Origin of the sequence: Akkermansia muciniphila, from assembly GCF_040616545.1 — a bacterium.
GTDB lineage: Bacteria > Verrucomicrobiota > Verrucomicrobiia > Verrucomicrobiales > Akkermansiaceae > Akkermansia > Akkermansia muciniphila_E.
In genome coordinates this window covers 864932-980274 of sequence record NZ_CP156688.1, presented here as the reverse complement: position 1 = coordinate 980274, position 115343 = coordinate 864932, and the positions used below count along the sequence as shown (strand labels likewise).

Annotated in this window: 91 protein-coding genes (2 of these 91 running past the window's edge); 26 read left to right on the top strand and 65 right to left on the bottom strand. The window is 56.9% G+C overall.

The genetic code is table 11. From position 1 onward, the window contains the following. A protein-coding gene (locus ABGM91_RS03990; RefSeq protein ID WP_354833869.1) for an autotransporter domain-containing protein crosses the window boundary here: on the bottom strand, positions 1-2557 show its 5' portion. 1400 nt of this gene lie to the left of the window's left edge; 2557 of the gene's 3957 nt are visible here — the first part of the coding sequence; its start codon is at positions 2555-2557; its stop codon lies off the left edge, out of view. 34 nt (positions 2558-2591) lie between these two features. Further along, entirely contained in the window at positions 2592-2903 is a 312-nt protein-coding gene (locus ABGM91_RS03985) for a hypothetical protein (RefSeq protein ID WP_354834885.1), read from the bottom strand. On the opposite strand from ABGM91_RS03985, the gene ABGM91_RS03980 reads away from it, so the two are divergent. Further along, on the top strand, positions 2817-4559 hold the full coding sequence (locus tag ABGM91_RS03980) for a cation:proton antiporter (protein ID WP_354833867.1): 1743 nt from the start codon (positions 2817-2819) through the stop codon (positions 4557-4559). The two genes, ABGM91_RS03985 and ABGM91_RS03980, sit on opposite strands and share 87 nt — an antisense overlap. 12 nt (positions 4560-4571) lie before the next feature. Here the strand turns inward: ABGM91_RS03980 and ABGM91_RS03975 are convergent, their stop codons facing one another. Both ABGM91_RS03975 and ABGM91_RS03970 read right to left on the bottom strand, forming a co-directional pair. Further along, the gene (locus ABGM91_RS03975) at positions 4572-5306 is read right to left on the bottom strand and encodes a class I SAM-dependent methyltransferase (RefSeq protein ID WP_354833865.1); all 735 of its coding nucleotides are present in this window, start codon (positions 5304-5306) and stop codon (positions 4572-4574) included. A 41-nt stretch (positions 5307-5347) separates the two neighbouring features. Beyond that, positions 5348-6766, bottom strand: coding sequence for a cation diffusion facilitator family transporter (locus tag ABGM91_RS03970; RefSeq protein WP_354833863.1), 1419 nt, complete (start codon positions 6764-6766; stop codon positions 5348-5350). Positions 6767-7137: 371 nt separating this feature from the next. On the opposite strand from ABGM91_RS03970, the gene ABGM91_RS03965 reads away from it, so the two are divergent. The 7 genes from ABGM91_RS03965 (at position 7138) to rho (ending at position 20055) form a co-directional block, all read left to right on the top strand. Continuing rightward, positions 7138-13101, top strand: a complete 5964-nt coding sequence (locus tag ABGM91_RS03965) for an RHS repeat-associated core domain-containing protein (protein ID WP_354833861.1) — start codon at positions 7138-7140, stop codon at positions 13099-13101. A 13-nt stretch (positions 13102-13114) separates the two neighbouring features. Continuing rightward, positions 13115-13492, top strand: a complete 378-nt coding sequence (locus ABGM91_RS03960) for a hypothetical protein (protein WP_354833859.1) — start codon at positions 13115-13117, stop codon at positions 13490-13492. A gap of 3 nt (positions 13493-13495) precedes the next feature. Further along, positions 13496-13927 (top strand): hypothetical protein, encoded by a 432-nt coding sequence (locus ABGM91_RS03955; RefSeq protein ID WP_354833857.1) that lies wholly within the window; start codon positions 13496-13498, stop codon positions 13925-13927. A 273-nt stretch (positions 13928-14200) separates the two neighbouring features. Next, complete coding sequence (locus ABGM91_RS03950; protein ID WP_354833855.1) at positions 14201-15433, top strand: hypothetical protein; 1233 nt, start codon at positions 14201-14203, stop codon at positions 15431-15433. Between the two features lie 274 nt (positions 15434-15707). Continuing rightward, complete coding sequence (locus ABGM91_RS03945; RefSeq protein ID WP_354833853.1) at positions 15708-16832, top strand: hypothetical protein; 1125 nt, start codon at positions 15708-15710, stop codon at positions 16830-16832. Positions 16833-17250: 418 nt separating this feature from the next. After that, a complete protein-coding gene (locus ABGM91_RS03940) occupies positions 17251-18006 on the top strand; it encodes a YebC/PmpR family DNA-binding transcriptional regulator (RefSeq protein WP_215426893.1) in 756 nt (251 codons plus the stop codon). A gap of 51 nt (positions 18007-18057) precedes the next feature. After that, positions 18058-20055, top strand: coding sequence for a transcription termination factor Rho (rho, locus tag ABGM91_RS03935; protein ID WP_354833851.1), 1998 nt, complete (start codon positions 18058-18060; stop codon positions 20053-20055). A gap of 81 nt (positions 20056-20136) precedes the next feature. On the opposite strand, the gene ABGM91_RS03930 is transcribed toward rho, so the two are convergent. The 7 genes from ABGM91_RS03930 to ABGM91_RS03900 all read right to left on the bottom strand — a co-directional run bounded on the left by ABGM91_RS03930 (position 20137) and on the right by ABGM91_RS03900 (position 28458). Further along, positions 20137-20820 (bottom strand): 7-carboxy-7-deazaguanine synthase QueE, encoded by a 684-nt coding sequence (locus ABGM91_RS03930; protein ID WP_354833849.1) that lies wholly within the window; start codon positions 20818-20820, stop codon positions 20137-20139. Positions 20821-20944: 124 nt separating this feature from the next. Further along, the gene (locus ABGM91_RS03925; protein WP_354833847.1) at positions 20945-21994 is read right to left on the bottom strand and encodes a hypothetical protein; all 1050 of its coding nucleotides are present in this window, start codon (positions 21992-21994) and stop codon (positions 20945-20947) included. A gap of 155 nt (positions 21995-22149) precedes the next feature. Next, positions 22150-23721, bottom strand: a complete 1572-nt coding sequence (locus ABGM91_RS03920) for a 3-phosphoglycerate dehydrogenase family protein (RefSeq protein ID WP_354833845.1) — start codon at positions 23719-23721, stop codon at positions 22150-22152. A 20-nt stretch (positions 23722-23741) separates the two neighbouring features. Continuing rightward, entirely contained in the window at positions 23742-24995 is a 1254-nt protein-coding gene (locus tag ABGM91_RS03915; RefSeq protein ID WP_354833843.1) for a DUF1015 family protein, read from the bottom strand. 217 nt (positions 24996-25212) lie between these two features. Next, the gene (locus tag ABGM91_RS03910; RefSeq protein ID WP_354833841.1) at positions 25213-26286 is read right to left on the bottom strand and encodes an alanine--glyoxylate aminotransferase family protein; all 1074 of its coding nucleotides are present in this window, start codon (positions 26284-26286) and stop codon (positions 25213-25215) included. Positions 26287-26406: 120 nt separating this feature from the next. Then, entirely contained in the window at positions 26407-27438 is a 1032-nt protein-coding gene (locus ABGM91_RS03905; protein WP_354833839.1) for a YeiH family protein, read from the bottom strand. A 120-nt stretch (positions 27439-27558) separates the two neighbouring features. Next, positions 27559-28458, bottom strand: a complete 900-nt coding sequence (locus ABGM91_RS03900) for a LysR substrate-binding domain-containing protein (protein WP_290565613.1) — start codon at positions 28456-28458, stop codon at positions 27559-27561. 327 nt (positions 28459-28785) lie between these two features. Here ABGM91_RS03900 and ABGM91_RS03895 point away from each other — a divergent pair, with 327 nt between their 5' ends. Then, positions 28786-29205, top strand: coding sequence for a hypothetical protein (locus ABGM91_RS03895; RefSeq protein WP_215426901.1), 420 nt, complete (start codon positions 28786-28788; stop codon positions 29203-29205). A 113-nt stretch (positions 29206-29318) separates the two neighbouring features. Here the strand turns inward: ABGM91_RS03895 and ABGM91_RS03890 are convergent, their stop codons facing one another. Genes ABGM91_RS03890 through ABGM91_RS03865 form a run of 6 tightly spaced genes read right to left on the bottom strand, consistent with a single transcriptional unit; the run spans position 29319 to position 35978 of the window. After that, a complete protein-coding gene (locus tag ABGM91_RS03890; protein WP_215426902.1) occupies positions 29319-30428 on the bottom strand; it encodes a glycoside hydrolase family 43 protein in 1110 nt (369 codons plus the stop codon). Between the two features lie 21 nt (positions 30429-30449). Next, a complete protein-coding gene (locus tag ABGM91_RS03885; RefSeq protein WP_354833836.1) occupies positions 30450-31595 on the bottom strand; it encodes a glycoside hydrolase family 43 protein in 1146 nt (381 codons plus the stop codon). Next, positions 31592-32842 carry a prenyltransferase/squalene oxidase repeat-containing protein gene (locus ABGM91_RS03880; protein WP_354833834.1) on the bottom strand — a complete coding sequence of 417 codons (1251 nt, stop codon included), beginning with the start codon at positions 32840-32842 and terminating at the stop codon, positions 31592-31594. The genes ABGM91_RS03885 and ABGM91_RS03880 overlap by 4 nt, the downstream gene beginning before the upstream one ends. 4 nt (positions 32843-32846) lie before the next feature. Continuing rightward, positions 32847-34082, bottom strand: a complete 1236-nt coding sequence (locus ABGM91_RS03875; protein WP_354833832.1) for a hypothetical protein — start codon at positions 34080-34082, stop codon at positions 32847-32849. A gap of 16 nt (positions 34083-34098) precedes the next feature. After that, positions 34099-35283, bottom strand: a complete 1185-nt coding sequence (locus tag ABGM91_RS03870; protein ID WP_215426906.1) for an HlyD family efflux transporter periplasmic adaptor subunit — start codon at positions 35281-35283, stop codon at positions 34099-34101. Between the two features lie 14 nt (positions 35284-35297). After that, positions 35298-35978 carry a hypothetical protein gene (locus tag ABGM91_RS03865; RefSeq protein WP_354833829.1) on the bottom strand — a complete coding sequence of 227 codons (681 nt, stop codon included), beginning with the start codon at positions 35976-35978 and terminating at the stop codon, positions 35298-35300. Between the two features lie 189 nt (positions 35979-36167). Between ABGM91_RS03865 and ABGM91_RS03860 the strand changes: the two genes are divergently transcribed. The 4 genes from ABGM91_RS03860 (at position 36168) to asnS (ending at position 40208) form a co-directional block, all read left to right on the top strand. Beyond that, positions 36168-36875 (top strand): hypothetical protein, encoded by a 708-nt coding sequence (locus tag ABGM91_RS03860; RefSeq protein ID WP_354833827.1) that lies wholly within the window; start codon positions 36168-36170, stop codon positions 36873-36875. 38 nt (positions 36876-36913) lie between these two features. Further along, a complete protein-coding gene (gene trxA / locus ABGM91_RS03855) occupies positions 36914-37231 on the top strand; it encodes a thioredoxin (RefSeq protein ID WP_012419743.1) in 318 nt (105 codons plus the stop codon). A gap of 220 nt (positions 37232-37451) precedes the next feature. Beyond that, a complete protein-coding gene (locus ABGM91_RS03850) occupies positions 37452-38732 on the top strand; it encodes a C39 family peptidase (protein ID WP_290566058.1) in 1281 nt (426 codons plus the stop codon). A gap of 108 nt (positions 38733-38840) precedes the next feature. Further along, positions 38841-40208 carry an asparagine--tRNA ligase gene (gene asnS, locus ABGM91_RS03845; protein WP_354834800.1) on the top strand — a complete coding sequence of 456 codons (1368 nt, stop codon included), beginning with the start codon at positions 38841-38843 and terminating at the stop codon, positions 40206-40208. 165 nt (positions 40209-40373) lie between these two features. On the opposite strand, the gene ABGM91_RS03840 is transcribed toward asnS, so the two are convergent. The 10 genes from ABGM91_RS03840 to kdsA all read right to left on the bottom strand — a co-directional run bounded on the left by ABGM91_RS03840 (position 40374) and on the right by kdsA (position 54267). Next, positions 40374-41117, bottom strand: coding sequence for a PEP-CTERM sorting domain-containing protein (locus ABGM91_RS03840; protein ID WP_354833822.1), 744 nt, complete (start codon positions 41115-41117; stop codon positions 40374-40376). A gap of 364 nt (positions 41118-41481) precedes the next feature. Then, a complete protein-coding gene (locus ABGM91_RS03835; RefSeq protein ID WP_354833820.1) occupies positions 41482-44619 on the bottom strand; it encodes an autotransporter domain-containing protein in 3138 nt (1045 codons plus the stop codon). A gap of 877 nt (positions 44620-45496) precedes the next feature. Next, positions 45497-47506 (bottom strand): ATP-dependent helicase, encoded by a 2010-nt coding sequence (locus tag ABGM91_RS03830; protein WP_215426913.1) that lies wholly within the window; start codon positions 47504-47506, stop codon positions 45497-45499. Between the two features lie 84 nt (positions 47507-47590). After that, complete coding sequence (locus tag ABGM91_RS03825; RefSeq protein WP_354833817.1) at positions 47591-48910, bottom strand: OmpA family protein; 1320 nt, start codon at positions 48908-48910, stop codon at positions 47591-47593. 27 nt (positions 48911-48937) lie between these two features. Further along, the gene (gene mpl / locus ABGM91_RS03820) at positions 48938-50320 is read right to left on the bottom strand and encodes a UDP-N-acetylmuramate:L-alanyl-gamma-D-glutamyl-meso-diaminopimelate ligase (protein WP_215426915.1); all 1383 of its coding nucleotides are present in this window, start codon (positions 50318-50320) and stop codon (positions 48938-48940) included. Positions 50321-50344: 24 nt separating this feature from the next. Then, entirely contained in the window at positions 50345-51229 is an 885-nt protein-coding gene (locus ABGM91_RS03815; protein WP_354833815.1) for a haloacid dehalogenase-like hydrolase, read from the bottom strand. 20 nt (positions 51230-51249) lie between these two features. Then, on the bottom strand, positions 51250-51996 hold the full coding sequence (gene lptB / locus ABGM91_RS03810; RefSeq protein ID WP_290566051.1) for an LPS export ABC transporter ATP-binding protein: 747 nt from the start codon (positions 51994-51996) through the stop codon (positions 51250-51252). Beyond that, positions 51993-52964 carry an LptA/OstA family protein gene (locus ABGM91_RS03805; protein ID WP_354833812.1) on the bottom strand — a complete coding sequence of 324 codons (972 nt, stop codon included), beginning with the start codon at positions 52962-52964 and terminating at the stop codon, positions 51993-51995. The genes lptB and ABGM91_RS03805 overlap by 4 nt, the downstream gene beginning before the upstream one ends. An 11-nt stretch (positions 52965-52975) precedes the next feature. Then, positions 52976-53455, bottom strand: coding sequence for an LPS export ABC transporter periplasmic protein LptC (locus ABGM91_RS03800; RefSeq protein ID WP_290566049.1), 480 nt, complete (start codon positions 53453-53455; stop codon positions 52976-52978). Then, positions 53452-54267, bottom strand: a complete 816-nt coding sequence (kdsA, locus tag ABGM91_RS03795; RefSeq protein ID WP_215426920.1) for a 3-deoxy-8-phosphooctulonate synthase — start codon at positions 54265-54267, stop codon at positions 53452-53454. The genes ABGM91_RS03800 and kdsA overlap by 4 nt, the downstream gene beginning before the upstream one ends. A 323-nt stretch (positions 54268-54590) precedes the next feature. On the opposite strand from kdsA, the gene ABGM91_RS03790 reads away from it, so the two are divergent. After that, positions 54591-55319: a CbiX/SirB N-terminal domain-containing protein gene (locus ABGM91_RS03790; RefSeq protein ID WP_354833809.1), complete on the top strand. Its 729-nt coding sequence runs from the start codon at positions 54591-54593 to the stop codon at positions 55317-55319. Positions 55320-55402: 83 nt separating this feature from the next. Here ABGM91_RS03790 and ABGM91_RS03785 read toward each other — a convergent pair whose 3' ends face one another. Further along, positions 55403-56794, bottom strand: a complete 1392-nt coding sequence (locus ABGM91_RS03785) for an MATE family efflux transporter (RefSeq protein ID WP_354833807.1) — start codon at positions 56792-56794, stop codon at positions 55403-55405. Between the two features lie 317 nt (positions 56795-57111). Here ABGM91_RS03785 and rpsB point away from each other — a divergent pair, with 317 nt between their 5' ends. The 3 genes from rpsB to ABGM91_RS03770 all read left to right on the top strand — a co-directional run bounded on the left by rpsB (position 57112) and on the right by ABGM91_RS03770 (position 59849). After that, positions 57112-57807: a 30S ribosomal protein S2 gene (gene rpsB / locus ABGM91_RS03780; protein ID WP_215426923.1), complete on the top strand. Its 696-nt coding sequence runs from the start codon at positions 57112-57114 to the stop codon at positions 57805-57807. A gap of 28 nt (positions 57808-57835) precedes the next feature. Further along, positions 57836-58714, top strand: a complete 879-nt coding sequence (gene tsf / locus ABGM91_RS03775) for a translation elongation factor Ts (protein ID WP_354833805.1) — start codon at positions 57836-57838, stop codon at positions 58712-58714. 346 nt (positions 58715-59060) lie between these two features. Next, positions 59061-59849 (top strand): ATP-binding cassette domain-containing protein, encoded by a 789-nt coding sequence (locus ABGM91_RS03770; RefSeq protein WP_215426925.1) that lies wholly within the window; start codon positions 59061-59063, stop codon positions 59847-59849. 291 nt (positions 59850-60140) lie between these two features. On the opposite strand, the gene ABGM91_RS03765 is transcribed toward ABGM91_RS03770, so the two are convergent. The 4 genes from ABGM91_RS03765 to ABGM91_RS03750 form a co-directional block, all read right to left on the bottom strand. Next, positions 60141-60557 (bottom strand): hypothetical protein, encoded by a 417-nt coding sequence (locus tag ABGM91_RS03765; protein ID WP_354833802.1) that lies wholly within the window; start codon positions 60555-60557, stop codon positions 60141-60143. Between the two features lie 80 nt (positions 60558-60637). Then, positions 60638-61090 (bottom strand): hypothetical protein, encoded by a 453-nt coding sequence (locus tag ABGM91_RS03760; RefSeq protein WP_354833800.1) that lies wholly within the window; start codon positions 61088-61090, stop codon positions 60638-60640. Positions 61091-61732: 642 nt separating this feature from the next. Then, complete coding sequence (locus tag ABGM91_RS03755) at positions 61733-62233, bottom strand: hypothetical protein (protein WP_354833798.1); 501 nt, start codon at positions 62231-62233, stop codon at positions 61733-61735. A gap of 24 nt (positions 62234-62257) precedes the next feature. Then, positions 62258-67216, bottom strand: coding sequence for an RHS repeat-associated core domain-containing protein (locus tag ABGM91_RS03750; RefSeq protein WP_354833796.1), 4959 nt, complete (start codon positions 67214-67216; stop codon positions 62258-62260). A gap of 385 nt (positions 67217-67601) precedes the next feature. Between ABGM91_RS03750 and ABGM91_RS03745 the strand changes: the two genes are divergently transcribed. The 3 genes from ABGM91_RS03745 (at position 67602) to ABGM91_RS03735 (ending at position 70525) form a co-directional block, all read left to right on the top strand. Then, a complete protein-coding gene (locus ABGM91_RS03745; RefSeq protein WP_354833794.1) occupies positions 67602-68222 on the top strand; it encodes a hypothetical protein in 621 nt (206 codons plus the stop codon). 83 nt (positions 68223-68305) lie between these two features. Next, the gene (locus ABGM91_RS03740; protein ID WP_354833792.1) at positions 68306-68686 is read left to right on the top strand and encodes a hypothetical protein; all 381 of its coding nucleotides are present in this window, start codon (positions 68306-68308) and stop codon (positions 68684-68686) included. Between the two features lie 678 nt (positions 68687-69364). Next, the gene (locus ABGM91_RS03735) at positions 69365-70525 is read left to right on the top strand and encodes an amidohydrolase (RefSeq protein WP_354833790.1); all 1161 of its coding nucleotides are present in this window, start codon (positions 69365-69367) and stop codon (positions 70523-70525) included. A gap of 26 nt (positions 70526-70551) precedes the next feature. On the opposite strand, the gene ABGM91_RS03730 is transcribed toward ABGM91_RS03735, so the two are convergent. The 23 genes from ABGM91_RS03730 to ABGM91_RS03620 form a co-directional block, all read right to left on the bottom strand. Then, complete coding sequence (locus tag ABGM91_RS03730) at positions 70552-71709, bottom strand: 3-dehydroquinate synthase (protein ID WP_354833788.1); 1158 nt, start codon at positions 71707-71709, stop codon at positions 70552-70554. Between the two features lie 40 nt (positions 71710-71749). Next, the gene (locus ABGM91_RS03725) at positions 71750-73330 is read right to left on the bottom strand and encodes a trypsin-like peptidase domain-containing protein (RefSeq protein WP_354833786.1); all 1581 of its coding nucleotides are present in this window, start codon (positions 73328-73330) and stop codon (positions 71750-71752) included. 5 nt (positions 73331-73335) lie between these two features. Further along, complete coding sequence (locus tag ABGM91_RS03720; RefSeq protein ID WP_354833784.1) at positions 73336-74907, bottom strand: trypsin-like peptidase domain-containing protein; 1572 nt, start codon at positions 74905-74907, stop codon at positions 73336-73338. A gap of 46 nt (positions 74908-74953) precedes the next feature. Continuing rightward, positions 74954-76075 (bottom strand): hypothetical protein, encoded by a 1122-nt coding sequence (locus tag ABGM91_RS03715; protein WP_354833782.1) that lies wholly within the window; start codon positions 76073-76075, stop codon positions 74954-74956. A gap of 39 nt (positions 76076-76114) precedes the next feature. Further along, the gene (locus tag ABGM91_RS03710) at positions 76115-76723 is read right to left on the bottom strand and encodes a 3-isopropylmalate dehydratase small subunit (protein WP_215426933.1); all 609 of its coding nucleotides are present in this window, start codon (positions 76721-76723) and stop codon (positions 76115-76117) included. Positions 76724-76742: 19 nt separating this feature from the next. Next, positions 76743-78155 carry a 3-isopropylmalate dehydratase large subunit gene (gene leuC, locus ABGM91_RS03705; protein WP_354834797.1) on the bottom strand — a complete coding sequence of 471 codons (1413 nt, stop codon included), beginning with the start codon at positions 78153-78155 and terminating at the stop codon, positions 76743-76745. Positions 78156-78328: 173 nt separating this feature from the next. Next, on the bottom strand, positions 78329-78985 hold the full coding sequence (gene lipB, locus ABGM91_RS03700) for a lipoyl(octanoyl) transferase LipB (RefSeq protein WP_354833780.1): 657 nt from the start codon (positions 78983-78985) through the stop codon (positions 78329-78331). Between the two features lie 32 nt (positions 78986-79017). Continuing rightward, the gene (locus tag ABGM91_RS03695; protein ID WP_180972324.1) at positions 79018-80004 is read right to left on the bottom strand and encodes an N-acetylmuramoyl-L-alanine amidase; all 987 of its coding nucleotides are present in this window, start codon (positions 80002-80004) and stop codon (positions 79018-79020) included. Between the two features lie 186 nt (positions 80005-80190). After that, positions 80191-81231: a recombinase RecA gene (gene recA / locus ABGM91_RS03690; protein WP_215426936.1), complete on the bottom strand. Its 1041-nt coding sequence runs from the start codon at positions 81229-81231 to the stop codon at positions 80191-80193. A gap of 224 nt (positions 81232-81455) precedes the next feature. Then, the gene (locus tag ABGM91_RS03685; protein ID WP_215426937.1) at positions 81456-82406 is read right to left on the bottom strand and encodes an FtsQ-type POTRA domain-containing protein; all 951 of its coding nucleotides are present in this window, start codon (positions 82404-82406) and stop codon (positions 81456-81458) included. A 47-nt stretch (positions 82407-82453) separates the two neighbouring features. Next, positions 82454-83389 (bottom strand): D-alanine--D-alanine ligase, encoded by a 936-nt coding sequence (locus tag ABGM91_RS03680; RefSeq protein ID WP_354833778.1) that lies wholly within the window; start codon positions 83387-83389, stop codon positions 82454-82456. A 23-nt stretch (positions 83390-83412) separates the two neighbouring features. After that, positions 83413-85710 carry a UDP-N-acetylmuramate--L-alanine ligase gene (gene murC / locus ABGM91_RS03675; protein WP_354833776.1) on the bottom strand — a complete coding sequence of 766 codons (2298 nt, stop codon included), beginning with the start codon at positions 85708-85710 and terminating at the stop codon, positions 83413-83415. Beyond that, positions 85703-86827, bottom strand: a complete 1125-nt coding sequence (gene murG / locus ABGM91_RS03670) for an undecaprenyldiphospho-muramoylpentapeptide beta-N-acetylglucosaminyltransferase (RefSeq protein ID WP_354833774.1) — start codon at positions 86825-86827, stop codon at positions 85703-85705. The genes murC and murG overlap by 8 nt, the downstream gene beginning before the upstream one ends. Then, positions 86824-87966 carry a putative peptidoglycan glycosyltransferase FtsW gene (locus tag ABGM91_RS03665; RefSeq protein WP_354833772.1) on the bottom strand — a complete coding sequence of 381 codons (1143 nt, stop codon included), beginning with the start codon at positions 87964-87966 and terminating at the stop codon, positions 86824-86826. Before ABGM91_RS03665 ends, murG begins: the two co-directional genes overlap by 4 nt. Before the next feature lie 28 nt (positions 87967-87994). After that, positions 87995-88801: a LysM peptidoglycan-binding domain-containing protein gene (locus tag ABGM91_RS03660; protein WP_354833770.1), complete on the bottom strand. Its 807-nt coding sequence runs from the start codon at positions 88799-88801 to the stop codon at positions 87995-87997. Between the two features lie 23 nt (positions 88802-88824). After that, positions 88825-90135: a UDP-N-acetylmuramoyl-L-alanine--D-glutamate ligase gene (murD, locus tag ABGM91_RS03655; protein ID WP_354833768.1), complete on the bottom strand. Its 1311-nt coding sequence runs from the start codon at positions 90133-90135 to the stop codon at positions 88825-88827. Between the two features lie 12 nt (positions 90136-90147). Continuing rightward, complete coding sequence (gene mraY, locus ABGM91_RS03650; protein WP_354833766.1) at positions 90148-91251, bottom strand: phospho-N-acetylmuramoyl-pentapeptide-transferase; 1104 nt, start codon at positions 91249-91251, stop codon at positions 90148-90150. 5 nt (positions 91252-91256) lie between these two features. Continuing rightward, entirely contained in the window at positions 91257-92630 is a 1374-nt protein-coding gene (gene murF, locus ABGM91_RS03645) for a UDP-N-acetylmuramoyl-tripeptide--D-alanyl-D-alanine ligase (protein ID WP_354833764.1), read from the bottom strand. Positions 92631-92649: 19 nt separating this feature from the next. Beyond that, the gene (locus tag ABGM91_RS03640) at positions 92650-94155 is read right to left on the bottom strand and encodes a UDP-N-acetylmuramoyl-L-alanyl-D-glutamate--2,6-diaminopimelate ligase (protein ID WP_354833762.1); all 1506 of its coding nucleotides are present in this window, start codon (positions 94153-94155) and stop codon (positions 92650-92652) included. Between the two features lie 8 nt (positions 94156-94163). Further along, entirely contained in the window at positions 94164-96263 is a 2100-nt protein-coding gene (locus tag ABGM91_RS03635) for a penicillin-binding protein 2 (RefSeq protein WP_215426947.1), read from the bottom strand. 15 nt (positions 96264-96278) lie between these two features. Further along, the gene (locus ABGM91_RS03630) at positions 96279-96623 is read right to left on the bottom strand and encodes a hypothetical protein (protein ID WP_102712671.1); all 345 of its coding nucleotides are present in this window, start codon (positions 96621-96623) and stop codon (positions 96279-96281) included. Positions 96624-96645: 22 nt separating this feature from the next. Next, the gene (rsmH, locus tag ABGM91_RS03625; protein ID WP_354833759.1) at positions 96646-98211 is read right to left on the bottom strand and encodes a 16S rRNA (cytosine(1402)-N(4))-methyltransferase RsmH; all 1566 of its coding nucleotides are present in this window, start codon (positions 98209-98211) and stop codon (positions 96646-96648) included. Positions 98212-98220: 9 nt separating this feature from the next. Then, positions 98221-98676: a hypothetical protein gene (locus tag ABGM91_RS03620; protein ID WP_215426948.1), complete on the bottom strand. Its 456-nt coding sequence runs from the start codon at positions 98674-98676 to the stop codon at positions 98221-98223. 157 nt (positions 98677-98833) lie between these two features. Here ABGM91_RS03620 and ABGM91_RS03615 point away from each other — a divergent pair, with 157 nt between their 5' ends. Continuing rightward, positions 98834-99613, top strand: a complete 780-nt coding sequence (locus ABGM91_RS03615; protein WP_354833757.1) for an MBL fold metallo-hydrolase — start codon at positions 98834-98836, stop codon at positions 99611-99613. A 52-nt stretch (positions 99614-99665) separates the two neighbouring features. After that, on the top strand, positions 99666-100328 hold the full coding sequence (locus tag ABGM91_RS03610; RefSeq protein WP_354833755.1) for a trimeric intracellular cation channel family protein: 663 nt from the start codon (positions 99666-99668) through the stop codon (positions 100326-100328). A 44-nt stretch (positions 100329-100372) separates the two neighbouring features. Here the strand turns inward: ABGM91_RS03610 and mnmE are convergent, their stop codons facing one another. From mnmE to ABGM91_RS03580, 6 genes are all read right to left on the bottom strand, one after another. Then, on the bottom strand, positions 100373-101722 hold the full coding sequence (gene mnmE / locus ABGM91_RS03605) for a tRNA uridine-5-carboxymethylaminomethyl(34) synthesis GTPase MnmE (protein WP_354833753.1): 1350 nt from the start codon (positions 101720-101722) through the stop codon (positions 100373-100375). After that, a complete protein-coding gene (gene mnmA / locus ABGM91_RS03600) occupies positions 101719-102792 on the bottom strand; it encodes a tRNA 2-thiouridine(34) synthase MnmA (RefSeq protein ID WP_354833751.1) in 1074 nt (357 codons plus the stop codon). The genes mnmE and mnmA overlap by 4 nt, the downstream gene beginning before the upstream one ends. Before the next feature lie 220 nt (positions 102793-103012). Next, on the bottom strand, positions 103013-103840 hold the full coding sequence (locus tag ABGM91_RS03595; RefSeq protein WP_354833749.1) for a hypothetical protein: 828 nt from the start codon (positions 103838-103840) through the stop codon (positions 103013-103015). Between the two features lie 18 nt (positions 103841-103858). Continuing rightward, complete coding sequence (locus tag ABGM91_RS03590; RefSeq protein WP_354833747.1) at positions 103859-104848, bottom strand: hypothetical protein; 990 nt, start codon at positions 104846-104848, stop codon at positions 103859-103861. A gap of 172 nt (positions 104849-105020) precedes the next feature. Beyond that, positions 105021-105929: a tRNA (adenosine(37)-N6)-dimethylallyltransferase MiaA gene (gene miaA / locus ABGM91_RS03585; protein ID WP_354833745.1), complete on the bottom strand. Its 909-nt coding sequence runs from the start codon at positions 105927-105929 to the stop codon at positions 105021-105023. Positions 105930-105959: 30 nt separating this feature from the next. Continuing rightward, positions 105960-106535 carry a hypothetical protein gene (locus tag ABGM91_RS03580; RefSeq protein ID WP_354833743.1) on the bottom strand — a complete coding sequence of 192 codons (576 nt, stop codon included), beginning with the start codon at positions 106533-106535 and terminating at the stop codon, positions 105960-105962. Positions 106536-106676: 141 nt separating this feature from the next. Between ABGM91_RS03580 and ABGM91_RS03575 the strand changes: the two genes are divergently transcribed. Next, the gene (locus tag ABGM91_RS03575; protein ID WP_354833741.1) at positions 106677-106838 is read left to right on the top strand and encodes a hypothetical protein; all 162 of its coding nucleotides are present in this window, start codon (positions 106677-106679) and stop codon (positions 106836-106838) included. A gap of 1 nt (position 106839) precedes the next feature. On the opposite strand, the gene ABGM91_RS03570 is transcribed toward ABGM91_RS03575, so the two are convergent. Then, entirely contained in the window at positions 106840-108009 is a 1170-nt protein-coding gene (locus ABGM91_RS03570) for a glycosyltransferase (RefSeq protein WP_354833739.1), read from the bottom strand. Positions 108010-108038: 29 nt separating this feature from the next. Further along, complete coding sequence (locus tag ABGM91_RS03565) at positions 108039-109160, bottom strand: glycosyltransferase family 4 protein (protein ID WP_354833737.1); 1122 nt, start codon at positions 109158-109160, stop codon at positions 108039-108041. Positions 109161-109490: 330 nt separating this feature from the next. On the opposite strand from ABGM91_RS03565, the gene ABGM91_RS03560 reads away from it, so the two are divergent. The 3 genes from ABGM91_RS03560 to ABGM91_RS03550 all read left to right on the top strand — a co-directional run bounded on the left by ABGM91_RS03560 (position 109491) and on the right by ABGM91_RS03550 (position 113669). Further along, on the top strand, positions 109491-111050 hold the full coding sequence (locus ABGM91_RS03560; RefSeq protein ID WP_354833735.1) for a sugar transporter: 1560 nt from the start codon (positions 109491-109493) through the stop codon (positions 111048-111050). Between the two features lie 93 nt (positions 111051-111143). Continuing rightward, complete coding sequence (locus ABGM91_RS03555) at positions 111144-112196, top strand: glycosyltransferase family A protein (RefSeq protein ID WP_354833733.1); 1053 nt, start codon at positions 111144-111146, stop codon at positions 112194-112196. Between the two features lie 252 nt (positions 112197-112448). Continuing rightward, the gene (locus ABGM91_RS03550; RefSeq protein WP_354833731.1) at positions 112449-113669 is read left to right on the top strand and encodes a hypothetical protein; all 1221 of its coding nucleotides are present in this window, start codon (positions 112449-112451) and stop codon (positions 113667-113669) included. Between the two features lie 240 nt (positions 113670-113909). Here ABGM91_RS03550 and ABGM91_RS03545 read toward each other — a convergent pair whose 3' ends face one another. Together ABGM91_RS03545 and ABGM91_RS03540 are read right to left on the bottom strand one after the other, a co-directional pair. Then, entirely contained in the window at positions 113910-115040 is a 1131-nt protein-coding gene (locus ABGM91_RS03545; protein ID WP_354833729.1) for a sulfite reductase subunit alpha, read from the bottom strand. Between the two features lie 33 nt (positions 115041-115073). Further along, positions 115074-115343 carry the 3' end of a beta-ketoacyl-ACP synthase III gene (locus ABGM91_RS03540; protein ID WP_354833727.1) on the bottom strand. 750 nt of this gene lie beyond the right edge of the window, so only the last 270 of its 1020 coding nucleotides appear in the window; the start codon falls outside the window, past its right edge; the stop codon is at positions 115074-115076.

Sequence of the window (115343 nt, the reverse complement as noted above, 5' to 3'; positions counted from 1 at the left end):
TCTGCGCCAGCAGGGGATTGATCACGAGCGTGATGGTGGAGCCGTTCATGAACTGGCTTGCCCCGTTGAGAAGAAGCGTGGTGTTATGGGCGGCTCCGGCAGATGCCATGGCAAGCGTGAGCGTGCCGCCGGACCCCACCGTGAGGGAGTTGAGCAGAATGGGATTGGCAGAATCCCGGATCAGGGACACCCCGCCTTCCGTAATGTTGAGGTTCAGGGTGGTTGACCCTGCTCCGGTATAAGTCCATCCCGCTTGCCCGGTCTTGTTGATCGTGCCGTTCCCCTGGAAGGAGCCGGAGAAGACGGAGGATTTCTCCGCATGGATGCCAAGTTCCCCATTGTTGAAGGCCACGGAGCCTTTCCCCAGCAGGCCGCCTGTTACGGAATTGCGCGTGGAGCCCAGGTCCAGCGCGGCGCCCGCGGAGTCCGGGCCCACGGAGACCGCCGCCCCGTCAAATTTTGCATCCCCGGACAGGGTGAAGGTTCCTCCCTGTATAACCAGGAGGCCGGAACCGCCGATGGTGATGTCCGTGTCCAGCTTGTTGCCGTTGCGGACGGTGAGCATGGAATCCGCGTTCAGTTGGAGGATGCCGGTTCCGGTGATGGAGGCTTTTTCCGTCAGGAGATTGGCCGTTCCGCTGATGGACAGCGCGGCGTCATTCAGCGTCAGGGCGCCTTCCTGTCCGTTCAGGCGCGTGGTGGAGGAGGCATGGAAGATGGAAATGCCGCCGCCGTTCAGCGTCATGGCGCCGTAGGCGGAGGATTCTGCGGTCAGGATGATGGTGCCGCTGGAGGAGTCCAGATGGAATCCCGCAGTGCCTGCGCCGCCCAGCGTCAGATCGCCATCTCCTTTTTTGCTGAGCGTGCCCGTGCCCTGGAGAGTTCCGTTCCAGGTAAGGGGATTTGCCGTATCCAGCGTGATTTTACCGCCCTGGGCCGCCAGAATGCCGTCTCCCGTGATGGAATGGATGACAATATTCTGCGTGGCTCCCGCATTCAGGGCGGAAGTGCCGGAATCCAGGGCCAGTGCGGCTATTTCCATCCGGGCCTGGTTGGTGAAGGACAGCGTGCCCTGAGTGATATGCACGGTTCCGTTCCGGGACCCGTCAATGTAGATGGCGTCTCCAATGGTATTGCTGCCGTCAAAGGTGAGGGATTTTCCTTCCGTCAGGGCGATGGTTCCGATGCCTACCAGTTTCAGGCCGCTGTAAATGGTGTTGTCCGTTCCGGTCAGGGTAAGGGTGGAATGAAGGAGGTTGATGGAGCCTTTGGTGCCCGTCAGCTTTCCTACCTCTGCCGTGGCTTCCTCCTTGGCGAGCTGGGACACGCCGAAGGCGCCCCCGTTTATTTTCAGTTCCCCGATAGTGTTGGAAGCGCCGGAAAGCACCAGGCCACCCTGCTGCACGTCCAGGGCGCCGGTGGTGGAGAAGCCGCCGGCCAGCACCAGGTTTTTACCTCCCGTCTTGAGGAAGTTGGCGTCATTGCCGATGACCTCGCCCGCGCAGATGGAATCCATGGCCGTGTTGGAAAGGTTGACGGTCAGGGATTTCCCGGCGGTAATGGTGACGTTGTATTCCGCCTTGTCCCCTCTCAGGGAAGGCAGGATAATGGTGGCTCCGTCACCCGGATCAATAGTCATGTTCCGGTTGACGAGAACGGAGGTGAAGAAATCCAGGTCAATCTGGTCCGTGATGGAAGCGCCGTCCACGGATGCATAATAGGTAGGGTCATCCTTGAGTACCCAGCCCATCTCCGCAAGGAGGGCTTTTTCCAGGCCGCTGAGGTCTCTCCTCTGGATGCCCGTCCCGATGGAATATTGCATCAGCGCCTCCGGATCGCTCAAAGCATCCACGTGGGACATGCTGGAACCGGGATTGAAAATAAAGGGATTGTAAACAGTGAGGCCACCGGAACCGATGGTATAGGAAACGCCGGTTTGGTAATTGAAGCCCGCCTCTCCCGGATGGTTGCCCTGGGCATCCGTGATCAGGGAATCCCAGATCGTGTAGTACTCTCCGTATGCTCCTGCGTTGTTCAGCGAGTTGAAACCGACATTGTGTCCGATTTCATGCAGGAGGACGCTGATGAAGTCCGTAGAGTCCTGGGGAGTGGTATTGCCTGTGCTGAAGCCGTAGATGGGATTGAATTGGAGCCTGAAATCCATCTCCCCTTCTTCCAGAGCGAGGCCTTCCCCTTCTTTCCAGATGACTTCTGTGGAAGTGGCCGCATTGTAGTTTTCCCCGTCGTATTCGACATAATTGGAGAAAGAACCTGCTAAAACGCCCTCTTCAAGAGCTCCCCAGGAGATGGTCGCTTCTATCTTCCGGGAGGCGGTATTGCGGAAGGTGTCATCCCAGATATTGAGCGTGGTGGTGACGGCGGCTATCTGGGCGTCACTCCAGTCACGGGTCCCCATCCAGTCCGCCGGACCGTCCCCGTTGCCGAGGAGAGTGATGTGGAAGTTTTTGGTAGTGATTTCATGGGTGGCCGCCCAGCCCATGGGGGCCAGGATAGAGAGGCCCGCCAGATATGACAGGATAAATAGGGTGAGTTTCATCAACGCACGTTATAGGTAGCCCGTGTCAGTGAAGTCAATCAGAAACAGTTGAAAGTAAAATAAAAACAGTATTTTTAATAATAATAAAAATATGGTAGAATCCGGAAAATCCCCGTTTTCCGGGCGTTGGATCGGAGGTCTTGAAAAAGTGCGACTGCATTCCGGTGCGCCGCAATGCGTTCTTGTGGGAGGAAATCAAACGCGGTAGCGTGGGAATGACCTGGCGGTCAAAGAACATTCCCACACCTGACACGCGCGTATGGATCACGATTTCAGCCTCATCTTCACTTTTGTCGGCGGATTGACCGCTGCCCTCCTTTTCGGTCTTATTGCCAGAAAACTGCATTTGTCTCCGCTGGTAGGGTACCTGCTGGCCGGGGTGGTGGTGGGGCCGTACTCGCCGGGCTTTGTGGCGGACACCCATACCGTGGAACAATTCGCGGAGCTGGGCGTTATCCTGCTGATGTTCGGGGTGGGGCTTCATTTCCATCTGAAGGATTTGATTGCCGTGCAGAAGGTGGCTGTGCCGGGGGCCGCGGTGCAGATCTCCGTGGCAACCGTGCTTGGGGTGCTGGTGGGCTGGATGTTCGGATGGTCCACCATTTCCGGACTGGTGTTCGGCATGGCAATTTCCGTGGCAAGCACGGTGGTGCTCACCCGGGTGCTGGAGGATAACCAGAACCTTCACACGCCAAGCGGCCATGTGGCCCTGGGCTGGCTGGTGGTGGAAGACCTCTTCACCATTCTACTGCTGGTGCTCATCCCCGCGGTGATGGAAGCGCGCCAGAGCGGCGCCGGGGACTGGAACGGCATTCTCCTTGAACTGGGGTGGATGTTCGTCAAGCTATCCCTCCTGGTGGCCCTGACGCTGTTTGCCGGGAAAAAGATCATTCCCTTGGTGCTGCGCTACGTGGCGCGGACGGGAGCGCGGGACTTGTTCACGCTGGCCGTGCTTGTCATTGCGCTGGGCGTGGCGGTGTGTTCCGCGGAGTTCTTCGGCGCCTCCATGGTGCTGGGCGCCTTTCTGGCGGGCATGGTCGTGGGCCAGTCTGACTTCTGCGCGCGTGCGGCGGCGGAGGCCATGCTGATGCGGGATGCCTTTGCCGTGCTCTTCTTTGTTTCCGTGGGAATGATGTTTGACCCCATGTCCGTGGGGGACTGCTGGCCGCTGGCCCTGGCGACGCTGGCGGTGGTCATGGTCGGCAAGCCCCTGGCGGCCTATGTGGTGGTGAGGTGCCTGCGGCGTCCGCTGCCGCTGGCTCTGAGCGTATCCGTGGCCCTGGCGCAGGTGGGTGAATTCTCCTTCATCCTTGCCGGGATGGGGCTCATGTACAATATTCTGCCTCCGGACGCCAACCAGGCCATCATTCTGGCGGCCGTGGTTTCCATTTCTCTCAATCCCATCCTGTACCGCCGGATTGGCCCTGTGGTCAAGTGGCTGCAAAAGCGCGGCATTGGTCTTACGGACATGGGCGGGGTGAACAGCATGGCCCTTCCATCGCCGGACGCGCGGCGCGTGGTGCTGGTAGGGTTTGGCCCCACGGGGCGCATTCTTAAAAGAATACTGAATGACAACGGGGTGGAAGTCGTCATTGTGGAGATGAACATAGATACCGTTACCGCGATAAGGGAACAGGGCGGAGACATCGTTTACGGGGATGCCAGCCAGCGGGAAATCCTGCGCCATGCGGGCATTGAATATGCGGAAAGCCTGATTCTCTCCGCCTCCATTCCGGATGCCAGGGAGATCGTGAGAGTGGCCCTGGAACTCAACCCCCACATTGACGTGATGATTCACACCAAGTACATGAGGGATGTGGACGTGCTGAAGGAGGCCGGAGCCTCCCAGGTCTTCTCCTCGGAATCGGAAGTGGCCCTGTCCATGGCGGAATACTTCCTGCGTGAGGGCGGCGCGGACGACGAACAGATCGTTTCCGAGCGCCAGCGCATCCGGGCGGAGCTGGACCGGGAAGTTCCCGGAACTCCCGTTGCCGGGCGCTGATAACCGTGTGTGCTACTTCTTGCGGGCGGAGATAATCAGCATCATGGGGCGGCGCAGTTCATCCTGCATGCCGGGCACGGACTCCAGAAGTTCCTGCGGCGGCTGGGGTTCCACCAGGGCCGTGACCTCAAATCCGTTTGCGGCCAGCGCGCCGAGGTAGGAAGTGAGCGTCCTGTGGTATTTGGTCACCTCTTCTCCCAGGAAGAGAGCCTGCCGCGGCCCTTCCGTGAAATAACGGTCCACGGGCCAGTGCATGATTTTTCCTGATTCATCACGCTGCCAGTCCTGCGTTCCCTGGGCGGTGAAAACGGGATGCTCCACGGAGAAGACAAAGACGCCTTCCGGCTTGAGCCAGCGGAAGACATTCCGGCAAATCTCGTTGAAATCCGGCGTATAATGGAAGGCCAGGGAACTGATTGCAATGTCGAAGGAAGCCTCGGGCAGCTGGATGTCTTCCATGGGCATGCAGCGGTACTCAATGATGCCCTCATTTCCCATGGAACGGGCTTTGGCGATCATCTTTGAGGAAATATCCACCCCCAGGACGGAGGCCGCCCCGTGTTCCGCCGCATACCGGCAGTGCCAGCCGAAGCCGCATCCCAGGTCCAGTACGTCCTTCTCACGGAAATCCGGCAGGAGCCGTTCCAGCGTCTTCCATTCTCCGGCTCCTTCCAGCCCCTTCACGGAGCGGTCCATCTGGCTGTATTTCCGGAAAAAAGCGTTATCGTCGTACTTGTTTTGTTTCATAATGGGTGGAAAGTGGTCTTTGTGCGGGAATAAGATGCTGTTTATTTGGACGGTTTCAGAATAACGGTGACGCGGCCCAGATGGTGCAGGGCGTTTTCTATCTGGTTTTCCAGTTGTGAGGCAATCTGGTGGCATTCCCGGATGGTCAGGGCGGCATCCGCGGAACACACGCACGTTAGGGTTGGGAAATTATCCTCCCGCGCCAGGTCCAGCTTGAGAACCTGGCAAATATTCCTGTGTTGCTGGAGGATGAGATTCACCTTAAGCCGGACTTCCTCCGGAGAAACGTGTTCCGGAATGGCGTTCGCCTTCATGTCCCGGCAATCCGGCTCAATGCGGCAGATCACCTTCTCCGGTTTGAGAGCGTGCCGCACGGAATCCCTGAACGATTCCACCACATGGTAACCCCGTTCCAGAGGCCAGTCCGCAGGAATCTCCACATCCATGAAATAACAGGGCGCATGCTTGCCCCTGCCGGCGTAAAAACCATGAATGCGGACGTGGTGGCGCAGCGCCAGCCGGTGGACGACCGTGTCCGGCTCCATGTTGGAAAGGTTTTCCCTAGCCGGTTCAATATGGACAATGACATCCGCTTCAGGTAGCTCGTACTTCACAATGCCCTCAATGGACTCCGCCACGTCGTGGGCGTCGTCCACGTGCAGCTCCGCGGGGGCTTCCACATCCAGCTCCACAAAAATGCGTGCGCCGCCGTCGCGTAGGCGGATGCGCTTGACCGGGTAATCCGGGGCGTTCTTCTTCATGGCGGCCAGCACCTGATGCGTCAGGGCGGAAGATCCTCCATCCATCAGGGCGTGAATGGAACGCTTGGCAAGGCCGAAGGCTACGGAACAAACCAGGGCCGCCACAAACAGGGCAGCGACGGCGTCCGCCTTTTCCAGCAGCCCGTGCCAGACGGACTCCGCGGGAACCAGATGGGCCAGCCATACGCAGAAAAGGCCCAGCAACACCACGGCGGAAGACCAGATATCCGTGGTGAAGTGGAGGGCGTCCGCCTCCAGTGCCTGGCTCTTGTGCTTTTTGGCTACCTGGCGGAGCATCGCGGAGCGGTTCACGTCCACCAGCAGGGAGACGGCCACCACGGCAAAAGCCCACCAGGTGAGGGTGATCTCCGCCTCATTGTAAAACAGGCGGTCCACCGCCTCCCAGACAATCCAGGCGCAGGTGATCAGGAGCAGGGCCGTTTCCGCCAGCGCGGAAAGGTTCTCCACCTTCTCATGCCCGTACGGGTGGCTTTCATCCGCGGGACGTGCGGCCACCTTCACGGCGTAAAAAGTCATGGCCGCCGCCATCAGATCCAGGCCGCTGTGCAGGGCCTCGGAAATAATGCCCAAGCTGCCCGTCACGATACCGGCCCAGAGCTTGATCCCCGTCAAAAAGGCGGACCACAGGACGGAGGAAAAGGCCGCATGTGATTTTTCTTGGTGCGCTGCTTGATCCATAAGACAGAGAAAAGGAAGAAGAGCATATCTAAGCCCGCCCCCCTTTCTTAGTCAATAATAACACAGGCGGCGTTGAACTTCCCCTCCGTTCCATGACGTAATAGAGGTTTTCCCGTGAAGGTGCTAGACAGAATATTGTGGATATTATAATATTTATTATTAACTTGAATATTTTTTGAATTGATTTCTAATGAACCAAACCGTGTTGGGCGTGTTGCCGAAATTCCGGTTTTCTTCTACGTAGGAGATAGATACGGAGGTATTCCCCAATACGGGAGAAGCGCCATCCTATTTCCTGCAAAGGGATACGTTCCTTTCACGTTCGTAAATTCCCATTACTGCGGGCAACATAATAAGCAATAAAACAATTTATGAACAATCATACTCTTTTTATGGCGGAGGAAGGTGAAGAATCATTGCCTCCGTTCATCAACATTCTGGAAAATGGGGAACCGGAAGATGGTTTTGAAGAAAATGGAACGGATGGCCCGGCAAAAGTGGCTATTGCTCAAAATCCAGATGATAGTGAACATCGTTGGGATGGATATTTGAAAATCGACGAATCAGCCAATTATTATTTTCGTGTAGATGCAGATGATACCGGCTCCATCACGATTGATGACAAAGGTTTCACTGTCAGTACCGGAGGTGGTTCTTTAAGTACTCAGCAAAAGTCCGTTTATCTGGAACGTGGCTATCATCGTTGCCATATTCAGCATAATAGCATTGCGTATGAACCGGTAGAAAACTCCTACGAAGGATTCGTGGCTTTGACAAGCAGGTATGAAATCCCTGAAGGAAAATACGTTAAATATCATACTGATAAATCCAAACTTGCAGAAGGCGATGGGATACAACTGGTCAAATTGTACCATAAAAAGAAAAAAGCAAAATGTCCGTGTGAAGATGGAGATTCCAGTGGCGGTTCTTGTCCCGAATCCGGAAGTGTCGAATTGACAATCAGTTTTGGTCGCGGCGGCGTTATTGCAGGCGTTCCTTCAGGACGCCTCAAACTGCATGAGGAAGTTTTGGAGGAAGCGTCCTTTACCAGGCAAGCATTTTCCTATGAACACGTTTCCATGCGCCATGTGAAGGAAGCCACGGCTCAACGAGTAGTTGTGATAACGGAAAATGGAGATAGCCGCTATTACCGATGGAATGAACAGGAGCAGAATTTTCAACGTTCCGGAACAGGGCAGATTCATCCAGAGTTGTTACGCATGCTGGATGCCCAGGGACAGTCTTACACCGGTGATATTGCGGGAGCTTACTATCTGGAAGAAGTGACTGATTTGGAAGAAGCCTATCGTTACTTGGCAGAGACAAAAACTCTGGAAAGCTACAAGACTGATACCGGAATTCGTATTCCAATAAAAGATATGGGAATAGAAGTTATCCGTGATTCGGATGGTTCCATCCAGCAAGTTTATAATACGGTGGATGGTTTGCTTCATTTATCGGATTATTCGGCCCGGCGTGTATTGATCCAATGGTATCCTGCATCTGCCGTAGGGGGAAAGGATCCGGAGACAGGGTTATATTCCATAACAGGAGAAATGCGAAAGCAATGGAACATGGGGGCTTTGCCGGAAGAGGCGGATTTGCCGGAAGTTCCCCGTCATTTTGAGCTGCTTGAACAGAGGGATGGTTCTCCTGGAGCACCCGTTTATCGCAGCTTCTGGACTTGGATACCGGCAAATCCTGCGGAACAAAATTTTGAAGATCATTGGGAATTCACACGGGGAGAAGGCAGCAATTCTGTTACCTCTACCAAACTGGTGGAGGAAATCAGCGCCAATGTTACTAAAGAAACAACCCTTTCTATGGATGCGGAAGGCAATATTCTTTCTCGTGAGGTGGAAGTAAATAACACTTATGCCTTTGGGGATTGTGTGACACGCCGTGAATATGGTGTGGACCCAGACGTGCGGGTTACCGAATATGAGTATTGTCTGGATCGTTCCTCTTCCCAATATGGCCGCATGATTCGCATGAAGGATCCACGGGGATTGGTCAGCGAGTACGAATACGATGCCAAGGGCCGTGAAATTCGTTCATCACGTCCGTGGGTAGGAGGCGGTTTTAAGGTACAGGAAACCACTTGGTCAGACAGCGCTTTTAATGATTGGCGCCCCATAATGGAAACGGAAAAAATTGTGGCGGAAGATGGAACGGAAACCGTGCTTAATACCACCACCTATGCTTATGAGGAAACAGGACTTATCAAACGGGAGACTGTTACCCGTACCGGTCTTAACTGTCCGCATGCCGTTATGAGTGTCACGGAATGGTATGGAGGAGATGAAAAAAATGTTTATGCCCGGGGGCGTATGAAATTGGTCCAACAGGAGGACGGTGTTCAGACTGCTTATGGCTACGAGGAGACGTCGGAATATGGTGCTGCCTATAAATGCGTGGCTACCCAAATGGTGGCGAATGAAATTGTTCCTGGCAAATCCACGCGGGACATTACTTGGTACACTGGAGCCGATCGCATGGTTGCCCGTGAAACTCAAGCCCATACCGGAGAGAATTTTGAATCTTTGGGGGTGGAGCAATACCAGCTGGATGAAACAGGAAAAGTGGTTCTGACGCTCCATGCCGATGGTAGAAGCAGTTCCACTATCTGGGATTGCTGCGGGAACCCTTTGGAAGAAATCGATATCAATGGAGTTTCCACGCGGTATGAATATGATGCTGGGCGCCGCCTGATCCGGCAAATACAGGAACCTACCCCTGTTCTGGAAGATTACAATGCGCCTTGTCCTACGTTGACAAAACCTCTCGTTACTACCGAGTATATTCGCGATGCCGCAGGACGTGTGGTGGAGCAAATTACTATTACGGGGGATCCGGAAGACAAGGAATGCCAGCGTAAAAGTGTCCTGACTACTTATGACAGTTTGGGAAGGACCTTGTCTTCCAGTGATCCTCTGGGGTGTGTGACGCGCTATTCCTATTCCCCGGATGGCTTGGTCGCTTCCGTAACTACATCGATGGGAGCAACCCGTATCACGACATGCCATCCGGACGGTTCCCTCTTATCTGAGACGGGAACTGGGCAGCAGAATCGGTATTATTTCTATGAATTGACGGCGCAGGGAATTAAGACTACGGTCCGTGTGGATGCCATGGATGGCCCGGTTCTTTCGGAAAGCATTGAAGATGGTTGGGGACGCATAGTTTCCAGTGCTGTACCCTCAGGCAATGGGGCCATGGTTGTTACAGAAACACTTTATAATGAGCATGGGCGAATTGCCCGGAAGAAAGAAACGGGAAGCGCCCCGGTTTTTACGGAATATGACGTTCTGGGGAATATAACGCGCCAATACGTCAAGCTTTCGGATGCGGAGGCAGCCGATCCTTTGCGTGACCGGATTCAGGAAACGGAAGAGGGATATGTTCATGAATTTAATCTTCCTGTACCTTGCGCGGCCGGGGCCGTATATTACCAAACAGTGGAAACTGTCTATAATGCACAGGGCCAACCTTTGGTGACGGAACATAAGAAGCTTGTATCCGCCATGCGGGCAGTTGCTCCCGGAGAGCCATTGCTGACGGAACATACGGTTACCAAGGATGTACGGGGAAATGTTTCAGAAAGCTGGACGCTGGATAACGCCGGAAACCTTGTTTCATGGAGCAGAACTCCCGGCTGTGTGCAGGATGCCCGAACCATTTCCGTAGATGGCGAACTTTTGCAAAGCATGGGTCATGACGGAGTGAAAACATGTTATGCCCATCGCTATCTCCCGGAAGGCGATCTTGTGCAAGTGATTGATGGGCGCGGCAATGTTTCCGCAACGCAGAGCAATTTGAAAGGCCAGACTGTAGCCAATCGGGATGCTGTTGAAAACGTTACCGTTCATCAATACGATACAGTGACAGGTCTTCTGATCAAAACGGTCCGACCGGATGGCACGTTCAGCGAGTATGCTTATGATGTGCGGGGGCGTAAGACGGCACAATACGGCACGGGGGAACAGCCCGTTTTATTTGAATACGATGAAGCGGACCGGATGACAGCATTGACAACCTTCCGTATTCCTGGAACTGTCGTTACAGACAATCCGTCAGACCGTGTGGATGGTGACCGAACGGAGTGGACTTATGATCCAGCTTCCAGCTTGCTCCTGAAAAAGACTTATGCCGATGGCTCTCACGAGGATTATACTTATGATGATTTGGGTCAATTGATTTTGACAACAAAACCTGATGGCATGACGGTTGCCCGCTCCTATGTACCGTTAACGGGTGAACTTGCTGCCGTTACATACGGGGATAATACAGAGGATATTGCCTATGCCTATAACCATTTAGGACAGGTGACCAATGTAACGGATGCCTTGGGGACACGTATTTTTTCCTACAACCGGTATGGTGAAAAGGAGACCGAAAATACGTCTGGGCTTTATGCCTCCGTTGTCACGTGGAAGCGTGATGACTTGGGGCGTTCTTCCGGGCATGCCCTGTCTTATCATGGAGTTCCGGTTCAGGATATCACGCTGGCCTATGACGATGAAGGGCGCCTCCATACTGCGTTGCCTGACACGGAAGAAGTTCCTTTCACCTGGGACTATGATCCAGCTAGTGGTTTGCTGTCTTCCCTGGACTACCCCAATCCTCTCAAGAAACTTATTATGTGGGATGAGCATCGGAATCTGGTGACCAAACTGGACTATTGGCGCCCTAACAGCACCAATTCTCCGGTTAAGCATGAATATGATTATGATCTATTGGGAAGGATCGTTCAAAAGCGTGATTATTGGAATACGCCTAATCCGGGAAGGTGCCATTCTTACACCTATAATGACCGGGGAGAACTGACCGGAGATAGGATGGTTCCCGGAGCCTCTCTTGCTTATGCTTACGATAACATCGGCAATCGGGAAAATGTGGCGGATCAGGGACAGAAAACTTATCAGAGCAATATTCTCAACCAATATACGAATATCACCCAGGGGGAGGTGTCTTTCGTGCCCAAGTATGATATGAATGGAAACCAGGACGTTTTAAAAACTTCCACAGGAGAATGGACAGTCACTTATAACGCGGAAAATCGTCCTGTAAACTTTACCCATCGGGATGGCCAAACCTCTGTAGTGTGCGTTTATGATTATATGGGACGCCGAGTAGAAAAAGCCGTCTACGACAATGGAGCACTGCAGAAGAAATTGCGATATGTCTATAATGGTTATCTGCAGATCGCGGAGTTGGATGCAACACGGAGTATGGAAGAAGAGCCTCCTTCGTTGACCAAAACGTATTTCTGGGATCCTTCTGAAACTGTAGCTACTCGTGTATTAAGCATGGGATTATGGAATGAGGATGGAAGCTATAAGGAGACCATTTATTTGACCCATGACACGCAGAAAAATGTAACTGCGGCTTTTGGCATTCTGGGTGGACGCCGTGCGTTATGGGAATATGGTCCGTATGGTAATATCATTAATAGTTCTGGGGATATAGATGAAATTAATCCTTTTTTATATTCTAGCGAGTATTATGAAAAAGAATTAGGATTAGTTTACTATAATTTCCGATATTTGAATCCCTTGGATGGAAGATGGATGAGTAGAGATTTGGCTAATGAAGATGGAGGATATAATTTATATAATTATCTGAATAATACAAATTATTTTTTTGATATATTAGGAATGATTGATCCTACGATGATTGGAACAATAATAGATAAAGTAGTACCTACTATAATTGATACAATTATAGTATGGAAAGAGAGATGGAATGCGGTTTGGTTTTTTACGGTAAAAGAGGTTGGAAATTTTAATGAAGCTCCTTTGCCAATTTTATTCTTAGATAAATATATCAGAGGAGAAAATTCTGATTATGAACTTCAAGCTTGGATGTTTCCTCGATACATAAAACCTAAAGGATCTTTGACAACTAGTAATGAATTTAAAAAAGAATTGGAGGAAAAGTGTTCAAAAGCAACTTCTGGGAAAATAGTAGAGTACCAAAATAATTACTTAGTTAATTTTAAAGATAGAGGGCATTCTACAGGAGGGTTAGGGAATTTTAATCTAAAATGTGGCACAAAAGTTTGTTGCGAATCTCGTGATAAGTGGTATGCTTCGGGAGAAGCTACCATGGAGCCGGACGCATGGGATTTTAATGTTGAATTTAGTGATGTTGTCGGGGAAGCTCTAGATTTGTTTGCCGCTAAGATTAGAGGAGAAGTAGGGTTATTGCATGGAAGAGAGTTGCGTACTTGGTTAGGTTCTCATATACCGGGTAAACCATTCAATGTAACAGCCCCATCGGTAAAATTAAAATTTGAAGAGAAATCTGTACTTCCATTAATGAAATTTTTGTAATTATATGTCTATCATGCCTATTATTTTAAAATGGTTTATATTACTCTTGTTGATTTTTCTGCTATTTATTTCTATCTTATTTGATATAGTTTTAATTAATGGAATTAAAGAGATGCGTGAGCTGGCACCGGAATGCCTTTATAAAATGGTTTTGCGGGTAGAACAGTGGGGAAAGAGCAATGGGAAGGAGAGATATCGTCTCCCTCCGGGTGATTCTCGGAGCGTTTACTCCATGTGTAAAATTCCACGCGGAATCTCTGTCAATATTGATCGACTTGATAGTAAGGGATTATGGGTAGGTTTAATTATTAATGATAAATACTGGGTAAATTATTATAGTAAATTTCCAGATGAATTTGTTATCCAATATGACTCCCTACCTTCGGATTAATTTATGAATGAGACTGAATGTATCGCAAATGCTAGAAACGTCCCAAAGCGTTTTTGGATGAAGAAAGCGTTTATTGTTTTAGGAGGATTGCTTTTGATATCCATCTCCATAAACGTAATGCTCTGGTTTAAAACAATGCAGGAAATGCACACAAGCGTTTCTTCCGTAAAGGAAGAACTGGAGGAAGTTGGTTTGTGGGCTCACGCTTTCCAAAAAAAGCATGGACGTTTACCCTCAGTTAAGAAGCAGGTCGAATACGGAATGAAAGGAACAAAGTATGAAGGGTTGAATATGACCATCTTGGAAGGGAAGGATGGCATCTATATAGGTTTTGAAATGAAGGATAACTATAAGGGAGTATACGACGTCTCCTTGCACCGGGTCATTTTGGGCAAAGAAACGTTGGAAAAATGGCGCCAGAAGGATAGTAAATAATTCTGTGATTTTTTCTTCATTAATCAATATAATTATTGTATATAATATTCCATTTATTAGTAGCTTATTCATTTTTTTAATGTTATTAAAATACATTTAATAAAATGAAATATGATTAAGTGTGAAGAAGCCCCTTGGAAATGGTATAATGAAAATCATATGCTCCTGATTTAATAAATATGATCTCTGGCAAATAAGATGAATATTAACTTTCTATTGGTATTCCTAATAATAGGACTGTGTGGAATAGCCCCTTCAGAAGGAGCACGGCGAATGATAGATCCTATTGGACATCCTGTGATGGATTTATCGGAACCTCCAAATCCCGGGTATTCCGATAGAAAGTATCCTCCCATCAATGGAAGATGGAGTGAACAAAAGTTGATGGAATTCAATCATCATCAATTTCTTCAATGGAAACTGATTTTTAATTGTGAAGAATGGACCGACGCACCCCGCAGGACAAACCGGAAGCAGGGAGAGTTTTTGAATCTCCTCTCCGGATTCTACCCCAAAAAGGATTATGATGAAACGAACGACCGGGGATGGACGGATATTCAGGAATATTCATTGCATATGTACACCTATTTCACTCCGGACGGGAAAATCTGTAACCTTGACAATCAGGGTTATCACATGCGTGTGGTGGAAGAGAATAGGGGACGTAAGTGCGTCACTTTTTATGGTGTTCGGGGAGAAGATGCCTTTTGTGCAAATGGTTATCACCGGGGAGAGGTTATTTGTCAGGAAGGGGCAGGAATTCTCAATGGCCCTTTCGTTTTTAGGGAATCTTTTTTTGGAAAAGGAGATGATTCAAGAAGTATCGGGAGCCAGGATCCTATAGATGTGGAACGTCCAGCTATTTTCCCGAAAGGACGAATGATCCGTTACCATCAATATAAGGCAACGCCCGCTGGGGAGGCGGGCGTTGTCTGCCTGGAAGTTCATCAAGGATGGGAGGCGGAATTGACAGTTTCTACAAGAAAAACCTTTTATTTAAAAGGAAGATTCGGTGATTGGAACGATATTAATCAATTACGGTTATACCTGCCTGAAAACCTGCTTCACGCAAAGTATTATCTGGACCCTTATGATGTAGCTGAAGCTGAATATACGGACAAGTTTGGACGGTTGGTTCGTGGCCTCCAGGGGTGGGCTAGGCGTTGCGTAGACCATTATGAACCTGGGAGTGATTTGGGAGGAGGCCGCGCCGTAAAGGAAATCCGTTATTACGACGAAAATGGAGAGTTAAGTTCTGATCATCAAAGGAAGTGTGCGATTATCCGTTTTTCTTATCCGGAGAAGGGAATTCAACAGATTGCTTACTTTGATGAACACGGCAGGGAATTGAAACATTTAAAAAAAGAAAAGAAAGATCTTTTAGAAACTTTGGACAGGGAATCTTCTGATTCTTATACATACTATTCTATGCTTGATGATGATGTGACCGTGTATGAGGCCGATAATCGAGATGATGGAGAAGAGGTAAAGCGTGAAGAGGACTAACGGAGACGGATAAAGCGTTCAGTTCGGCCTTTGTCATTGGCAGACTGTCCTTCCTCTAATTCAATGAAGGAACAAAATTTTTCACAGAATGTTCTTTCCTTCTGGTTGATGAAGGTATGGAAATGGATTATTGAAGATTACATACATCCAGAATTAAAATATAAAATATTGTAAATATGCTTTTTTAATATGCCTTGGTCTCTTTTCTCCGGTGGAGGGCCGGTTGATGATCAATAGAGAGGCTTATGCATCCATTGTAGGGTATGCTGATACCATGCGTAATTATCCTTCCTATGATGATTCCCGGTATCCTGATTTCGACGGTAGGGATGTAAATCTGGAGTCTCTGGAATGGCGTGGAGGAGAACAGTATTTGAGATTAAGCATCACTTTATGGCATATGGGAAGACTTTCGGCGGAGAAAGTTGCTCAAACAGGTTTTTTAGGACTTTTGTCACAGTTTTACCCCAAGAAAGTTTATGATGTGAGCCGGAATAATTTTCGTCATACGGAAGATCATCAGGTATATCAGGAACTGTTTTTTTCCAAAGACGGGAAAATATGTGAACTGGAAGATTTGGGATTTCATTTAAGGATAGTAGAACGTAATAGAGGTCACCAAAGCGTCGCGTTTTATGATGCGTCCGGAAAACCATGTCCGTGTCTTCACGGATATCACCGGGGAGATGTATTGGTCAAAGGAGATGCTGTCATCAAAGAAACATTCTTTGATACGTCTGATGAACCGGTTGATATTTCCCGTCCGGCGGTTTTTCCTCTTGGAAACATGATCCATTATCACCAGTATAAAGCCACTCCCGCTTTTAAAGCGGGGGTGGTGTGCCGTGAAGTACACAAGGGATGGGAGGCGGAAGTAACATCTTCTGGTCGAAAGACTTTTTATTTAAAGGGGAGATTTGGAGATTTTAATGATGAATGTGAAAGATGGCTTTATCTTCCTGAGGATCTACTGCGGTCCAGATATTATCTGGAACCCTACGATATGGCGGAAGCGGAATATACGGACAAGTTTGGCCGGTTGACTCGTGGCCTCCAGGGGTGGGCCCGGCGTTGCGTAGACCATTATGAACCGGAAAGTGATTTGGGAGGAGGCCGCGCCGTGAAGGAAATCCGCTATTACGACGAAAACGGAGAGTTAAGTTCCGATCATTTAATGAAGTGTGCTATTATCCGTTTTTCCTATCCGGAACATGGATTCCAGCAGATCAGTTATTTTGATGAGCATGGCAGGGAATTGAAGCATTTTCAAAAAGCAAGGGAAGGGCCTTTGGAAAAGGAAGAGCCATATAGTTACTATTCCATGTTAAATGAAGATGTTACCTGCTATGAGCCCGATAACCGGGATGAAGGGGAAATAATAGAGCGTGAAGCGGACTAACGGAGAGAGGATAAAGCGGCCGTCCGCCTTTTCCTGGAGACGCTCGCGCTTTCATCAAATTAAATAAGACGAGCAGTCTTTTCGTAGAATGATTACTCCAGACTGTGGGAGGAATTGTTTATCCGGTTCCCTAGGGTTTGCTTCCGTGCTTCCGTGACCTAAAAAAGTATTGCCAATGCTGGGGAATACGTTATTTTGCATGTGTTGAGAGTGACTGCCAAGCGGTAGCCGGAGCCCTGTGGGCGCGCGGCGTGTTCCCCGGCAGAGTATCCGGTCCCTGTAACGTATTTACGGATGGCCGCACCCTGATTCCCTTCCTGCGTGGTATTTGCGAAAGACAATGTGTTCGCCCGGGTTGAAGAACGGTTCCGCTGGTTAGTTTGTCTCTTTACATTCACTTACTATTATTCCCAATTCTATGTCAGGACATAATAAATGGTCTAAGATCAAGTACGTTAAGGCTAAGGAAGATGCCAAGAAGGGCAAGGTGTTTGCCCGCTTTGCCCATGAAATCATGCTGGCCGCCAAGAGCGGCGGTGGAGATCCTGATCTGAACCCGCGTTTGCGCGCCGCCATTGACGGGGCCAAGGCCGTGTCCACTCCCAAGGAGAATATTGAACGCGCCATCAAAAAGGGAACCGGGGAATTGGGCGGCGCCACCATTCAGGAGATTACCTATGAGGGCTACGGTCCGGCGGGTACGGCTTTCCTGGTTGAAGTGGCTACGGACAACACGAACCGTTCCGCTTCCGAGCTCCGGACTCTTTTCACCAAGAACGGGGGGAGCATCGGCACGCCCGGTTCCGTTGCCTACCAGTTTGAACGCAAGGGAGAAGCCCGCATCATGGCGGAAGGCCTGACGGAGGATTCCGCCATGGATCTGGCGCTGGAATGCGGCGCGGACGATGTGGAGCAGGGGGATACCGATAACGAATGGGTGTTTGTAACGGACCCGACGGAACTGAACAATGTATGTGCCGCCCTGCGCGAGGCTGGCCATACGGTGATCTCCATGAAGCTGATTTCCGTAGCGCAGAACATTTCCGTGATTAATGATCTGGATACGGCAAAAGCCGCCATGCGCCTGTATGAAGCGCTGGACGATTACGACGACGCGCTGAATGTCTTCTCCAATTTCGACGTGGCGGAAGAAATCCTCGAACAGCTTGACTAACGCCGTTGTCTTTCAGGAGACGCCTGTTGTTGCAGTCCAATTTTCTTTTCCATGTCTGATACTCCCCCAGATTTGACTCCGGAGCAGGTTTCTCCGGAGCCTTCGCCCAAAAAACGTGTTGTCCGCAGAACCAAGTCTGCGGCGGAAACTCCTTCGGAGCCCCAGGCCGCCGTTGAGCTTTCCGTGTCCGGACCGGATGCTTCCCCCGCCCCCCGCAAGAGGACGGCAAGGAAAAAGGTTCCGGAAATGGCAGGTGAAGGAATGGGGGAAACGCCTGAGCCCAAAAAGAAGACTGTCCGCAAAAGCAGTGCTGAAATTCCGGCTCCGGAAGGTACGGAAGAAGCCCCGGCCAAGCCGCGGCGCGGACGTCCCCGCAAGAAGCCCGTGGAGGAAGCGCCGGAAACGGACGGCGCCCATGAGGCGCCCGTAACGGAGGCTCCCGTCAAGCCTGTCCGCAGGCGTTCCACCAAGGTTGTCGCGCCTGAGGGCGATACACCGGGGGGCGCCAGGGCAGAGGCCGTTGTTCCCATGGTTCCTGCGGAACCGGGCGCCGCTCCTGCGGAGTCCGCTCCGGAACAGCCCGGGGAGGGCAGGCCGAAGGTGATCCGCCAGAGGTTTGTAAGAAAACCGCGCGTACAGGAAGGGGGGGAGGATGCGAATGGCTCTGCCCCGTCCATCAAGGTGGTGCAGGAAGGCGCGGCGGATTTATCCGCGGATGCCGCCCGTGAAACCTACCGGGGCAACGACCCGCAGAGACAGCGTTTTGACAGGCAGAACCGCCGCAATAACAATAATAACGACCGTTTCAACAAGAACCGGAACAACCGCCAGGACAGCCGCAATGGCAGGAACGGCAATGACCGGGTCAAGAACCGCTGGAACAATAACCATCAGGAGGGCACCGCCCCCCAGAATAACGCTCCCCGTGAACTGGGACCGCCGGAGCCCGTGGACGGGCTCCTGGAAATCACGAATAAAGGGTTTGGTTTTTTAAGGAAGCAGGATAATGATTTTGACGCCTTTGCGGAAGCCGTTTACGTTCCGCAGGACATGATCCGCAAATTCGGCCTGCGTCCCGCCGTGTGGGTGCATGGGCAGGCCTGCCGCCATGACCGCGGCATTCTGCTGACGGAGATCACTGCCATTAACGGGGACGCTCCGGAGAAGGCGCGCAAAAATCCGCATTTTGAAGAGCTCAAGGCGGTCAATCCGAACAAGCGCATTTCCTTTGAAACCCGTCCGGAACGTTATACTACGCGCACGCTGGACCTGATTGCTCCCATCGGGCGCGGTCAGCGCGGCCTGATCGTTTCTCCTCCGCGTGCAGGCAAAACCACATTGTTGCAGCACATGGCGGAAGCCATTCTGGAGAATTACAAGGATTCCATTCACCTGATGGTGCTGCTGGTGGACGAACGTCCGGAAGAAGTGACGGAATTCAAGCGTTCCCTGCCCGGTGCGGAGGTGTACGCCTCTTCCAATGACGGAAGGGTGCGCGACCACTGCCGCATGGCGGAACTCTGCATTGAGCGCGCCAAGCGGCTGGTGGAAGCCGGCCAGCATGTTTTCCTGCTGATGGACTCCATCACGCGCCTTGCCCGTGCCTATAATAACGCGGACAAGGGGAGCGGACGCACCATGTCCGGCGGTATTGACGCCCGTGCTCTGGAAATGCCCCGCCGCCTTTTTGCCGCCGCACGCAATACGCGCCAGGCCGGTTCCCTTACCATTATCGCCACGGCTCTGGTGGAAACCAACAGCCGCATGGATGACCTGATTTTCCAGGAGTTCAAGGGAACGGGCAACATGGAGCTGGTGCTGAACCGCCGCATTGCGGAACAGTACATCTTCCCTGCCGTGGATATCCTGAAATCCGGGACGCGCCGGGAAGAGCTGATTATGCCGGAGGCATGGCTGTACAAGATGAACCTGATCCGCCGCGCCCTGGCAGGGCACAAGCCTGTGGAAGCCATGGAACGCTTCCTGTTCTTCCTGAACAAGTACCCCGGCAACGCGCAGATGCTGCTGGACCTGAAACAGAAGGTGTAAGCCGCGGAAGGAGCAGGAAAGGGTTCATGCAGGGAACCCTTTCAGCCGGGGAATTCCGGCCATTTAAAACCAAGGGCGTTTTCAGACGCCCTTTTTGCTGCCCCAGATGGCGATGTGCAGGCGGTCTGAAAAGCGCAGGCCGTAGCGCAGGCACCATTCCACCGTTGGCGCCCGCATGGCGTCCAGTTCCTCCCGTGTGGCAGCCAGGGGCATGATGAGGATGCGTTCCGCGGGAATACCGGCACGGGAAGCCTGCCACAGGATGGTCTTCACGTCTTCTTCGCACGCCACTACAAATTTGAACCACGCTTTTTCCGTGTCCGCCAGGCGGCGCAGGACATCCGGTTTCCAGGCCCTCCCGGCATCGTTGCCGGAGTGGGGAAGCTTGGGAGACACGTTGAACTGCGTGATGCGTTCCAGCAGTTCCGCATCCGGCATGATGGTGCCGTTGGTCTCCATTTCCACGGCATGTTCCGGCAGCAGGCGCTGGAGGGAGGGAAGAGCTTTTTGCTGGAGCAGCGGTTCCCCTCCCGTGAGGACCAGGCGACGGCATGGATAACGGAGGACCAGTTCCGCCGTTTTTTCAGGTGTGATCCGCACGCCTGGAACCGTTCCGTTCCAGGAGTACGCCGTATCACACCAGGAGCAGGCCAGGTTGCAGCCTGCCAGGCGCAGAAAGACGCAGGGCGTTCCCTGGGAAACGCCTTCCCCCTGGATGGAATGGAAGATTTCCGGTTGTCCGTGAAGCTGGGCCAGTATGAGCATGATCAGGCAGGCCTGAGACTACCATATCGGCGCCGTCCGTCAACGCCGCCCTGCGGAGGCTGCCGCAAGAGCGGAAGTCCGGATACCTTCTGCATCCGGAATGTTAAAAAGAACGGGAACAGGTTCAGCCGTTGCTGCGCCGGAAAGCACCCACGGTGAACAGGAGCAGGAGGAAACCCGCTACAGAGGCTCCCCCCGTGAACAGCTTCCGGAAGGAGGCCTGGTCTTTTTCCTCCTTCTCCAGCTTCTTTACTTCATCCCTGGATGAATGGCGCAGTTCTGCACGGGCCTCGTCATAAGCCCGGGAAGCCTGTTCCTCCTCTTTCCGGGCTTTTTCCAGAGCTTCCCTGACGGGTTTGGACTGCTCCCTGTATCCGGCGGCAGCCAGTAATTCTTCATCTCCCAGATCCGGGAGGACGTTTTCTTCCTGGTCATCGGCGGCCAGGGCCTTGTTTTTCTCTTCGGTAAGTTTTTCTTCCACTTTCCGCATTTGGAGCTCCTGCTTGCCGGCATTTTTTTCCTGGGCTTCCAGGGTGGCATCCAGAAGGAGCATTTTTTTATTGGTAGCCGCGGTTGCCGCGCGGATGCGGTTCATTTGCGCCTGAAGGTCCGCGATATTATCCTTCTGGGGGGCGGCGCCGGAAAATTTCTTTTTAGCTTTGGCGTCTTCACGGTTCTTGGAGAGCTCCCGTTCCGCCTGGCCCAGTTCCGTCTGAAGGCTCCGCTGCTTGTCGGCCAGCTTGGCAAGCAGGGTTTTCAGGCTCTCCCTCTTCTGCAGCAATTCTTCCCTGGCGGATTTGGAGTTTTCCTTCTGCCTGTTTATGCGGCGGCGCAGCTGGTCAATTTTCTGGTTATGTTCCGCTACTTCCTCCTGCTGGTCCGCCATGCTCTTCCGGTAGGCGGCATCCAGGGCCTCCTGCTGCTCCTGCCTTTTTTGATCAAGATATGCCTGCTGGAATTTTTCCACGGCTTCTTCCGCCGTATGCGTGGCGTCCTGGGTTTCATCCAGCTTTTTCCGGGTCTCGCCGACGGTTTTTTCCAGCGCCACGGCATGTTGTTCCATGGCCGTTTTCCGGGCGGCCAGTTCCCTGCCTTCCGGGGAGATGCGGTTCTGATAGTACCAGACGGAAAATCCGGCGGTTAAAATAGTAAGGAGAAGCAGTACGTAGCGCATGAGAGTGTTCCAATGATTCGGGTAAAAGTACAAAAATGGACGTGCCTTGTCAACATGGCAGAAAAAAGACAGCCCGCCTTCCACCGTGGCAGGCGGAAAAACGGGCTGTGTGGAAAGCGGTATTCCGGAATTTTCCGGAGGAGCGCCTTTTCAGGTTAAAGATTCAGGGCGAAGGCGGAAATAGCGCCTATCTCTCCCGCAATCTTGTCCAGCAGTTCGTCGGAAATGGGCTGGTTGGTCTTCAGCACGGCCAGGGCTTCATGAGTCGCGTGGTCAGCCGGAGCGGCAATGTTGTCAATGTTGATGCCGTTGGAATACAGGGCGGAACCGATGGTGGCGATGATGCCCGGACGGTCCTTGTAATGCAGGAACAGCGTCGTGCCGCGAAGGTCCGCATACAGGCCGTTGAAGTTGTTCAGGCGGGAAACCATGGGAATGCCTTCCGTCACCACGCCGCGCACGCTGGTGGAGACGTATTCCCCGTCTTCCTCCATGGCGATGTCCAGGGTGATGGAGTCTTCATACGGCTTGTCGTCCTTAGGTTCGCGGGCTTTGAAGACGATGCCGTGCTCCCGCAGGGATTCCTCCGCCGCGGCGGGCATCAGGCCCTTTTCCGCGTGCGGCAGCAGCCCTTCCAGGATCGGGGCCGTGAACCATTTGCGGAATACGCGCAGGTTGCCGTAAAAGGTGCATTCCACGCGGCGGATCGGCTTGTTGCCCCCGGCATTGCGCGCCAGGGCGGCCAGCAGGAAGGCAAGCTGGAGATGGGCCGGATTAAGGCCGTTGGGGGATTCTCCGTTCACCACGCAGGAGGTGTCCCCATCGGAGAAATAGGCCACCATCTGTTCCGCGGCGCGCTTGGCGGCCTTGGTGTTGGCTTCCTGGGTGTTGGCGCCCAGGTGGGGCAGGATCAGGTCCGCCACGGCGGCGGAGGGCTTCTCCCCTGCGGCGTCCTTGGGGTGCACGTCCGTCAGGTAGCCGATGTTCTTGCCGGAGGCCTTGACGGCGGCAACGGCTTCTTCATCCACCACGCCGTAACGGGAACAGTTGATGAGCACGGCGCCGTCCTTCATGCTTTCAAGAAGCTCCGCATTCACCATGTTGTGGGTGGAGGGGCCGCCCGGAACGTGCAGGGTGATGATGTCGCACTGGGAGAAAATGTCTTCAATGCTGGTGGGCGTGACGCCGATGTTCAGGGCGCGCTGGCGGGCCAGGAAGTGGTCATAGCCAAGCAGGGTGGGTTCAAAGCCCTGGAGGCGTTTGACCAGGTTGCGGCCAATGTTCCCCAGCCCGATGATGCCCACGGTCTTCTTGGTCAGCTCGCTCCCCATGTACTTCTTCTTTTCCCACAGGCCGGCGCGGGTGGTGGTGTCCGCCTGGACAATGTGGCGGTAATACGCCAGGATCATCGCCATGACTTCTTCCGCCACGGCGTTGGAATTGGCGCCGGGGGTGTTCATGACGTCCACGTTTTTCTTGCGGGCGTACACGATGTCAATGTTGTCATAGCCGGCTCCGGCGCGGATGACCAGTTTCAAGGACGGCAGGGCGTCCATGATTTCCGGAGTGACTTTTTCACTGCGCACGATCAGGGCCACGGTGTCCGGATGGGCGGCGGCCTGTTCTTCCAGAGGCGTGTCCGCGTCCTGGATGACTTCATAGCCGGCCGTTTTAAGCGTATTGGCCGCTACGTCGGAGAGTTTGGTGGGAATAAGAACCTTGTTCATATTGGTGTGTGGTGGAAAGATTATTGTTCAATGGTGTGGACGAACAGTCCGCTGCGCAGCTTGGGTTCAAACCAGGTGGACTTGGGCGGCATGATTTCCCCGGCGTCCGCCACGCGGAACAAGTCGTCCATGGTGACGGGGTACAGGGAAAAAGCCAGCGTCATTTCACTGGCGCAGCGGCGTTCCAGCTCTCCCAGGCCGCGGATGCCGCCCACAAAGTCAATGCGGTCGCTCGTGCGGGGGTCTTCAATCCCCAGGATGGGGCCCAACAGGTTGGCCTGGAGAATGGCGCAGTCCAGGCTCTCAATGGGGTGGCCGGCAGCGAAAGTGCCCGGCCTGGCGGTGATGGAATACCAGCGGCCGTCCAGGTACATGCCGAACTCATGTTTGGCGCGGGGCGCGTAGCCCTCTCCGGGAACGGTTTCCACGGGAACCGCGTCAAAGGCGGTTTGGAGTTTTTCCATGAATTCTTCCCGGCTCAGGCCGTTCAGGTCGCGCACCACACGGTTGTAATCCATGATGAAGAGGTCTTCATCACAAAAAACTACGGCCATCAGGTAATTGAACTCCTCCTCTCCCGTATAGTCCGGGTGTTCCCGGCGGCGTCTGGCGGAAACGGCGGCGCTGGAGGCCGTGCGGTGGTGGCCGTCCGCAATGTACAGGGCGTCCACTTCTTCAAAGCCCTTCCGGATGGCTTCCACCGTACCGGGGTCGGAAACGGGCCACAGGATATGGGTGACGCCGTCATCCGTGGTGAAATCATATTCCGGCTTATGGAATTTGATCCATTCCCGGATGATGCCGGAAAGGCCCTCGTGCTTCCGGTAGGCCAGGAAGACCGGCTCCGTCTGCGCGGAACAGGCGTCAAAGTGTTCAATGCGGTCCAGCTCCTTCTCCCGGCGGGTCAGTTCATGTTTTTTAATGGTGCCGTTGATGTATTCGTCCACGGAGGCGCAGCCGACGATGCCTGTCTGCACGCGGCCCCACATGAGCTGGCGGTAAATGTAGAAGGAGGGAGCGTCATCCCGCACCAGATACCCCTTGTTCACGAACGCCTCCAGGTTTTCCCTGGCCTTGGCATAGGTTTCCGGGTCATGAATGGCGGCTTCGCTCATGTCAATGTCAGAGCGGCAGATGTGAAGGAAGGAGGCGTCATTCCCGGCGGCCATTTCTTTGGCCTCCCGGTGGTTCATGACGTCGTAAGGCAGGGAGGAAACCTGCGCGGCCAGTTCGCGCGGGGGGCGCAGGGCCGGAAAAGGATGGAGCGTGGACATGGAAGTATAAGAAAAGGGATGGGATCAGGAATAACGGAGCCTGCAACGGAACGCCCGTACGCGGAAAGGAGGCGGCGGAGCGCAGGCCGGGGCCATGGCGGACAAGGTATGCAGAGTTGTCTGGAGCATCTTGTGCAAGGAAGCCGTTCCTTTCATGCCTCCGGAGAGGCAGGCTTCCCTTTCCCGGGCCTGCCGGGAAAGGGAAGGGGGAATGAAATTATTTGAGCTTCAGGATGTCCACGATATTGGACGTGATGGAGCGCATGTCATCCATCGTCAGCTCACCCATGTGGGCGATGCGGAAGGTCTTGTTCTTCAGGTCTCCGTAACCGTTGCCAAGCTGCATGCCGCGTTCGATCAGCATATTGTTCAGGGCGGCGATGTCAATGTCCCGGGTATTGCTGATCACCGTCAGGGTGCGGGAGAGGTGGTCACGATTGGCAAAGACGCTGAAATATTCGTCCGCCCAGGAGCGCACGAATTCCGCCATGGCTTCATGGCGCGCAAAGCGGTTTTCCACGCCTTCCTGCATGATGCGCTGGAGCTGGAGGTCCATGGCGTACATGATGGAAACGCAGGGGGTGTTCGTGTACTGGTAATCCTTCTTCTGGATGGTGTCGTAAATGGAACGCAGGTCAAAGTAGCAGCCGCGGTTGGGAACGGAGGCAGTGCGTTCATAAGCCTTCGGGGACAGCGTGCAGACGGCCATGCCGGGGGGCAGGGCCAGGGCTTTCTGGGTGGAAGTCACCAGCACGTCCACGCCCAGCTTGTCCGTTTCAATCCGGGAGCCGGCGGCGGAGCTCACGGCATCCATGCACCACACCACGTCCGGGTACTTCCGGAGCACTTCCGCAATTTCCTCCACAGGGTTCTGAATGCCGGTGGATGTTTCATTGTGCGTGATGCAGATCGTATCGTACTTGCCGGTCGCCAGGGCGGCGTCCACCATTTCGGGAGTGGTGGGCTGGCCGAGCTCGCTCTTGAAAATATCTGCGGGAACGCCGTTGCCGGTGGCAATCTTGTACCATTTGTCGCCAAAGGCGCCCACGGAAAAAATGGCGGCGCGCTTGGCGGTGCAGGAACGCACGGCGCCTTCCATCAGGCCCGTACCGGAAGAAGTGGAAAGCAGGATTTCCTGGTCTGTCAGCAGGATGCGGCGCAGATTATCGGAAATGCGGCGCTGCAGGGCGGAAGCGGCCTTGGAGCGGTGACCCATCATCGGGCCGCTCATGGCGGCGAGTACTTCAGGTGCTACTTCAGTGGGTCCGGGAATGAATAATTTGGTTGCCATGGTTTTTTAACAGGGTGCGTGTACTATAGCGTTTTCAAACGGTTTGGCTATTCAAAATTCCTGAGAAACCCGGCTCTTCATGGCGGGAAATGCGGAATGCCGGCCTTTCCGGAAATTTCCTCAGGCCATCCAGGCCGTAACGCCCTTCACCAGCCAGTACCCCCCGAAGAAGAGCCAGGCGTAAAGCAGGGCCGCCAGCAGGAAAGGCCGCGCCCCGGCTTTTTTAAATTTCTCAAAACTGGATTCGGCGCCCAGAGCTGTCATGGCCATGGTCAGCAGAAAAGTATCCAGGGTGTTGATGGCGTCCACCAATCCTGAGGGGAGCAGATTCAGGGAATTAAAGCCGATGACGACCAGGAACAGGAAGGCGAACCAGGGAATGGTGATTTTACGTTTTCCCTCGTTCGTGCCGTTGGCGGAATCCCGGCGCGCCAGGATGATGCTCAGAATGACCAGCACGGGAGCCAGCATCATGACCCGGATCATCTTGACGATGATGGCGGAATCGGAAATGGACTGTCCCATGGCGTTGCCTGCGCCTACCACATGGGCCACCTCATGCAGCGTGGCTCCGGTAAAAAGCCCCATCTGTTCCGTGGTCAGTTCCAGCATCCCGGCACGGAAGAGGGCCGGATACAGGAACATGGAAATGGTACCGAAGATGACGACGGTGGAAACGGCCACGGCCGCCTTGTACGGCTTGCTTTTTACCACGGGCTCCGCGCCCAGCACGGCCGCGGCGCCGCAAATGGAACTGCCGATGGAAGTCAGCAGGGTCGTATCCCGGTCCATTTTCAAGAGCCGTCCCAGGCCCACTCCCAGCAGGATGGTAAGGGTAACGACAACCGCGTCAATAAGCAGAGCCGCGCCGCCGATGTCAATCACGCTCTGGAACGTCAGCTTGAACCCGTAAAGTACAATCCCGGTTCTCAGAACCTGCTTGGTGCAGAACTGAATGCCGGGAACCCATGGTTCCGGAAGATGGTTGCGCAGGCTGTTGGCGTAAAGCATCCCCAGCACGATGCCGACGATCAACGGACTGAAGGAAAGGTGTTTCACCCATTCAAAATCCGCAATGTAAAAGGCGGAAAAGGAGAACAGGACGATAAGCAGAATACCGTGTAGCGGATTAGCGAGGTGTTTGGGAGACATGGGCTGTAGAATGGTCATCACTGCCGCCGGAGACGCCCGGATGAAGGCGTTCTGAAGCGGATGCGGTGGAGATATACCCCACTATTATGATAAAATCTAATCAGAAATTGTTATAGACAATTAGATTTTGTTATAATAATTCCGGCAGAATTTGATGAATAACTCATTGATTCTGCTGTGGTCTCCGTGCCCGGTGGCAAAATGGAAGGAGCGGCGGATTTCCAATTGGCGGACGTGGATTTTTTTCAGATCCCCGCGTTTGAGTTCTTCCCGGACCGCGAGGGAGGAAAGAAAGGAACAGGCGGCCGAATGCGCCAGATACAGCTTGATGCTCTCCGTGTTCCCCAGAGTCATCAGGATATTAAGACCGGAAGTAGTTATTCCGTGCGCCTTCAGGGCTTCCTCCACCACCCGGCGTGTTCCGGACCCCGGCTCCCGCATGATGAGGGGAACGCCGGAAAGCTGGGGAAGGGAAAGCCCTTCCCGCGGCACGGCGGCGTGGGCGCCTCCGGCCAGAATAATTTCATCCTCCATGAAGGGCAGGTAATGCAGGTCCGTCCGCGTTGCCGTGCCTTCCACGATGCCCAGCTGCACGGCTTCATGCTGTACGGCCTGCTCCATTTCTTCCGTATTGCCGCTTTTCAGCCGTATCCTTATCTCCGGATAATGGCGGTTGAACAAGGCCAGCAGCGGAGGCAGCACGTACTGGGACATGGTGGAGCTGGCTCCCAGGCTCAACTCTCCGGAAATGGGGGCATTCCTGCCGGAAGACATGTCTTCCTCCAGCGTTTCATATTCTTTCAGAATGCGGCGGGAATGAGCCAGCAGGCGTGCGCCTTCCGTCGTCAGGGCGATGCCGCGGCCCTCCCTCTTGAACAGGCGCACGTCCAGCAGACGTTCCAGTTCCTTGATATGGCGGGTGACAGCCGGCTGGGTAATGAACAGCTCCTCCGCCGCGCGGGTGAAGTTAAGCCGCCGCGCAACGGTCTCGAACACTTTCAGCCGGAAATCCGTAATCATGGAATAATGGCATTCAACCATTTCACCCGGTCCCCGGCAAGGTTCTTTCCGGTTTCTACTGGCTGATAAAAAATACTTTTCCGGAGAATTGGATTACAAAATCACTCCTATAAGCGGCAATACCCGGTTTTTCATGGGTATGAATAAGTCCCCGGAAGCAGCTTGCTCTGTGGTGGCCATGCAAGACAGAAAGGAGGGAGAGGCTTGAATGTGGATTCGTTTCTGGTTGAAGGTCAGATTGTTGTTTGCTGTGAATGAACCCTGGGAAAGGTTTTGCGGTCACTCATGGTCTGAACGGTTGCGGGCGGAAGGGACTCCAATGCCTATATGAAACTGCAATCCATGATCATTGTCGGCGGCGCCAGCCTTTTACTGCTGGGAGCCTGTTCGCCTTCATCCTATCAGACTACGTTTCCGGAACCGGCCTATGTGAAGGTTTCCACCAATAACGGAGCGTATGCGCCTTATCCAGATAATCCCGCGGGCCAGCAGGAACTGGTCTACTGGTATGATTCCCTGACCACCCCCATGACCGTGGTGGCGGAAGTGCCCCCTACCCCCATTGTGACCAAGGGGCCCGGCCCGGTGATTCTTGATTCCGACGGTTTTTCCGCCAAACTGTACCGCGACAGGACGGAAGTGAAGAAGAAGGACAAGGACGGCAACTGGGTCACCAGCGTGCGCCCCACCACCCCCGCCGACCAGCGCATGAGGAATTATCTGATTGCTTCCAAGAAGGCCCGCTAACCGCGGCTTTCATCAATTAGAACACGTTTAACCGCATCCGGCCCGCTTTCCCCTTGAACGGGAAGCGGGCCGGATTCATGGCAGGAGCACTCCTCCTTTCAGGAGGGAGGCGCTTACAGGTCTTTCAGCGTCCATTCATCCTTCCATTCCAGAATAATCTGGTCCCCGTCCCATTTCATGGGCAGCCACATGTGCCGTCCGTCAATGGCGTTTTTGGGCCTCCAGATGTCCGCCATGAAGATGAATTTGCCGGGTTTGCCCTGCACGGGCAGGATGTAGGTGCTCTGGCCGCCGAAGGTGATGCCGGCTTTTGGCCCCACGCAGGGGTTCTTGAGTTCCGTCCACGGTCCGGCGATGTTCTTGGCTACGGCGCTGCGGGCGGCATTGGGCGCCCAGCCGGAGCACCCGGAGGCGATGAGGTAGTATTTCCCGTTGTGTTTGCAGATGGCCGGGGCTTCCATGTAGCGGTTGACGAAGGCCCGGACATATTTTCCCGTATGTCCCGTGTAGTCCGGCGTCAGTTCCGCGATGTGCAGGGTAATGTTGCCTTCCGAAGAGTAGATGTGGTAGGCCTTTCCGTTGTCGTCCACAAAGATGGTCATGTCCCGGCTCATCTGGCCTCCCGGGTAATCCCTGCGGATGATGCGGACGTAGTCGGGCATTTCCTTCGTGAACTCGGTCGTCCGGTCCTTTTTGTCCAGGTTCGCGGGCCATTTGCCCGGGTTGACGCGCCCGGCTTTCAGGAATGTGAACGGCCCCGTGGGTTTCGTGGCCGTCGCCACCCCGGCGTATGCGGAGCCGTAACCCTTCCCCTTGAGTTCCAGATGGAACCACATCACGTATTTTTTAGTCTTTTTGTTGTAGACCACCTTGGGGCGTTCCAGGATGCACCCTTTGGCGATGGGGTGGGAGTTGTCCCCTTCCACCACTTTCAACGCAATGCCCTCATCCTTCCAGTTGTACAGGTCCTTGGAGGAGTAGCAGTGCACGCCTACCTGGGCGCGGTTTCCGGCGTCACCCTCCACCTTGTGCTCCCCGTACCAGTAGTAGGTGCCCTTGTCGTAAAGGATGCCGCCGCCGTGGGCGTTGATGTGCACGCCGTTGTTGTCCGTCCAGATTTCTCCCGGCTTGAAAGACGTGTGCCTGACGGGGGCGTCAGCCGTGGCAACAGGGAAAAGGCAATAGGCCAGTCCGGCAAAAAAAGTAAGTAGAAGCGGTTTCATGGGCAATGTTTGTAAGAGGCGTTACATGTCTTCCAGTTTCCATTCATCCTTCCATTCCAGCTTGATCTGGTCTCCGTCAAACTGGATGGGCAGCCACAGGTAGCGGCCGTCTATGGCGTTCTGGGGCCTCCAGATGTCCGCCATAAAGATGAATTTGCCGGGCTTGCCATGCACGGGCAGGATGTAGGTGCTCTGGCCATCGAAGGTTCTCCCCGCCTTGGGACCCACGCAGGGATTTTTGAGCTCCGTCCATGGTCCGGCGATGTTTTTGGCTACGGCGCTGCGGGCGGCGTTGGGCGCCCAGCCCGTGCAGCCGGACGCGATGAAGTAGTATTTCCCGTTGTGCTTGAAAATGGCCGGAGCTTCCATGAAACGCCCCGGGAAGACACGCACGAATTTTCCGGTGTGCCCGGTGTAGTCCGGCGTCAGCTCCGCGATGTGCGTGGTGCTGTTTTCTTCCGAGGAATAGATGTGGTAGGCCTTTCCGTTGTCGTCCACAAAGATGGTCATGTCCCGGCTCATCTGGCCTTTTTCAAAGTCTTTCTTGAACATGTCCTCGGAACGCACTCCTTCCGGCAGTGCGCTGGAGGTCAGGCCGGGCACTCCCTTGAACGTTTTCATGGTCTGGTCCTTCTTGTCCATGTTCGCGGGCCATTTGCCCGGATTGACGCGCCCGGCTTTCAGGAAGGTGAACGGTCCGGTGGGCTTGTCAGCCGTCGCCACCCCGGCGTAGGCCGCCCCGTAGCCCTTCCCCTTGAGTTCCAGATGGAACCACATCACGTATTTTTTAGTCTTTTTATTGTAGACCACCTTGGGGCGTTCCAGGATGCACCCTTTGGCGATGGGGTGGGAGTTGTCCCCTTCCACCACTTTCAACGCAATGCCCTCATCCTTCCAGTTGTACAGGTCCTTGGAGGAGTAGCAGTGCACGCCCACCTGGGCGTAGTTCCCGGCGTCTCCCTCCACCTTGTGTTCTCCGTACCAGTAGTAGGTGCCTTTGTCGTAAAGGATGCCGCCGCCGTGGGCGTTGATGTGCACGCCATTGTTGTCCGTCCAGATTTGTCCGGGCTTGAAGGAGGAATGTTTTTCCGGGGTCTCTCCGGTGGAGACGGCGGCTGCGCCGCAGAACAGGCAGAGGGCGGCAAGTGATTTAAGAACCTTGGTCATGGCTGAGTGGATTTGGGCGTGGTTAGTGGCCCGGTGGGCGTGCCGTAGAGCTTGTCCCATGCGCGGGAGAGGGCGTACAGGGCATAACCGGTACCGTAGAATTTGTGGTAATTGTACAGGGGATAGTCCCACCAGGAACCGTCGTCGCCTTGCCGGGTGAGAATATCGTTCGCCAGCAGAGACGCATGCCGTTTTACCTTGTTTGGGGGCAGCATGTCCAGACACATTCCCGAATAATAATATCCATAATAAAAAAAGTAGCCGGAGTTCTGGGCAAAACTTTCATGCGGCGTCGGCTTGTGAAGGGCCATGGTCAGCCAGCCGCGGCGGCTCCACAGACGGTCCAGCCCGTCAATGAGCTGGCGCAGGGAGACGGCTTCCGGCTCCCACAGCCTGAGGGCGTAATCGCAGGCGGGGGTACGGGCCAGGCTGCCGGTATGGCGGTTGATGGGACGCCCGGGATAGAAGGCGTGCCCCAGGGAATAAACGTAGGTTCCCGCCGGAGTCCGCTGGGATTTCAGGAATTTCAGCGCCCGGCGGAACACCTTGCCATCCAGGGAAAGACTGAATGTCCTGCCGGCCATCCAGGAGGAGATGAGTACCGTTCCCGTCAGGAAGGAAGTGGGTTCCGCCGCGGGCCGCCGGCTGTAGCCCGTGTAGGTCAGGTAGCCCCAGCCGCCTTTGGCGGAGGCCAGTTCATTGAGCCGGTCCACCTGGAACCGGGCGCAGCCCATCAGTTCCCGGTAGCGCGGGCTGTTCCGGTCCAGGGCGGCTGCCCGCATGCTCATGGCGTCCAGCACGTAGGTGTGGGCCCAGGTGTTGTAAATGCAGAGGGCGTCCCCCCGTTTCAAATGGGGCATCGTCCGGATCAGGTAATCTTCCGCACGGGTCATGGCCTGCTGCACGGCCGGTTCGTTCCGCAGGGGGCTGGCGTTCAGCCCCGCGATGCACAGGGCCGTGCTGGCCGTTTTAAACGTCAGGGGGCCGTCCGGATAGGGGCAGAGGATGTTCCAGGTGCCGATCACCCGGTGATCACCCCAGGAGCCGTCTTTGTTCTGGCTCTTCAGCAGGAAGTCCGCGCCACGGCGGAACGCCCGGTCAAACTGCCCGGCTTCCGCAGGGGGAACGTCCGGGATTTTGGCGATGGGGACGGTGTCCGCATTGCCGGGGGCGGCGGACTCCACTTCCGCTGCGGCAGCGTGCAGGGTGGCCGTCAGGAACAGGCTGGTCAGCAGCAGGCGGAACATGGGTTCAGGGGGCGGGAGCCGGGCTTGGAGGGTACAGTGAATCCCGCACGCGGGAAACGGCAAACAGGGCATAGCCGGTGCCGTAGAATTTGTGGTAGTTGTACAGGGGGTAGTCCCACCAGGAACCGTCCTTTTCCTGCATGGGCAGCAGGTCGGCCGCCAGATGGGAGGCGTGGCGCTTCAGGCGTTCCGCAGGCACTTCGGAAAGACAACGGGCGGCATAATAGTAGCCGTAGTAGAAGAAGTAGCCTGCATTTTGGGCAAAGCTTTCATGCGGGATGGGCTTTTTTACGGCCAGTGAAAGCCATCCTCCGCGGCTCCAGATGCGTTCCAGGCCGTCTTCCAGCTGAAGCCTGGAAATGAAGTCCGGATCATACTGGATCAGGGCCAGATCCCCCGCCGGGGTGCGGGCCAGGCTGCCGGTGTGGCGGTTGATGGGCCTGCCGGGGTAGAAGGAGTGGGAGAAGGAATAAACGTAGCTCCCGGCGGGAGTGCGCAGTTTTTCCAGCCCGGCCACCGCCCGTTTGAGGATGCGGGGATCAGGCTTGAGGCCGAAGGCCCGTTCCGCATCCTTGTAGGCGATCAGCACCGTGGCGGTCAGGAAGGAGGTAGGTTCTCCGATAGGGCGTTTGGAGAAGGTCTGGAACGTGTAATAGCCCCAGCCGCCCTGGACGTCCGCCATCTGGTCCAGCGCTTCCACTTGCAGTGCCGCCACTTTTTTCAGTTCCGCGTACCGGGGGGAGTCTTCCGGAAGGCCCCGGGCCGCCCTGCACAGGGCGGAAAGTCCGTAGGCATGCCCCCAGACGCCGAGCACGGTGCGCGTATCTCCGCGTTTCAGGGTGGGAAGCGTGGTAAGCAGGTACTGGATAGCCTTGTCCAGAGCCGTTTTCACGGCCGGGTCTTCCTTCAGCGGGCTGGCGAGCAGACCGATGACGCACAGGGAGGTGGAGGCGGTCCTGAATGACCTGGGGCCTTCCGGGTAGGGGCAGATGACGTTCAGTCCCTTGGTGAGCGTGTGGCTTCCCCAGGAGCCGTCTTTGTTCTGGTTGCCCAGCAGGAAATCCGCCGCCTTGCGGATGGAGGCGTCCAGCTTTTCCCGGGAGGGCGGCGGAACGTCCGGCACCCTGGCGATGGGGATGGTGTCCCTTTTCTCCTTCTTTGCCGTATTTTCCGGTTGCGCGGGAGCGCAGAACGCCGTGCAGGCGCCCAGGGCGGCGAGAAGGAGGATAGCCTTGTTCATGGCGGTCCGTAGGGGCTTACGCCTGCTGGTCCTTGATCGTCACCTGGACGGGAAGGCCGGGGGCGAAGATCTGGCTGGCGGGAACCTTGGGCGTGATGATGATGCGCCGCTTGCCGTCGGCGCCCGGAATGGGGCTGGCTTCCGTGATCACGCCCGGAATCTGCATGTTCGTCACCTTGATGATGACGGTTTCCCCAACCTTGGGCGTGGCGGTGGAATCCGGCAGAGTAGCCTGAACGATCAGTTCCGAATCAGGGGGGACGATAGTGGCTATTTTATCAAAGGCTTCCAGCTTGCCGCCGGGTTTCAGTTTTTCCGCCACCGGAATGGCTACCCATTTGTCCGCCACGTAGCCGCCGTAAAGCAGGATGCCGCTTTCCGGCGCCTTGAAGGCGGCCATTTCCCGGTCCGCTTTCAGTTCATTGTACTTGTCCTGGAGGCGGCGCAGGGAAACTTCCGCTTCCGTCAGGGCTATCTTTTTCTGTTCCAGGTCAAAGTCCGCCTGTTTTTTGGCTTCCGCCAGGTCTGTCTGCTTTTCCCTGACCGCGGTGGCGTAGTCTTCCCCCAGGCGGTGGATGTTGCGCAGCTTGGCAAGTTCCGCGACGAGCTTGGCCCCCTGCACGGCAAATTCGCTTTCGCCCAGTTCGTTTTTCAGGCGCTTCAGGATGATCTCTTCCGTTTCTTCCGCCACCTGGTCGTCCTTGTACATCTTGGTGAGCTGGTTCAGCTCCTCCTGCTTGTAGGACATGTGGCGCAGGGCCCGGTTCACGCGTTCCTCCTCTTCCGCCAGCATGCGGGCCTTCCGCTTTTCCAGAAAGTCCTTCTGGTCCTCTTCCGTGCGCGTCAGGGCGGTCTGGTATTTTTGCAGGGCCATGGCGGAGCGTTCCTTCTGCTGGTCCAGGGCGTAGCGGAGTTTCAGCACTTCCAGGTTCTTGCTTTTAATGGTGCGTTCGTAGTCCTCAATGCTCCTGTCCAGAATGCGGAAGTCGGCCTGCGCCACGGATTCCCCCTTTTTCACGGAACTGCCCTGGGACATGATGCCCAGGAGGAAGATGTCTGAGGTTCCCTTGGGGGAGAAGGAAATGGACTTGGTATTCTTTTTGGGCAGCAGGATGCCCGGGGCGATGGAGTCCGCCATGGCGGGAACTCCCATGAGGAGGGCGGCCAGAAGGCCGGCGGTGGTGAGGGATATGCGCTTCATATGGAATGGTGAAATCAGGACTGGTGGGCGGAGAAGGGGACGAACCGCCCCTTCTTTCCAAGAAGAACGGTGTGAAAGGTGGTTTTCTTTCCTTTATGTGAGGCAGGCACGGCTTCCGTGCTGACTTCAAAGCCCGCTTTTTGCAGGGTGCGGGCCAGGCGGGTGTCCGGCCGGGCTATGGTGATGACCAGCAGGCCGCCCTGCTTGAGCGCGGCAAAATAGTCGGAAGCCTCTGCCACGGTCAGGTTCATGCGCTCATGCGTGGAGCGGCACAGGATGCCATGGAAGCTCTTCGGGTTCTTGCGGGCCACCTGGAGTGCGGAAGTAAATTCCACACTGACGCGGGGATCATGCAGAAAGCCGGGGCGTTCCTTGTCCAGCAACTGCTCATGCCAGTCCACGAGCTGTTTGCAGGGTTCCCCCACAATGAAGCTGGCCTTTTCCCTCTGCACCTGGTCCATCAGGGCAAACAGGGTGAATCCCAGGCCGAGGCCGTCCAGGAGAAAAGAGGGCTGGTTGGCCCTTTTTACCGGGGCTGCGGCCATGGCTGCGGCCGTTTCATTGCTTCCATGGGAAAAACTGGACGCCATCTGCATGCCGTCACGGAGAAGAAAATGAAAGCCGTCCCGTTCCCAGAGTTCAAGAAGGGAACCGTCAGGCAGGCTGGTGGAAGCTAATTTGGTAATGGGTTTCATATGAAATAATGCCGGATACACAGCGTAGGAAAGAACGCTTTTCAGGGCAAGTCCGGACAGCGTGTTTAGGATGGAATACGGTTCAATTTGAAAAAAATTGCACGGAATTCAGGCTTTGCGCATTCTTTTTCTTGATTTACGGACGGAAATAAGCGAGAGCTATCGTTCAGCACAGCTATTTTTTCCGATATGAGTAATCCACCTCCCCCCTCCATTCCGGGCGGTACTCCGCCCCCGCCCAGCATCCCGACTCCGCCGGCAGCTCCTTCCGTGCCCAGTGCACCGGCAGCTCCCGCGGCGCCTCCCGTAGCCGGCGCTCCTGCGGCTCCCGCCGCTCCGCCCGCAGCCGCTGCGCCCACCATCCCCCTGCGTCCCGCCGGACTTGGCGGCGGCATCAAGCTTGGCGGCGGGTTGAAGACGGTTGCTCTTGGTTCCGCCACCACGCCCATCGCGCCTCCTGCCGGTGCGGCCCCCGCCGCTGCTGCGCCCACCGTTCCCCTGACGCCTCCCGGCGCAGGAATGGCTACCGCCCAGCTTCCGCAGGCCACCATCGGGCTGAATACCGCTCCTGCGGCCGCTCCCGTTTCTTCCACTTCCTTTACGGCCAAGAAATTTGAAGAGGATACGCAAGCCGCCCCCAATACGCTGCTGAATGTCCTTTCCTTCGTGGCCCTGGCTTTTGCGCTGATTTTTGTTGGTTATCAATACTTCACGGATACTCTGGAATCCCGCAGCATGACGGGCTGGCTGGGCGGCGACTCCAAGCCCGCCGCCGCGGCTCCCTCCGCCGCTGATGAAGAAGCAACGGAGGATACGGCTGCTGACGAGCCTTCCGATGACGCCGCCTCCGACACAGCCGCTGACGAGTCTTCCGACAGTGCGGATGCAGAAGAATAAGTGAACGTAATCCTTGTTGAACTACTCTAAGCGGTACTATGGCAAACGTATTTTCTGAAGCAAATTTTGAGGACGAAGTTCTTAAGTCCGACATTCCTGTGCTTGTCGACTTCTGGGCTACATGGTGCGGCCCCTGCCGCATGATCGCCCCGATCATTGACCAGCTCTCCACGGAACTGGCCGGCAAGATCAAAGTGGGCAAAGTGGATGTGGACGCCAATAACGGCCTGGCCGCTACCTACGGCGTGCGTACCATCCCCACGCTCCTGATTATCAAGGATGGGGAAATCATGGACACGATGGTGGGCGCCTCTTCCAAGGACGCCATCATGCAGCGCTTGCGCCCGTTCATGTAACCGGACTGGTTATTCATTCAAGGCGGCTTGTTGCGGATTCACCGCGGCAGGCCGTTTTTTGTATAAGGGATGGGCCTGAATGATCCTGATGCGGGGAAGGGGAACGGGCGCCTTTCCTCCGGTCCGCGTGATTCCTTTTTTCTTGGCAGAACCGTCATGGGAGAATACATTGTCAGTATAAATCCCGCGCCGCGGGATAGCCCTCAACTCCTTTTCCGTGATGCGCTTCATCTCTTCAGTCCTGTCCCTTTTTTCTGCCTGCTGTCTTCTTCCCGCCGCATGGGGCGCGGGAGACATTGCGCCGGATTTGAAGTCCGGCGCGTTCTGGAATCTGCCGCAGCCGGATTTGTTCGGAAAATATTTTAACGGAGAGTCCGGAGGCTGGGTGGACAAGGGAAAAACCCAGCTGCGGATTGCGAAGCCTGCGATCAAGCTGGGAAAAATGTCCCTGGGGGAAATGCTGGTGCATTGGAAGGAGGGCGTTCCCCAGTCCATGACCATCATGATGTATAACAAGGGGGACAACGGGGCCATTGACAAGGAAGAGTTTGAAAAGCGCCTGGACCATATCCGGGAGGCCCTGACCGGGCTCACCGGAGTGCAGCCCAAGGAATACCGCGCCTCCCGCCGGGAGGCGGTGGTGAAGGTCAACGGCTGGTCCTGGAACTGGGACAAGGGAGCGATTGCCCTGGAGATCAATACGTCCAGGGAGGGCAGGGAATTTGAAGCGGAATTCATTCGGTTGAAGGCCGGCCCCACGGAGGCTTCCATCGCGCGGGGAGACACTTCCTCCCGCGCCAGGAAGGCTGACGTGAAACAGCATGTCAGGAAGGAGGGAAAACGCGTGGTGATCCATGATATTCCCATGGTGGACCAGGGGCAGAAGGGGTATTGCGTGGTGGCTACGGCAGCCCGCATTTTTGCTTATTACGGGATGGATTACGTGGACCAGCATGAACTGGCTTCCCTGGCCAATTCTTCCGCTGAAGGAGGCACCAGCACGAAGGAAATGGCGGAGAACCTGAAAAAGATCGGGGCGCGCTTCCAGATCCGGATCAAGGTGCTGGATTCCCTGACGGATGCCCGGGATTTCAGGAACCTGCTGAAAGCCTACAACCGCGCGGCGTCCAAATTGAAAAAGGAGAAGTTCGAGGATGAATATGACTGGCCCGGCTTCTGGGACAATGCGGACGGGGAAGTGCTGAAACTGGCGCGGGCCGGATCTCCGTCCCAGATGGATAAATGGCTTAATTCCATCAAGCCCTATATCTCGGCGGGCATACCCGTACTGTGGTCCGTGCAGCTTGGAGTGGTTCCGGAACCGATGCGCATTTCCCAGACGCGCGGCGGCCACCTGAGGCTCATCATCGGCTTTGATGAGGAAAAGAAGACGCTGATCTTCTCGGATTCCTGGGGAGCGGAGCACACGGAGAAGGAAATGCCTTTGGCGGACGCCATTGCCATTACGACGGGGCGGCAGGTCATGCAGCCCTCCAAGTAAAGCGGCTTTGCCTCCCCTTGTTTCCCTGGCTGGAACGCCGGATTATTCTCCGCGCGGGAAGGTAATTCTGCTGGAATGGGAAAGGAGCTGTATTATACTTGCGCCATGATCAGCAGAACATTGGTGAAGCATGCCCTGGCCAGTGAGGCGGAAATGCCGGACGTACTGATTCAGGGCTGGGTGCGGACGCGCCGCGATTCCAAGGCCTTTTCCTTTCTGGAGGTAAATGACGGCTCCTCCGTGGCTTCCCTCCAGGTGGTAGCGGATGAAGGCATTCCCGGCTATGAACGGATCGGGGAGATGACTACCGGGTCCGCCGTGAGCATCCGCGGGGCTCTCGTCGCCGGGCAGGGCAGGCAGCGCTGGGAACTGCGCGCCTCTTCCCTGGAGCTGGTGGGGACCGCCCCGGATTCCTACCCCTTGCAGAAAAAGGGGCATACGCCGGAATTCCTGCGTTCCATTGCCCATCTGCGGCCCCGCACCAACCTGTTCGGCGCCGTGTTCCGCATGCGCAGCAGGCTGGCGTTTGCCATTCACCGGTTTTTCCAGGCCAGGGACTTTTCCTGGGTCAGCACGCCCATCATTACTGCCAGCGACTGCGAGGGAGCGGGTGAAATGTTCCGCGTAACGACGCTGGAAGTGGGTGACGCCGCTTCCCGTGACGCCGCCCGTGATTTCTTCGGCAAGGCGGCATACCTCACCGTGAGCGGCCAGCTGGAAGGGGAGGCCTTTGCGTGCGCCCTGAGCAATATTTATACTTTCGGCCCCACCTTCCGGGCGGAGAACTCCAATACCACGCGCCACGCGGCGGAATTCTGGATGGTGGAGCCGGAAATGGCCTTCTGCGACCTGCACGGGGACATGGACATGGCGGAAGCGTTCATCCGCTTCCTGGTCAGCGATGCCCTGGAAAACAGCGCGGAGGAAGTAGAATTCCTGACCAGGTTTGTGGACAAGGGGCTGAAAGAGCGGCTGGAGCATGTGAAGGAAACGCCGTTTGTGCGCTGTTCCTATACGGAGGCCGTGGACATCCTTCTCAAGAGTGGAAAGGCGTTTGATTATCCCGTTTCCTGGGGCATCAACCTCCAGAGCGAGCACGAACGCTTCCTGACGGAAGAGCATTTCAAGTGCCCGGTCATCGTGTACAACTACCCGAAGGAGATCAAGCCTTTCTACATGCGCCTGAATGAGGACGGTAAGACCGTTACCGCCATGGATGTGCTGGTGCCCGGCATCGGGGAAATCGTGGGAGGGAGCCAGCGTGAAGAGAGGCTGGACATCCTGCTGGAAAACATGAACCGCATGGGCATGAATGAGGAGGCGTACCAATGGTATGCCGACCTGCGCCGTTACGGCACCGTGCCGCATGCCGGATTCGGCGCCGGGTTTGAACGCCTGCTGATGTTCATTACCGGAGTGACCAACATCCGGGACGTGCTGCCCTTTGCGCGCACTCCGCGGAACTGTGAGTTCTGACCGGAGCCGCAAACCAGCCCGTTTTTCCGTTCAGGGCGGCCCGGGGCGGAACTCTTGACGCATAAAGCGGGGGGATTTGTGTGAATTGGCTCCGCGGTAAAAGAAAACCCCGGCTTTTCCTTTCAGGAACAAGCCGGGGATAAAACCGTTTCTGCGGCAGAGAGGCTACTGCCTCTTTCTTCTTAACAGCAGGGCGCCCAGTCCCAGGAGGCTCAGCGTGGCCGTGGCGGGCTCCGGAACGGTTTCATAGTTCACGAGCACCTTCGTAACTCCGTTTTCCGTGACCTGCGTCACGGTCGCATGAACCTGGGAGTTGCTGGCGATGTTCAGGCCGCTCAGGTCCAGGTTGAGATTGCCTCCCTGCTGGGCGGTTTTGATGGAAGCCAGTTCAATGGTTCCACTTCCGGAAAGGCTGTTCATGTCCAGCGTGCCGGTGAAGGTGACGGTCTTTCCATTGGTCCAGAAGTTGGTGAGGTCCGTGGCAACCCAGGAACCGTGTTCCGCCGCTGAGAAGGTGCCGAAGTCCAGCGTAAAGTCCCGGCCCAGTCCAAAGGCGTTGGTAGATTCGAATACCAGCTGGGAATTGCCGTCCAGCTTGAAGGAATTGACGTTGAGGTCTCCTACCGTGGTGGTGCAGAGCAACGTGCTTCCGGAACCGATCTGGACCGTATTGGTGGCGCCGAAGAAGCCTTGGGCATTGGACCACGTAACGGTTCCGGCATTTTCTCCAATGACGGCGTTGTCATTGGTGCTGTGCTGCGGGTAATAGCCGTTTGGCGCACCGTTCACGGTCCAGTTATTGGAATCTCCGTAAATCCCGTTTCCTGCCGCTCCGCTCCAGACGTAAGTGGCGGCCTGGGAAATCCCCGCGGACAGGCAGCATAAAATGCAGAATGTAGATAGCTTCATGCTTAACAGATACTTTAACGAGGATACGGATAACGGATTTCCAATCCGGGGTCAATGCAAATGTTTGAAGGAAGACGGCATCAGAAAAACATATCTTTATTACAAGTTTAAAGAAAAAGGAGCCATGGGTATTTAACTAATTCATAATCCATTATCAGTGAGATATTTGTTTTCCGGCAAACTGTGAACCGGATTGGAAATCCGTAAAGCCGCTGGCCCTTTATTGGAGAATGCCGTTTTTAAAAGAAAAGATTTAATGTGCGGCGGCATGCCATATGTAAATACACGGAAAACCCTTTCCCGCACCAGGCGGGAAAGGGCCTACCATAACCAAGTAAAAGCATGCGCTGATGCGCCGTCCTACTTAGAACGTATAGCTGATAGCTCCGTTGATGCCCTGGGAGGTCAGCTTGTTGCGGGTCTCGAACTGGTAGCAGATGCGTGCGCCCCAGTTATTGGAGAAGAGCACGTCAATACCTGCATTCAGGCGGAAGGCCGTACGGCCCACGTTCACGCCGCGCACGTTCCAGGCTCCCAGGGGTCCGGTGACGTTGGACTTGGGATTCATGCGGCTCACATCCTGCGCCGCGGCCACCGTCAGGGCCGGGGTGATGGTGGTGCCGCCGTCCGTCTGGTAGGCGCGGGCGATGGTCACGCCCAACGGAATGGTCCAGTTCTGGGCGCGGGCGTGGTCAAACGTGCGGCCGTAAGGTCCGCTTTCCGAGAAGCCCTTGAGCTCGGTGGTCATGAATTCGATACCCGTGTAAGGAGTCACGAAGGCTTTGCCGAGGGCGAAGTGTTCCGTCCAGGTGGCGTACAGGCCGCCGCTGAAGGAGTCCGCATTCTCGTTGCCGTTGGCGGCGGTTCCCATGATGTAGGAATTGCCCTTGAACTTGGAACGTCCGTAGGCGCCGTAGCCGTCCAGCGTGAACTTGCTTTCCCTGAAGGGATGCATGCGTCCGTAAATCATGGCCATGAAGGAGTCCACATCATAGTCGGAGCCGAATCCGCTCTTGTCCTTGATGTCGCCGAAGCTCTGGCCGACGGCAATGCCGAGCAGGGAACCCTGGGCGGCCTTGTAGTCAATACCCACGGCATAGCCGCCTGCATTGTACTTGTAGCCGGAGATTCCTCCGCGGGCATCCTGGTCATCCCAGTTGCCCATGCCGCCTACCCAGATGTTGCCGTTGCCCTGGGCAATCGTCTTGCGGGCGATCGGGGCGCCCTTGGCGTCCACCACTTCAATGGTGGATTCCGTCTGGCGCGCCATGGACGCGGCGGACTGGATGCGGCCCAGGTCGGCGAAGCTCCTCAGGGTCCGGCTGGCGGCCCATGCGAAGTTCATCACGTTTTCACCGCTGACGGACTGAATCATGTTGGCGGCTTCATTGGGGTCCGTCACGCGCAGCAGGGTTTCATAAAACTCTGCTGCGGGAGAACCGGCGGCCACGTTCAGGCGGTTGTTTTCCAGGGCTTCGGCTACGGTGTAAACGTTGCCGTTGTAGCCGGACATGGGTCCGTCAATGCCCCTCATGGTCTGGGTGAGGGTGGTGGTGCCTTCCGTCGTTCCCGGAGCCATGGTGGTGGTCAGGAAGAGGTTGTTCAGCAGGCGTCCGGAAATGTCCGTGCCGTTCAGCGTGACGTTCACGCTTTCGGAGCCCTTCTTCAGCTGGGCGATCGGTACGGGATTGCCCGTGGCGTCGGACACCTGGATGCCCACGCGGGAATTATCCGTGAATGTGGCGGGAGTACCGAAGTCAAGCACGGAGCCGTCGCTCAGCAGCAGGGTGGAATCACCGCCGAAGGTGGCGGAAGCCCCCTTCATGGTGGAGTTCTGCGCCAGAGTCACCTGACCCGTCCGGATGTCATAAATGGTATCGTCCGTTCCCATCACGGCAGCGCCGATGGACTGGAGGGGACCGACCTTTCCGGTAGCGGCGTCCACCGTGCCGAAGGTGGCATGGCCGATAATCAGGTTGCCTTCAAGCTGCTGGTAGGTGCCTCCGAACGTGTCGGTGGCTTCGCCACTGCCATAAACGAGGGTACCTGCGCCGGTCTTCGTCATGACGGTCTGGTCAGCGGCCAGCGGGGCGGCGTCAGCTATGGGGGCGGTGGTAGGCGCGGTGGAGATGCCGTCATTGATGAAGGTATAGGCGGCGGCGTCCGTATAAACGTTGATCTGGGTGTTCTGGCCCGCATGTACGGAACCAAGGGCGCCGTTGGACGTATTGTCGGAAAGGACTGCGCCGGAACCGATGTACAGGGTCTGTCCGTCCGCCAGGTTGATGGCGGCCTTGTCAGCGTTGGTGGCGGTGTTGCCCACGACCTGAGTGCCGTCTCCGATGGAGATCTGCCCTCCCGCGGTGATGATGCCGTCAGCGGCGGTATTGCCGGTGATGACGCTGTTGTCGCCGATGGCAATATTGTCATCCGCCGTCAGCGTGGCGTTTCCCTTGACAGTGGTATTGTCGCCCAGCGTGATGCTGCCTTCGATGGTGTCCAGCTTTTCCGTGCCCACGACAGTGTTCCAGTTGCCGTCGTCATTGCTGTAGACGGTCTTGTTCAGGTCCACGGATTCCGCGGAAACGGTGGTGCCGTTCAGGACGGAGTTGTCCCCCAGGGAAACATTGCCGCCCTGGGTCTTGATGTTGATGGCTCCGGCCGTGGTTTCCCCAAGGACGATGCCGCCGGAAATGCTGTCATCCATGGAGTCGATGACGGTTTTGCTGTTCTGGTTGTGGGCCGCGTCAAATTGTTCCGTGGTCACGGTGCCGATTCCCGCCGTGGAGGTCACGTCTCCGTTCAGCGTAACTTTGGCATCCGGATCGCTGACGATCTGGCCGGTAGCGGTCACGGTGTCCTGCATGGTGACGTTATTGCCCAGAACCACGGCCTGTTCGTTGGAATCATTGTAGGTGTCGTAGGTCGTCCTGGTATAGGCCTGCCCTGAGGGGGGCGTGGCGGGGTCTACCGTGTGGGCTGCCTGGCCGGTGACGGTCACGGCTTTTTCCATGGAAACGTTGTCGCCGATGCCTACCTGTCCATTCGTGGAAGTGACGGTGGCGCCGACCGTCTTGGGATTGGCGGCGTCATTCGTGCCTTCGATGGCAATGTTCCTGCCGTCAATGGTGGTGGTGTCCGTGGCGTTCGTCACCACGATGTCATTGTCGCTTCCCAGGGGTTCGCTCAGCGTGATGTCGTTGAAGCTGACCTGACCATTAACCAGATCATAGTTGAAATTGACTAATTTGCCGCTGGCGTCCGTCATCTGGACGGTCACATTGCCCGATCCGGAGATGGCATTCAGCTGGGCCCGTTGTTCCTGGGTCAGCGTGATGTTGTCGGAACCTGCCGGCACGGTGATAGTGATGGTTGAAGCTTCGTTGGAAGCGGCAGCCTGGTTCCAGGCCGTAACGAATGTATCGGCACTGTTGGCTGTGTAGTCGGCTGCGGTAGCAACGGATAAGCTACCGAGGCAGGCGATTACCGCTGCCAGCAGCATATGTGGGAGTCTTAATTTCATGCTTTTTTTATTAGTTTAATGATTAGGTGGTTATGCGTTCGTGACAATCACGGCGCTCAAGAGATTAGATGGTTCTTATTCCGGGCCGTTCAAGGACATGACAAGGGGGAAATTGATAGAACCTGAAAATGAAATTACTTGTAGTGAATAACTTACGTATAATCTCTAAATGTGTCATTCATGACGGAGTTTTTAAGCCTGATCATGAACGATAATTCAATGAGGCATCAGGGGAATTCATTTCCAGGACAAATAAAATAATCACATTGATCATAAATGTATTACGGAGTCTTCAGGAGACTCTTTTATTCGTGCCGGGATTCTGCTGAAATAAGGGGCGTCAACATGTTCAGCGCATGAACGAAAAAAATTCGTTTTTACAGGCAACCGGGGTTGGGATGCCGTGTTTTCTCCTTCCGTGTGCGCCCGTTGAAAAAGGGCCGTATCCAAATAGGGCCAGGGTGGGAAATCCTCTTCTCTGTCAACAGGCGGCATAACATGGCCAGGGATGGATGACCTTCCAAAATTTGGAATCACTGGAACATAAGGTGGAGATGTGCAGATGGGGAAGGACTGTAGACAGGAATGGAGAGAAAACAGCTATTATATATAGTGGCGCGGATGAAGGGGTGAACCGTACCGTCATCCATGAGGCCGTGGTGCTCAAAAAACGGCGCGCCATGAAGGAATTTCCTTTTTCGGGAAAGCATGAAATAGCGCCGGTCCGGAACCGGGCGGAAGGCCTACGGCGGATTGCGTCCAGTGGCTCCTGAAACTTCCGGGGAATGCTTCCTCTTCCGCAGAGAGAATTGAAGTTCCGGCGCGTCTCCGCTTTATGGCGGCAGGGGCGGGAAATTCACTCCACCTGCCACTCTTCCACCAGGCTGGCGGGGAATTCATCCAGAAAGCGGGAGGGCATCTGCATGAAGGTGCCTCCCTGCGCGCGGCAGTTCCAGCGGGGATAGGTCAGGTAAAGCTGGTCCTTGGCGCGGGTGATGCCCACGTAGAAGAGGCGGCGTTCCTCCTCCAGCCCCGCCAGGTCTCCGTCATCAATCACGCGCTGGTGCGGGAACATGCCGTCGCACAGGCCGATCAGGAAGACCACGGACCATTCCAGCCCCTTGGCCTGGTGGATGGTGGACAGGGTGACGGCTCCTCCGGAGAGGTCCGCGGCTGCGCTTTCATCATCCGTATTGCCCAGCAGGGAAAGCTGGGAGAGGAAGTCCTCCGCGGAATCAAAGCGCTCGGAAAATCCAGCCAAGTGCAGCAGGTCCTGCCTGCGCTGGTCATAGTTCTCAAAAGCGGACTGCATGTACTCGTCATACACGGCTTCATTGATGGAAAGGAGCATGGACGCCGGTCCGGCGATTTTACCGGCAGGGGCCAGTTCGTCCAGCGTGTAGCAGAGCTGCGTCCAGCCTGTTTTGGACTTGGCCGGAACCGGAAAGTCCAGCATCAGGGCGGAGAAGGATTCCGGCGGCGTTTCCAAACGGCTTTCCGGGCACGCGGCCCAGCGTGTCCAGAGCTTCTGGGCCATGCCGGGGCCTATGCCGGGCAGCAGCATCACCATGCGGCGGAAGGAGAGTTCATCCCTGGGATTGACCACAAAGCGCATGAACGCCACCACGTCCTTGATATGGGCCTGTTCAAAAAACCTGATGCCGCTGGTGATGCGGAAGGGGATTTCCCCGCGGGTCAGTTCCATCTGCAGCTCCATGCTGTGGAAGTGGGCGCGGTAGAGCACGGCTATTTCATTGGGGTCTGTTCCTTCTTCAATGAGGTCCCGGATGCGCTGGGCAATGAATTTGGCCTGCATCCTGTCGTCATTGAGCGGGACGAGGGCGGGCGGCATTTCTCCGGTAGGGCGCACGGAGCGGAGCTGCTTTTCAATCTGCACCTCGTTGGCGGCGATGGCGGCGTTGGAAAGCTCCAGAATCTCCGGCACGCTGCGGTAGTTGGTTTCTATCTTGAAGGTTTTTGCGGCCGGGTAGCGGGTGGTGAAGCTGAGGATGTTCTCCATGTCCGCCCCGCGCCAGGAGTAAATGCTCTGGGCGTCGTCCCCCACGACCATGAGCTGGCCGTGCTCCCGGGACAGCATGTCGATGAAGCGGCTCTGGAGGTAATTGGTGTCCTGGTATTCGTCCACCAGGATGTGCTGGAAGCGGGAGCCGTACAGGGCGCGCAGGTGTTCCTGCTCCTGGAAGAGCCTCACGACGTTGAGCAGCAGGTCGTCAAAGTCCATGCTATTGGTCTCCTGCTTGCGCGCCACGTACTGTTCGTGCACGTCCAGGATGGCGTCCAGGTGGTTGGAAAGGTATGGATAGGCGTTTTCCAGCGTTTCCTGGATATTGGCGCCTTCGTTGTCCGCCAGGCTGAACAGGGAGGAAAGAACCTCCGCCTTGGGGAAGCGGGTGGATTTTTCATCCAGCTTGAGGGATTTGACCACGCTTTTGATCATGGATTTGCGGTCGTCGGAATCCATGATGGTGAAAGCCGGGGTATAGCCCAGGTATTCCGCATGCTGGCGCAGGATGCGGTTGGCTATGGAATGGAAGGTGCCGCTCCACAGGCGGGACAGGTCCAGCGGAATCAGGGAGCGCACCCGCTCCGTCATTTCCCGCGCCGCCTTGTTGGTGAAGGTCAGCAGCAGGATGTTCCACGGGTCCGTGCCATGGTCCAGAAGCCAAGCCACGCGGTAGGTCAGCGTACGCGTTTTTCCGGAACCCGCCCCCGCAATGACGAGCGCCGCCCCCGGTTCCGAAGAAACGGCGGCGTACTGTTCTTCATTGAGGGCCGTGCGGTAGTCAATCCCTGAGATGGGCGCGGCTGGCGCGGCATCCTGCTTGATGACGTAACGGCGGGCCATGGCGTTTCAGTTAATAGTTAATAGAGAATAGTTAATGGAATTGGCCGAAAAACTTTTCTCTCCACTCTCCACTCTAATCACTCTTTAAAAGTCCAGGTACATTTCCGCGCGGCGGTTTTCCTTGCGGGCTTCGTCCCGCGCTCCTTCGTCCGCCGTGGGGGAATAGGTGCGGCGCGGCTGTGATTTGCCGAATCCCTTTGTAACGATTCTTTCCGCAGGCACGCCGAATTGGACGAGCTGGGCCTTGACCGCCGCCGCCCGGCGTTCGGAGAGGCCCTGATTGTAGCGTTCGCTGCCCACGTCATCCGTGTGCCCGCTGATTTCCAGCTTCTTGCCGCCGTCCATCTTGATGGCTTCCGCCACGATCTGGAGCTGGCGTTCGGAACGCTTGGAGAGGGCATCTTCATTAAAGCCGAAGAACAGGGCCAGGGAATCCCCTCCCTGCGGGTTCTTTACGATGGGAATGAAGATGTCGTCCCCGGCGCCCTGCCGTTTGGTATAGGCTTCCAGCATGCTGTCCAGGGACGCTTCCGCAACCAGCCATTGTTCATCCTTCTTGGCTACGGTCAGGCCCACGTTGCCGGCTTTCCGGCCCTGGGCGTCCTGAAGATGCACGAAGAACCCGGCGTTGGTGGGCGCCTCATAGGCGGTCTTGATGGGGGCATCCTCCCGGAGTCGGAAGGCCCCTTCCTCAAACAGGATGCACAGCCCGGCCACGGTGGCGTCCTGCACCCTGGCTCCGTCCACGAATTTCCGCGCCGTGCGGAAGTCCGCCTTGGCGACGGCGTCCATGAAGGAGCTGACGACGCCCATGGGATCATTCATGGCCATGGGGGCGGCCTTGTCCTTGGCCAGGTCCTGCTTGCTGGGCAGGGTGAGGGTGTCCAGCGTCCACTGCTGCTTGTCATTGCGCTTCATGTCCAAGTAGCCACGCGCGCCGCTGCTGAAATTGAGCGTGTATCTGGCCGTAGGGTTGGCTCCCTGGTTGTTGGCGCCGATGCTGGTGATGCCGGGAGTGGAAAGGCGCACGTGGCGCGCATCCATGAGCTCCCGGATGGTGCGGCTCTGGGCTTCCGTGACGGCCTGCTGGATTTCCAGGGATTTCAGGGTGTCCACGTCCCTGTCCTGGATGACCTTGGCAATGGCCTGGGCCAGCGTCTGGGGGGAATTGAGGTTGACCACGGAGGACGGCGTGGCCGTCTGCTGGCTGATGTCCTCCTTGGTAAGCGGGTCCACGGTGGGCTGGGGCGTCACCGTCTGGCGCGCCGGAACTTCCGTTTGCGCCGCGGGTTCCGTGGCGGCTGGCTCGTCCTCCCGGTTGCCCAGGAACAGGAAGACCAGGGCCAGGCTGCCCACGACCAGGAAGCTGATGATGAAGGCGGTGATGGTGGATGCGTTTTTCATTGGAGATGAATAATGTGGGAAAAAGGGTCAGGCGTTCAGGGCTTCCAGCAGTTTGGCGTGAATTCCGTCAAAACCGCCGTTGCTCATTACCAGAATAACGTCTCCCGGCTGGGCTTTCTTGCAGACGGCGGAGACGATTTCCTGCGCATGGCCTCCAATGAGAGCGTCCTTGCCCAGCGCGGACAGGTCATTGGAGAGCTTGGTGAGGTCCAGGCGCTCTTCCAGGGCCACCTTGTCCGGGTGGTCCACGGCGGCCACCACGGGGAAATCCGCCGTGGCGAGGGACAGCGCCAGTTCATTCTGGAAGATGTTGCGGCGCGTGGTGTTGGAGCGCGGTTCAAAGATGGCCCAGATGCGTGAGTCCGGGTAACGCTGGCGCAGTCCCAGGATGGCCTGCCTGATGGCTGTGGGGTGGTGCGCGAAGTCGTCCACCACGGAAATGCCGTTAACCACGCCCTTGACTTCCTGGCGGCGCGCCACGCCCTCAAAGCGGGCCATGGAGTCCGCGAGCTGCTTGACGTTCAGGCCCGCGAACTGCGCGGCGGTGATCGCCATGGCGGCATTGCGGATGTTGAATTCCCCGATCATCGGCACATAGTACCGGGTGCCTTCCAGCGTGAAATGGCTTCCGTCCGTGGAAGTTTCCACGTCCAGGATGCGGATATTGGAGGAGTCGGAAAAGCCCAGCGTCTTGACGGGGCAGGGCGCCCCCTTCACCACGTCCAGGCAGTTGGGATCGTCCGCGTTCACCAGAGCCAGGCCGTTGCGGGGGATGATCTTGGTCAGGCGGCGGAAGCTCAGCTTGATTTCCTCCAGGGAGTTGTAAATGTCCGCGTGGTCAAACTCAATGTTGTTGATGACCACCAGTTCCGGCAGGTAGTGCAGGAACTTGGAGCGTTTGTCGAAAAAGGCCGTGTCGTACTCGTCCCCTTCCAGCACGGAAAAGTCGGAATCCGTAAAGCGGCCGCCGCGGCCCAGGTTGCGGGCAATGCCGCCGATCATGAAGCTGGGGTTCAGGCCGGAGTCTTCCATGAGCCACGCCAGCATGGACGTGGTGGTGGTTTTGCCGTGGGTGCCGGTCACCACGTAGTTGCGCTTGCCGCGCAGGAAATATTCCTTCATCGTTTCCGGCAGGGAGAGGTAGCGCAGGCGGCGCTGGAGCACGGCTTCCACCTCCTCATTGCCGCGGCTCATGGCGTTGCCGATGACGATGACGTCCGCATCCTTGGGGATGTTGGCCGCCTTGTAGCCTTCAAACAGGGTGATGCCCTCTTCCTCCAAGAAGGTGGACATGGGGGGATATACGTTGGCGTCCGACCCGGTGACGGTGTAGCCGCGGCGCGCCATGGCGGCGGCTACCGCCCCCATGGCGGTTCCGCAGATGCCGAGAAAGTGAAAATGATTGTTCATGACGGGGAGAGGAATGGAACAGGTTTATTTGGAAAAGGAGGGAGCCGCCACGCAGGAATCCGCCAGGGCGCGGTCCCGGCGGCGCACGATGCCGTTGGCGATGTCCGTAACCATGCCGGACAGAACGCGGGTAAGGTGGCTTCCGGGCGTGTAGTCCGCCGGGGCGATGAAGTTGACGCGGTCGGAATTGGAGGCCAGGTTGTAGCACTTGCGGAAGCTGCGGCCCGTTTCATCCTCCGGGTTGTAAACGGCCACGGCATGGCCGCCGTTCCTGCGCATGACGGTGAAGCAGGGAACGTCCGTGGGGCCGTCGCCGATGTAAATCATGTTGGCGAAGGGGATAGGGCGCATGTCTTCCGGCATGTGGTCGTTCACGTCCTGGTCGTAATCCAGCATGCCCTTGTTGATGCGGAAGAGGTACTGGGTCTTCGTGGTGTGGGAGATGACCCTTTTGGGAAAGTTGATGTGCCCGTCCATCTCGCTGAACTCGCAGCCGAACACGGCCTTGAAGTAGGGGCGCAGGGCGGAGCCGTCAATCAGGGCTTTCAGGCCGGAGGAGATGATGTAGTATTCAATGTTGATACCCAGGTCCGTATGAAGGGAGGAGAGGGTCATGGCCGGGAAGGCGTCAAAAAACTCCGGCAGGCCGGGATAAAAAGTGAGACGTTCACCGAGCTGGGTGAGCCGGGCATTGCTCACGCGGTCCAGGGAGAGGGCGTCCAGCAGGCTTTTCATGTAAATCAGTTCACCGTCCCAGCCTTCCTTTTCCCCGGTGGCGTTGCACTGGGTCCAGAACTCCTGCGGGGAGATGCCGAATTCCGGGAAAATGGCCTGGTCCTGCATGTAGAAAGGGCTCAGGGTCTGGTCATAGTCGAACACCAGGGCGATTGTATTCTGCGGGGAGGACATGGGACTGGCGGAAGGAGGTGTTACATGCGGAACTGGTCGCCCAGGTACTGCTTGCGGGCGATGGGGTCACTGGCGATTTCCTCTGAAGTGCCGTGCTTGATCACTTTCCCTTCAAACAGGATGTAGGCGCGGTCCACGATGTGGAGGGTTTCCCGCACGTTGTGGTCCGTGATCAGGATGGAAAGGCCGTCCGTGTCCCGCAGTTCCATGACGATCTTCTGGATGTCTGAAACGGCAATGGGGTCCACCCCGCTGAACGGCTCGTCCAGCATCAGCAGCTTTGGATTGGTGGCGAGGGCGCGGGCGATGGTCAGCCGCCTCTTTTCCCCGCCGGAAAGCTGGATGGCCATGGAGCGGCGCAGCTTGGTGATGCCGAAGCGGTCCATCAGCTCCACGGCGCGGTCCTTCTGCTGGCGGGAGGTCATGTCCTTGCGGGTCTGGAGAATGGCCAGGAGGTTGTCTTCCACGGAAAGCTTGCGGAAGATGGATTCCTCCTGCGGCAGGTAGCCCATGCCGCGCCTGGCGCGCAGGTTCATGGGCAGTTCCGTGATATTCTCATCCGCAAAAATGACGCGTCCCTCATCCGGGCGCACGAGGCCGGCCACCATGTAAAAGGAGGTGGTTTTTCCCGCGCCGTTGGGTCCCAGCAGGCCCACGATTTCGCCGTGGCCCACCTTCAGGCTGACCTGGTCCACGACCGTGCGCGTCTTATAGGTTTTGCAGATGCCTTCGGCGCTCAGCAAAGGGGAGGAGTGGAAGGAACTCACGACTTGCGGTTGGTTTTCTGTTTTTCCTGGTCGGAAAGTTTTTTATCTATGTGGCGGAACGTGGTCTTGGTTCCCCGGCTGCTGTACATGTTTCCGTTTGAGTACACGCGGATGAAGGCGTTCTTGTTCGGATTCTTGATGATGGCGTCCGGCGTGATGATCACCGGGGAGCCTGTCAGGATGATTTCCCCGGTTTTGGCGTTATAAGTGATCTTGTCCGCCTGGGCATTGCTGGTTTCCCCTTCCTTATTGGTATAGCTGGCTCTCACGTTGCCGGAAGCCGCGACGGTTTTAATGGAGTTATAGTCAAAGTTGCCGCCGTTGGGGAGGGCCACCTGGGGCTTCTCTCCCTCTTTTTCTCCGGCTTTTTCCTTTTCCTTCTCCTGCTTGCGTTCGGAAGGCTTTTTGTCGCCCGGCTTTTTGGGAACGAACTCCGCATAAATCTTCAGGTGGTCCGCGCAGTCCATGGAAAGGTTGGGGTTGCGCACCCGGACGTTTTTCATGAACACCAGCACGCCTTCTTCCATGTCAAAGTACAGGTCCCCGTCACAATCCACGGAGTACAGGTTGTTTGCGGAGTTGGAGCGCATGAAGCTTTCTTCCGGATCGGGCGCAGCGGGGGCGGTTTCCGCTGCCGGGGCGGCGGAATTGCCGGTGACTTGGTGCTTTTGCCGGAACTCCTGGATCTGCCCGTCAACGGCCTTTTCCTGCTCATTGTAGGTGTTGATCGCCTTCTCCCCGTCTTCCTTCAGGTGCGCAGCCGGAACGGGGGCCAGCTCCTGGTTTCTCCGGGCGGTTTCTTCCGCCGTCATGGGGCGCACGATGTTGGAGGGAGGAGTCAGGGGCGGTTCCAGGCGGGGATCCAGTTCCTTAGGCAGGGGCTGGACGATGTGGGCCGGGACGCCGTCAGTGGCGCCGCAGGCAAGGCCCCCGGTCAGGGCGAGCAGCAGGGAGGAAAGTTTCTTCATGAAAGTAATGGTTACTTGTTGCGGTGATCCGTGCGGATGGTTGTTTGGACGGGGCCCAGGATGATGCCTCTCTTGATATCGGTATCCAGGTAAAGGCCGGTTCCCCGGGCGGAGATATTCTCTTCCTTGAGAGTGGTTTCCGTACGGGAGACAACCAGTTTTTTGTCCAGAAAGTAGGACGCGGCCCTGGTGAAAAGCCGGGAAGTCTGGCTGTCCTTCCCGTACAGGTAAATATTCAGGATGCTGGCTGCGATTTCCTGCGGGGCGGCTACCGTCACGCTTGACGCGGTCAGCAGCATGGAAAGGCGCGGGCCTTCATAACGTGACAGGCTCACCTTGGGCAGTACCTTGCCCACGGGCAGGAGCTCCAGCATAGGCAACTTCTTGTCCACCCCGGCGAAAGGCGTGGCTGCGGGCAGGCTGGTATCCGCCTGCGCCGCCATGCCGTGCATGGCCGTCGCCAGAATGCATGTGGACAATAATTTCATCATGACTGAACCGCCTGATGGATGGACTGAAGGCGTTTCAGCACTCCTTCAAGCAGGTGGAGGGGGATTTGGTTGGGACCGTCGGAAAGCGCTTTGGACGGATCCTTGTGCACTTCCATGAACACGCCGTCAATGCTGCCCGTCGCCATGGCGGCGGACGCCAGCACAGGGGCCAGCTCACTGTCCCCTCCCGTGGTTCCGCCCAGGCCGCCGGGCCGCTGGACTGCGTGGGTGGCGTCAAATACGACGGGGAAGCCTTCCTGCTTCATCCAGTACAGGGAGCGCATGTCCACCACCAGATTGTTGTAGCCGAAGGAGGTGCCGCGTTCGCACATCATGAACTTGTCACAGCCGAAGGCGCGCATCTTTTCCCCGATGTTCACGGTATCCCACGGAGCCAGGAACTGGCCTTTCTTGATATTCACGGGGCGCCCGCTCTTGGCGCAGGCTTCCAGAAGGTCCGTCTGGCGGCACAGGAAGGCGGGAATTTGGAGCAGGTCCACATATTCGGCGGCAACTTCCGCTTCCTGGGCCGTATGCACGTCCGTGACCACGGGAATTTTTAATTCCTTCCCTATTTCTGACAGGATGCGGCAGCCTTCCCGGACGCCGGGACCCCGGAAAGAGGTGATGGAAGTCCTGTTGGCCTTGTCGTAGGAGGCCTTGAAGATAAGGGGAATATCCAGGTTTTCCGCGATGGACTTGATGGAGCGGGCCATCTCCCAGACGAAGGATTCGCATTCCAGGGAGCAGGGGCCCAGAAGGTAGAACGGCCGGGGGCCGCCGATTTCAACGGATTGAATATAAAACGACATAAAACAAAACCTGTATGTCTTTATATTATGACGGTTTCAAGACCTCCGGTCAAGCCGCTATCCTGCCTCCGGCGGAGATTGGAAAGGAGGGTTGCATTTTATCCGGAACATTTCTTTTAAAAATTTATAACACAATAATTGACAGCATGATAAGTTGATTTTTTATTCCATTTTCCGGAGGTTGGAAACCCATCAATGGAAAAGACGGTTATGGTATTGCCGTAATCCGGAGTTTCTGTTACAAACGGCAGGCATGCGCTGCCCGGCGTCTCCGGACGGGGAGAGATGCTGAACGCCGCTTCCCCTCCGGGGTCTTACTTGACATGCCCAGAAAGATTTACACGTTATACGTCTCCTATGATGAGGCGGGGGCCGAACTGCGGCAGCATCTGGCCGATGGCCTCCGGGCGCGGAGCCCGAACCATGCTCCCGTTTGGCAGGCTTCCTTCAGGGACATGGAAGCGGCTGACCTGCCGCCGGGCGACGGAGTGGTCCGGGTTTATCCGCTTTTTATGCAGAGCGGCTGGACGGTGACGGAGGCGCTCCCGGAAAAATTGCGTGCCCTGTATGCGGAACGCGGCCTATCCCCGGAATTGGAATTCAAGCCGGTCTGGGGGGCCGGAGAAGGTGTGGAAAACTTCCACGGCGTTATTGGTGCCGCCCTCGCGAAGGAGCTGGAGCCGGGTACGTCCCTGCTGCTTGTGGCGCATGGGGTGGTGGGGAAGGAACTGCCCCCGGAGCCGGCCGGATTTCTGCGGGCGCTCCGCCCCTGGTTGCAGCCGCAGGTGAAGGACATGGCTCTGGCGTATTTCGGCGCTTCCCCCTCCGTGGAGGAGGTGCTTCCACGATTGAAAGGGAACAGGATCGTAGTGCTGCCGTTCCTGATTGGGGAAGGAAAGCATGTGAGGGAGGACATGCCTTCTCCGGAACTGGCGGCAAAGTTTGGCAAGGAACTTACGGTTTTACCTCCCATTGGCGCGTTTTATTTGCAGAAGGCGCGGGAATACTGGGGAAGGGAACATTCCGGGTTTTCCGCAAGGGCCTGTGATTGACCCATGCGGGGGGGCTCCATGACGGCTTTCCTTTTCTTCCGCTGGTGCATCGGTTCCCGGGGCAAGGCCGGAAAACGCTGCCGTTACACGGCCTGCCGGACGGCTTCCGGTTCTTCCTCACAACATGGCGGAAAGGTCTGCTTCATGGACCGCATCATCTTTCTGCTGGTGAAGTAATAGGCGATGGCGAGCGGCACGCAGGAGCCTATCCAGGCGGCGGGGCTCGCCATGCTGGCGCCCGTAAAGCCCAGGTAGCGCGCCAGGATGATCGCGGCCAGGGCGCGCATGCACAGCTCCATGACGCCCGCGAAGGTGGGCACAACGCTCTGGCCCAGCCCCTGAAGCGTATACCGGAAGACGAAGAGGAGCGCCAGTACCCAGTACATGGAGGCGTTGATGTTCAGGTAGGTCTGGGCCAGGCTGACGACTTCCTTTTCGCCGTCTCCCACGAACAGCCTGATCAGTTCAGGCCCCCAGGCAATGTTGACGGCCGCTACGGCGATGCTGAACCCCACGGACATCAGATTGCACTGGAGAACGCCCTGCCGGATGCGCGCCAGGTTCCTGGCTCCGTAATTCTGCGCCACGTACGTAGCCATCGTGATGCCGAAGGACATCATGGGCAGCGTGGCTACCATGTCAATTTTCTGGGCCGCGCTGAAAGCGGCCACCGACTGCGCCCCCAGCCGGTTGAGGGCAAACTGCACCAGAATGGCCCCCATGGCGATGATGGAGGCCTGGAACCCCATGGGAAGGGCCACGCGGATGTGGGCCCAGAGGTAGCGGCGGCTCATGTTCCAGTCCGCCCGGGTCAGCCGGAGAATGGGGAACTTTTTAAAGACGTAAGCGGCACAGCACAGCCCCGCAACGAGCTGGGAGACTACGGTGGCGACGGCCGCGCCCGCAGGCCCCATGCCGAACCGCAGGATCAGCGCCAGGTCCAGCGCGATGTTCAGCACGCAGGCCAGAACCAGGAAATAAAGGGGCGTCCGGCTGTCCCCCAGGGCGCGTAGCACGTTGGAAAGGAGGTTGAACAGCATGGCCGCGCCGATGCCCCAGGAGATGACGATAATATAGGCATGGGCCGCATCCAGGATTTCCGGCGGCGTTTGCAGCAGTTCCAGCACCGGACGGGCAAAGACGACGCTGACAGCCGTCAGCAGGACGGTCATGACGGAGCTCAGGACGATGCAGACGGCAAAGCTGCGCCGCACCGCACGCCTGCGTCCGGCGCCGAAGCGCTGTGCCGTGATGATGGCCAGCCCCGCCGTAAACCCGATGACGAAGCCGAGGATGAAGAACATCAGCCCTCCCGTGCAGCCTACCGCCGCCAGCGCCTCCACGCCCAGCGTGCGGCCCACGATCAGGGTGTCCGCCATGTTGTAAAACTGCTGGAACAGATTGCCGATCAGCAGGGGTATGGTAAACAGGAAAATCAATTTGGCGGGATTGCCGCTTGTCAGGGTCTTGGTCATCCGGAACGCCCGCATGGAACGCCTCTTCCGCATTTTTTCCAAGACTGTTTTGCGGCATGTTCCTGTTTTTTGTACGATAAGGGTCCGGCGGAATATGAAAGACTGTGCCGGAGGCCTCCTTCAGGCTATCTCCGCGGATGGCGGAATAGTCACGCAAATCAATGATTTATGCTTTGACAAGAAGGCCGTTCCGGAGTATATTATCTGTCCCTCGCGTGATTCGTCGCAACCTAAACAATGGGGATCGGAGGGGTAGAAAGCGGCGAAGTCCCCAAAAACGCTTTTCCTGACGCAAGGAAAGCCACCTACATACAAATATGATTAATGATCTGATTAACCAGATGGTTGAAGCCGGTGTTCATTTGGGCCACCAAACCCGCAAATGGCACCCCAGCATGAAGAAGTACCTTCTCAAGGACAAGGCCGGTATCCATATCATCAACCTTGAGGAAACGGAAAAATGCCTGGACAAGGCTTGCTCCTTCCTGGCCGATCTGGCACGCCGCAACAAGAAGATTCTCTTCGTCGGCTGCAAGCGCCAGGCCCAGGAAGCCGTCCGCGAAGCCGCGGAAGCCACTGGTCAGTACTACGTCAACCATCGCTGGCTGGGCGGCATGCTCACCAACATGAGCACGATCCGCAAGAGCATCGAACGCCTTGCCTACCTTGAAGGGATTGAAAAGACCCCGGAATTCAAGAGCATGTCCAAGAAGGAACTGGCCGCTCTGGACCGCGAACGCCAGAAGCTGGAACGCAACCTCCAGGGTATCCGCAACATGGGCGGCGCTCCGGACGCCATGGTAGCCATCGGTGCCGATCATGAAGACATCGCCATCCGTGAAGCCCATCGCCTGAACATCCCCGTCTGCGTGCTGGTTGACACCAACGCCGACCCGAAGGAAATTGACTTCCCGATTCCCGGCAACGACGACGCCGTCCGTTCCATCCGCCTGGTGCTTGACTGCATTGTCAAGGCCATCAACGAAGGCAAGGGCGCTCCCGCCGAAGCCTGAACACCCATTTAGAAAGAATAGAAACACTATGGCAGAAATTACTGCAGCTCTCGTCAAGGCCCTCCGTGACAAAACGGACGCCGGCATGATGGATTGCAAGAAGGCCCTCAACGAATGCAACGGCGACATGGACGCCGCCGTGAAGTATCTCCGCGAAAAGGGCATTGCCAAGGCCGCCGCCAAGGCTGACCGCGATGCCAAGGAAGGCGTGATCCGCGCCGCCGTGGCCCCCTGCGGCTGCTCCGGCATCATCCTTGAACTCAACTGTGAAACGGACTTCTGCGCCAAGGGCGACAAGTTCCAGGGCCTGGTGAACGACGTTGCCAAGGCTCTCATGGATTCCAAGGCCGCTACGCTGGAGGAAGCCCTCCAGGTGGCTATGCCGGAAGGTTCCACGGAAGAATACATCAAGGCCATGTGCAGCTCCATCGGTGAAAACATGGCTCTGCGCAAGTTCGCCCGCCTGACGGCGGACGGCACCGGCACCGTGGTCTCCTACATCCACATGGGCGGCAAGGTAGGCGTTCTCCTGTCCATCAAGGCCGGCAAGGAAGAAACCGTCAAGTCTGACGCGTTCAAGGCCCTGGCCAAGGACCTTACCCTGCACATCGCCGCCGCCGCTCCCAAGAGCGTCAGCTCCGACAGCCTGGACCCCTCCTTCGTAGCCGAGGAACAGGAAATCGCCAAGCAGCAGCTCATTCAGGAAGGCAAGCCCGAACACCTGCTGGAAAAGATTCTTCCCGGCAAGCTGAAGGCCCTGTATGCCCAGTCCTGCCTGCTGAACCAGGTGTTTGTGAAGGACCCTGCCGGAAAGATGACGGTGGAAGCCCTGCTCAATCAGGTCGGCAAGGAACTCGGCGACGAAATTACCGTCGTCTCCTTCGTCCGCTACCAGCTCGGCGCGTAAGCTCCGCGGCAGCATCAATCTCAGGAGCCGTTCCCTTCACGGGGAGCGGCTCCTTTGCATTCCGCGAATGCGCTGCATTTCCATTTTCCGCTGCGTTTTTCATTATCTGGCTATCAATTCATTTATTTTAAATGTCATACACAAGTTCCCCGGAAGCCGGAACACCGGGGAGAGCTGGCGGGATGCGAACCGGAGGCGGACGGAACGGTTAAAGCTCCGCTTCATTACCTCCTAAGGCGCCGTAACCGGCCGTTCCGGCGGGGATGAGTCCGGGTTGGCTGCGTGTTGACGAAGCTGGCACGGTTGGGGTCTTGTCTTGCTCCGGGAGGCTTGTTAGAGTGATGGCATGGCTTTTCTGGAACTGGATCATGTGAGCGTTGTCTTTCCTGCGGTGCAGGGGCTTCTCTCCTCCCGTAAACCGGCGCCCGTGGTGGCGGTGGACGGGGTATCCCTGTCCGTAGAGCGCGGGGAAATCCTGGGCCTGGTGGGGGAATCCGGCTGTGGCAAGTCCACGCTGTCCCGGACGGTCATGCTGCTCCAGAAGCCCACGGAGGGCCGCATTTGGCTGGAAGGAGAAGAGTTGACCGCTCTGTCCCCTTCCGAGGTCAGGAAGCGCCGTCCGGATTTCCAGATGGTTTTCCAGGACCCTTACGCCTCCCTGAATCCGCGTTTCACCGTGTACGCCACGCTGAAGGAGGCTCTGGAATGCCGTTCCCGCAAGCGTTCCTTTTCCCAGATGAGGGATGCCGTGGCGGAACTGATGGAGCGGGTGGGACTGAATCCCTCCCTGATGCGGAAGTATCCGCATGAATTTTCCGGGGGACAGCGGCAGCGCGTCGCCATTGCGCGCGCCCTGGCACCGGAGCCCAGGCTGGTCATTGCGGATGAACCCGTTTCCGCGCTGGACGTCTCCATCCAGTCCCAGATTTTAAATCTCCTCATCTCCCTGGCCCGTGACTTGAACCTGACCATGATTTTCATTTCCCATGACTTGTCCGTGGTTCATTACATTGCGGACCGTATTGCCGTGATGCGCAAAGGCCGCATTGTCGAGTACGGGGAGGCGGAGCAGGTGTTCTCCTCCCCTGCCCATGAGTATACACAGGCATTGCTGGCTGCCGTGCCGCGACTGTAGGTGAATGGAAGGAAAAAGAAGAGGGAGGGATTCCTGTCCAATGAATATACTCGCTCCATCTATGTCCTTTCCAACGATTAGCAAAAGGGAAGTGTCCGGGCTACCTGTCCTGCATGACTAAATGGAGGATCAAGAAAGTGCGATGCAGCCATCAAATCCTGGTCAGTAATTTGAGAATTTTACATTATTCCCATTTCCATTTGTCATTAGGAATAAGGCATATTCTTTTTTAATCAGAATATCACGGCAATTAAAGGTTAAAATGGTTGTGGGGATTGGACCATATCTCCACTACTGTAATGATGTGTCCGGGCCAGCGTTATTGTTTTGGAAAAAACGGGAATGTTGGATGGGTACTAAAGGTATGTTGATGCCAATTATTTTCAGGATGGAATTGATGATTTTATGGTATTTAGGCCTGTAATAATGGTCGCCGTAAAATCGTTCAGGATAGATGATACGGTCCGTGAATTCAGTATGGAATTCTAAATTTATTTTAATTTCATATCCGCATATCTGGCTCATGTATGAAAGTCGTTCGTTGATTTCATTGATATTTTCGTCTGTAACCAGTGTATCTGACCAGTATTCTTTAAATATAAATAATACATGCTGGTTGCTGTCTATATGCAGGGAATCATTTTCCCACCATTCAACGATGCCTGTTAGCTGATGCAAATCAATATTTGAAATGCCGGTTCTTTTCATTTACTTTCATTGGCTCATCGGTTTACAAGCGTGATTTGGTTTTCCTGAATATTAAAATTTCCTTTATGATGCTTTGAAACTTATAATTCTGAGAAATGGCTATTTTCAGTAAAAATTTCTAAAGAAACTTCCATTGCGGTTTCAAAATTTAATATTTTTTTTTGTTCAATGATGTATTCAGGATCTTCTTCGATTATTATTTCAGCATAATTTTTTAGGTTGGATAAGAAATTATGTGACGAATAGTAACCGCCATAAAATATTCTGGTTTTTCCTGAAGGCATTTTAATGAGAATAATTCCATTTGGAAGTATATGGCGAGTATTCGGTATGCAAATACTTGTGTAAACACCTACATGCGTTGTAAGAGTTTCAATTTGATCGTATTTATTTCTTATTTCCTCCGGAGAAGAAGCATTAAATGTTTCTTCAAGATGGCAGGCCTGTCTTTTATTGTTTTCAGAAATGAGGAAAAATGATAAAATAAGAATACATAATAAAAAAGTGAGCCAGAATATGATTTTTTTTAACATCCGTTGAAGCAATTTTAATAAAATTAATTAAATAATTTTTAATATGGATACTGAAATTTACCAATATTTCTATATCCAAATACATCGCATTTTACAAGAGAAAATATCCTGCAATGAATTCGTAATCCATCATTTTACCCCAAATGGCAAGGTTTCAATTCTACTTCACATTTTTCACAGCAACAGCGTTCGCCAGAATTAAAATCCACCGGAGGAAATATCTCATAAACCGTATCTTTTATTTTTAATTGTTTTTTATTTCTTCAAAGACCCAATCTTTCGTTTTGCTTTCCGGGATAAAAGATATAATTAATGCTGATACGTTGCTTGTCTGATCTTGATCAATTTACTGCAGTTGCCATTTCTCATTTTCTGGAAAGCTCACAGAATGTAAAAGTCGGGATATTGAGCTTGAGGAGTCAGGTATTCATGAGAACCATGCTGTTGGGGATGGGGCGCTATTGAGGAAGCTCCCGGTTACGATATTCTAGTTTAGTCATCTGGGATATTGCATACAGGAATGGAAACTAAGATTGTTATTCATATTGGTGAAGGATGGCGTCCGCTGTGAAATCTATGGAGAAAATTATGGTAGCTCGCATGAGGAAGAAGTTCATGACAGATGCATTATCGTCACATATTCTATTTTTCTAATTTTTCTTTCATCCATCCAAGTATGTGGAGGTTTTGGTCAAGCAGAAAATAGTAAATTGTTTTATCTGAAAGATCTCCCAAATTAGCCTTGGTGCGTCCCCATGCTGTCCTTGTCTCATAGCCAACTATATATTTTACTTTATTGGCCTCTCTATTTTCGGAGTACCAGTTGATATGCAGGGAATTTAATTTCCCCTCTGTTATGTATCTGGCTGTGACTCGCTCCAGCCGTTCTATATAGGACTGAAAAGCGGAATCATCCTGCCTGGGAGGAACTCTGCTCTTATCTAATCGTTGTTCTATATCATATATCTCTTTAGGATTTTCCTTGATGATTTCATTCATCATCCCAGGAGTCATATCAGGGTTTAAAGTGTATTTTATGTATAAAAAGGGATACATGAAAGAAAACGGCATAACGGCCCACACAACACCCAGTACAACAATAATACCTGCAATCCATTTGAAAATAATCTTTATTGTTTTCATATTGAGTCTGTTATCTGGAGGGTTTTATTTGATGATTTCAGCAACATCTTCAAAATATTTTTGATTTTTTTCAGGATCATATACTGCGCTATGGTCATCGTCAAAATCATTTGTATAATCATTAGTATGCACATTGGTCGGTACTCTATCCGCATGCTCTGGTCCATTTTCTCCGAGAGCAGTATCAAAAGATGACGCAGAATATAGAAATTCAAGAACATCATCTTCTTGGCTAATTGCTATAGTTATGGATTCTGAATATTTTGGAGCTTCTCCAAATTCTTTTCCATATTCCAAAGATTCATTATCAACTGCAGGATTTGTCAATACAACATTTCCTATTCCACTTACTCCTTCTCCATTTGCCAATGCTTTCAAGGCTACAGCGGCACCCAGACTATGGGTACCTATATGAATTTTTGTCTTGGGACATTTCGATCTTAAGTCACGAATAAATTTAGAAAATGCACCTTTGCCTACATATCGGGCTGCTATAGTCGCTTCCTGAAAATGAATAACTCCTGGATTTCCATTCCAGGCAAATCCATATACATCGCATTTTCCTTTAGCATCTTTATAAGATTTTTCAACAGCTTCAAAACTCTTCTTTGCGTCTGCCAGTGAAACATTATATCCATGTATCCATATAAATGCACATTGACATTTCGGACATTCTCCTATTTCTCCTTCATAATTATCCGAATATTTAACTGCGTGGAAAGGCCTGTACGCGGTGGCACGCTGATATCCAGTGGATTTACGAGCATTAATTAGTGTATACAGGCCCAAGAAATCAATTTTTTTAGTAATCTCGTTTCGAACAAATCTATATAAGTTAATCCCTCCCTTTTCTAAAATAGGATCACGGTTAATCCATCTGCCGTCCGAGGAGTTAAGATGGCGGTAATTGTAATACACAAGCCCCAGTTCGTCGTCTGTGAACTCGCAGGAAAACCTAAATTTGTTTTCATGAGCCATGTCCCCTTTAGCAGTGAGCAGGCCTCCGAAAGGTGCATACTCGTAGAGTGTTTTCTGCTTCTGCTGCCCGTCGAAGATACAGGTGACGTTCTTCAATGCATCGTGCATGAAGTAGAAATGCTCTTTTACTTTCATTTCGTTTTCTTGCCAGCATGTCATCATCAGGATGCGAGTGGCCATGGGTTCCGTCGGATCCCACAGATAGCTCTTTACAAGCACAGGTTCAGGATGCCTCAAGTCCAGTTCGGCTACCTGCAAATAGCTCCGGTACAGGAACCAGGAATGGCTGGATACTGCCTCATTGACGGAGACCTTCTTCTCAAAGCGCCGTCCCCGGAAGTCATAGCCGCAAGTGATGGTAGTCCGTCCATCCTGGCTGGTAAAAACGACAGGGCGGTCGTTGGCATCGTAGGACACTTCCCAGATGCCCGTTGAGGTCTTGATCGTGGTTTGGTTGCCGTCGGCATCGTAGACAGGCTTAAAATCTTCTTCTCCCCCGGTAATATCCGCGTACTGGTTGAGCGGGTTGGATTCGTAGGCTATTTCCTTCTCCAGTTCCTGGGCGGTCTTTCGGTTGCCGATGTTGTCGTATTGATAGTTGAAGCTTCCTCCCCGGCTGATACGGTCTTTCACCAGCTCGCTACGCCCATTGTAAGTAAAATCTCTTACCACTGGAGTAGTACTGCTATCCCAGGAGTCTCGTCGCTGAATGGGACGCAGCAGACCATCATAGTCGTATTCATGGCAGGTTGCCAATTCATCCTCCTCTCCCTTCCTGTAACCGACGGCGGTTACGAGGTTGAGCTTGGGGTGGTATGCGTTATTGCGGACCATGCCGTTGGGGTAAGTGAGATGGTTGAGGAAGCCGCTGGTTTGATCGTACTCCCAGATAAAGGGAGTCTCCAGCCCTTCTACATTCATTCCTATCATGGCACCTTTGGAGTTATAGTCAAGGTGGGAGTGTTGCACGGTGCGTGTTCCGACCATCAGGCAGCCGCCGGCTGAACGTCCAAAGGCATCGTATTCTTCCTGGAGGCAGCTTTCCACGGTTCCAAAGGAAGTGTCCTGTTGCGTTCTTCCATAGGCATCATAAGAAAATTCTCTGATGCCGGAGGCGTCCCGGACGTAGGTCATCTGTCCAAGCTGGTTGTAGGTGAACTCCCATCCTGGCGTATCATCACTGTGGAAGACGGAGACAAGTTCTCCGGTGAGAGGAGCATATGTATATGTTGTCACAACGCCTCGTGCTTTGGTCAATGCCTCCAGATGGTTGAGAGCGTCGTAGGTTTTGGAGATGCGGGAGCCGTCGGCATAGGTCTTTTTCAATTCCAACCCGGTAGCTTCGTCATAGAGCCACGCGGTGGTGTCTCCGTCGGTTCGGTTGGAAGGATCGGTTGTGATATTCTCTTCATCTGCGCGGAAGGTAGTCAAGGTAACCATACGGTCGGCTTCATCGTAGGCGAAGCATACGGGCTGGACGGCGGTGCCGTACTCGGCTGTCTTTCTGCCTCGGATGTCGTAAGAATAGCAAATAGTATTCCCCAAGGTATTAGTGATGCGGGAGAAGGCATCACAGCAAGGGCGATAGTCGGCAACAGTAATATTACCTTCTGCATCTGTTATTTTAATGGTTCGTCCGGCTAGATCGGTTTCGATGGTAGTGACATTACCTCTGACATCGGCCTGCTTGAAGATCATTCCGATAGAGGTGCAGGAACGTTGCTGCGAGGAATGAATGCCCGCATGGTTCGTCTGGCTGATCTCAAAACCGTCCACCACCAGTGATTCAGCTGTGATCTCCGAAGTTGGAATCCGGCTGAACTGAGTGTGCTTGGTTGGTGCAGTATACTCCGTCCATTGCACGCTCTGCTGTCCGTAGACGTCTGTGGTGATGGATTTGTTTTCCAACAGCGGATTGAGCTGAGAAACCATATTCTCTGTGGTCTGGGTGAGAGGGAGGCCGTCGGCATTATAGGTCGTAGAAGCCTGCACCTGGTAGACGCCGTCCTCCCGAACCCGGAAGCAGGATGAGGTTTCCGATATCCTGTTTTTTGAAGTATCCTCCGAATGGAGAGTGTCCAATAGAACAGTTCGTCTTACGGCTTGCCCCAGTTCATTGTAGACGGTGACAGTGGGTGCCAAATCTTCCTTTTGGGTGTGTACGAGCAGTCCTTTCTCATTGTAGGTATTCCTGGTTGTTACGAATCCCCCCTTCGTATTGGGCTGTTCCTGCCGGATGGTTTGGCCAAAGCCGTTTTCCAGATTGCGTGAGAGAATGACTCCTTTGGACAAAGTTGTGGTCAGTATGCCTTCTTCTGTCAGCTCCAGCCGGGTCTCCATCTCTCGCTGGCCGGTTCCTCCCTCCAGAACGACGGTGCCGTCGTAATGGGTTTGAGTGACCAGAGTGGCTCCCGAAGGAGTAGTGATGGTTGTTGTAAGGCGGTCCTCGCTGTATTCCGTTCGTGTCACTCGGCCAAGTATATCCGTAGAGGAAACTACTCGTCCCAGATCGTCGTACTCTGTACTCTCCACCGTCGTCATGGGACCCACGTCGCGGCGCGTGGCAATCGTCCTTCCCACCGCATCCTTTGTGTAGGAGGTAATCGTTTCAGGCGTGGTTTCCGTCGCTGCCCGAATAGTTTCCACCAGCTGCCTGGCCGTGTTGTAGCCGTAGCTGATCACCACCCCGTCTTCATCGGTTTCCCTGAGCGGACCGCAGCACATCCATTCCGTCGTTATGGTTCTGCCGTTGCCCTTCGTCGTCTTGACGAGCCTCTGCTCATCGTCGTATTCATAGTCCTCCGAGGCAATCAGCGACCAGCCTTCTCCGGTGTGAACGTATTGTTCTTTCCTGGTGGTGCCGTTTTCAGCAATGTACTCTACGTTCCTGGTGCTTTGTCCGGGAACGATGCTTCCGTTGGCCTGCACGGTCTCCGTCACCTGGTGAATGGCCCCGTATTCCGCGGCTGCTTCATAGGTGTAGACCCTCTGGACGCCATTGATGCCCTGGCTCATCTTCCGCCTGCCCCGGGCGTAGGGATATTCGACAGCTTCCCCATAAGTCTCTTCTACACTCGTATGGACCTGGTCGGAGCCCAGTGCGGTTTCCGTCAAGACCGTGCGGCTGACTTGCGGGCTGTCTTCATACGTGTAAGTGCGCTTGCCAAGTTCCGTTTCCGTCCCATCCTCAGCAATAATTACTTCGGTTTTCGTGGCAGGCCTGAAGTCATTGAAGCGCAGGTCGGCGTAAGTGGTGCGCGTCCCTCTCTCCCCGCCTCCGGCCCAGGGAGCAGCGGAGAGCACCACCCGGCCCCGGTCATCATATTCGTAGCGCGTGTAACCGCCGTCGGGCTTGATCTCCAGGGACACCCGGAACTGGTCGTTATAGGTATAGAGCGTGGTTTGGGCCAGAGACGTGTTGTATCCCTCGGTGCTGCTGATGGTCAGCCAGCCGCCGTCGGTGTACTTCTTCACTGTCCGGGTACAGGAGGCGGGCGTTTCATCGTTGATGCCGCGCAAGCTCTCAATCATTTCCCATTTGCCTCCAGGCAGAACGTTTTTCTCCACCATGCGCACGGTGCGCTCGTCTCCCTCTCCCTGAATGGTCGTCACCTTGTTGCCTTCCGTTCTTCGCTGCGTCCGGAAGACAGGCATTCCTTCCCTCTGCTCGGTGATGTTCATCACCTGCACGCCCTGGTCGGAGCTCAGTTCATAGACGGCCGTCTTGTAGGGAGTTCCCGTGCCGGCAAAGCCGCGCGCATTCTTGCTCACCTGGCAGGGAGCATACCATTCCAGGGTAAGCTTGCTGCCTTCCGGAACCGCCTGCAGCAGACCCTGGGACTTGGACCAAATGCTCTCGATAGCTCCCGTGGAAGGATGGCGGTTCACCTTCATCTGCCGGGAATAATCTTCCGCCGTGGTTTCCACGCCGGAGGCGGAGACCATGGAGACGACCTTTCCGGTGGCTGCCGAGAAGCGCAGGGTGCGCCCGCTACTCTGGACCATGTCCAGATAGGCGGGAGAGCCGCCGGTACAGGGAGACTTGTCGGCATTCAGCTTCTGAACCTTGTAGTTCAACTTGCGCGAACTTCCGGAGACGGAGGCTCCGGCATGGCCGTCAGAACTCTGGAAGGAGATGGAACTGCCCGTGGGGCGTTTGATGGAGATCTGTCCGGTTGCTGGATTGCAGGATGCGGTCCATTCGAGGGGATGCTTGTAGCGCAGAGTGATGGGACATGGGGAGGAAGGTTCGGCAAGGGTGCGTGGAAGCGTGGGATTGCCTCCTTCGGAACCGCCCTCGCCCACTTCAAGCAATCCTTCGCAGTCGTCGGCCCCGTCCGGATAGCCGCCGAAGAAATGGGAAGTGTTTTTGCTGCAATCGGACTGTTCGATGTCTTCGTCACAATCACAGGAACAGGGGCATGGACAACCTCCTTCCTCCGGTTCGCTGGAGGAAGAAGAGAGGGAACTGGAACTGCTGGAGGAAGAGGAACTGGAGCTCGAAGAACTCGATGAACTTGACGAGGACCAGGAAGAACTGCTTGACGAGGAGGAGCTGCTTGAGGAACTCGAACTGCTGGAGGACGACGAACTGGAAGAAGAACTGCTGGAACTGCTCGAGGAAGAGCTGGAAGACGGAGCGCTGCTGGAGGAAGTTGGTGTCTCAGGCACCAAGGAACTGCTGTGGAAACTGGAAGACGACCAGCTGCTGGAGGAAGATGAAGAAGAGCTGGAGCTGCTGGATAAAGACGAGCTGGAACTGGATGAAGACGAATCTGTAGAGGGACTGCTGCCGGAAAAACTGGATGAACTCGACGAGGAGGAAGACGAACTGCTGCTGGAAGAAGAACTCGAACTGCTGCTTGACTTGGGGTCAAACTCAAAGGAATCTCCTCCCCCTGCCGAGGAACTGCTAGACGAGTCCCCTTCCTCCTCTTCCTGGTACAGGTTGACCAGCGTCAGCACGGTTTCTCCTTGCTTGCCGGGAGGCATCGTCTCCTCTGAAAGATAATAGTCCAGGTCGGGCTCTCCTTCCTTGTCGCACATTAAGGCAATGCAGAACTCTTCTTCCGACCCCAAGGAAGGCTGGTATTGATGGACGATGTGGCACCAGTAATAGCCCTGTTCGAAATGAAGCTGGCGGCAGAGAGGGGTGGAAGAGCCGGCCTCCGTGGCAAGTTCCAGCTCCTTGGCGGGGATGGAAAGGGAAATGGAGGAGCGGGCATGCAGGTGGAGAAAACAGGTGGCGGGAGCCATGACCTTGAGGTATCCGAACCATTCGTGGCGGGTGGGGGAGGAAGCGGTCCGTTTGGGAACGAGAACGGGAGCGGTGATGCCGTTGACCAGGAAGTTGCCCTGGGGCTGGCCGTTGGGATACATGGGAATGAAGGGGTAGACGGTGTCCATGGCACCGATATTGAAAGTGTTGTTCATGGTAATGAAATGATGTTTGTTCAATGGTTACCCCTACCATGAGAACAAGAATTACCAGTGTAAACACGCCGCGAACGTTATGGTAAAAGGATGAGAAGCATCATGGAACAGTTGTTCCTCGGATTTATTTCTGTATCACTGAATGCAGTCATAAAAAGGAATGCCTTTCGGAGAAGCCCTCCAGAAATTGATTAATACCAGAGGGATTTTGGTTTATTTTCAGAGACTTTAAATAGAACGTAGATGAAATTCGTGTTTGGAATGAGTATTTAATGCCTCCTCCGGTATTGTCAGCCCAGGCGAAAATGGTGATGTCATTTTTAGGTTTTTTGTTGTTTCCAGTGTACTCTAGAGTGCGGATAACATGCATTTCATAGTTATTTTTTGCTTATGATAAAAGAAATCCAGGATTTTTATCTCCAAACTCTCCCATACTTTTTCTTATCTATTATGAGATCAACATGTAAATAAATCCAATAAGTTATACTTAATTTTAAAAAATCCTAAGATGAAAAACCTGCCAGGAGTGATTGGCTTGATTTTACGGAAACTATTGGCAGGGATCATGTTTGACCTTTGAAAAATTATGAAATGATGGCACAATTTTATGGAATAAAAGTCATTGTGCGTTGTCTGAATAAGAACAGTCCTTCCAGATTTGCAAACATGAGAATATTATTTTTAACCTTGCTGGCAATTTTCTTTCAGGTTGTTTCGGCCATGGCGCAGCAACCGGAGGTGCAGAGCGCCGCCAGGGACGCCGTGGAGTGGAGGCACCACATTCACCAGAACCCGGAATTGTCTTTTGAAGAATACAAGACGAGCAATTATGTGGCGGACCTGCTTGCCTCGTTCGGACACATTGAAGTCCTGCGGCCTACAAAGACCTCCGTGATCGGCATTCTGCGCGGCGGAAAACCCGGGAAGACCGTCGGGTTCCGGGCGGACATGGATGCGCTTCCCGTGCAGGAGGAGACAGGATTTTCCTTTGTCAGCAAAACGCCGGGCGTAAGCCATGCCTGCGGGCATGACATGCACACGGCCATGTTGCTGGGGACGGCCAGGGTTCTGGCCTCCATGCAGAAGGAGCTGCCCGGCACGGTCTATTTCATTTTCCAGCCCGGTGAGGAAAAGTCGCCCGGCGGCGCCCTCCCGATCATCAAGAGCGGAGCGCTCAAGGGCGTGGACGCCATCTTTGGCGCGCATGTGATGCCCAATGCTCCCGCGGGCTCCATCGGCATTTTGCCGGCAGGGGCCGCTTCCTCCGCCTCAGACGGTTTTTTCCTGACCATCCAGGGAAAAGGTTCCCATGGCTCCATGCCGCAGATGGGCGTGGACCCCATCGTTACGGGGTCTGAAATCGTCATGGCGCTGCAAACGGTTGTTTCACGCAGCGCCACGCCCGGAGACATGGCCGTGGTGACCGTGGGCAAGTTCCAGTCCGGCAACGCTCCCAACGTCATTCCGGACAAGGCGGAGCTGGGGGCCTCCATCCGCTCCGTGACGCCGGAAACCCGCAAATTGCTGGAGGAACGCATCCGGATCATCATTGACCACATATGCAAGGCAAACGGAGCACAGTACAAGCTGGATTACGTCCTGGGTTATCCGTCCATCCAGAATGACGCCGCATTGCGTGAACTGGTGAAGAAGGCGGCCATTGAGGCGGTAGGGGAGAAGAACGTTTTTGACGCTCCCAGAATTCCGGCCAGCGAGGATTTTTCCTATTATGCGCAGGTGGCCCCCACCTATTTCATCACCGTGGGTTCCGGGGACGGTCCCGCCAACCATAATCCCGGCTTCAAGGCGGACGACGGCGCGATTTCCAACGGAATCAAGACCGAGGTTCAAATGATCCTGGATTACCTGAACGCCAAATAAAGGAGGCGTCCAGGGTTCACGCTCCCTTAGTTGTAACAGCGGGCGGCTTTCTCCATTTCCCGGATGCATTCCTCCATCAGGGCGGCGTCTATTTCATGGACATCCTTTCCCCGGCCTATGCCGGTGAGCATCAGGATGGTCAAATGGCCGCCCAGATGCTCGCGGAAGGCCTCCAGGCCCTTCAGGACTTCGCACCGCCCATCCTCCGTCCTGCGGGAGAGCAGGGGATGAAATACGGGCAGTTCCAGGGCTTTCAGCACGGAGATGATTCTTTCCGCTTCTCCGGCAGCCAGCCATCCCTTTTTGACGGAGTAGAGAATGTCCAGGCACATACCCACGGAGACGGCTTCCGCATGGCCCAGCGTGTAGCCGGACATGGTTTCCATGTAATGGGCCGCCCAATGCCCGAAGTCCAGGGGGCGGCTGGACCCCAGTTCAAAGGCGTCCCCCCCGCGGGCGATGTGGGAGGCGTGCAGCAGGGCGGAATGTTCCACGGCGTATTCCAGCGCATCCCGTTCGCAGGCGGCCAGCGCGGGGGCGTTCCCTTCCAGCCAGTTAAAGAAGGCGGCGTCTTTCACCACGGCCACTTTCACCACTTCCGCCAGTCCGGCCCTCTTCAGGGCAAGGGGCTGGGAATGCAGGAACAGGAAATCATTGAGCGTGGCCCACGCCACGGCGAAGGTGCCCAGGTAGTTTTTCTGCCCCATGAAGTTGATGCCGTTTTTAACGCCCACGCCGGAGTCCGCCTGGGAGAGGGTGGTGGTGGGCACGCGCAGCAGGCGGATGCCGCGGTGGGCCGTGGCGGCGGCAAAGCCCGCTACGTCCAGAAACGCCCCGCCGCCCACGGCAATGATGTAGGAATGGCGGTCAATGCCCGCTTCCACAATGTGGCGCAGGGCCGTTTCCCAGGCGGCGAAGGTGGTTTTGGCCGCCTCCCCTCCCGGAACAGGACGGCAACCTGCATAGGCCAGTTCCCCGGCGTTTTTCTCAAAATAACGGTCAATCTCCGCGGGGAGTTCCGGGTAAAACCGTTCCAGCCCTTCTTCCATCAGCACGAGGATGCGGCCTCCGGGCCTCTGCTCCATTAGGCTGGACAGCGCGCCGTTTTCCGGATGGAAGGCCCCATGGGTGAAGCCTGTCCTGTAGGGAAAATCCAGACGGATGTTCAGCGTATGGAGGGACATTTCAGAATGGATGCAATGGAATGGCGGAACGCTGCGGGGCCTAATCCCTGCGGAGTACGGGCACGGCCCTCATCTGGATGAAGCGGTCCGCCTTGGCGGCCTCCTTCTGGGACATGTACATGGTGTACGGCTGCTGGGTCACCTCAATGCGGTGCGTGCCGCCGGGAGCGGGCAGGTCCAGAAGCTGGTTGAGGTGCTTGAGGCTTTTCACCTGCACGCCATTCACTTTTTCCACAATGGAGGGGCTCATCTGGGCATAGCCCAGCGTGGCCTGGGTGGGCAGCGCCATCAGGAAGACCACGATTTCATCCACGCCCTTTTTCCGGATGTCCTCTTTCTTCTGAATGGCTTCCACCAGGTTGAGAGGGGGACGGTTCTTGCTGAGCTTGTTGATTTCCCCTATCAGGGCCCCGGTCAGGGGAACGAAGACCAGGCCGCCGTAAATGCGGTAGGGGGGATTGGAGACGAAGGGGGCCGGATTGACCAGGTCGCCGTCCAGGGCGCTGCGGTCCAGCTTGACGTCCAGGGTCATGGGCTGGCTGACGCCGTCCTTGTCCTTGCGGCGGATGCCCAGCGTGATGGTGTCCCCCGGCATGGCGGAATCACGGAACAGGACATTGGCGGAGACGGGCCCCAGCGCGGGGTCCTTGATCAGTCCCTTGCTGTCCAGCGGGATGCCGTTGACGCTTTCCACCACGTCTCCGGGGCGGACCCCGGCTTTGTAGAATGAACCGTAGACGGGCAGCTTCACCACGTAAAAACCGCCTCCGGTTTCAGGAAGGCCCAGGAATTTGCGGAAAACGGGGTCCGTCAGTTCCGTAACCTGGGTGCCGTCCGCCGGGAAGCCGGTGTAGTTGCCGGACCGGGCCTGCTTGAGGAAGCGGGAAATCATGGTCTGGGTGACGGCCAGCGCCTTCTGGGCGGAGGGGTCGCAGCTGGCGCTGAGCGCCACCAGTTCATTGTCCCTCATGATGGGGTTGCCCGCGCCGCCCTTCAGGGGCGTGACGGAGGATTTGACATTGTACAGGACAAAGGGTTCGCTGTTTGTGAAGGGGCTGGCGCTTTCCGTAGCCAGAAGGGTGCCGGAGGTGGTGATGGGAAGGCCGTCGTCATTGAACTGCCAGAAGGCCACCTTGTCCCCCAGGCGGGGGGCGCTCCCCAGCGTAACGGGTACCAGCTTGTCCAGGAATGGGGCGTCCTTTTCATTTTTCAGGCGCAGCAGGGCAAGATTGGCCTCCGGGTCAAAGGCGGTCACGGTCACGGGAACCGTCTGGGAGCCGTCCGCGGAGGTCACCTCCACAAAACTGGCGGAATAAACGATGTTGGCCGCCGTCAGGATGTCGCCGTCCCCCAGGTAGATGCCGAAGCCCTGGCTGTACGCCGGGTTTTCCTTGCTCCATGGCTGGACCATGGCATAGCCCTGGTTGGTGGCGTTAATGCCCACCATGGAGTTGGTGGGGGAGGGGAGACTGGCCGGTGCAGGCGCTTCCTCCGGCTGTTCCTGAGGGGATTCCGGCTGCTGTCCAGGCTGCGGCGCGGGGGCCGGGCGGCTGTCTTCGCGCGGCTGGCAGCCGCTGAGGAGAATCAGGGAAGCAAGGGAGAAAAGGGAAAGAATTTTCATGGCGGTTAACGGGCGGGAGTGGTGTTCCTTTCAGGCTGACGGCCGGGAATGGCGCTGTCCAGGCGGGCATTTTTCGGAATGTTGTAGGTTTTGGAGATGCGCTTGTTGGCCGCCTCCATGGCCCTGCCTTCAAAGACCAGGGGGCGTTCCCCGTCTTTCAGTTCAATGACCACGTATTCCGGCATGTTCTTCGGGTAAAGCAGCTCGTAGGCGTGGGTGAGGCCCTTGACCTTCACGCCGTTGATTTTTTCCACAATGGCGTTGGAGATGGAGCCGGACAGGCGGGCGTTCACTTCATCGTCCAGCACCTTGGTAATAATCACCATGTCTTCATGGTCCACGCAGCCCCCGTCTTCCTGGTAATCCCTGATGTCCAGGGCCACGTCCAGCAGGGAGATGTCCGCCGCCGCCAGCACGTTGCGCTGGATGGGCTGGAATACCAGGCCGCCAAAGACGACGTAACGGGGCATTTTATCGTATTCAGCCATCAGCAGATCCTTGGAAAGAGAGGGTTTCATCACCATGTCCACTTTCATGGGCTTGCCGTCCCGGATGATGTCCAGCGGGAGCCGGTCATCCTTGAAACAGCGTTCAATGAGCTCTTTCATGCTGATTTTCTGGCCGTCCAGCTCAATCATGGCGGAGCTGTCCACGTCGTACCCGTCCACCTTCATCAGCAGGTCTCCGTTGCGCAGCACGCCGTCTGCGGAGGAGCCCTTGAGCACCTTGCCGATCAGGACGCCCTTTTCGTCGTCCGGCAGGCCGAACGCCTTGCGCATGGCGGGATTCAGGATGGGTGCGGCCTGGATGCCCATGTCCACATAGCCGTCATAGACGCCGTCCTTGATGTCTTCCAGAAAGTGGCGGATGACGGGCGTGGGAATCACGTATCCCGTATTGTTGGCGTTGTTCAGGCCCTGGAAGGCCACGCCGATGACTTTGTTCCCCATCAGGGCAGGGCCGCCGCTGTTGCCCGGGTTGATGGCGGCGTCCACCTGGATGGTCAGGTGCTCCGTGTTCCGGGGATGGGCGTACGTGGTGAAGTCAATGCGGGAGACCACGCCGCGCGTGACGGAAAGCCTGTTCCCGCCGATGGGGTAGCCGATCACCCGCACTTCATCTTCCAGATGGGGCAGGCTTTTACTGAATTCAAAGGGCTTGATGCCCTTGAAGGGCTTGGGGTCCTCTGCCTCCAGCAGGGCCAGGTCCGCGTCATGGGCAATGAATTTGACCCTGGCGGGAATCTTGCGGGAGTCCCCGTACATGGAGATGTAAATGCGTTCCGCGTTACTGACCACGTGGGCGTTCGTCATGAAGGCGTTTTCCCCGATCAGGAAGCCGGTGCCGATGCCGCCCTGGTAGCGGCCCGTGTCCCACGGCGTGGCGTAATCCGGCGTCAGGGAGTCCACTTCAATTTTAACGACTCCCTTGTACTGATCGTTAATGGAAAGGACAGGGCCGGACATGACCTTGTCCACGCCGAAGTCTGAGAGGGAAACGGCCGGTTCATCCGCATGGGAAAGAGCGGCGGCGGCGAGGACTGCGCACAGCCCTTGGAAGCAGGTATGGGAGTACATGGTGGTCAGCGGTTGAGGATAATGCTGTTAAGAAAGGGGCCGGTGTTTACAAATTGCTCTTCCGGCTTTGGGTGGCCAGGCTTTCCTGGAAGGAGTTGACCTCCTCCAGCAGGGAGGAGAAGCGTTCCGTCACCTCGCCGTCCACCTGGCTGCCGCGGTTGTCCAGAATGCCGACGGTCTGGCGCGTCTGTTCCACGCACAGGGCCATGCGGGCCGCCATGGTGCAGTAGTCCGCGTCGTTGTCCTTCTCCTGGAGGAGGCAGGAAAGAATGCGCGGGGTAATATAGCGGATGCAGTAGAAAATCTGGCTCAGGGGTTCCGGCGGTTCCGTACGGTTCCGCTGGGACTTGCTGATCTCCCTGCTGAACTTGCGCTGGCACAGGTCCGTCAGCTCCATGACCTGCTGGAACAGGGGGTGGAACATGCAGGACTGCACTTCCTGGGCCTCCTCTTCATTGAGGATGTCAAACAGGCTGAGCATGCCGGTGCTTTTGCAGGAGCACGGGGTTCCCGTTTCTTCCGACTGGGCAATGTTGTCCAGCACGTCGTCCCAGCCCATTACAAAGGCAAGGCGGATGTCCCCGCTGGGGTTCAGCCTGTATTTCTGGAACACCTCCTGATAGGCGATGGCGATGGCTTCCGCCTCCCGCAGGCGCTTGTCCCAGTGGTGGTCCGGCAGGTTGCCGTCCTCCTGGTTGTTGGAGTAGGCTCTGGACCATTCCTTCACCTGAGTGCGCAGCATCTGCTGGCTCGCCATGATCTGGGCCTGTTCCTCACAGGAATCCATCATCCATTCCGGCAGGGATACCTTGGTGGAAAAAGCCGTGCTTTCCAGCAGCACCATGTCGTGATGGTCCGTGAACCATTCCAGGTACAGGGCGTTTTCCATGGTTTTCTTCCCCTTGGCGGGCACGCGGCGGCTGGCCGTCATGTCTCCCGCCACGCCCCGGATGTTTTCCGGGAGCTGGGTGAACTCCGCAGGGAGCCGCTGGGGGGAGGGGTTCCTGAAGTCCGCCGTGCATCCGGCCAGATCCTGCAAACAATCCCCCTGCAGGGTGATGTTCACCGGATGGGACATCCCCATGAGCTGCAGCGTAAGTTTGACGGTTCCGCGTTCACGGTTGTCCAGGGTGCCGTAGTGGACGTAGTCTGTAATTCTGAAAATCATATAGGGAGTAGGGGTAGGGGGAGATTGGTGAATACAGGATCAGCAGGCTGCCGTTACCTGGGGCAGTTCCGCGTTTTTCTTTTCCACGGCCTCCATGTTGACAAGCAGTTCCGCGATGGAATCCCAGCGGCCCCTGCTAAGGGCTTCCCGGGCTTCCGCAGGCATCCGGATGGGGAAGGAACCTTCCTTCCAGGAGGCTGTCATGTTCAGGAGGTCGATCGTCACTTCCGTTTCCGGATGATCGGAGATGTACTGGGCCAGGGCGGCAATGTCCGCGGCGGACGCGCACACGCAGGGCAGGCCGATGCCGGTGCTGTTGCCGAAGAAGATTTCCGCGAAGGATTCCGCGATGACGGCATTGACGCCGGAACGCTTAATGGTCTGCGGAGCGTGCTCGCGGGAGGAGCCGCAGCCGAAGTTGGAGCCACCCAGGATGATGGAAGCCCCCTTGAAACGGGGATCGTCCACCGGGTGGGATTTGGACTGTCCGTTTTCATCAAAACGTTCGTCCCAGAACATGACCCCCGCCAGCTCGTCAAACGTGATGCACTTGAGGAAGCGGGAGGGAATGATGCGGTCCGTGTCCATGTCCGGTCCGGGAACGGGAACGCACGTGCCGGTGATGGAGGTGAATTTGGTCAGAGACATATAGGTAAAAGCTGGATAGTTAATTGAAGGAGAATACTTCGCGGGCGTCACAGACTTTCCCGGTCAGGGCGGCGGCGGCCACCATGGCGGGGCTCATCAGCAGGGTGCGCCCGGTGGGGCTTCCCTGGCGTCCCTTGAAATTCCGGTTGGAGGAGCTGGCGCAGAGCTGGTCCCCCTGGAGCTTGTCCGGATTCATGGCCAGGCACATGGAGCACCCCGCCAGGCGCCACTCAAAACCGGCTTCACGGAAGATGTCCGCAATGCCTTCCTCTTCACACTGCTTTGCAGTCATCTGGGAGCCGGGAACGGCCAGCGCCCGGACGCCGGGCGCCACATGGCGCCCCTTGATGAGGGCGGCCACTTCCCTGAAGTCGGAGATGCGGCCATTGGTGCAGGAGCCTACAAAGCACACCTGCACCGGCAGTCCCTTGAGGGGCATTCCAGCGGGGAATTTCATGTATTCCAGCGCTTCATGAATCATCTTGCGTTCGTCGTCATCTTTGGCGGAGGCGGGGCTGGGCGTGCTGCCGCTGATGCCCGTGTTCTGGTCCGGGGAAATTCCCCACGTTACCGTCGGTTCAATGGCGGCGCCGTCAATCTCCACAATCTCGTCGTATTCCGCGTCCGGATCGGAGGCGAAGCCCAGCCAGCGTTCCACGGCCTTGTCCCAGTCCACACCAGCGGGGGCGAACAGGCGCCCCTTGATGTAGTCCACCGTAGTCTGGTCAGGATTCACGTAACCGCAGCGGGCAGCGCCTTCAATGGACATGTTGCAGAGGGTCATGCGTTCGTCCATGCTCATGGCGTCAATCACGCTGCCGCCGTATTCATAGGCGAAGCCCAGGCCGCCCTTGGCGCCCAGAAGGCCGATGATGTGCAGGGCCACGTCCTTGGCGCGCACGCCGGGGGCCAGTTTTCCGTTTACATTGATGCGGCGCACCTTGAGCGGGCTGAGCGCCATGGTCTGCGTAGCCAGCACGTCGCGCACCTGCGTTGTGCCGATGCCCATGGCAATGGAGCCGAAGGCGCCGTGAGTGGCCGTGTGGGAGTCACCGCACACAATGGTCATGCCCGGCTGGGTGATGCCGAGTTCCGGGCCCACCATATGAACGATGCCCTGGAGTCCGGTAGGGAGGTCAAAAAAGCGGATGCCGTTTTCCGCGCAGTTCCGGCGCAGTTCCTTGATCATGGCGTCAGCCGTGGCGTCCGCGAACGGTTCCTCCTGGTTGTCCGTGGGAATGATGTGGTCCACGGTGGCAAAGGTGCGTTCCGGATGGCGCACGGCAAGGCCCAGGTCCCGGACCATTCCGAAGGCCTGCGGAGAGGTGACTTCATGCAGCAGGTGAGTAGCGATGAACATTTGCGTTCTTCCGTCCGGCAGGGTGCCGACGGAATGAGCGTCCCAGATTTTTTGGAAAAGCGTTTTCCCCATAGCTGGCATAAGCATCCGTCCGTTCGGGAACCGCGTCAAGATGCAAGGGCGTATTGCTGACACGGTCTGTGTCTTACAAAGAGTGTTTTTTTGAACATTTCCTCTGCCTTCATGGTCTGAATTGGCCCTTCCCATTCTTTGGCGCATTTCCGTCTTCAAGGAAAGGCGGGCTTTCAGCGTTCTTCTGCACTGGAATTCCTGTGGAATTTTTCCTTCCACAGTTCTGCGAAAACATCCCCGAACCGGGTCAGCAGCGCATCCCCCGGACCAAGGTCCGGCATTTCGTTTTCCAGGCAGGTCATCTGCACGCCCTGAATGCCGCAGGGGGTGATGGCCTGGAAGGGAGGCAGGGATTCACGGGTTACGTTGAAGGCGAAGCCGTGCATGGCAATCCATTTTTTCACCCCCACGCCGATGGAGGCTATTTTGCGGTCCTCCACCCACACGCCCACCAGTCCTTCCCGGATGCGTGCCTGCACGCCGAACCGGGCGCAGGTTTCAATCAGGGCGTTTTCCAGGGCCGTAACGTAGTTGTGCAGGTCCCTTCCGCGGCGGTTCAGGTCCGTAATGGGGTACCCTACCAGCTGGCCGGGGCCGTGGTAGGTGGCCTGGCCTCCGCGGTTGATTTCATAAATGGGGTACGGGAGCACGGAACCGGGGTGGAGGCTGGCGTGGTCCCGCGTGCGGCCGATGGTGTAAACCCCGGCGTGTTCCAGCAGGAGCAGGTCATCTTCACACTCCGGGTCTTCCTGGTGGGCGCGGACCAGTTGTTCCTGGAGTTTCAGAGTTTCCTGATAGTCTGCCAGGCCGGGGATGCGGATGATGTTCATACGGCGGGTGGCAACGCCCGGTAAGACCGGGGTTAACGCGTTCTGCGCGCCTGCTGGCCCAGGGCGGTGCGGTACTGGCGCACGGCGGCGGCCAGGGAGGAGGCCATGAAGTTCTGGTAGCGTTCCGTGGCGATGAGCAAGGCTTCCTGCGGGTTGGACATGAAGCCGCCTTCCACCAGGATGGCCGGATGCTTGATGGTGCACAGCACGGAATACCGCGCGCGCTTGATGCCGCGGTCAACCATGGAGATGCCTTCCTTGATGGCGAGCGGCCCTTTCAGCATGTGCCCCTGCACGGCGGTAGCTAGGGCGATGTTCATGCTGTCCTGGGCGTTGCCCTGCAACGCGTCCTGCCGTATGTTGCGGGACATGGAGGAGGAAGTCCCCGCGGGAGCCAGCGTGAAGGTTTCCACTCCGCGGGCGGAGGAGCCGCCGTCATTGAAGTGGATGCTGATGAAAATGGCGTTGTCATGCCTGTTGGCGATGCGGACGCGGTCCTGGAGGGTGATGAAGTTGTCCGTGTCACGGGTCATCACCACCTGGTAGCCCATCCCCTTGAGGCGGTCGCGCAGTTTTTTGGCCACGGAAAGGTTGATGTCCGCCTCCCGGCTGATGCGGTTGCGCGTGCCGCTGTCGTGCCCGCCGTGGCCGGGATCAATGACCACCGTGTTGAAGCTGCGGCGGTTGGCGATGTAAATGGGACGCAGGACCGGATCAATGATTTTATGCAGGTCCATGTTGGAGACCATCAGCCCCTTGGAGGGATGGTCCGCCACGGGGTAGGAAAGCACGAACTTCATGTTGTTCATGAACATGTCCTGGCTGTGCGCCTGCATGCGGATCTGGATCTTTTCCGGCACTTCGTAAACTTTCTGCCGCCCTTCCGTACGCTCACGGGTCAGCTTGTAGTGGGTGCGCACCTCGGACATCGGTATATACTGTATCCCGTTGATGGTTTCCGGGTTCCATCCGAAGGCCGTGGACAGCGTCAGCAGAAACATGCCCAAAACGCCAAGCATGGCTGCAAATGATGTGCGAGAGGTCGGATACATAGGACGATATCGCGTCCAGACTAACGGATTTTTCATGACGCACAAGAGAAAAATTCCCGTGAAAGATTCTTTTGTACCTGCGTCCGTAAAGAGAAAAGGCGGCTTCCGTTTCCGGAAGCCGCCTTGGATGAGGGGGGAAGGGAAGAAGCCGGATTATTTGGCCGCCTTCTCGTCCATCTTGGCCTTGACCAGTTCTTCGATTTCCTTGTACAGGTCAGGGTTGGACTTGAGGGCTTCCTTAGCGGCGTCCCGGCCCTGGGCAATCTGGCTGCCGTTGTAGCTGATCCAGGAGCCGCGCTTCTGGATGATGTCATATTCCATCGCCAAGTCCAGCAGGCTTCCCACAGAGGAGATGCCTTCATTGTACATGATGTCGAACTCGCATTCCGTGAAGGGGGGCGCCACCTTGTTCTTGACCACCTTGATCTTGGTGCGGTTCCCGGCCACGGTTCCGTCGCTGGCCTTGATCTGGCCGATGCGGCGGATGTCCACGCGCACGGAAGCGTAGAATTTCAGGGCGCGTCCCCCGGGAGTGGTTTCCGGGTTGCCGAACATGACGCCGATTTTTTCACGGATCTGGTTGGTGAAGACGCACACGGTGCGCGCCTTGGAGATGAAGCTGGTAAGCTTGCGGAGGGCTGCGGACATCAGGCGCGCCTGGGCGCCCACCGTGGAGTCCCCGATTTCGCCGTCCAGCTCCTGCTTGGTGACCAGGGCGGCTACGGAATCCAGCACGATGACGTCAATGGAGTTGGAGCGCACCAGGGCTTCGCAGATTTGCAGGGCTTCTTCACCGGAACTCGGCTGGGAGACCAGCAGGTCGTCCAGGTTCACGCCCAGGCGTGCGGCGTACTGGGGGTCCAGCGCGTGTTCCACGTCAATGAACGCGGCCAGGCCGCCGGCCTTCTGGGCCTGGGCGATGGCCGTCAGGGTCAGCGTGGTCTTGCCGGAGGATTCCGGTCCGTAGATTTCCACGATGCGGCCGCGGGCGAAGCCGCCCACGCCCAGCGCGCGGTCAATGAGAAGGTTGCCGGTGGGGATGACGTCCACTTCCATTTTTGCGTTGTCGCCAAGACGCATGATGGCATTTTCACCGAAGTCTTTCTGGATCTGGGAGAGGGCCAGGTCAAGGTTGCGCTTGCGGGCCGCCGCCAGTTTTTCAGCTTCGGGGGATAAAGATGTTTCGTTACTCATAATATCGCGGAAAGTATAGCTGACGCGGCCCTGATGGCAAGTGCTCAGTAGGTCTTCACGGCCTCATTTCCCGTTGAGAAAGAACAGAATTCTGACATGGGGGAAATCCTGTGAAAACCGGGTATTCCCTCCGTTGGGGATTGAGGAAAAATGGAGAATTCTCCGTGGGCGCGGAGGGGGAGAACGGGTGAGGCCGCGCCATCGGGAAGGAGCGCGCGGGGGCGTCACTCCTCAATAGGTTCCGCCAGGGGGATATCCTCGTAGGCATCGTCAAAGATGACGGGGATGTTATGCTCCGGAATCAGGTTGATGGCGCTGATTTTGCGGTGCGTCTGGCGCGCGTGCTGAAGCGCCTTGGAGAGTTTTTCCACCTGGTGCTCCAGGCCGTAATGGCTGAAAGTGGCCTGGCAGTCATTGGAAAAGCGCACGCAGAAAGACCAGTCATTGGGCGTGGTGATGGAGACAATGCTGGGCAGGAATTCCGTCACGCTGCCGGACAGCAGCTCAATAAGCTGCATGGGCGCTTCCAGTTCACGGATGCTGATGCCGTAAGTGAGCTGGCCGGAGCTGGGCGGCCTGAGGGTCACGGAAGGCATGTGCCTGCCCTGGATGTAGGGCAGGTGGACCTGCTCCATGCAGGGGAAGATGACGCCCTCCTTGTCCGCCAGAACGCCGTACCTGGCGTCACCGGGGCGGATGCCGAGCTCCGGGCAGTCAATCCATGCCACGGGGATGCGCGCGTCAATGTCCACCAGCAGGGTGGGATCAGAGGATATCTGGCGTTTGACGGACGCCCGGCGGATGGCCGGGCATTTAAGCAGGCGCTGTTCCAGCTCTGCGGCGTCCATGGCAAAGATGTTGTCTGCGGGCCCCACGCCCATGAGGGAGAAGGCCTGCTCCGCGTTGAAGATGCCGTTGCTTTTCAGCGTAACGGTATCAATGGAGAGCCAGTCGTATTTAAGGATGTAGTCCTTCCACAGGAAGACAATGGCCCCGATGAGGCCGAAGATGAGCGTGTAAACGGTGAGGATGTGGAACAGCCTGCGCCGGAAGAGCCAGAAACGGTAGTTCCTGCCCTTGCGCTCAATGGTTTCTTTTCTCGCCTCCCGTTCCAGCAGGAGCAGTTCCGGCCTCTTGGCGGAACGGGGGACTGGCGTTGTGGCTTTGTGCGACATCGGGGGGTGTGGGAGGGGCAGCTCCCCGCCCTCTGTCAGATATTACGCTATTTCCGGGGGGTGGCTAGCGATAATTCCGCTATTTTTTCGCAAAGGGAGCCGTAGGGCCATCCTGCGGCCGCGGCGGCCTTGGGCAGCAGGCTGGAGGGGGTCATGCCGGGAATGGTGTTGATTTCCAGCACAAAAGGCTCGCCGTCCTGTTCACGCAGCAGCACGTCCACGCGGCCGTACACTTCCACGCCGGCGGCGCGGTAGGCCTTCAGGGCGGCATCCTGCACCTTTTGGGCGGTTTCCTCCGGCAGGTCCGCGGGGCAGATGTAGTCCGTGCCGCCGCCCATGTTCATCCACGGGTACTTGTTGCTCAGGTCGTAGAACCCGGAGCGGGGGCAGATATGGATGACGGGGAGGGCCTCCCCGTCCAGAACGCCCACCGTAAGTTCACGGCCCTGAATGAATTCCTCCACCAGCACGGTGGAACCGTGGGTAACGGCTTCCTCCATGGCGGGGAGAATGTCTTCCTGCCTGTGGACAATGTGGACGCCCACGCTGGAACCCTCGCAGGGGGGCTTGATGACAAAGGGGAGGGGGAGGGAAGGCATCACGATGCCGCCGGAACAGTCCAGAATTTCCGCGCGCGGGGTGGGCACTCCGGCGTCCAGGAACACTTTCTTGGATTCGGCCTTGTCAAAGCACAGGGCGCTGGAACGGGAGCCGGCACCCGTGTACGGAACGCCGCGTTCCTCCAGAATGGTTTGAAGGGCTCCGTCCTCGCCGAAGGTGCCGTGGATGATGTTGTAGGCCAGTTCCGTGCCTTCCGGCAGGCGGAAGTCCGGGCCGTGCACGTCCACCTGCGTTACGTTGGTGAATCCGGCCTGGCACAGGGCGTCGTAAACGGATTTGCCGGAGACGAGGGATACTTCCCGTTCAGCTCCGGGACCGCCCAGAAGAAGGGCGATCCTGAGGTCGCGCTTGAGAGTGCTCATGTTGGAATAAAATAATGAATAGGTTAAAATTGAGGTTCCCGGTCACCGATGACCTGGGCTTCCGATTTCAGGTCAATGCCGCGGTTTTCCATGGCTTCTTTCCGGATCATGTCAATCAGGATGGTGATGTCCCGCGCCCTGGCGTGGCCGCGGTTGATGATGAAGTTGGCATGCACGTCGGACACGCAGGCATCCCCCACGCAGGCGTTTTTGAGGCCCAGCTCGTCAATGAGCCTGCCCGCCGGGATTTCAGCCGGGTTCTTGAAGATGCATCCTGAGCTGGCTCCTACGGGCTGGGTGAGCTTGCGCTTGGCGCGGGCTTCTTCCAGGCGCTGCTCCATTTCCCGGGTAGAAGCGGGCCGCGTCTCAAACACGGCCTGAAGAACAAAGTTGTGGGCCAGGTCCGGAATGGAACGGTACTGGGCGTTCAGCTCCTCCTTCGTATGGCTGCGGATTTCCCCGTCTTCATCCAGGCAGACGACGGAGACCAGGTTTTGAATCATGTCCATGCCCATGGCTCCGGCGTTCATGCGGAGGCTTCCCCCCACGTTGCCGGGAATGCCGTCCATCCATTCCAGGCCGCCAAGGCCGTTCTGGACGGAGGCGGAGACCAGCTTTTTCAGGCGCACGCCCGCACCGGCGGAAATATGGCTGCCCTGGATGTCCAGTACGTCGAATTCGCCGCCGGAGGGGTGGATGACGGCGCCGCGCAGGCCGCCGTCCCTGACGATGATGTTGGAGCCGCGGCCAATGACGTGCACGGGGATGTTCCGGTCCCGGCAGTAGTTGACCGCCGTCCGCATCCCGGAAAAGGTGGAGGGCTCCAGCCAGTACTGGGCGCAGCCGCCCACGCCCATGGTGGTGTGGCGTGACATGGGCTCGTACAGCCTGCCTTTCAAATCTTCCCCCGCGGTGCGTTCCAGGTCTTCCAGCAGGGCCAGGTCATGGGCAATGCGCATGCCGCATTCATGGACGTTCCCGGCTCCCAGCGTCAGGAACAGGTCTCCGGGGTTCAGCGCGTTGCCGATGGCGTGGTGCGCCGTGGCGAGGTTGGGGAGGTAGTGGGTTTCCACCGGGCCGTGCTTGTGCATGGCGTCAATGATGGTCTGCCCGCTCACTCCCTTGATGGGCAGTTCGCTGGCGGGATAAACGTCCGCCACAAAGACGAGGTCCGCCGCCTGGAGCACCTTGCCGAAGTCGTCCGCCAGCATCTGCGTGCGCGTGTAGCGGTGCGGCTGGAAGTACACTACCAGGCGGTTCGGCTGGAGGGAACGGGCGGTCTGGAGGGTGGCGGCTATCTCCGTGGGATGGTGGCCGTAATCGTCCACAATCCGGATGGAGGGGGAAAGGTATTTGGTTTCAAAGCGGCGCTTGGCTCCGGCAAAGGAGGCCAGTCCGCGCGTCACCGCCGGGAAATCCACGCCCAGTTCCGTTGCCAGCGCGATGGCCGCCAGGGAGTTCAGCACGTTGTGGCGGCCGGGAATGCCCAGCTCCACGCGGCCCAGTTCCTCCCCCCCCTTCAGCACGGTGAACAGGGTGCGGCCGCGGCGTTCCAGAACGTCCGTGGCGGTATAGTCCGCATCGGACCAGCCGTAGGAAACGGAATTGGGGTATGCGGCGCATACGTCCGCAGCGCCGGGATGGGCGCGGCAGTAGATGATGCTGCCCCGCGTCTGGGAGCACAGCTGGTTGAACACGGCCTTGATTTCATCCAGGTCCTTGTAATGGTCCAGGTGTTCCGGCTCAATGTTGAGGACGATGCTGTGCTCCGGGATGTAGTTCACCAGCGTGCCGTCGCTTTCGTCCCCTTCCGCCACCAGGTACTCGCTGTCCTCGTTCCAGTGGGCGTTGGTGCCCAGCACGGGGATTTCCGCCCCCACGTAGTGGCACGGGCGCATGCGGCCTTCCCGCATCAGGTGCGCGCAGAGGGCTGAAGTGGTGGTTTTCCCGTGCGTGCCGGAGACCACCACGCCCTTCTTCCCGTTCAGGATGGCCGCCAGGCATTCCGCGCGGCGCATGCAGGGGATGCCCAGCTTGCGCGCGGCAGCCAGGGCCGGATTGTCCTCCCGGATGGCGCTGGAATAAATGACGATTTCCGCGTCCGAGACGGCGTCCGCGGAGTGGGGGCATGAGAAGGACAGGCCCAGGCTCTGGAGCCGTTCCGTTTCCGTGCTCGTAACCCGGTCGCAGCCGCTTACCCGGTGGCCCATTTCCATCAGCATGAGCGCCAGGCCGGACATGCCGGAACCCGCTACGCCGATGAGGTGCAGGCGTGCCGGGTGTTCCCTGTCCATCAGGCGTTTGCGTAAAATCTCAATCATGGATGGCTGCATGGTCCGTATTTTCAATGACATTGGCGATGCGGGATACTGCATCAGGCGTATCCAGACGTAAAGCACATTCATTCATGGAGGCCAGCAGGGAGGAATCCTTGAAGACTTCATTCAGAAAAGCCGTAATATCGTCTGGCGTGAGGGTGTTTTCACGCATCATGCGCGCCGCGCCGTGGGCGGCGAAAACGCGCGCGTTATGCGCCTGGTGGTCGTCCGCGGCAAAGGGGTAGGGAACCAGCAGGGCCGCCTTCCCCATGTGGGCCAGCTCCGTCAGGCTGGACGCCCCGGAGCGGGAAATGACCACGTCCGCCGCGGCGTACGCGGTAGCCATGGCGGAACAGAATTCAATGACGTGCACATGGGGCATGTCCGCCGTGAGCTGGCTCACGCGCGCAAAGTCTGCGGAGCCGGTGATGATGAGGAAGTCGCACAGGTCCGCGCACTGCCGGGCCGCTTCAATGACCAGGGAATTCAGGTTCCTGGCTCCCTGGGAACCGCCCATCACCAGGACCACGCGGCGGTCCTTGGGCAGGTTGAGCTCCGCTCTGGATTCATCCTTGTCCCTGCGCTCCTCCATCTCTTGGCGCACCGGAGTGCCGGTGACGATGCACTTGGCGGGGTTGAAGTAGTGCCTGGCTTCCTCAATGCCCAGCAGCACGTTCGTGCAGCACTTGGCGGTCATGCGGTTGGCTTTGCCGGGCAGGGCGTTGGAGTCATGCACGTAAGTGCGGATGCCCTTGCGGTGGGCGGCGTACACGGGCGGGAAGGAGGTGAACCCTCCCATGCCGATGACGACGTCCGCGTTCACCTCGTCCAGCAGGCTGCGGCTGAAACGGATGGCCTTGTACAGCTTGATCCCGAAACCCAGCAGGGACATGGACGGGATTTTGGGCATGGCAATGGCCTCAATGGTGCGGAAGTTGAGATCGCCGTAATTCCGGCTGGCCTGGGCGTCCACCTTCTTCTGGGAGATGAGCAGGGTGACGTTGTGGCCGCGCTTTTTAAGTTCCTGGGCCACGGCGATGCCGGGAAAAAGGTGCCCCCCCGTGCCGCCGCAGGCAATCACGATGTTCAGGGGGGGGCGTGTGGAAGAGGGTTCAGTCATAATCTTACATCAATGGAGCGTTCGTCTTTGCGGGTGATTTCACAGTTGGGCTGTGCCCCGGTGGAAAATCTCTGGATGCTGGTGAGCATGCCCAGGGCGGCCAGCGTGAAGACCAGGTTGGTCCCCCCGAAGCTGATGAAGGGCAGGGGCAGGCCGGAGTTGGGAACGGCGTTGGTCACCACCGCAATGTTCAGGATGGCGGGGCAGAAGATGATGGCGACAATCCCCACGGCCAGGAACCGCCCGTAGGCGTCCCGGCACTGCATGGCCACGCCGATGCCGGCGTACGTCATCAGGAAGTAGCAGAGCAGGACGAACATGGTCCCGTAAAAGCCGAATTCCTCGCCCAGCGGGGCGAAGATAAAGTCCGTATGGGCGAAGGGCAGCGTGCCGTGCTTCTCCGCGCTGTTGCCCAGGCCCACTCCGTCCAGTCCCCCGCGGGACAGGGCGATGGAGGCGCGGTACTGCTGGAGTCCCGCGCCCAGGCGGTGGGCGTCCAGGTCCTTCCAGGCCAGGAAGCGTTCCAGGCGGTTGGCGTTGCTCTGCACCAGAACGTAAAGCGCACCCCCGGCCAGGGCCAGGGCGCCGCCCAGGTAAATTTTACGCGTGCCCGCCACGAACATCACGCAGAACGCGGCCAGGGCCAGCGCTACGGAGGTGCCCATGTCCTTTTCAAAAAGAATCAGCGCCAGCGGAACGCCGAAGATGATGCCGGGCATGGCGAACCCCCACCAGAAGGAGGTGGTGCGGTCCCGGTACAGGGCCAGCCAGTGGGCCAGCGCCATCATCATGCAGAGCTTGGCGCATTCACTGGGCTGGAACTGCATGCCGATGGTGATCCAGCGGCGTTCCCCGTTGATTTCCTTGCCGATGCCCGGCATGTAGCACAGCACCAGCAGGAAGGAGGCGAATCCCAGGATCCACCAGATGTACTTCCTCCATATCCGGTAATCTATCCGGGAGAGGACCAGGGCCCCCAGCAGGCCCGCGCAGGCAAAGGCCGTTTGCTTGAACAGGGGTTCGTAAGGGTGCGTGGTTTCCTCCGCCCACGCCGCCGTGCTGGATACCATCACCAGGCCCACGACCAGAAGGCAGATGACGAAAAACCAGACCAGAATCATGCAGACTTTGGAAGACATGGCGGGAGGGGCTGGGAAGGGAGAAGAACTACTTCTTGGGAATCATGATTTTTTGACCAATCTTGAGGCGAGCTACGTCCTTGTCGCTCATCTTGTTGAATTTCTGGATATTGCGCCAGTTCATCTTGTACTTGCGGCCGATGACGGAGAGGGTTTCACCCTTTTTCACGATGTGAGGCACGCCGTCCAGTTCCGCTTCAGCCGCGGCGGTTTTTTCCTGCACGGGCTTGTCGCCGGGGCGTGCGGGAATGACCAGCGTGCTTCCGCTGACAAGGCGCTGCACCTTGGGGTTGACGGTCTTCAGGTCATTGACGGCCACCCGGTTGTCACGGGCAACGCGTTCCCAGGTGTCCCCCGTGCGCACAATGTGGCGCGCAGGACCTGCCACCGGAGCGGCGTCCGGAATATGCTCCTGGGCGGCGGGGGCGGGAGCCGGATGCCTGTTCGGCCGGGCGTCCACCACCTGTTCCGGCTGCGTGATGGTGACCGGGGCGGCGGGGGCGGCCTGCGGGACACGGGGCAGAACAGCGGGAGCCGCCGCAGGCGCGGGCGTCTGGGCAACGGTGGGCGGCGTAGGCAGTGTGGCCGCCATCTCCACGGTTTCCGTGGTGTTTCTGAACCAGGTGCTGCGGACATAAACGCCGCCGATCACGAGAAGGTGGAGAAGAAGGAGGACGACGAGCCAGCGCACGACGGTGCTGCTGGGGGCGTCGTCTTCAAATTCGGAGACGCGGGCGCGGTACCTGCTGAGCTTGGCGCGGAGCACGGTGCCCATTTTGCGTTTCGGACGGGTGCGTCCGGTCGGATTGTGATCGGGGGTCTTGGTCGTTTTCATGATGGTGGGTTTCTGGTGGGTTGTCAGGGAAGGGGGGTAAGGGCGTTCACCGCGTCCCGGAAGGCCTGGCCGCGCTGGACGTAGCCGGTGAACATGTCAAAGGAGGAAGTGCCGGGGGAGAACAGGACGGTGTCTCCCGGCCGCGCCAGGGCGCGGGCGCGGGCCACGCAGTCCGCCACGTCCGCGGCTTTTTCCGTAGGAACCACGGGGGAAAAGGCGTCCTGAAGCTGGTCCGCGATCTGACCGAAGACGACGCACGCGCGCGCCTTCTTCTTCAGCGCAGGCCGCAGGGGCACGTAATCCAGCCCCTTGTCCTTGCCTCCGGCAATGAGGAGCACGGGGGAGTTCTGGGATTTCAGCGCCGCTTCCAGCGCGTGCAGGTTCGTGGCCTTGGAATCGTTCAGCCACAGCACGCCGTCCAGCGTGCGGACGGTCTCGCAGCGGTGGCCGGGGGGCGTGAACTCCTTCAATACCTCCGCGGCTGTTTCCGCGGGAATGCCCAGGTGGCGGCAGGCCAGCACGGCAGCCATGACGTTTTCCGCGTTGTGGCGCTGGTTCAGCGTGGTATCCGCCAGGTTCAGCAGCGCGGCGCCTTTCTCCATGACCTGGGGTTCACGGTAATAAAGGTCCGCCGCCGGGGCTTCCGAGCTGAAAGTGCGGACGGAGGCTTTCAGTTGCGGGAGCCGTTCCCCGGCGCGTACCACGGCCAGGTCGTTTGCCGTCTGGTTGTCGAAGATGTGCAGCTTGGCCTGGTAGTAATCCTCCACGGACTTGTAGCGGTCCATGTGGTCCGGCGCGAAGTTGAGCCATACGGCCACGTCCGGGTGAAAGTCGCGGATGGTTTCCAGCTGGAAGGAGCTGACCTCCAGCGCCAGCACGTCCGGAACGGAATCCCGGAGCAGGATTTCCGACATCGGAACGCCGTAATTGCCGCAGGCCACGGCTTCCTTTCCGGCGCGCAGCAGGATTTTTTCCACCAGGGACGTGGTGGTGGTTTTTCCGTTGGTTCCAGTGATGGCGATGATGCGGCCATGGTAGAAGCGGAACGCGAGTTCCATTTCACCGATGGTCTCCACGCCTTCCCGCCCGAAGGACTTGACGAAGGAGCTGTCCGTCTCAATGCCGGGGGAGATGACCACCAGGTCCGCACGGAAGGCGCGCCCGTCTTCCTCCGTGGCGGCGGCGTGCAGCGGAATGTCTTCCGGCCATTTGCCGATGGAGGCGGAGGTGTCAAACACGCGCACGCGGGCGCCGTGCTTTATGGCTAGGCGCGCGGCGGCGCGTCCGCTTCTTCCCGCTCCCAGAACGGCTATGTTGAGGTTGTTGAGCTGCATGTCCGTGGCTTGTCAGGCGGTGGTGATCAGGAACAGGCCCAGGAACGCCAGCAGGAGGCTGATCATCCAGAAGCGGGTGATTACCTGCGTTTCCTTCCATCCCTTAAGTTCAAAGTGGTGGTGAATGGGGGCCATGGCGAAGATGCGCTTGCCGTGGCGCAGCTTGTAGCTGCCCACCTGGAGGACGACGGACGTGGCTTCCATGACGAAGACGCCCCCGATGACGATGAAGAGAAGTTCCTGCGCCGTGCAGACGGCGGCCATGCCGAACGCCCCGCCCAGGGCCAGAGAGCCGGTATCCCCCATGAAGACCTTGGCCGGGTAGCAGTTGTGCCACAGGAAGCCCAGGCAGGCCCCCACCAGGGCCATCATGAAGACGCTGATTTCACCTGCGCCGGGGTGGAAAGGGATGTCCAGGGAATCCGCCATCAGCCAGTTCCCGCAGATGGCGGCAAGAATGGCGTAGGAAATGCCCGTGGTGACGGAGCAGCCGGAAGCGAGCCCGTCCAGCCCGTCCGTCAGGTTCACCGCATTGGAGGCGGACATGATGACCACGGTGCCGAAGGGGATGTAAACGTACCACGGCAGGTTCACCTGGCCGTAAAACGGGATGAAGAGGGAGGAAACGTAGTCATTCAGTTCCACGCGTGGAGCGCCTTCCGGGTACAGGTACAGGAACGTGACGCCTATCAGCCCGGCCAGGAACTGGATGAGGAGTTTTTTGCGCGCGGAAATGCCGTCCGAGGTTTTCTTGGCTACCTTCAGGTAATCGTCCCGGAAGCCGAGCAGCCCCAGAGCCAGCGTGACGAACAGGCAGGCGATGATGAAGGGATTGCTCATTCTGGCGCATACCAGGGTGGCCGCCACCATGGAACCTGTAATCAGCACGCCGCCCATGGTGGGCGTCCCCGCCTTGGCGCCGTGGAGCTCCGCCAGCTTGTGCACTTCCTCCGCCGTCCTGATGGGCTGGCCGATTTTCAGAGAAATCAGCGCGCGGATGACCCGCGGGGCGAACATCATGGTCAGGACAAAGGAGATGAGGCAGGCCAGCAGGGCTCTCCCTGCCGGTTCTGCAAACGCCCCTGCGGGGCTGAGCTGTTCAATGAGGGAATGCATAAAATTTACTGGGGCGGGAAGGTGAGGTTCATGACTTGCTCCATCCGGGCAAGGCGGCTGCCCTTGAAGAGAACGATGTCTCCCGGAGCCGTGTGGCTGCGGAGCCATTCGGCTGCTTCTTCTGCGGTGTCCAGGTTCACGGCCCGGGTGGAGGAACCGGGGGAAATGGCGTCCGTGATGCGCGCGGCGTCCGGCCCCACGCTGACCACGCAGTCAAAGCGGAGCTGTTCCGCCGTGCGGCCCACCAGGGCGTGGCCTTCCGCGGAGAACGTGCCCAGTTCCCCCATTCTGCCCAGCACGGCAAAGCGCCTGCCGGTGCAGGAAAGTTCCGCTGCAGTGCGCAGGGCGGCCTGCATGGAATCCGGGTTGGCGTTATAGGTATCGTCCACCACCAGGATATCATTGACCCGGGTGCAGTGGAGCCTGCCGCCCGTAAGCTGCGCCCGGTTGAGGCCGGAGACGATCTGCTCCTTCGCAAGACCTGCCACCCAGCCGGCGGCGGCGGCCAGCAGCGCATTGCCCACCATGTGGCGGCCGTGCACGGGCAGTTCCACCTCCTCCCGGCAGAAGTCCGGGATGGCGAGGGTGAAGCGCGTCCCGTTTTCCGTGGAAACGGGGTTTTCCGCGCGGACGGTTCCGGCGTCAATGCCGCAGTCAATGCAGGCGGCGCGGGTGGACTGGCGGATCATGTCCGCGTAATCGCAGTCCGCCGGAAAAATCATGAAGCCGTCTTCCGGCAGACAGCGCGCCACCGTGCATTTTTCCCGGGCGATGTTTTCCCGGGAACCCATGTATTCAATGTGGGAGGTGCCGATGCTGGTGATGATGCCGATCTTCGGGCGCATCATGTCGCACAGCGGGGCCAGTTCTCCCGGATGGTTCATGCCCATTTCCCACACGGCGGCTTCATCCGCCGGGGAGGCCTGGAGGATGCTGAGGGGAACGCCGATGTGGTTGTTCAGGTTGCCTTTCGTGGCAATGGTCCGGAAACCCTGGGAAAGGACGGAGGCCGCCAGGTCCTTCGTGGACGTTTTTCCGTTGGAGCCCGTCAGCCCCACGGCGGTGAGGGTCAGGCCCGCGCGCCACCAGGAGGCGAGTTTCTGAAGGGCCTTCAGCGTATCCTCCACCAGGATGACGGCGCAGGAGGGGTCCATGCCCGGTTCCACGCGGCTGACGACGACTGCCGCCGCGGTGCGGGAAACTTCCGGCGCAAACAGGTTGCCGTCAAAATGCTCCCCCTCCAGCGCGAAGAAAACGGCATGGGGCGGCAGGGCGCGGCTGTCCGTGCACACGCCTCCGGAGGCGACCCTGTCCAGGGGGCCGCTGACCGGTGTTCCGCCGATGGCATTGCAAATGCCGTGTGCCGTGAGGGAGGTCATGAAAATGATGGTGCGTGTATTATGCCTGCGGGAATTCTTCCCGCTCCTTGATGAACATGTTGCGGCGCACTTCCTTGGCGTCGCTGAAATCAATGCGCCCGGTGGAAAGCTCCTGGTAATTTTCATGGCCCTTGCCCGCGATGAGGACGATGTCCCCCAGCCGGGCCTGTTCAATGGCCGTGGCGACGGCCCGGGCGCGGTCCGGGATGATGGCGTACCTGCCTTCCGGCATGCCCGCCGTGATCTGGCTGATGATGGAGAGGGGTTCCTCGCTCCGGGGATTGTCGGAGGTGACGATGCAGGCGTCAGACAGGCGCGCGGCCACGGCGCCCATCAGCGGGCGCTTGCCTTTGTCCCGGTCCCCGCCGCAGCCGAACACGGTGATCAAGCGGCGGGAGCAGATCTCCTTGAGCGTCTTGCAAACGTTTTCCAGGGCGTCCGGCGTGTGGGCGTAGTCAATGAAGATCTGGGCGCCTCCGGGGTGGGTGAACAATTGCAGCCTGCCGGGAACCTGCGGAATGTTCTGGAGGTTCGCGATGGCGTCCCGCACCGGGATGCCGGCGCAGATGACGGCCGCCAGCGCGGCCAGGCTGTTGTACATATTGAATTTGCCGATCAGGGGCACGCGCACCAGGTAGCTTTTCCCCTTGTATTCCAGTTCATACTCGCTGCCCTTGGCCGTGGCGTGGTGCACCAGCATGCGGAAATCCGCACCCAGGGCGGAACCGTAGGTCTTCACGGCCATGCGGCCGGAGAACATCTCCGCCAGGCGGCGGCCGTAGGCGTCGTCAATGTTGATGACGGCCACGGGCTTGCGGCGGGCCTTGGTTTCCTGCGCCATCTGCTCGAACAGCTTCGCCTTGGCCTGGAAATAGTTTTCCATGGTATGGTGGTAGTCCAGATGGTCCTGGGTCAGGTTGGTGAAAATGCCCACGTTGAAATTGATGCCCGCCACGCGTTCCTGGTCCAGCGCATGGGAGGATACCTCCATGGAGACGCCGCGGCAGCCGTTTTCCTCCATTTCCTTCAGCAGGTGCTCCAGTTCCAGCGGGCCGGGCGTGGTGTGGGTGGAGGGGGTGATTTCCTCCCCGTTGTCATAGGCGATGGTGCCGACCAGCCCGGCGCGCATCCAGGACTGCTTGAGCAGGGAATGGGCGATGTAGGCCGTGGTGGTCTTTCCGTTCGTCCCCGTCACGCCGATCATGGCCATGTGGCGGGAGGGATGGCCGTTCCAGGCCGCGCCCATCAGGCTGGCGGCCAGGCGGGAATCCTTCACCTCCACCCAGGAGACGCCGCCGTCCCGCGCTTCCTTCGTGCAGGGCATTTCCGCGACGATGGCGCAGGCTCCGCGGCGGATGGCTTCCGGGATGAACTCATGGCCGTCCGCCTGGGTTCCCTTTACGGCAATGTAGCAGGAGCCGGGCAGAACGCGGCGGCTGTCGCATTCCAGATGGGAGATTTTCACCTGGGGGGAGCCGGTGAGCGTATGGGCGGGAAGGTCTTTGAGTAACGTAAGTAGCTTCATGATGTGGTTTATCTGCGCGGCGGTTTGGACGTGGAGGAAGAGGCTTGCGCCCGGGAGGCTTTCTTGTCCGCATCTGCGGAAGGAGTGTTTTTGGGAATGTTCATGGCCGCCGCCAGCCGGGTGGCCAGTTTCTGGAAGACCGGGGCGCATACGGTGCCGCCGCCGGGGTGGCAGTGCTTGGAGGTGGGGTCGTCAATGACGATGAGGCAGACGAAGGCCGGGTCTTCCACCGGAAGCATCCCCACGAAGGAGACGGTATAGCGGTTTTCAAAATAGCCGCCCGTGGGCTTCACCTTGTGGGCGGTTCCGGTCTTGCCCCCCACGTTGTAGCCTTCAATCCGCGCCCTTTTGGCGGTGCCGTCCAGGTCCGTGACGTGGAACAGGGCGTTCCGTAGGTTCCGCGCCGTTTTAACGCTCATGACCCGGCAGGCTTCCACGGGAGGGGAGGGCTGGAAGTTCTTGTCATCCACATAAATGCCGTCCACCAGGCGCGGGCGCATGCGCACCCCGTCATTGGCGATGGCGGCGTAAGCCATGGCGACCTGGAGGGGGGAGACCATCAGGGAATAGCCGAAGCTGATGCGGGAGAAGTTGACGAAGTTGTTGCCGTCCTGGCACTGGCTGCTGGTTTCCCCCGGCAGGTCGATGCCCGTCTTGGAGGAAAAGCCGTACAGGTCAAAGTACTTTTTATAGGTGGGCCAGCCGGACCTGAGCGCAATGCGGAAGGCCCCCGGATTGCTGGATTTTTTCAGCACTCCGGCTACGGTCAGGCCGCTGTAGAAGCGGGGTGCGTCCGTGACGGGGCGGGAGCCGGGGACCATGTACGGCGTGCAGTTGATCATGGTGTCAAACGTGGCCTTCCCGGTATCCACGGCGGAAGTGACGGAAACGATCTTGAAGGTGGAGCCGGGTTCGTACAGGGACTGCACGGCGAAGTGGTAGGCTCCCTCCTGAAGCCCCTCGCGCGTATTTAAATTATAGTGGGGGCGGCTGGCCATCGCCAGGATGCTGCCGGTCTTGGGCTCCACCACGATGATGCAGCCGCGGGGCTTGTGGGTCTGGTCCGTGTAAAAGGAAATGGCGGCGTCCAGTTCCTCCTCCACGATGGTCTGGTACTCCATGTTCACCGTCAGGCGCACGTTCAGGCCGTCCACGGCGTCCTTGAACCGGGAATCCGCGGAGGGGATGATGCGCCCGCGGCTGTCCTTCCGGTACTCCCTGATGCCGTTGTGGCCCAGAAGCTGGTCGTCCAGCTGCTTTTCCAGGCCGGAAAGGGCCACGGGCCGGGGGCCGCTGTCCTTCGTCTGGGCAATGTAGCCCAGGATGTGCACCATGCATTCCGGCACGGAATAAACGCGTTTGGAAGAAGTCTCAAACCGGAACCCCTGGACGCGGGCGTTCTGGATGGCCTGCCGCAGCAGCTCCGCTTTTTCCTCGGACAGGTTCTTGGCGATGACGATGCGCTTCTTGGGAATCTCCCCGTCCTTTTCCACCGTGTTGATGATGTCCTGCACGCTCACGTCCGGCAGGAAAGGGGCGATTACGCGGGCGGCGTATTCCAGATGGGCCTGCACGTACTCCTTCACCATCTCCGGCTCATAAAGCTCTTCCAGCTTCTTTTTGGCCATGTCCACCCCTTCCGGGCCGTCCTCGGGTTCTTCCAGCAGGATTTTCGCCAGGTTGTGTTCCTTGCTGCCGTCCTTTCTGCTGGCCGCCTGGCCCAGAATCTTGCTGCGGAAGCCGGAAACGAGCTTCTCCTTTTCCTTTTCCGTCACGGCTTTTTCCCAGAAGGCGGAATGGACGGCCTTGGAATAGGCAAGCGCCCAGCTGATGGTCTTGGGATCGTTCAGGTGGTAGCCGTCCGCGATCAGCTCGGAGCTCTGCATGTTGTTGGTCAGGATTTCCTCATTGGCGTCCATGATGCGGCCGCGCTGGGGCAGAAGAACCTCCCGTTCAATGATGCCGCCGCTGGGCACGCCGCCCGTTTTCCGGGGGGAAACCAGCTGGAGGTTGACCAGCGTCAGCATCAGCCAGATGACCGCAGCGCCCGCCACGCCGCACAGGACGAGGCTTCTTCTGGCAAATCTGGACTTCGTGATCGTGGTCATGAACGGCTCAACGCATTAATTGCCTGCCGCGGCAATGCGGGAGGCGTTTTCGGAAGAAATGTATTCGATGGCGGAGGGCTCAATAGGCTGCAGGCTGGACTTGTCCTGGGCCAGACGGTCGCGGATGGCCCAGCGGCTGGTCAGGGAGGAAGTCTTGGAGCGGTAGTATTCCTTCGTGAGTTCGCAGGAGGCGATCTCCTCGTTCATTTGCTTGATGTCGCGGGCGACCTGGATCTGGTCGTTCTTCAGCACGGCATAAGTGATGCCCGCTCCGCAGGTCAGGGCGGCGAAGGCAATGAGCCACATGATCATGCTTACGCTGATCTGGTGGCCGGTGAAACGCTGTTTGAATTTTTTCATGGTGGTGGCGAAGGAGAGGGTGTCAGATGATTTTTTCCACGCCGCGCAATTTGGCGCTGCGGGAACGGTGGTTGGTTGAAAGTTCTTCTTCTCCCGCGGTGACGGGCTTGCGGGAAAGCAGGCGGAAGCAGTAATCCGGATTGGGGCGCGGCGCCGGCCATTCCGGGCGGTCGATCTCCGGACGGCTCCGGAGGTCGAAGAACTGCTTGACCCTGCGGTCTTCCAGGCTGTGGAAGGTGATGACGGCCATGCGGCCCCCCTTGCCGAGCAGACGCACGGAGGAATCCAGCAGGGCGTCCAGGGCGTCCAGCTCACCGTTGACGGCGATTCTCAGGGCCTGGAACGTGCGGGTGCCGGGGTGCTGCCTGCCCTTGCGGGGGAGAACGGATTCCACCACGCGGGCAAGCTGGGCGGTGGTGGTGATGGGAGCTTGGGAGCGGGCCTTCACGATGGCGCGGGCGATGGCGCGGGAGGCGCGTTCCTCGCCGAACTGCCAGAGAATGTCCGCGATCTCTTCCTCCGGAGCCTCGTTTACCAGGTTCCGGGCGGAGAAGGCGGCGCGGGTATCCATGCGCATGTCCAGCGGGCCGTCTTCCCGGAAGGAAAAGCCGCGGGAGGCGGTGTCAAGCTGGTGGGAGGAAACGCCCAGGTCCGCCAGTAGGCCGTCCACCCGGGAAACGCCCTGCCCGGCGAGGATGGCTTCCACATCCTGGAAATTGCCCGCGAGCACCTTGAAGCGGTTGCCGAAACGGGCCAGCTTGAGCATGGCGGCGCGGCGGGCGTCAGGATCACGGTCAATGCCCCAGACGGTAGCGCCCTGCTCCAGAAGAAGTTCCGTGTGGCCGCCGCCGCCCAGCGTGCAGTCCACGATGAGTTTGCCGGGTCCTGCGTCCAGCATGTCCACCGTTTCATGTAGCAGAACGGTGATGTGGCTGAAGCCGCTGCCGGAGGCGGCTTCGTCCGTTTCCGCGTCAGCGGCGGTGGAAACGGCGTCATCCCCCAGCTCGGCAATCAGGGAGTCCACTTTGGCTCCGGCTTCCGGAGCCTTCAAGGCTTCCGTATGGTACACGTTTTCCCAGGCCATGGAGGGGGCGAGCGCCTTCCAGGAGCAGACCAGCTCGTCCACGCCCATCTCCTCCGTCAGCTCCGCAATCACGTGCACATGGTTGCGGCAGATGCTCCACGCCAGCACGCGGCAGGAGGTGGCGTCCGCCAGGCCGTCCGCCAGGGCCTGACCCTCCTCCGGGCGGATGTGCGTACCCGCGCCCGCGCGTAAGGAAAGCTCAACGTGGTCGTCAAAAGCCCGGTTCAGGCTGGAGGACAATGCGCCCAGTTTGCCATAGGCGCCCTTCTGGCCCGCCAGGGACATTTCCCCGGTGATGCGCGTTTTTTCCTGCTGCCAGGCGATCATATCCTGCGCCGGAAGGGCGTCATGCCCCCAGAAAACAATGGAATACGCCGTGACTTCCGCATCCAGCCCGGTTCTGGCTCCGACGCCCAGGCTGGAAACAAGCCAGCCCGGGCGCAGCGCAAGCGTTGCGTAGGGACGGGCCTGATGCGTGGGCGGAATGGTGGAGTCAGGGGGCATGAAGGGAGATTAGAGAATGCCGTAGGATTGGTTGATGTCGGAGATGCTGGCGTTTTCACGCCGGGAAACCTCTTCGTAGAGGGACGGTTCCCATAATTCGAAGTATCCTCTCCGCGCGGCTAGCCTGACGGAGGAACTTAATTGTGCGTGCTCGCACATTTGTTTGGGTATCAGCAATTTACCCTGGGCGTTAATGACGGCCTCCACGCAATTGGCGTATAATCTGCCGATGAACAGGTCAATCTGCGCCTCCGTGTATCCGGGAGTAGATTCAATCTTATCAATGATTTGCTGGAATTTTTCCCGCGTGTAGGCTTTAACGGTCGGCAGTTCAAGGCGCCGTCCGGACAACAGGAGCAGGGCGCAACCTTCGGTAGGCCTCCATTCAGTCGGAATTGCAATCCGGTTTTTGGGGTCCAGCTTGTGGGTGTATGCACCAAAAAGGTTGTCAGATACACTGCTCATCACATGCAAGTACACTACGTAGTGACTTCAATACACTTTAATGCACTTGAAATGTCAACCCCGTACTGGAAAAAAGTATTTTTTCTTGTGTTCATGTCGTGAAAAAAAGCATTGATCCGGTCTTGCGCCGCTCCGGGGCCGGTATTATATTCCGCGCATGATGCAGTTTTGCGTGTTGGGCAGCGGCAGCGGAGGAAATGCCACCATCGTGAAAGCGGGGGAAACCGTGTTGCTGGTGGATGCCGGGTTCAGCGCCGCCAGGCTGCGGGATAAAATGAAATCCGCCGGCGTGGAGCCGGATGATCTGGACGCCATCCTGCTCACCCACGAGCACACCGACCACATGAAAGGCGTGCACCAGTTCACCAAGAAATACACCGTGCGCGTTTATGCCACGCGCCACACGGCCATGTGCGTTCAGGAAAAGGCGCCGGAAGCCCCCTGGGCCTACTTTGAAAAAGGGCAGTCCTTTAAAATAGGGGACATTGTGGTCACCCCCTTTGCCACCTACCATGACGCCGTGGACCCCGTGGGATTCAAGTTTGAAACGGAACAGTCCAGCCTGGGCTTCATTTCCGATACGGGGCACGCTCCCGGAAGCGTGGCGGAGCACCTCTCCATGGTGGACAGCCTGGTGGTGGAATCAAACTATGATCCGGACATGCTGGCCGCCACCCCCAAGCGGCCCTGGCCGCTGAAGCAGCGCATAGCCTCCGAGCACGGCCACCTGTCCAACGAACAGGCCTGCGACCTGCTGAGGCGCATCGCCCATGACGCCCTGAAAAACGTGGTGCTGGCCCACCTGAGTGCAGAAAGCAATTCTCCGGCATTGGCAGAAAGCCTGATGCGTGCTACCCTGCATGACATGGGGCTGGCCTCCACCTCCCTGTTCTGCGCCAGCCAGGACTCCTGCCTGCCGTGGATACGGGTCTGCTGAAGCCCTCCTCTTTCTCCTTTCCCCCGCCATGTTCCTCTCCATCTGTGAAATCATGAGCACGATCATTGGAGCCCTGGCGGGGTCCATTGCTTCCTCACGGGTGAAGATGGACCTGTTCGGCGTGATTGTCTGCGGCACCCTGGCAGCCCTGGGCGGGGGAACCGTGCGCGACGTCCTGCTCGACATTCCGGTGTACTGGACGCTCCCTTCCGGGGAAATCTTCGTCCTGGCCGCTGTCGTCACCAGCCTGGGAACCTTCTACGTAGCCCAGAAATATCCGCCCCCCATGGGCACCATCCGCGTGGCGGACGCCATCGTGCTGGCCCTCTTCGGCATGATCGGCACGGAAAAATCCTATCTCCACGGCTATACCTCCACCGTTTCCGTGATGATGGGCATCTGCACCGGCGTGGCGGGCGGCCTGCTGCGCGATGTGCTCACTGGGAATGTTCCCTACGTGTTCCGCCCCGGGGAACTGTATGCCACCGCGGCATTGCTGGGCGGCGTGGCGTACGCGGTGCTTTACTACTTCGGGATCGACTCCTCCACCTGCTTCGTGACGGGGTTCGTAGTCACGCTCTCCGTGCGCCTGGCGGCCATCCGGTGGAACTGGAACCTGCCTTCCTACATCCCCCTGTTCACGCCGGAGGCGGAACCGGAAGCCCTGGAAGAGGAGGAGAAGGAGGCCCTTGCCGGGAAGCCCGGCGGGAAGTAACGGCAGCCGCCCGTTGAATGGCGTTTCCGGACGTTCCGGAGGGTTTACTTGCCCAGGCAGAAGGAGGAGAAAATAGCGCCCAGGACGTCCTCCGTATCCACGGCTCCGGTAATTTCCCCCAGGTGCGTCAGGGCTTCCCTGAGTTCCAATGCCGTAAATTCCGGGCTCTCCTGCCGGGAGATGGACTCTGAAGCCAGCCGGATGTGCTCCAGGCACAGGCCCAGTTCATGCTGGTGCCGGGCGTTGATGGCCACCTGGGAGCTGCCCGTTTCACCGGGCAGGGCGGAGGCAAAGGCGCGGACAATGGCTTCTTCCAACTCCTCTCTGCCCTCTCCGGCGGCGCAGGAGAACCTGATGCCGGGAATGGTTTTCCAGTCCGGATGGATTCCCAGGTCGCACTTGTTCAGGACCAGCAGCCGCGGCGCGGTGCACCCGGCGGTCAGGAAGGGTTCTGTGCGGGGCGCGGAGGCGTCCGCCACTTCCAGAACCAGGTCCGCGGTTTCCAGCGCCCGGTTGGTGCGGGTGATGCCGGCCTGTTCAATCACGTCGGATGATTCCCGGACGCCTGCCGTGTCAATCAGCCGCAGGGCCAGCCCGGCGAGCTGGATGGATTCCTCCACCGTGTCCCGTGTGGTTCCGGCAATGTTGCTGACAATGGCGCGCTCATACCCCAGCAGGGTATTCAGCAGACTGGATTTTCCGACGTTGGGCGGTCCGGCGATCGCCGTGCGGATTCCTTCCCGGAGCAGGCGGCCGCCCTCTGCGGTCCGGAGCAGGGCGGAAAGCTTTTCTTCCATCTGCCGGAGACGCTCCAGAAGAGCGGAAGCCGTGTCCGGAGAGATATCCTCATCCGGAAAGTCAATATAGGCCTCAATATGGGCCAGGACGTGAATCAGGCTGTCCTTTAGTTCGTTCACCTGGGAGCCGATGCCTCCGTCCAACTGGCTTTGCGCGGCTTTCAGGGCCAGGTCGCTCCCGGAGGAAATGACGTCCATGACGGCCTCCGCCTGGGTCAGGTCCATGCGACCGTTCAGGAAGGCCCTCTTGGTGAACTCGCCCGGTTCCGCTGGGGAGGCCCCGCACTGGTACAGGCGTTTCAGCAGGCGGACCGTCACCAGCATGCCGCCATGGCAGGAGATTTCCACGGTGTCCTCCCCCGTATAACTGGCCGGAGCCGGGAACCAGGTGATAAGCGCCTGGTCAATGGTGCCTCCTTCCGCGTCCAGAATGCGGGCCAGCGTCGCACGGCGTGGCCGGAGGCGGTCCGTGAAGGCCACGGGAGTACATTGTTTCAGGACGTCCATGCAGCCGGGGCCGCTCATGCGGATGACGGCGATGGCTCCCTGTCCTGCGGCGGTAGCCTGCGCGGCTATGGTGCGTTCCGGGTCAATCATGGTTCTATGGATTCAAAAAAACCGCCGCCCAGCAGCTTGCCTCCGTCGTAAAAGGCGCAGACCTGCCCCACGGCCAGCGCCCGGAGGGGCGTGTCAAAGCTCAGGCGCACCTTTCCTTCTTCCAGATATTCGCAGGAGGCCCATTCCGCCTTGGCGCGGTAGCGGGGCTGAGCCATCACGCGGGAAGGCAGGGGTGCCAGCGTATTGGAAATGCCGCCGACCACCGCATGGGCCGCGTACAGTCCCTGTGTGGACGCGTCCTCATACCCCAGGATCAGGCGGTTGCGCTTGACGTCCTTCCCCACCACCACATAGGCGATTCCCTCCCGCGGGGAGGCGACGCCGTGGCCTTTCCGCTGGCCCATGGTGAACAGGTGCAGGCCGTTGTGGGAGCCGAGCACTTTTCCCTCCGTATCCACGATTTTGCCGGGCTTGTCCGGCAGGTAGTGGCGCAGGAAGTCGCTCATTTTCACCTGGCCGATGAAGCAGATGCCCTGGCTGTCCTTCTTGCGCGCCGTGGGAAGGCCGTATTTCTCCGCCAGCACGCGGACTTCCGGCTTCAGCAGGTTCCCCAGGGGGAACACGGCGCGGGCTGTCTGGTCCGGGCGCATCAGGGACAGGAAGTAGGACTGGTCCTTGTTCGGGTCCCGCCCGCGCAGGATGAAGGAGCCTTGCGGCGTATCCAGTCTGCGGGCGTAGTGGCCTGTGGCGACGCCGTCAAACCCCTGCTCCAGGGCGTAATTCAGAAAGACGCCGAACTTCATTTCCCGGTTGCACAGCACGTCCGGATTGGGCGTGTATCCGGCGCGGTAGCCTTCAATCAGATAATTCACGATGCGTGCGCGGTATTCGTCCACCAGGTCGATGACCCGGAATTCAATGCCGATTTTTTTGGCGACGGCCAGAGCATCCTGAATATCCTGTTCCCACGGGCATTCGCCGGGAATGCCCTCGTCATTCACCCAGTTTTTCATATAGGCTCCCACCACGTCATGCCCTTGCTCCACGAGCAGGGCTGCTGCCACGGAGCTGTCCACCCCGCCGGATAAGCCTACAAGAATACGTGCCACGATGTTGAAAAAGATATGAGTGTGATAGGGAACCTGCGTTTGGGAAGTCTTCCCCGCCTGCCCCTGTAAATCAAAGATGCCCCCGCAAGCCAAGACAAAAAGCGGGGAAGACGATTATTCGGACGTAACCTGGGAAAACAAGGGGATGCCTTACAGTCTTTTTATGCAGGAAAGGGTTTGCACTAGTGACGCTTTTTGTTGTCTGGATTTAGATGCCGCTTTAATTTTTCTGTTTGGGCAATCCCTTGTAAAGGTAGGCCGCTTTCGGCACCCGGCCGACGGTCCTGTCCAGCAGGGCCGGAATGTCCTTGTCCCTGTATCCGGCCAGACGCAGGTATTTTTTGACCTCCTGGGCTTTGGTCGGGAAGCAGGTCATCAATTCCCTGATAAATCCGCGTTCCTTGCTTCTGATGGCGAATTGAGCGTTGTTGCTTCTCGAACTCAGCGCGCTTGTCTTGTTGAACAGCTTGGTATCGTTTCCTTCGGACATTCCGGAGGCATGGTCGATGAGCATGTGGGCGAAGATTTCCGTAGCTTCAAAAGCATAATCCACTTGGTTGTGGAATTGTTTGATGATCAGGGCTTTTGCGGATAAATAAAATCGAAGGGCCTCTTCCTTGCCTGGGAGGCTGCTATTCTTGTCCGTTAGGGCAAGGAAAGGGATACTGTTTGTGAAAAACTCTTTTGCGTGGTGATCTACGCTAGTGTAGGTAGCAAGCCATTCGACATTTTCGTAATCGTTGAGGTCGATGAACGGGGCCTTGGCAATCAGGTAGCACAGGAAAAGCCCCTCCGTCAATTCCTGAGGGGTGACGTCCTTTTTCCGGTAGAGGTTGGCTTCTTTCAATATCTTATCCGCCCCTTGGTAGAACGGAATGATTTGGCCGCTGTCCAGCAATTTCTTGAGGTGCAGGAGTTCCGGGTTCTGCCTGTTCAGATTACTGATGGCGGAAGGAAGGGGGAGGCGGTCCTGCTCCGGAGAGGCTGAACAGGGAAAGGACAGCGGGAAAAGGACGAATAACAGAAGGAAGGGACAAGATTTATTCATGATGCTAAAAACAGGAGGTTATGGATTGGCGGTAGAGTCGGCATGCAGGGCGTTGCCTGCTGTGCTGCGCGTGACGGTGCATCCGAATTTGGTGATGCTTACCTTGATATTTTTCAAGCCCCTGGTGGGGGATTCCTTATTGGTTTCCCTTTCATCTTCGTACTTGAAACTAAAATCCTGGGAGTACGTGTCATTGCCGACCTTGTAGCAGTCCTTGCCGTCGGCGTGTACGTACCACCCGCAGATCCATGAAAAGGAATCGGGAAGTTTCATGTCCTGCAAGTGCTGCAAGCGAATATCCTTCTCCTTGTCCCATCTCCAGCCGATGTTGTCATGATGGTAGGCATTCAGGGCATTGGGCCACATCAACTGTTTTCCCGGGGTATGCACCGGTTTGAATCCTTCCGGGTCTTCCGCCCGTTCCATGATGGGAACGTTGCTGAAACTGACCGCCAAGGGAAGAAAAGTCACGACAAGCTTGGAGGAAGCTCCCGGTCTGTCTTTTTCCTTGTCCTGGGGATGTTCTTCCACCCGTTTCCCGGAATGTTCCGCTTTAATGTCAGAGGGAACGAGAATGCTGAAAACAGAGGGTTCTCTTTTCGGTAGTTCTTCATCAAGGCTGGTTTTGACTCGAACCTTCAAGTTAGTGTCCTGGGTAAGATTTCTGCTGATGGTCAGCGTAGCTTGATTAATATCGTCATTTGATTTCTCAATGCTGGCCGCATTCTCCGGCTCCAGGGACCATTCAAGGGAGTCTGAGTCCACGTCCTTAATCCTCTTGCCGTTCAAGGTTAAGGTGACCACTTCTCCAATACCGACTTTGGTGCGTTTCCTGTCCTCGTCCTGGTCTCCTTGGTCGATGAGGCATTGAGGAGAGGCAACCTTCGTTTCCGATTCGATGTACAGGGAACGGTCATCTGTGGTGGGAATGTCTTCTGCATGAACAAAGGTTGCCAGGGCATGCAGAAAAATGCCGGTAGAGGAAAGGCGGAAAGAGGGAAAGTTCATGCCAGGAAAGGAACTGCGAAGAACGATACTTAGGATAACTTTTTATCCATTTAAATGTCAATCTTTCCAAAAATATGTTAGATATAGCCTGATAAAGAAGGAGCAAGCGGGTTGCCATGGGAATAACAGGATGACGCCGCTTTCAGGATGTTTATCGCCGAGTGAAAAAGGATTAATGCGTCAGGTCCCGTATCATGCGTTCCGCAAGTTCCCGCGCGGAGGACTGACCGTCTGCTGGAAGTTCCCGGAGCCATTGTTCGCGTTTCAGCCAGGTACGCTGCCGTTTGGCGTATTGGCGGGTGGCCAGGGCCAGTTGCGCCTGGCAGGCTTCCTGGGTGATTTCTCCGCGCAGCATGCTGCGTATGAGAGCCAGGCCAAGGGTGCGTTCCGCCGTGGCGGAGCAGGGGCCCAGCCGCTCCACTTCCTCCACGGCCCCTTCCTGCATCATGCGGGCGGCGCGGGCGGCTATTCTGCCGTCCAGCTCCGGGACGTCCCGGGTGATGGCCCAGCCGTGGCCGCGGGGCGGTTTCAGCCAGTTCCGCTTCCAGAAGGAAAGGGGTTTTCCTCCGGCAAGGACGATTTCCAGGTTGCGTTCCACATAACGCCGATTGGCGGGACTGGTGGCTGCCGCGCCTTCCGGGTCCAGTGCGGAGAGCCTGGCGTACAGCTCTTCCGTGGAACAGTCCGCAAAGGCGGCGCGCAGGGAGGCGTCTCCCGGAGGAGCTTCCGACAGGCCATGGGAAAGGAATTTGAAGTACAGGCCGGAACCTCCCGTGACGATGGCCGTTTTTCCCCGCGCATGGATGTCTTCCACGCACCGCATGGCCCGGTGGTAGTGTTCCGTGGCGTCCCAGGGCATTTGGACGGGAATGACCGAAATCATGTGATGGGGGATGCGCGCCTGTTCTTCCGGGGAAGGGGCCGCCGTCAGGACGGGAATTTCACGATACACCTGGTAGGCGTCCGAACTGACGATCTCCGCGCCCAGCATGTCCGCCAGTTCCACGGCCACGGCGGACTTTCCGGATCCGGTGGGACCGGCAAGGAACAGGGTGGAGAGGGTGGCTGGGGATGGTTGCATGAAGATTCTGTGGTGGACGGAAAGGAGGGGTTACTTTTTCAAACAGGTCCTGACGGCGCTTTCCAGTTTTCTGGCGGTGGCGGAAAGCCCGTTTAACAGGGCATCTGCACAGGCGCCTGACGACGGAGCTCCCTGAAGCTGAAGCCAGGCGTCCAGATCCTTGTCAACCTCGGGCCGTTGTCCCCCTATGGAGTCCAATGCTTTTAGATGATGCTGAAAACACAGGATGGAGAAGATGGCCTGGTCGTGCCTGTGGTCCTTGAAGGAAGGGCCGTTCGGTATGTCCGTGTTTGCGTCGTAATCTCCAACCAGCGATAAATGGTGGCATTTTTCTTCCCATTCCTCCGCCAGTCTCACGGTCGCCGGGGTTTTTCTCCAGACGGAGAAGGAGGTCTGAATGGGAGGAGAATTCAACATATCCGGCGAGAGCGCTTCCATTTGGTTCAGCGTGGCGGCCTTGGTCCAATTTCCTATTGTACCCGTATAGGGGATGTATATTCCGGGCATGATGTCCTGGCGCAGTTCTTCCAGCCATTGTTGAACAGAGCCCAGGGAATGGTGGAACATCCGCACCCACGGCCGGCCGACGTCTGAATAGATGACCATGTCCCCGTCCTGCACCTGCCGGAGGGCATGATGAATGATGAAGGGTTTCCATGACCAGAATGCAAATCCTCTCTGGGAAGGGTGAGCCCAGGGATGGGTGTTATAAAACCCGAGCTTTTTTAAGTGCTTAGGCTGGAATCCATGAACTTGATCCGCTTTTCCGGCCAGTTTGGCGGAAAGAAGCTGCAACATCTGGCGGTGCGTAAACCGGGCGGAACCAAAGTTAATGAAAACAACCTTTTTCATGGGAAAGGGGAATGGAAGAGTATGACCGGGCGCAGAGCCGGTTTCATGCATGGATGAATCAATCCGGAAGAGAGGAGGGTTTGTCATTCATCAGGGATCCGTACCGGGAAAGGAATTTGCTGCAAGTCAGTTCAATTTTCAGAGCTTCTCTAACCTCATCCAGCCCGTAAAGCCCCATGGTCATGTTTTTCTCCAGGGATTCAGTCAGGGAAAGGACTGCCTGGGCAATGGCTTCGCTGTCTCTGACGGGGATAATGTACCCGGATTTGCCGTCAATGACATACTGGGTCTGCCCCCCTTCGCAAGTAGTGACCACGGGAAGCCCGATGACTCTTGCTTCCTTGACGCAATTGGGAGAGGCATCACCCAGGGTGGGATGTACCAGGCACCATGCTGACGACATCCGCCTTTGCAGTTCAGGACGCTGCAAGGTGCCAACCCAATGGATATTGGGCGTGCTTGCTGGTTCCAGTTTTTCCCTTAATTCCCCTGACCCGGCAATATAAAGTTCAACATGTTGCAGCGAGGGTTCCATAAATGCTTGAATCAGGTACCTGACGCCTTTTAATTCATTGAGGCTTCCTACAAACAAACATTCCGGAGTGGCGGAGGGTGATCTTTCGACGTGATGGAATGATTCCTCCACTCCATATTCAATGATCGAAATCTGGGCGGAAGGGGATATTTCAAGAATACGATCATGTATCCATGGAGATTCACAAGTGATGTGGCGGTATTCCGGAGTGGTCCGTTTTTCCCAGAAGGCCTGAATCTTCGGGAACATTTTCATTTTGGAACGTTGGCAAGAAGCAATCAGGGAGCCCTGGTAGGACAACAGCTTGATGCGTGGTTGCGTTTTGCACGCGGTCGCGTATGCCAGTTCAATACCCCAGACGTGAATCAGGTCCGGATTCAGTTGATCCAGAAGATGACGGATTTTTCTGGAGGCGGAAAAATGATTGGTAAGCAAACCTACTGCCAGGCTGGAGTCCGGCAAAATATGGATGGTCTGGTGATGGATGGATTTGACCGTATACTCGGAAACATATTTCTTGAGCGTGATCCAGTGGATGTCGTATTCCGCTTGGTTTGCCAGAGCCTGGAACAGGGAAAAAATCCATGGTGTAAGGGAACGATCTTTTTCCTGAAACTCGCTGGGAATCAGACGCCCCAAAGGCATGTCCGAGACAATGGCGAGAACGGGCCGGGTATGGTCGGAAGGGATCATATGAAGAGGAGATTCAAATCACTTGTAATTCATGTGTCTGAATAGTTTTCAGATTTTTTGGCGGAACGGAACAGGGCCTCCCACTGGGCATAGACAGCATGGGGCGCATAGCGCTGCTGCCACTGCTGGAATCCGGCGGCGCCTAAACTTTTCCGGGTATCAGGAGCCAGCATGGAGGTTAGAGCCTTTTTAAGACAGCCGGGAGTTCTTCTCTTCAGCATGATGCCACCTTTCAAAACGGAAATGCAACCGATGTCCGGAGCTATCCAGGGAATGCCGCAGGACATGGCCTCCAGAATACACAAAGGCTGTTGTTCCTGGTAGGAGTAGAGGAACATGGCGTCGCTTTCCGAGATGGCGGCCTCCACTTCATGCCTTGGAAGATTGTAAAGAATGCGGAATCCGGGATGGTTCCCGATGGCCTTTTCCATTTGCTCTGCATACGAATTGCGTTGAGGGACGAGAAAAAGGAAAACGATATTCTGCAAATCCATGCGTCTTGCCTGGCGGATGAAAAGGAGCTGTTGTTTCGTTGTGCAGGCGCTAGCCGCACAGGTGAACACGGAGACCCCGGTTAATCCGTATTTTTCCCGGAAGAACGGAGTGCCGCGTTTCAACGCCGGAAAAGTGTTGGGAATGCAGCAGGCGTTGGGAAGCTTGAGCTTGCTGGCATAATAGTAATCGAATCCTTTAAATAGGCTTCCGCAGGGTTCAAGAAAAACAAGACGGTTCAAGGGCGCTTCTTTGCCCGTAAGGAGAACGGACTTCCTGGTATTGAGGAAGGAACCGATCCATTTTTTCATTCCGAAGAAGGGGGGGTAACGGAGTCGGAAGAAGGCGGAAAAATTGGTGCCTGTCCCATGTGAGCGCAGGATGAAGGGGATGTGGTGCGACTTGGCATATTCCATGAGTTCCTTCCTGCACCAGTTTGACCAGGAATGATAAATGATGAAATCCGGCTGGATATCCCCCAAATGGGTGTTCAGGTATTCCTTTAAACGCGGCCTGTCTTCCGTTAAGGAATCCGGTATGGAGGCGACGGAACAGCATACCGGGCGGGATGGATCAGCCAGTGGATTCTGTTCCCGCGTAAGCACGTGAATGTCCCAGTCTAAAGTACCGAGCCCTTTCGCCATTTCAAAAGCTGCCATTCCTACCCCGCCTTCTCCCGGAGGAAATGTATAGGCGACAATTAAAATCCGGCCTTTGCTCACGAACTTCAATATAGATGGCAGGTGAAAATAAGGCAAGGAAGTTTTGCACCGCATTATTGAATAATAGGAATCAAATGGATTTTTTTGCTAAGGTAAAAAGTGTTGATGTAGTGGAATGATGTGCTAGGGTAATGCCGCTTTCATGGGTATATGATTGGCGGAATATTTTGTTTTATTTTACAGGCTGAATAAATAAAAGCGGGTTTGTGCAATTTCTGTATTTTATATTTTCTGATAGGGTTGGGTTGAATTCATGAAATGTATGAGATGAGGGAATCACGTGTAAAAAAGAGTTTGCAGAATGCCCGTGTGAATCTTGTGTTCTACATCTTGATTCTGTGCATCTCCTTTTTTTCCCGGAAAATATTTTTAAACTGCCTGGGAGCCGATTTTGTCGGCTTGACGGGAACTTTATTAAACCTGCTAAATTTTCTCAATCTGGCGGAACTGGGGGTAAGCACGGCGATAGGCTATGTGCTTTATAAACCTATTTTTGACCAGGATAAAACCAGGATTAACGAAATCATTTCCGTCCTAGGCTACATGTACCGCTGGATAGGCCTGGTTATTATTGGCGCCGGATTGGTGCTGGCATGTTTTCTGCCGTTGATTTTTCCTTCTACGGGGTTTTCCTATGGAGTCATCTACTTTGCTTATTTTTCATTTCTGGCATCTTCCCTAATTGGCTACTTTGCTAATTACAGGCAGACTCTCCTGGGAGCGGACCAGAGAAATTACGTGGTAGCTGTCTATTTCCAAACGGCTACCATCATCAAGATTTTATTTCAGATGCTGTCTGCCTGGTATACGGGCAGCTACTATCTGTGGATCGCGATAGAACTGTTATTTGGGGGAATCTATTCATTCATCCTGAACTGGAAAATCAACCAAGTGTACCCGTGGCTGAAAGGCAGTGTTGCCTTGGGGCGCCAGTTGTTCAGGAAATATCCGGAAGTCATCAGATATACCAGGCAGCTGTTTGTTCACAGAATTGGGGCCTTTGCTCAGTTCCAGATAACGCCGCTTCTGGTTTATGCCTTCGTTTCCCTGCAGATGGTGGCTTACTTCGGCAACTATTCCATTATTACGGACAAGCTGTTTCTCCTGGTCAACAACCTGCTGGGCAGTACGGAAGCCAGTGTAGGGAATCTGATTGCGGAGGGAAATACGGCAAAAATCCGCAGGGTGTTTAATGAACTGTTTTCCCTGCGTATGCTGATCGCCGGAACGATATGCTTCGCCCTTTACCAGTTGCTGGAGCCCTTCATTTCCCTTTGGCTGGGGTCCGGCTATATCCTCTCCCGGGAAATCATGATTCTGGTGATCATTAATCTTTTCATTGCCATTACGCGGGGAGTGACGGATCAATTCTTGTATGGCTACGGTCTCTTCTGGGATATTTGGGCGCCGCTGGCAGAGAGTGTGATCAACATTACAGTGGCTGTCATCGGAGGCTATCTCTGGGGGCTGCCCGGCATTCTGCTGGGAGGCATTTCCAGCCTGATGCTGATCGTAGGCATCTGGAAGCCCTTTATGCTGTACACATGGGGGTTCAGGGAGAATGTGATGTTCTACTGGCTTCAATTCGGTTACCAGCTGGCGCTGATTCTGGCACCGGCCGTGCTGATGTCCTGGGTATGGAGATATATTCCCCTGCAGCCTTCCCTGTCTTTCCTGAATTGGTTTACATGCGCCTTCTTGATGGTTGTTTCCTATGGCGGCGTAACGGTGTTTTTAATGTATTGCGGTACGGCGGGCATGCGCTCCATGGTGCACCGGGCCTGGTCCATGGCGGGCAGCCGCCTGCGCCTGCTGTGGAAAAAATGACCCCGGCATGCCCTAGGGCCTGTTATGCTGGTCAACTCCGCGGGATTAGGCTAAGATCTACCTATTGTTCTATCCCTGATCTAATCTCCCGTCATGAATCATTCGGACCTTCCCTCCATCAGCATCGTTCTGACCGGACATAATGAAGAATACTGCATTGGAGATGCCATCCGGAGTGTGTTCCGGCAGGACTATGAGGGACCGGTGGAAATCATACTATCCGATGACGGTTCTTCCGACCGTACGTTTGCCGTCATGCAGGAAATGGCGGCCCGGTACCGTGGGCCGTACCGGGTGGTTTTAAACAGGAATGAAACCGCCCTTGGACGCGGGCAGCACATAAGGCAGGCGGTGGAACTGGCCACCCATGAATGGATTCTCCGCCAGGATGGGGACGACTGTTCCTTTCCCTGGCGGTGCAGGATTTTTGCCAGGGCGGTGATGGAGCATCCGGATGCCGTGGCTGTGGCCAGTCAAATGACCCATGTTTATGAAGAAGCCGGGGTTCCGTTTGAGTTCCCGGAGTTTCCGGCTGCTCCGGAAGGGGCATTGTCCGTCCGGCTCCAAACAGGGCCTTTTTCTTCCCGCGCCCATTACGGAGGGAGCATGATGATCCGGAAGAGCGCCTGCCAGTGGGGAAATTCCCTGCCGATGACGGCCAGCTTTGAAGATGATTTAATGGCATTTTATGCGTGGCTCCAGGGGAATATTTATGAACTGCCCGCTACTTCCCTGTACTACTATAGATTTGCCTCCAAGAACATTTGTGCCATTAACAGCGCGGCGAGATTTGCCGGCATGAAGACGGCGCTGGCCTTTGAGGAAAGAGAACGGAAAGTGCATCAGCAGTTGCGAAAAAGCAAACGGACGGGCCTGGAATTGTGCGGGGATTTGTTGAAATCCGGAAACGCGGTTTTCCGCTCCCGGGAGGAATTGCTGGCGGAGATTGAGGAAAGGAAGAACATGGTTGAGGGCATTGACCACCTTCTGAACTGGTGGGATTATCCCTTCCGCCGGAGATGGAAGTTGAAAGGGAAAGGCTGGATGGGCATGGCCCATGCGTTGCCGCAAAGGCTCTATTTGTTCTGCATGATTTCCTTCTTTAAGCTCAGGAAGGTTAAAAGATACCTTTCTAGTATCAGGTGAATACTCTGTCAGGGAAAGGAAAACACCAGCCGCCAAGTAATGGCGGGTATTGTCGTGATGGTTGAAATCGGGCTGCTGGCCCGGTGAAGAGGATGGCATTGTTCCTTGTGTAGGAATGGAATCTTGAATGAGTAAAAGACGCTTCCGGCGTGGTTTCGTCTGGCCGGGGGGGAAACTGGAGTGGGTAGACGGTTTGTGCGTGATGATTTTCTGGCCGATTGGTGTTTTTTTAAGCCTGATTAATTAAAATTTATGAGAATTGATACTGTTAAAGGGGGCGCGTATGCGCTGACATGTACGGAGGCCTGTACCGTTCAGGCACTCCGTGCCGATGCTGCTTTTATCACCATTCTGGAGGCTGATACAGCTGGACAGTATAGTTTTGTGGCTCCAGGGGAAGCCGTAGAAGTATCTGATGAAAATGCCATGGTAACGCAGATGCTGAAACCGGCCGCGTTAGGTGCGGCTGGCCGGAGCGGAATGCAGAGCGGTGGGGACGTGGTTTTAAGAAACCTGATGGCGGAGGCGGCCGCGTTTTCCGGGATCGTCAACGCCAACGGAGGTATCAATATTCCACTGGCTGCCGGGGCTGAAACGGATACGGCGTCTATGAACCGGGCTTACGCCATGGGAGTGGCCCAGCTGGTGCTGATGCACCAGACGCGTACCTATTGGCTCGCGTCCTCGTGCACGGCTACCAATGGGGTGACGATCAACCATGTGGTTCCAGGGTGCTACTGCGAGATGCTTTTGGGCGCCAGTGGCTGTACCTCCCTTACCTTGCCAACTACCGGAGCAGTTGGCGGTGGCGATTACAGCAAGATCATGGGATATTCCATCCCGCTCCGGCATAACGGTGGGAGCGCCGGTGTCTGGATCAAAATGTCCATGCTTCTGGGAGCAGGAGGAGAGTGGACGGAATTACCGGATGCGGGGATGGATGGTTACCGCTTCAGGCCCGTGGCCGGCAGCGCCCCTTCTATTGCCCGATTGGTTGAAGTGACTCTCTATTACGATGAGGGGTGCAAAGCCCGCGTTCGCGAACTCATCGGCATTGGGACTCCACGGAGTTACGTTGTACGTACTACTGAATCCAGCCTGAATTACGACAACAACACGAATCCCTGTTCCGCGGCCTACCGTCTGGTGATCGCCCAGTCGGAGATATCTTATACCAACACGCTGGGAGCTGCGGTTTGGCTGGTCATGGGCGGAGCATCCGGAGATACGGTTGTTAAGCTGGCGGACATTAGGGGATGGGATACCTACCACATGTCAGTGTCTCCCAAACTATACCTGGATATGCAGGCGGGGGAATATGGGGGCAGGGCGCAGCTGGAATCCCCCACGATTCTCAACGGCATAGGCAACAATACCTATGTGCGTTACGGCCTGGAACCCTACCAGCGCAGCTGGATTACCACGGAGACGGAAGTTCCGTACAAGGATCCGGAGCAGCCGCCCGCGTCATAGATGCGGCCCGGAAATAATTCTTAATGACCCTCTCCGGGTGGAACGGTTTCCAATCGGGGCAGATGTTTTTTCCGCATAAAAGGAAAATGACGGCATCTTTCCATGCCGGAATGTTTCTCCGGTGAAAGGCCTCTCCCGGTACCAGTAGCGGTGAAGGCCGCCCGGTTTCCCGGACAAAAAAGCGCTTTCCACGGATGGTGGAAAAGCGCGGTAAAAAAGAGGAAAATCCGGAGGGCGCGATTAATACACGTCCCGCTGGTAGCGGCGGTGCTCTTTCATGTCAGCCACGTATTCCGCGGCTTCTTCCGGTGACTTGCGGCCCCAGGTCTGGATCACTTCATGGAGAGCCGCATCAACATCTTTCGCCATGCGGGAAGCATCTCCGCAGACGTAGAAGCAGGCGCCGTTTTCCAGCCATTTCCAGAGCTCTTCACCTTCCTGGACCATGAGGTGCTGCACATAGACCTTCTTCTCCTGGTCGCGGGACCAGGCTACGGACAGCTTCAATTTGCCGGCTGCCGTCAGTTTATTCAGCTCGTCTTCATAGCAGAAATCGGTAGCCTTGTACGGATTGCCGAAGAACAGCCAGTTGCCGCCCTTGTCTCCGGAGGCGATGCGTTCCTCCCAGAATGCCCGGAAGGGAGCGATGCCGGTACCGGGGCCAACCATGATGATGGGGGTGTTTCCATCTTCCGGCAGGCGGAAATTCTTGTTGGTATGTATGAACACCCTGGCCGTATGCCCCGGCTGGAGGCGGTCCGCCATGTAAGTGGAGCACACGCCGCCGCGCTTGCGGTCCCGGGCCGTGTAGCGTACGGCGCCCACACACAGGTGCACTTCTTCCGGGTGCGCGTTCGGGCTGGAAGCGATGGAATAAAGGCGGGGCATGATCTTTTTCAGGATGCCGACAAAAGCTTCCGCAGATTCAAAGGACACGGGATATTCCGTTGCCAGGTCCAGCACGTCGCGGCCCCACAGGAAATTATTGAGGGCCTCCTTGTCCCCGTTCAGCAGAGCTTCCAGTTCCTGGCTGCCGGAGGCGGCGGCCCATTTGGTCAGAAGGGCCTTGTTGACGTTGGTGATGTCATAGTTATTGACCAGGGCATCCTTCAGGCTGGCGGTTTCTCCTTCCGGAGTGGTGACCTGGGCATCTGGACTGAGGCCCAGCTTGTTGATCAGGGTGTCCACCAGGGCATGGTCATTGGCGGGAATCACGGCCAGGGCGTCTCCGGCGATGTACACCATTCCGGCGCCGTCCAGGCTGTATTCAATATGGATCGTCTCTTTCGGGCTGCCTTCTCCGGTCAGGTGCTTCACGGAAAGGACTGGTGCGGGGAACGGATTCTTCTTGCCGTACGGTTCGGTTGTCATGTGTAATGTAAGTTCTGGAATGGAATAACGGAATTACCACCGGATGGCGGCTGCGGCCCAGGTGAGCCCCGCGCCAAAGGTGACCAGGACGACGTTGTCCCCCTTGCCGAATCTGCCGGTGCGGCGCGCCTCGTCAAACGCGATGGCCACGGCGGCGGCGGACGTGTTGCCGTATTTTTCAATATTGATGAACACCTTGTCTTCCGGGATGGAGAGACGCTGGGCCACGGCATTGATGATGCGGAGATTGGCCTGGTGGGGGATGATCAGCTTGATCTCCTCCGCCGTGAGGCCGGCGCGTTC

Excerpts from the sequence above, each read along its gene's own strand:
- ABGM91_RS03720 (WP_354833784.1), bottom strand. The coding sequence starts at position 74,907 with ATGTACTCCCATACCTGCTTCCAAGGGCTGTGCGCAGTCCTCGCCGCC.
- ABGM91_RS03665 (WP_354833772.1), bottom strand. The coding sequence starts at position 87,966 with ATGTCTTCCAAAGTCTGCATGATTCTGGTCTGGTTTTTCGTCATCTGC.
- ABGM91_RS03760 (WP_354833800.1), bottom strand. The coding sequence starts at position 61,090 with ATGTTAAAAAAAATCATATTCTGGCTCACTTTTTTATTATGTATTCTT.
- murC (WP_354833776.1), bottom strand. The coding sequence starts at position 85,710 with ATGATTGAGATTTTACGCAAACGCCTGATGGACAGGGAACACCCGGCA.
- ABGM91_RS03840 (WP_354833822.1), bottom strand. The coding sequence starts at position 41,117 with ATGAAGCTATCTACATTCTGCATTTTATGCTGCCTGTCCGCGGGGATT.
- ABGM91_RS03785 (WP_354833807.1), bottom strand. The coding sequence starts at position 56,794 with ATGACCAAGACCCTGACAAGCGGCAATCCCGCCAAATTGATTTTCCTG.
- ABGM91_RS03555 (WP_354833733.1), top strand. The coding sequence starts at position 111,144 with ATGAATCATTCGGACCTTCCCTCCATCAGCATCGTTCTGACCGGACAT.
- ABGM91_RS03970 (WP_354833863.1), bottom strand. The coding sequence starts at position 6,766 with ATGGATCAAGCAGCGCACCAAGAAAAATCACATGCGGCCTTTTCCTCC.
- ABGM91_RS03730 (WP_354833788.1), bottom strand. The coding sequence starts at position 71,709 with ATGTCCCTCCATACGCTGAACATCCGTCTGGATTTTCCCTACAGGACA.
- ABGM91_RS03770 (WP_215426925.1), top strand. The coding sequence starts at position 59,061 with ATGGCTTTTCTGGAACTGGATCATGTGAGCGTTGTCTTTCCTGCGGTG.
- ABGM91_RS03685 (WP_215426937.1), bottom strand. The coding sequence starts at position 82,406 with ATGTCGCACAAAGCCACAACGCCAGTCCCCCGTTCCGCCAAGAGGCCG.
- ABGM91_RS03755 (WP_354833798.1), bottom strand. The coding sequence starts at position 62,233 with ATGAAAACAATAAAGATTATTTTCAAATGGATTGCAGGTATTATTGTT.
- ABGM91_RS03965 (WP_354833861.1), top strand. The coding sequence starts at position 7,138 with ATGAACAATCATACTCTTTTTATGGCGGAGGAAGGTGAAGAATCATTG.
- ABGM91_RS03715 (WP_354833782.1), bottom strand. The coding sequence starts at position 76,075 with ATGATTTTCAGAATTACAGACTACGTCCACTACGGCACCCTGGACAAC.
- ABGM91_RS03850 (WP_290566058.1), top strand. The coding sequence starts at position 37,452 with ATGCGCTTCATCTCTTCAGTCCTGTCCCTTTTTTCTGCCTGCTGTCTT.
- ABGM91_RS03590 (WP_354833747.1), bottom strand. The coding sequence starts at position 104,848 with ATGAACTTTCCCTCTTTCCGCCTTTCCTCTACCGGCATTTTTCTGCAT.
- ABGM91_RS03960 (WP_354833859.1), top strand. The coding sequence starts at position 13,115 with ATGCCTATTATTTTAAAATGGTTTATATTACTCTTGTTGATTTTTCTG.
- ABGM91_RS03945 (WP_354833853.1), top strand. The coding sequence starts at position 15,708 with ATGCGTAATTATCCTTCCTATGATGATTCCCGGTATCCTGATTTCGAC.
- ABGM91_RS03890 (WP_215426902.1), bottom strand. The coding sequence starts at position 30,428 with ATGAAACCGCTTCTACTTACTTTTTTTGCCGGACTGGCCTATTGCCTT.
- ABGM91_RS03790 (WP_354833809.1), top strand. The coding sequence starts at position 54,591 with ATGCCCAGAAAGATTTACACGTTATACGTCTCCTATGATGAGGCGGGG.
- ABGM91_RS03900 (WP_290565613.1), bottom strand. The coding sequence starts at position 28,458 with ATGATTACGGATTTCCGGCTGAAAGTGTTCGAGACCGTTGCGCGGCGG.
- ABGM91_RS03545 (WP_354833729.1), bottom strand. The coding sequence starts at position 115,040 with ATGACAACCGAACCGTACGGCAAGAAGAATCCGTTCCCCGCACCAGTC.
- ABGM91_RS03800 (WP_290566049.1), bottom strand. The coding sequence starts at position 53,455 with ATGATGAAATTATTGTCCACATGCATTCTGGCGACGGCCATGCACGGC.
- ABGM91_RS03710 (WP_215426933.1), bottom strand. The coding sequence starts at position 76,723 with ATGTCTCTGACCAAATTCACCTCCATCACCGGCACGTGCGTTCCCGTT.
- ABGM91_RS03815 (WP_354833815.1), bottom strand. The coding sequence starts at position 51,229 with ATGTCCTCCCCGCAGAATACAATCGCCCTGGTGTTCGACTATGACCAG.
- tsf (WP_354833805.1), top strand. The coding sequence starts at position 57,836 with ATGGCAGAAATTACTGCAGCTCTCGTCAAGGCCCTCCGTGACAAAACG.
- rsmH (WP_354833759.1), bottom strand. The coding sequence starts at position 98,211 with ATGCCCCCTGACTCCACCATTCCGCCCACGCATCAGGCCCGTCCCTAC.
- ABGM91_RS03565 (WP_354833737.1), bottom strand. The coding sequence starts at position 109,160 with ATGGCAGCTTTTGAAATGGCGAAAGGGCTCGGTACTTTAGACTGGGAC.
- ABGM91_RS03895 (WP_215426901.1), top strand. The coding sequence starts at position 28,786 with ATGAAACTGCAATCCATGATCATTGTCGGCGGCGCCAGCCTTTTACTG.
- rpsB (WP_215426923.1), top strand. The coding sequence starts at position 57,112 with ATGATTAATGATCTGATTAACCAGATGGTTGAAGCCGGTGTTCATTTG.
- ABGM91_RS03905 (WP_354833839.1), bottom strand. The coding sequence starts at position 27,438 with ATGTCTCCCAAACACCTCGCTAATCCGCTACACGGTATTCTGCTTATC.
- murD (WP_354833768.1), bottom strand. The coding sequence starts at position 90,135 with ATGCAGCTCAACAACCTCAACATAGCCGTTCTGGGAGCGGGAAGAAGC.
- ABGM91_RS03835 (WP_354833820.1), bottom strand. The coding sequence starts at position 44,619 with ATGCTGCTGGCAGCGGTAATCGCCTGCCTCGGTAGCTTATCCGTTGCT.
- ABGM91_RS03865 (WP_354833829.1), bottom strand. The coding sequence starts at position 35,978 with ATGAAACCCATTACCAAATTAGCTTCCACCAGCCTGCCTGACGGTTCC.
- ABGM91_RS03660 (WP_354833770.1), bottom strand. The coding sequence starts at position 88,801 with ATGAAAACGACCAAGACCCCCGATCACAATCCGACCGGACGCACCCGT.
- lipB (WP_354833780.1), bottom strand. The coding sequence starts at position 78,985 with ATGAACATCATCCGCATCCCCGGCCTGGCAGACTATCAGGAAACTCTG.
- ABGM91_RS03870 (WP_215426906.1), bottom strand. The coding sequence starts at position 35,283 with ATGAAGCGCATATCCCTCACCACCGCCGGCCTTCTGGCCGCCCTCCTC.
- ABGM91_RS03910 (WP_354833841.1), bottom strand. The coding sequence starts at position 26,286 with ATGGCAACCAAATTATTCATTCCCGGACCCACTGAAGTAGCACCTGAA.
- ABGM91_RS03955 (WP_354833857.1), top strand. The coding sequence starts at position 13,496 with ATGAATGAGACTGAATGTATCGCAAATGCTAGAAACGTCCCAAAGCGT.
- ABGM91_RS03860 (WP_354833827.1), top strand. The coding sequence starts at position 36,168 with ATGAGTAATCCACCTCCCCCCTCCATTCCGGGCGGTACTCCGCCCCCG.
- ABGM91_RS03695 (WP_180972324.1), bottom strand. The coding sequence starts at position 80,004 with ATGCTTGGCGTTTTGGGCATGTTTCTGCTGACGCTGTCCACGGCCTTC.
- ABGM91_RS03875 (WP_354833832.1), bottom strand. The coding sequence starts at position 34,082 with ATGAACAAGGCTATCCTCCTTCTCGCCGCCCTGGGCGCCTGCACGGCG.
- ABGM91_RS03985 (WP_354834885.1), bottom strand. The coding sequence starts at position 2,903 with ATGCAGTTTTCTGGCAATAAGACCGAAAAGGAGGGCAGCGGTCAATCC.
- kdsA (WP_215426920.1), bottom strand. The coding sequence starts at position 54,267 with ATGTCGTTTTATATTCAATCCGTTGAAATCGGCGGCCCCCGGCCGTTC.
- ABGM91_RS03750 (WP_354833796.1), bottom strand. The coding sequence starts at position 67,216 with ATGGTCCAGAGTAGCGGGCGCACCCTGCGCTTCTCGGCAGCCACCGGA.
- ABGM91_RS03550 (WP_354833731.1), top strand. The coding sequence starts at position 112,449 with ATGAGAATTGATACTGTTAAAGGGGGCGCGTATGCGCTGACATGTACG.
- ABGM91_RS03595 (WP_354833749.1), bottom strand. The coding sequence starts at position 103,840 with ATGAATAAATCTTGTCCCTTCCTTCTGTTATTCGTCCTTTTCCCGCTG.
- ABGM91_RS03915 (WP_354833843.1), bottom strand. The coding sequence starts at position 24,995 with ATGTCCACGCTCCATCCTTTTCCGGCCCTGCGCCCCCCGCGCGAACTG.
- leuC (WP_354834797.1), bottom strand. The coding sequence starts at position 78,155 with ATGGGGAAAACGCTTTTCCAAAAAATCTGGGACGCTCATTCCGTCGGC.
- mpl (WP_215426915.1), bottom strand. The coding sequence starts at position 50,320 with ATGAACAATCATTTTCACTTTCTCGGCATCTGCGGAACCGCCATGGGG.
- ABGM91_RS03950 (WP_354833855.1), top strand. The coding sequence starts at position 14,201 with ATGATAGATCCTATTGGACATCCTGTGATGGATTTATCGGAACCTCCA.
- ABGM91_RS03580 (WP_354833743.1), bottom strand. The coding sequence starts at position 106,535 with ATGGTCATCTATTCAGACGTCGGCCGGCCGTGGGTGCGGATGTTCCAC.
- ABGM91_RS03610 (WP_354833755.1), top strand. The coding sequence starts at position 99,666 with ATGAGCACGATCATTGGAGCCCTGGCGGGGTCCATTGCTTCCTCACGG.
- trxA (WP_012419743.1), top strand. The coding sequence starts at position 36,914 with ATGGCAAACGTATTTTCTGAAGCAAATTTTGAGGACGAAGTTCTTAAG.
- ABGM91_RS03940 (WP_215426893.1), top strand. The coding sequence starts at position 17,251 with ATGTCAGGACATAATAAATGGTCTAAGATCAAGTACGTTAAGGCTAAG.
- rho (WP_354833851.1), top strand. The coding sequence starts at position 18,058 with ATGTCTGATACTCCCCCAGATTTGACTCCGGAGCAGGTTTCTCCGGAG.
- murG (WP_354833774.1), bottom strand. The coding sequence starts at position 86,827 with ATGACTGAACCCTCTTCCACACGCCCCCCCCTGAACATCGTGATTGCC.
- ABGM91_RS03615 (WP_354833757.1), top strand. The coding sequence starts at position 98,834 with ATGATGCAGTTTTGCGTGTTGGGCAGCGGCAGCGGAGGAAATGCCACC.
- ABGM91_RS03640 (WP_354833762.1), bottom strand. The coding sequence starts at position 94,155 with ATGAAGCTACTTACGTTACTCAAAGACCTTCCCGCCCATACGCTCACC.
- ABGM91_RS03740 (WP_354833792.1), top strand. The coding sequence starts at position 68,306 with ATGGACGATGTGGCACCAGTAATAGCCCTGTTCGAAATGAAGCTGGCG.
- ABGM91_RS03920 (WP_354833845.1), bottom strand. The coding sequence starts at position 23,721 with ATGAACAAGGTTCTTATTCCCACCAAACTCTCCGACGTAGCGGCCAAT.
- ABGM91_RS03575 (WP_354833741.1), top strand. The coding sequence starts at position 106,677 with ATGAACTTGATCCGCTTTTCCGGCCAGTTTGGCGGAAAGAAGCTGCAA.
- ABGM91_RS03560 (WP_354833735.1), top strand. The coding sequence starts at position 109,491 with ATGAGGGAATCACGTGTAAAAAAGAGTTTGCAGAATGCCCGTGTGAAT.
- recA (WP_215426936.1), bottom strand. The coding sequence starts at position 81,231 with ATGAGTAACGAAACATCTTTATCCCCCGAAGCTGAAAAACTGGCGGCG.
- ABGM91_RS03765 (WP_354833802.1), bottom strand. The coding sequence starts at position 60,557 with ATGAAAAGAACCGGCATTTCAAATATTGATTTGCATCAGCTAACAGGC.
- ABGM91_RS03680 (WP_354833778.1), bottom strand. The coding sequence starts at position 83,389 with ATGAGCACTCTCAAGCGCGACCTCAGGATCGCCCTTCTTCTGGGCGGT.
- ABGM91_RS03925 (WP_354833847.1), bottom strand. The coding sequence starts at position 21,994 with ATGCGCTACGTACTGCTTCTCCTTACTATTTTAACCGCCGGATTTTCC.
- ABGM91_RS03980 (WP_354833867.1), top strand. The coding sequence starts at position 2,817 with ATGGATCACGATTTCAGCCTCATCTTCACTTTTGTCGGCGGATTGACC.
- ABGM91_RS03735 (WP_354833790.1), top strand. The coding sequence starts at position 69,365 with ATGGCGCAGCAACCGGAGGTGCAGAGCGCCGCCAGGGACGCCGTGGAG.
- ABGM91_RS03570 (WP_354833739.1), bottom strand. The coding sequence starts at position 108,009 with ATGATCCCTTCCGACCATACCCGGCCCGTTCTCGCCATTGTCTCGGAC.
- ABGM91_RS03930 (WP_354833849.1), bottom strand. The coding sequence starts at position 20,820 with ATGCTCATACTGGCCCAGCTTCACGGACAACCGGAAATCTTCCATTCC.
- murF (WP_354833764.1), bottom strand. The coding sequence starts at position 92,630 with ATGACCTCCCTCACGGCACACGGCATTTGCAATGCCATCGGCGGAACA.
- ABGM91_RS03635 (WP_215426947.1), bottom strand. The coding sequence starts at position 96,263 with ATGACCACGATCACGAAGTCCAGATTTGCCAGAAGAAGCCTCGTCCTG.
- ABGM91_RS03745 (WP_354833794.1), top strand. The coding sequence starts at position 67,602 with ATGTCTTCGTCACAATCACAGGAACAGGGGCATGGACAACCTCCTTCC.
- ABGM91_RS03805 (WP_354833812.1), bottom strand. The coding sequence starts at position 52,964 with ATGAAGAAACTTTCCTCCCTGCTGCTCGCCCTGACCGGGGGCCTTGCC.
- ABGM91_RS03825 (WP_354833817.1), bottom strand. The coding sequence starts at position 48,910 with ATGAAAAACGCATCCACCATCACCGCCTTCATCATCAGCTTCCTGGTC.
- mraY (WP_354833766.1), bottom strand. The coding sequence starts at position 91,251 with ATGCATTCCCTCATTGAACAGCTCAGCCCCGCAGGGGCGTTTGCAGAA.
- ABGM91_RS03630 (WP_102712671.1), bottom strand. The coding sequence starts at position 96,623 with ATGAAAAAATTCAAACAGCGTTTCACCGGCCACCAGATCAGCGTAAGC.
- mnmE (WP_354833753.1), bottom strand. The coding sequence starts at position 101,722 with ATGATTGACCCGGAACGCACCATAGCCGCGCAGGCTACCGCCGCAGGA.
- ABGM91_RS03830 (WP_215426913.1), bottom strand. The coding sequence starts at position 47,506 with ATGGCCCGCCGTTACGTCATCAAGCAGGATGCCGCGCCAGCCGCGCCC.
- ABGM91_RS03975 (WP_354833865.1), bottom strand. The coding sequence starts at position 5,306 with ATGAAACAAAACAAGTACGACGATAACGCTTTTTTCCGGAAATACAGC.
- ABGM91_RS03885 (WP_354833836.1), bottom strand. The coding sequence starts at position 31,595 with ATGACCAAGGTTCTTAAATCACTTGCCGCCCTCTGCCTGTTCTGCGGC.
- miaA (WP_354833745.1), bottom strand. The coding sequence starts at position 105,929 with ATGCAACCATCCCCAGCCACCCTCTCCACCCTGTTCCTTGCCGGTCCC.
- ABGM91_RS03880 (WP_354833834.1), bottom strand. The coding sequence starts at position 32,842 with ATGTTCCGCCTGCTGCTGACCAGCCTGTTCCTGACGGCCACCCTGCAC.
- ABGM91_RS03725 (WP_354833786.1), bottom strand. The coding sequence starts at position 73,330 with ATGAAAATTCTTTCCCTTTTCTCCCTTGCTTCCCTGATTCTCCTCAGC.
- ABGM91_RS03620 (WP_215426948.1), bottom strand. The coding sequence starts at position 98,676 with ATGAGCAGTGTATCTGACAACCTTTTTGGTGCATACACCCACAAGCTG.